This window comes from Planomicrobium okeanokoites (genome assembly GCF_003428875.1).
Classification (GTDB): domain Bacteria; phylum Bacillota; class Bacilli; order Bacillales_A; family Planococcaceae; genus Planococcus; species Planococcus okeanokoites.
Map to the genome: position 1 here is coordinate 1 of NZ_QQRS01000006.1, position 115343 is coordinate 115343.

A 115343-nucleotide genomic window follows, 5' to 3' on the forward strand; every position below is an offset into this window, starting at 1 on the left:
TTCCTTAGTGGTTGGTCGATGTGTACCCCCACAGTGGACTTTCACCACCTAGATAGTTGCCATGCCTGGCACACCAAGAAAAAAGCATCCCGGAGGATGCTTTTAATCTTTTTGGATATGGAGCATGTAATTTACTGTCGTTTCTCTTAATCAACCGGGACTACAGATCCGCCCCACTCTTCTAGAATGAAATCCTGGATTTCTTCTGATTTAAGTGCCTCTACCAATGCTTGTACTGCTTCATTGTCTTCATCACCTGAACGGACCGCAATGATATTTACGTACGGTGAATCTGAATCTTCAAGTGCAATAGAATCTTCCTGCGGGTTGATGCCTGCGTCGATCGCATAGTTGGAGTTGATCAACACTGCATCACCTTCGCCCTGTTCATACATTTGCACCAATAATGCTGCTTCGTAATCTGTTTCAAATTGCAGATCTTTAGGGTTTTCAACAATATCGCTTACTTCAGCTTTTGTTTTATCGATGTCATCAGCCAACGTGATCAAGCCTTGTGCTTCCAGCATGGAAAGGATACGCCCGTGGTCAGCCACTGAACTGCTCATTAAAATTGTCGCGCCTTCCGGAAGCTCTTCAAGTGAATCATATTCCTGGGAGTAGACGCCGATTGGTTCAATATGGATACCGCCGGCATTTGCAAAATCATAGCCGTGCTCTTCCATCTGAGATTCAAAGTAAGGGATATGCTGGAAATAGTTTGCATCAATTTCGCCTGAATCCAGATCTTCATTCGGGAAGATATAATCCTGGTACGTTTCGATCTCCAATTCGATTCCCTGTTCTTCAAGAATCGGCTGGACCTGTTCCAAAATTTCCGCGTGCGGCACATTTGATGCACCCACTTTGATCGTGCTTGTTTCGCCTTCTCCAGATCCGCCGCTGCTTGAGTCAGTACCAGCTTCATTGCTGTCGCTGCCGCATCCTGCTAAAGCTAATGTTGCCAATAAAGTTCCTGTCAGTAGTTTTTTCATAATGTGTAATCTCCCTTTTCTCTGTAGTTGTATTTCTTATGTCAACGGAATTTCCGTTATCAACGTTTGTCTGCTTTTTTGGTTAATGCGTCACCTATAAACTGGATGATGAATACGATGATCAGAATCAGAATGGTTGCCATCAATACGACATCAGGACGGCTGCGCTGAAAACCATCCAGGAATGCAAGCGTTCCGAGTCCGCCGGCACCGATGACGCCAGCCATAGCTGTATAACCGACCAAAGCAATCGAAGTGACTGTGATCCCTGAGATCAAAGCAGGTTTTGATTCCGGCAACAGGACTTTACGGATAATGGTGCCTGTTGTTGCTCCCATTGAACGAGCTGCTTCAATGACGCCTTTATCGATTTCCTGGAAAGCGATGAGTACCAGACGCGCATAAAACGGCGCCGCACCTATAATCAGTGCCGGAAGTGCAGCGTTCGGTCCACGAATCGTGCCGATCAGGAAGCTTGTAAAAGGAATCAGCAAAATGATCAGGATGATGAATGGTATGGAGCGGAAAACGTTCACGAATACCCCAGTGAGCCAGTTAACGATTTTATTCGCCCATAATTGCTTTGGCGCTGTCAGAAATAAAATGATGCCAAGTACAAGTCCGATGATGAATGTAAATAATGTCGACATTGCTGTCATATAGATTGTTTCAAGTGTCGCTTCCCACATCTTGTCCCAGTCGACATTCGGAAATAATGACTCAATCATTTGCCATCACCTCCGCCTGTACATTTTCCTGATTGAGAAAGTCGAGTGCCTGACGGATATCAGCGTCCGTGCCTTTAAACTGTAAAATCAATGTTCCATATGCTCCCCGCTGTGTATGTGATACTTTCCCTTGGACGATATTGACTTCCACAGGGAACTTCCGGATCAGCTGTGTCAGGATCGGCTGCTCTGCCTGTTCGCCCACAAACACCAACTTCACCAATTCGCCTGTAGGATACAATTCACGCAAATGCTTGATGGTTTCGCTCGAATCCTCCGACTCTGTGACTTGAGCCACGAAGCGTTTGGTGATTTCCTGCTTCGGCGTCTGGAAAATCTCAAGTACGTCACCGAGTTCCACTACTTTGCCGCCTTCCATCACTGCCACACGATGGCAGATTTTCCGGATTACATGCATTTCGTGAGTAATCAGCACAATAGTTAAGCCGAGCCGTTTATTGATATCAACCAATAAGTCCAAAATAGCGTCGGTTGTTTCCGGATCCAGAGCTGAAGTGGCTTCGTCACACAGCAGCACTTCAGGATCGTTTGCCAATGCGCGGGCAATACCGACGCGCTGCTTCTGTCCACCGGACAATTGTGAAGGATAAGCATTTTCCCGGCCCCCCAAGCCTACCAATTCAACGAGTTCCTTTACCTTTTCCACTCTCTTTGCTTTTGGAACCCCGGCGATCTCCAGCGGAAATTCAATATTTTCCTGCACTGTACGGGACCATAGTAGATTGAAATGCTGAAATATCATACTCACTTTTTGCCGTGCCTTACGCAATTCGGCGCCTTTAATATCGGTTATTTTCTGACCATTTATGTCGACAGTTCCTGAAGTCGGTTTTTCCAGACCGTTCAGTATGCGGATCAACGTACTCTTGCCTGCACCGCTGTATCCGATGATCCCGAAAATTTCCCCATCGGCAATGGTCAGATTAACGTCATCTACAGCTGTCAATGCAGTCTTGCCGACATCAAATGTCTTCGTCAATTGCTTTAACTCAATCATTGCTACACTCTCCCACTTCAAAATAAAAAACCCTTCCGCTCAGAAATGAGCAGAAGGGCACACGCAAAAATATATACGTCAACCGTTCTCTCATCTTCCAAAGCTTTCGCTTTGTGTGACTTGGCACCATTTCATTTTCATGACGGTTGCCGGGCTTCACAGGGCACTTCCCTCCACCACTCTTTATAAGAGTTACGTTATTAAGTTTGTTGTTCAGGATATTAATTTATCACGGCTTGTTTTATACGTCAACAATTTTCAACTTTTCATAAATATAAGGTACAGAATGGAAGGCATACACCTTTTCTTTCAGCTTGCCGTTTTCTGTGATCAACAGGCATGGCACGCTTTCGACTTCATATAAAGAAGCAATTTCCTGCACATAATTCAAGTTAGCCTTGCCTATTGGCAGATCCGGCATCGCGGCGACCACTACTTCGAGCATCTTGGACGCCAGCTGGCAAGTTCCGCACATTGGCGTATAAAGGTAATAAGCCGCCAGCTTATTGGTGTTTTTGGCTTTGCTCCATTCTTTATGGTTCCATTCTTTCATATATCTTCATCCTTCGGCTAATAGGTTATTGACACGGATATTTGCTGCAATCAGAACATCCGTCAGTATACGGAGAGGCGTGGTGGCCACTTCCTTATAGCTCCGGTCGATATAAAAATGCCGGGCTTCCGGAAACTCACGTTTCACCAATTTCCTCAGCTTTTCACCTGATTTATCTGCATCGACCAATACGATGATATCCTGTCCTTCAAAAGGCAGCAACAGTTCTTCAAGCCTTGTAGCACTTACTGTGCCATTTGTGCAAAGAATGGTCACGTTCTCCGCAATGAGCGGCGCAATCCTGTTCTTATCCGATATCCCTTCAACTACGATCACTTTGTCCATTATCCAACACCCCGCTGATTAATTGGAATAGAGAGCATGTTGACATCTATATATATTATATACCCGTTTCACGCGAATCAATTGATTTGCCTGGCGTTGCTATTACAGAGACACAGAAGGATTAATGAATAATAAAAACTTATAAAAAAAAGCGCCGAAAAACAGGCGCTTACTGGAACTTACTCGTTTGTCATTTCTTTGTATTGGTCAGCATCCATCAATTCGTTCACTTCATCTTCAGAAGGAGCTTCGATGACTACCATCCATGCTTGCTCGTATGGAGATTCGTTAACGAATTCCGGGCTGTCTTCAAGTTCAGAGTTGACTTCAACCACTTTACCGCTGACTGGAGCGTAAAGTTCCGATACCGTTTTAACAGACTCAACGCTGCCGAATGGTTCGTTTTTCTTCAGTTCGTCGCCGACTTGCGGCAATTCGACGAATACGATGTCACCAAGTTCAGCCTGTGCGAAATGAGTGATGCCAATACGTGCTTTACCATCTTCAAGTTTTACCCATTCATGTTCTTTTGAATAACGAAGTTCTTGTGGTGTGCTCATCCAAACGCCTCCAAAATATGTAGTAGCTTCAATTTCAGTTTGACATATTACCGGACCAATTACAAGATTGCACAATGCTTAAGACCAGGTATTTTTATAAGTCTCTTCCTTGAATCCAAGCGTCGCCGTTTTACCGTCCCATGCAATCGGGCGCTTGATCAGCATGCCGTTTGAAGCAAGCAGCTCCAGCTTTTCATCTTCAGACATGTCAGCAAGCTTATCCTTCAATTGAAGTTCACGATATTGCTGGCCGCTCGTATTGAAAAACTTCTTCAAATCGATTCCGCTGGCATCCACCATCTTTTTCAACTCATCCTTTGTAGGCGGGTTATCAACGATATGTATTTCCTTGAAGTCCACCCCGTTCGCGGTCAACCACTTTTTCGCTTTCTGGCAAGTGCTGCATTTCGGGTACCAATAAAAATCCACCATATTTAAAACCTCCTTCTTACGATCATTCTAGCAAAGCTCTGGTATATCGGCGAATAAAAAAGAGCCGCCAAAAGTTGGCGGCCCTTCATAAGATCTTTTAAACTACGTATTTTTCAACATCGATCAACTTAACAGCAGCTTCGCGTTTTTTAGCGATGACATTGTATGGAGTTGAACGAGTCAATTTGCGTAATGCTGAAAGCATCATGCGCTGGTTGTCGCCTTCAATTGCAGCGATCAAAGTTTCCTTCGCATCCTTTTCGATCTTATCGAATGCTTCCTGGCAATAGATTTGGGTATAAAGAAGTTTTTGCTTCGCTTTTTCTTCGCCTGAAGCAGCAATCGCTTTTTCAGTACGCAGAACAGCAGATTCCATCGCGAATACATTGCTGACGATATCAGCGATGTTCACAAGAACTTCCTGCTCCTGTTCCAATTTCGTACCGTAAGTTTGAGCAGCTAGACCAGCAGCAAGGATCGCAATTTTCTTCGCGTTGCCTACCAGGTATTTTTCCTGAGCCAATGCTTCAGTGCCGACTTCTTCCGGCATCATCATCAACAACTCTTCCTGAAGTTTTTGAGCGTGCTGCAATAAAGGCAATTCGCCTTTCATTGCTTTACGCAGCAATGTACCCGGAACCAGCAAACGGTTGATTTCGTTCGTGCCTTCGAAAATACGGTTGATGCGTGAGTCACGGTAGATGCGCTCGATTTCATATTCTTGCATGAAGCCATATCCACCGTGCAATTGAACGCCTTCATCAACGATAAAGTCCAGCGTTTCCGTACCGAAGAATTTATTCATTGAACATTCAACCGCAAATTCTGCGATCGAATCCGCAACCAGTTTACCGTTAGCATGTTCTTCATCCGTAAAGCCGCTCATGCGGTCCTCGAACAAACCGACAGTGCGGTAAACCGAGCTTTCAAGTGCGTATAATTGTGAAGCCATCGTCGCAAGTTTTTCACGAGTCAGGTTGAATGATGAAATCGGTGTTTTAAATTGCTGGCGCTGGTTCGTGTATGGAATCGTGATTTCCATTGCGCGTTTGGAAGCTCCGATCGTACCTACTCCCAATTTGTAACGTCCGATGTTCAGGATATTGAAGGCAATGATGTGTCCACGGCCAGCTTCTCCCAACAGATTTTCAACCGGTACTTCTGCATCTTCAAGGATCAATGTACGAGTTGAAGATGATTTAATCCCCATCTTCTTCTCTTCCGGTCCTACAGAAACGCCTGGGAATTCGCGCTCAACGATGAATGCAGAGAACTGCTCTCCGTCGATTTTCGCGTAAACTACGAATACATCCGCAAATCCAGCATTTGTGATCCATTGTTTTTCACCGTTCAATACGTAGTGTGTGCCTGCTTCGTTCAACTTGGCAGTCGTTTTAGCGCCAAGTGCATCCGAACCGGAGCTTGGCTCAGTCAATGCGTAGGCAGCGATCATTTCACCAGTTGCAAGGCGTGGAAGATAGCTTTGTTTTTGTTCTTCATTACCGAAAAGAACGATCGGCAATGAACCGATGCCGACGTGGGCACCGTGAGTAATTGAGAAACCGCCTGCTTTGGACATTTTTTCAGCAATCAAAGCTGAAGCGATTTTATCGAGGCCCAAACCGCCATATTGTTCAGGAACGTCAGCTCCCAAAAGGCCAAGGTCTCCAGCTTTTTTCAAAAGGCGTACGGAATGTTCGAATTCGTGGTTTTCAAGATTTTCAACCACTGGCATTACATCCGTGTTTACGTAATCTTCCGTGGACTTGGCGATCATCTTATGTTCTTCTGTAAAATCTTCCGGTGTAAATACGCGTGAAAGATCCGCGTCTTCAATTAGGAAACTGCCGCCTTTAATTAATGTTTTAGATTCTGACATTTTATATTCCTCCTATTTTATAAAGCTTTTCATTTAGACGAATAATACTAGTAACCGATATTCCGCAAAACAGCTTCGCTTGCCTGGGGGCTTGCAAAAACCCGTGCTCCTGCATCGCTACGCTAGCTTCGTCGCAAAGAGCCGGCCTTGCAAGCTACGGCCAACTCTTAGCTAACTCGGACTCGTTGCACTTCGCCCGAGTGGATCTCAGCACTTCGCTCGAAACACAGTTGGCAAGCCAACTGTGTTTCTATTCCCTTGGGCGTCTGCGCTGTTTTGCTTCATATCTCTAGAGATCTCTCTCAGCAAAGGCGCGGTTCAGGAGCAGGCGAATGCCGACCGGAGCAGTAAGACGAGTGATCTTCTCGGCTTATTGCTGGAGGCAAGGTTCGCCATACGAAGATGGCGCATCCTTTGCGACGAGCAGTGCGCAGGAGCATAATCTTTGCCCTGTCCATAGCGCCAAAGCGGTATATATAAGTCATTTCATTAGTTCCAAGAATAAGAAAGACTACAGCATTTCAAAGACGCCTGCTGCGCCCATTCCTCCGCCGATACACATTGTGACTACGCCGAATTGTTTGCCTTGGCGCTTCAGTTCACTCAGCATACGTATGGTAAGGATGGAACCGGTTGCACCCAGTGGGTGTCCAAGCGCAATTGCTCCGCCGTTCAAATTGACTTTATCGATGTCGATGTTCAGTTTTCTGATGACTGCAAGTGATTGCGAAGCAAATGCTTCGTTCAGTTCCCAGACATCAATGTCGTTAATCGACAGCCCAGCAAGTTTCAATGCTTTCGGTATCGCTTCAATCGGACCGATTCCCATTACTTCCGGCGGCACGCCGCCTGTAGCAAATGAACGGAATTTCGCAATCGGTTTGAGGCCGAGCGCTTCCGCTTTTTCACGTTCCATTACAAGCAAAGCACCTGCGCCGTCTGATGTTTGTGAAGAGTTACCTGCAGTGACGGAACCGCGTGCAGAAAATGCTGCGCGCAATTTGTTCAGTGTCTGAACAGTTGTACCGTGGCGGACGCCTTCATCCATTTCAAACATGAAAGATTTTTCCTGGTATTTATTGTTTTCATCTACATATCTTTTCGTAACTTCAACAGGCACGATTTCTTCATCGAAATGCCCTTTCTCAATGGCAGCTGCCGCTTTTTCATGGGAGCGCACCGAGAAAGCGTCCTGATCTTCACGGCTGACGCCGTATTGAGTCGCTACCTGCTCAGCTGTGTGGCCCATGCTCATGTAATACTGAGGAGCTGTTTCAGCCAGTTTGGCGTTTGGACGGATGACATTCCCCATCATCGGTACCATACTCATCGATTCAACACCGCCGGCGATGATCGCTTCCGCGTGTCCAACCATGATGCGTTCTGCTGCATAGGCGATTGTCTGCAAGCCTGAAGAACAGAAACGGTTGACTGTGACAGCCGGTGTCGTATCCGGCAAGCCTGCAAGCGCTCCGATGTTACGGGCGATGTTCATGCCCTGCTCGGCTTCCGGCATTGCACAGCCCATGATCAAATCATCTATCGGGCCGTCGTATCCGCCTGCCCGTTTTAATGTTTCCCGTACAGCGAGGGCGCCGAAATCATCCGGACGCACCGATGCAAGAGAACCTTTTTTCGCTTTTCCGACCGGTGTTCTGGCACTGGCCACGATTACTGCTTCGCGCATATTTTTTCCTCCTTTAATATCTTTCGATCAGTTGCGTAACGGTTTGCCTTTAACCAGCATATGCTGCATGCGCTGCTGCGATTTCGGCTGCGCCACTAAGCTCAGGAACGCCTGGCGTTCAAGGTCAAGCAAATATTGCTCATCCACTTTCGTGCCATAAGGAACTTTTCCTCCCGATAGGACAAACGCCAATTTCTGGGCGATTTTCAAATCGTATTCGCTGATATAGCCTGACAGGAACATTCCTTCCGCTCCAAGCAATAAAGTCGCGTATCCCGGTTCACCGGTTACAGGCACTTTTTCGCGTTTAGGTGCCTTGTAGCCATTTTCATACAAGGACAATGCCGCCTGTTTCGCATCATAGATCAGATGGTCGCTGTTGACGCTGATGCCATCCACAAAGTTCAGGAAGTTATTTTCACGCGCTTCTTCCGCAGAAGTCGAAACTTTTGCCATCGCGATTGATTCGAAAACTTTGCTTGCAACATTCTGCAAGTCGAAGTCGATGCCATTCGGCATGCCTTTCAAATGTTTCATATAAAGTTCCTTGTTTCCGCCGCCGCCTGGGATTAGCCCGACTCCTGCTTCAACTAGGCCCATATATGTTTCCATTGATGCTTGGATATGTGCAGCAGGAAGAGCTACTTCAGCTCCGCCGCCAAGCGACATTCCAAATGGTGCCGCTACGACAGGTTTTGAACTGTATTTGATTTTCATCATCGCGTTTTGGAATGTTTTGATTGTGAAATCCAGTTCAAAAATATTATCGTCTTGAGCTTCCATCAGGATCATGCCGAGGTTTGCACCGACGCAGAAATTTTTGCCCTGGTTGCCGATGACAAGCCCTTTGTAATTCTTCTCGACTTCATCAATCGCAAAATTGATCATCTGCATGATATCAAGACCGATTGCATTTGATTGTGAATGAAACTCCAGAAGCGCAATGCCATCACCGAGGTCGATCAGGCTTGCACCTGAGTTCGATTTGATGACGCCGTGTTTTTTCTTATAACGTTTCAAGTCGATCACTTTTTCATTGACCGGAACAGCTTCATAATCGGAACCATTGAAGAAATGAAGATCGCCGTCAACTTCCTTGTAGAAAGTTTCGTTTCCGCTGTCCAGCAGGCTTTGTGCGAAAGCAGGAACGTCATGTCCTTCTTCTTTCATTTTTGCAACAGACTTCTCAACGCCGATTGCGTCCCAGATTTCGAATGGTCCCTGGTTCCAGCCGAAGCCCCACTTCATGGCATTGTCGATAGAGACGATGTCATCGGCGATTTCGCCATTCAATTCAGCCGAGTAACGAAGAACCGGAGCCAGGATGTTCCATAATAATTCACCTGTGCGGTCATCCGCATAAACAAGCGTTTTCATCTTCGCAGAAAAACCTTTTTGTGCTTTAGCCATTTCCTGTGAAGGCGTTTTCAATTTGCCGGCAGGACGGTATTCCAAAGTTTCAGGATCCAGTTCAAGAATTTCCTTGTCTTTTTTAAGGAAGAAGCCTTGCCCGGATTTAGCGCCGATCCATCCGTTTTCAACCATTTTTTTCATGAATTCTGGAGCCTCAAATACTTTTTGCTCTTCGCCTTCAGTTTTATCGTAGACATTTTTCGCCACGTGCATGAATGTATCGAGGCCAACTACGTCCAATGTGCGGAATGTCGCCGATTTCGGACGCCCGATTAACGGTCCGGTTACGGAATCCACTTCGCCGATAGAATAGCCACGGTTCTGCATTTCACGGAGTGTAACCAATAAACCGTAAGTGCCAATGCGGTTTGCGATAAAGTTAGGGGTATCTTTTGCGATAACTACGCCTTTGCCAAGAACATCTTCGCCGAAAGCAGTCATGAAATCGACAACTTCAGGTGCAGTCGATGCCGCTGGAATCACTTCCAAAAGTTTCAGGTAGCGTGGCGGATTGAAGAAATGCGTCCCCAGGAAATGCTTGCTGAAATCTTCTGAACGCCCTTCAGCCATTGCATCGATTGAGATGCCTGAAGTGTTTGAAGAAACGATTGTGTCAGGTTTTCTTACAGCATCAATTTTTTCATACAAAGATTTTTTAACATCAAGATTCTCTACGATAACTTCAACGATCCAATCAACGTCTGCAAGTTTTTCCAGATCGTCTTCCAGATTTCCGGGTGTGATAAGGTCTAAATTCTTTTTGGCTGTCAGAGGAGCCGGTTTCTGTTTCAATAATTTCTGGATTGAAGTTGTTGCGATACGGTTGCGAACAGTATGATCTTCAAGCGTAAGGCCTTTCGCCTGTTCCGCTTCCGTCACTTCACGCGGAACTATGTCTAGTAATAATACTGGAATTCCTATGTTTGCAAGATGCGCCGCAATCCCTGATCCCATGACTCCGGATCCGATTACCGCTGCTTTTCTTATTTGGTATGCCACTAGCAAACCCTCCTCATATTTTTTGAATGAATCCTCATTCATTTTTAAGCTAAAAAAAATAGAACGTTCTCTATATCCATTAGTGTAAGTTATTTTCCTTTTTTTCGCAATATTTAATCCTTAATTTTTTAACTGATAAGTTTCTTTTCTTTTCGAAAATGCTTATGAACGATACACTATAAAAGTTGAATTAAAGAACTAGCATTTAAAAATCACTTCGGTGCTATGGACAAAGCTCCCACAATAAGCCGAGAAGAACACTCGTCTTATTGCTCCGCTCAGTCCTAAGCCGCACCGGCGTAAAGAAAACTCTCTAAAGATATGGAGCAAAACAGCGAAGACGTCGTGGGTGCGAAGGGGAAAATCGTGTTCCTGCTCCGCTTCGCTGCTTTGTCCCGAAGACATATTCTCGAAGCTGTTTTGAGAAATATCGATTAATAAAGGTTTATTAATTCAACTATTATATTATAGAAACAAAAGGAGGAATATTTTTATGAAATCCATAACTACCAATGAAGAATTTCAACAAGCTATTACAGGCGATGAGCCCGTTATCGTCAAATTCCAGGCAGGATGGTGTCCGGACTGCACACGCATGGATATGTTCATCGATCCCATCGTAGCTGAGTACAATAACTATCAATGGTTCGATCTGAACCGTGATGAATTACCTGAAATCGCTGATAAATATGAAGTCATGGGAATTCCAAGCCTTCTTATTTTCAAAAATGGCGAGAAAACAGCCCATCTCCATAGTGCAAATGCCAAATCACCTGAAAATGTTACAGACTTTTTATCAAACCAACCGGAATAGGCACATGCCTATTCTTTTTTTTTGCGCAATTGACCGATGCAGTTATCATCTTCTATGAGTTTATTGCCAATGCCTAACTGTTTTTAATCTTCACGGGCATAAAGGTGCATATTATTGTATACTTGAATTACCAAATTCAGTGAGGTGGCACCATGGATCCGCAGAAAGAAATAAGTGAGTTAAAAGATCTTGTGAAGTATTATGAAATGGTCATCCAGAATATGTCCGCTCCGATCATTCCATCAATCGTGCCTAAAACGATATTGATGCCGATCGCCGGCTTGATTTCAAGTGAACGATTCGAATTGATCCGCAGCAAAGCGCTGCAGCATGCAGGCGAACACCGCGAAACGGAATGTGTCATTTTTGACTTTACCGGCGTGCAATCTGAGGATATCCAGACCTTCGACTACAACGAACTGGCGAATGAATTGACGGCTTTGAACAGCGGATTGAAACTGATGGGGCTTCGTCCCATCTATGTGGGGTTCAATCCCCGTTTTGTCCGTGAAATAGTCCATGCCGGCATTCAAGTGGATCTGGAAGTTTACCAGACATTCCGTGCAGCTTTAAAAGAATTGCTGGATGAAAAGAAAGAAAGCCTTTCTTAATAATGAGTTAAGTTGAGTTTGGAGGCGAACATGTTGAAAATCCTTCTCCCGTTCAAAGGAATGTCCCAGTACGATGAAGCGATTGACAGCCCTATACGTGGCTCTGCCTGTGGTCCTGTCACTGCAGCCGCCATTTTCAATTATCACGAAAATGAACCTTTGGGCATCAACGATGTTTACCGGCTGCTTGGCACTACACGAATCGGCCTTTTTACATGGCGGCTTGTGCGGAATTTCCACAAGATAGCCGGCAGCCAATACGCCATCCAAAAAACCCGCTCCATATCTGAGGTGAAACGCGAGCTGTTGAATGGCAGGCCATTGGCGATGAAATTTGACCGCTACTTCACGTTCCGCTGGTTTTCAAAACCGATGTTCAATTATCATTGGGTCCCACTTATCGGCTTTGAAGATAAGGGCGATGATGTGATCCTCTATTTTCATGACAACGGAAAAAGAAACCGCCCGAGTAAAGTCCGGACGGTCTCTTATAATGAACAACGTTCTGTATTGAGATTTGTAAAAATCATTCCGAGAAAATCGGGATGATTTTTTTATTAGTTAGTAATAATTTAGAAACCGATATTTCACAAAACTGCTTCGCTTTCCAAAAACCGTGCTCCTGCATCGCTGCGCTAGCTTCGTCGCAAAGAGCCGGCCACACTACCTTCGGCCAACTCTTGGCTTGCGCTGAGCTCGAAACGGAGTTGGAAAGCCAACTCCGTTTCTACTCACCTGGGAGTCTTCGCTGTTTTGTTCCATATCTCTAATTGCCTTCTCTAAATAGCGTTGCATAATAGGATACAATAAACATTTTGCAGTAAAATGATTTAAACAAATTATATTTCCTTATTGCTTATAAACTCTTTTCCAGCTGCCTGGCCAAAAGATTCAATTGCTGATCTTCACAAATGCGGATATGTTCTTCGGTGTATTGCTGAACCATAATTTTATCAAGCGGAATATCAAGTTCAATGTCACATTTGATGACTGCAAGTTCCTTGGATAACATGAGCATTTCTTTATTTTCTTCTATCTTTTTCTTTTGCGCAGGCTTAAGTTCATCAATTGCCGAAAGCACGCCGTCAGTTGAACCGTATTTTTGTATCAGCTGCAAAGCTGTCTTAGGTCCGATTCCTTTGACGCCCGGGTAACCATCACTCGCGTCCCCCATGAACGCTTTGACATCTGCAAACTGATTTGGTTCGATGCCATACTCTTCCCTGAACCTGACATCCGTGTAGACATCATATATATGAAAACCTTTCTTCATGAAAGCGATTTTCACTGAGGGTTTGAGCAATTGCAGCATATCCTTATCGCCAGTGATAATGGTGAAATCCACTTCGTCTTGCCATTGTTTCGTAAAGGAACCGATGAAATCATCCGCTTCGATGCCTTTTTCTCCGAAGTTCTGCCAACCCAATTGCTCTGAAATGTTTTTTGCCATATCGAATTGATGCAGCATGTCTTCCGGTGGTGCCGGACGATTGGCTTTATAGCCATCAAACATCTCTGTGCGGAAAGTGTAGGCACCCATGTCCCAGCATACTGCCATATGTGTCGGTTTCATCATCGTCTTAGCAGCAAGTACATGACGGGTAAAGCCCTGGACGCCATTTGTTGCAAGTCCATCTGTTGTTCTGAAATATTGACCGACTGCAGAAGTCGCGAAGAAAGAACGGAACAATAAAGCCATTCCATCTACCAATAATACGTGCGGTTTTTCCATAAAAATAATTCCTCCATTCAATTGATCCCATACCTTATTATACGCTCTTAAACAGAAAAAAACCGCCTGATCGGCGGTTTTATCCCGTTATAACAGTCAGTATAGCTCCCCTTAGATAAAGAGGGAAATTTACTGACTGTTAAAACCTGATTAGATGAACTGGCATTCAATGAGGGTTTCCCATTAAAACAGTTTCTCTTTATCGTTTACGTTTAATTGCTTTGTATTCCAGATTCAATGCTTTGTAGAACGAGCCCATCATCAATAACATGATAAAGGAGAATGGGAATGCCGCAATGATCAAAGCTGTCTGAAGCGCATCCAGTCCGCCAGCTGACAGAAGGATGACTGCAATCGACGACTGCGCGACTCCCCAAGTCAATTTGACGGCATTTGCCGGATGCAATGAACCGTTTGTTGTCTGCATCCCCAAAACAAATGTCGCGGAATCGGCAGATGTAATGAAGAAAGTCGTCACCAGCAAAATGGCGATGATCGACAGGATGACGCCAAGCGGTATTTCATTGAATACGCCGAACAGAACTTCGGATGTCAGTAATCCGGTTAAATCAACACCGCTGTTTTGCACATCAATCGCTGTTGAACCGAATGCTGCAAACCAGATGAAGCTGATCAATGTCGGTATCATTAATACACCGAACAAGAACTGGCGGATGGTGCGTCCTTTGGAAACACGTGCGATAAAGATTCCCACGAACGGTGCCCAAGAAATCCACCATGCCCAATAGAAGATGGTCCAGCCGTCGATCCATGCCCGGTTCTCTCCATCGATAGGCGCTGCACGGAAACTCATTTTAACTAAATTCTGGAAATATGCACCCAAACTTTCGGTGAACATGTTCATGATAAGCAAAGTCGGCCCCAAAATGATGACCAGTACAAGCAGAGTGATTGCAAGCACCATATTCGTATTTGAAAGATACTTGATCCCTTTACTCAAACCGCTCCAAGCAGAAATCATGAACAAGATCGTCACCACTGCAATGATGATCAATTGGACCACAAAGTTATCGCCTGGAATTCCATCAATCAGGAAAGCGAGTCCTTCATTGATTTGGATTGTCCCGAATCCTAATGTCGTCGCAACACCGACCGCTGTAGCAAATACGGCAATGACATCAACAAGTGTTCCAAGCGGACCGTTCATGCGATCACCGAACAACGGTTTCAAAGTTGCAGAAATCAGGCCAGGTTCACCTTTTCGGAATTGGAAATAAGCAAGCGGCAGAGCAACTACAGCATAAATTGCCCAAGCGTGTATCCCCCAGTGGAAGAATGTAAATCGCATCGATTCACGGAAGGCTTCATTGCTTCCAGGTTCGGCGGTAGCCGGATCGATTGCAAAGTGGGATAACGGTTCAGCCGCTCCCCAGAATACAAGCCCGATCCCCATACCCGCTGAAAAGAGCATGGCAACCCATGTAGCAAATGAAAACTCGGGTTTATCGGTGTCTTTCCCCAATTTGATCTGCCCCATCGGACTGATCAGGAAGAACAGACAGAATAGAACCATGACAGAAACGATCAATAAATAATACCAGCCGAATGAAGTTGTCAGGAATCCTTCAATGTTTCCTGTGACTTCCGCAAAATTTTCCGGCGCCATCGCTCCGTATGCTACTGCAAGCAACACAAGCGCCAGTGCTATCCAAAAAACATTGGTAACTTTTTTCATACTAACGTCCCCCTTTTCAATTCTCTGTTTAGTCGATTGATCATTTCACAGCCGTACCAATCGAAACAGAATCTCAGATTTATTCAACAATATTCAAGACTACGGAAAATAGAACTTGAAGTCAAGCGATGCAATCAAGCTCTAAAGAACTGTTGAATTATGTATACATCTTTATGAGTCCACTGTATTAATTACCCTAAACATTTTCTATCAAAACCCATTGATTCCAGTCTTCTCAAACAGACTGTATACACCTTTATGCGTTTCAAAATTTTTTAATCTCTTCATAATTCCACTCTGATCATATAACGGGAATGGGTGATCGACAGCCCTTTTCGGCCAGCTTCTTTCTCAAAAATTCTTTTTATGTTTATGAGTCCTTCTTTTTCCACAGCAGAAATGAGATTCAACGACTGGCCAAAACAGCCATATCGGATTACATCCATTGGCTCGTGAAGATATTCGATCGTTTCGATGATTTCAATTTCTGTTTTAGTGAATGAGCATTCTTGCAGAACCCCTTTTATCTTATCAAGGATTGGCGTTCCCTTTAATGGATTAAAAAATCCAGGAAATAAATCAGCCAGTTCTTTTCCTGAGAAGTCTCCAGGATGAAGTCCTCTAATACCCCCCTCGTTTTTCACAATACGTTTCAAATCCTTATACGCTGAAGTCGGTCCCTTGCGGATATATGCAATGTCAAATTCATTATCTGCAAAAGGCAGCCCTTCTTTGGTGTTTCCCAAAACAAATTTCAAATTGTGTTTTTCTTTCTCCAGCCCGCTCTCCAAAAATGAATCGATGGCATCAAAGCCCGTCACTTCTTCAGCAAATCGGCTGCACATTATTGCAAATTCACCGTGCCCGCAGCCGACATCCAGCACTTTCTTGCCTTTCGTCAGCTTTAATACTTCATTATCAAAAACCGTTTCTCCGTCCGGACCGTCAACCGAAGATTTCCATGGATACAAATAAGCCTTTTGGCTGTCCCCGAGCTGCTGGTACCATTGGAGGGAATGCGGCTCAAGCCATTCCGGATGCTTTCTGGGGTTGTAAAGCAAACTTGCACCTCCTTATATCTTTGAACGATTTTATCGATAATTCAACTATATACATTGCCTTGTCAAAATTCCATCTGATGCCGTTGTCTTCTTGTATAATGAAATGAGAGATATCCATAGACTCGCCAACCGGAGGCTTGAACATGCAAAAACGTGAAATTAACACGCAATCAGGAAAAGTAAGTTATATCGAATATGGGAATATGGCTAAGCCTGCCATCGTTTGTCTGCACGGTCTTGCTGGAAATGGTTTCTATAGTTTTGCGGAACTGGCTGACCGGTTAAGAGATGATTTCCATCTCATCATTTTGGATCTGCCGGGTCACGGGAAAACAAAACCTCTGCCGAATGAAGAAGACTATCTGTTTTCAAATCTGGCGAAGTGGCTGCACTATGTTCTTACTCATATTATACAAAAACCTTATATTGTCATGGGCCATTCCTGGGGAGCGGATGTTGCATTGCACTTCACTCGTCAATTCCCTGATGAGGTTCAGGGATTGATCCTGCTTGATGGCGCATTTACGTTTCCACAAAACCAGCCGGAAATGACTTTTGACTATGCCTATTCGGGATGGAACAACTATATGGATGGATCAATTTATCAAACTGAAGCCGATATTTTTAATGAATATCGAAATTTCACCCAAGATTGGAATGACCGGAAAGAACAATATGTCCGCTCTATTTTTACAAAAAGCCGTGACGGCCATTACGGATTGATTGCGTCGAAGCACACAGTCCTCTCCATCATCAATGCTTTTTTCGAAGAGCCTTTTGCTGATGCCTATCCCTATATAAAAGTTCCCGTCATCCTGATTCATGCAGAACTTCCAACAGAATTAAACAAAGCACGAAATAAAGGGATCGTTCAAATGAAAGAGTCGATCGAGGATGTGTCAGTCTTTTCAATTCCTGACTCTTCACATCTGCTGCAATGGGATCATCCGGTTCAACTGTCATCAGTGATTCAAAAATGGATTGGTGAAAAATCTTAAAAAGCAGAACATCCAAAATTAAGACACAGCCGCACTCCCTTAAGGAATGCAGTTGTGTCTTTAGTTCGCGATAGAAATATTAATCGTCCATTCCCATCGACTTTTTATAAGCCTGCAAGTACCCGATTTCAGAAGGGCTTCCCATTTGCGGGGCACTCATGGCCCGGTGCCAATGCGGATAGATCGGTGCAGGACGTGCGACTGACTCGATTTTGTCATGCTCTTCTTTCGTCAATTGAATATCAAATGACGCGATATTTTCTCTTAATTGCTCTTCATTTCGCGCTGCGATTACAATCGGTCCGACGTTCGGACGGTCCTTGACCCACGAGTACGCTATTTGAGGAACAGAAGCATTGTGGTTCGACGCCACTTCCTCAAGCGCGTCAATCACCTGATAAAGCCGCTCCTGGTCCATCACCCAAGGCTCCGGCCATCCGCCGCCTTGACGCGTATATTCCGGTGCTTCCTTATCCCTGCCGATTTTGCCGTTCAATAATCCTTCACCAAGCGGACTCCAGATCATGGAACCGACACCCAATTCGGTACCGGCCGGAAGAAGTTCATATTCCGCTTCACGCGCTTCTGGCGTATAGTAGATCTGTTGTGTAATCGGCGGAATAAAACCTGCCTGTTTTGCATAAGTATGCGTCTTCGCAAGCGCCCAGCCACTGTAATTCGAAACGCCCCAGTGACGGATCTTCCCTGATTTCACCAGGCTGTCCATCGTTTCGACCGTTTCTTCGACCGGCGTCTGTCCATCCCATAAATGCACAAAATATAAATCCAGATAATCCGTGCCCAGACGCTCCAATGATTGATCAATGGATGTCAGAATGTTATTGCGTGAAGCTCCCTGGCCATTCGGATTTTCGCTGATGGGAAATCCTGTTTTGGACGTCAGCAGCACTTCATCCCGGCGGCCTTTGATTGCCGCACCAAGCACCTTTTCCGCATCTCCCTGCGAGTATAAATTTGCAGTATCAAACATATTAATGCCAGCTTCCATAGATATGTCCACCATCCGGCGCGCTTCATCTTCCTTCACATTTCCCGCTGCTTCAAAACCGTTTGTGCCACTGAAAGGGATGGTTCCCAATATATATTTAGGAACCCTGAGACCTGAGTTGCCAAGATAAATATATTCCATCGAATCCTCCTCAAAATGTCTATTTACTATTTGTTGACAGTAGTTATCTACCCGCCATTTTGATCAGTAAAACAGAATAGATTCTTTTGGGATGAGTCTGCTCTCCGAAAATCAAATGACCTTATACCATATCTCCACTTGTCTGCCCGTCTCGATCGTTTTTATTTTTTCCAGTTCAATCTCAAGGTCATCCAGATGTTCGAAAAAACGGAGCCCTGTCCCAAGAAGTATCGGAGCGATAGCAATCTGCAATTCATCCACCAGCCCTGCTTTCAGCGCCTGCTGCCCGGTACTCGCGCCTAACACCACCAAATCTTTCTCCCCGGCGGAGGCTTTTGCCTGGTGTATAGCACTCTCGATGCCCTCAGTCACGAATGTGATTGTCAGTTTATCGTTTTCTTTCGGATGCCTGGCAGGCGGTTGGTGTGTCAATACAAACAGCGGCACCTGAAACTCATAATTATCTGCATAGGCATCTGTGTCTTCCGTGCTTTCAAAACTATTGCGCCCCATCACTACCGCTCCGGTATTGCCCATCGCCGCATTGATTTCATCGTTCGGCTCAAAGCTCGCGTATAATTTACTCAAACTTCCCTGCCGATCATTGACGAACCCATCAACCGACATGATCATGCCCCACACAACTTTTGCCATGATGTTTCCCTCCTATTTTGTTGAGAGTTTTGCTTCTGATGAATCTAATTCCTTCTATATAACAGTAATTCCTTCTTTTCATTGAATTGAAAAAAACGCCAAAACCCATAAAAGGTTTTGGCGTTCTTATGTAGCTCCATAAAATCTATGGAGACGGCGGGAGTCGAACCCGCGTCCAGAAATTCAGCTACTTGAGCATCTACGCGTGTAGCTTATCGATTTGAGTTTCGCGCAGCACTATGCCGATAAGCAGGCGTCATGTGCGCTAACTTGAAAATCTCCTGCCGGCAGCTCAAGTTGCACTGCCGACCGTATCCCACTAAAGTTGAGCTCTACATAGCCACATGGGCGATGGATACATAGAGCAGATCCGAGCTTACGCTGCGAATGCTAGGTTTTGGTTTGTTTTGCCAGTTGTTATAGTTACGTTGGTGACGAAGCCGATCCTCCGACGCGCAACCCAAGCCCTGGCCATCCCTGTCGAATCCGTAACGTCCCCTCATTATAAGAAGACACGGAGAGAGTATGACTCAATCGTGCTTGTGTTATAAAACCATTATAAGGCAAAGAAGGTCAGACTTCAAGCCTAACGGCTGCGCTCTTTCATCGCACGGTCAATTTCCCGTTTGGCGTCTTTCTTCTTCAGATCTTCACGCTTATCATAGTTTTTCTTACCTTTACCCACACCGATAAGGACTTTGGCGAAACCGTCCTTCAAATACATCTTCAAAGGGACGATCGTGACACCCTGTTCTTTCGAATGGCCTTCCAGTTCACGGATCTGTTTTTTATGCAGCAGCAGTTTCCGTGAACGTGTCGGGTCGTGATTGAAGATATTCCCTTGCTCATACGGACTGATGTGCATATTGGAAATCCACGCTTCCCCGCCGCGTATGCGGACGAAAGCATCCTTCAACTGCACTTTGCCGTTTCTTGCAGACTTGATTTCCGTGCCTTGCAGCACAATCCCGGCTTCCATCGTTTCTTCAATAAAATAATCAAAGCCGGCTTTTTTGTTCTGGGCAATTACATTGCCTGATCCTTTTGCCATTGATTCCACCTCAAATTAGTTGAAAAGAGCGGCCCGTGAGCCGCTCCTTGCTCATTTCTTTTTGCGCTTATTCTTCTTCGCTGCGCCTTCATAAAATTTCTTTTTCGGATTCTTGCCTTTGCGAGTCGGTCCCCCGTCTTGTTTCTTGCCATCACGTCCTACTTTGCCTCCGCCTTCTTTTTTGGAAGCACGGATGACTTTCGGCGCGTCTTTTCTTGTGCGGCGGACATTTTGTGTCATGCCGACAATTTCAAAATCGATAGCCGATTCTTCCGGTTTGACACCGATGACTTTGATCTCCACTTCATCGCCGATTCGGAACTGGCGGTTGCTGCGTTCACCGATCATCATCATCTGGCGGTCATCGAAACGGTAAAAATCATCCGTCATATTGGAAACATGGACCAGTCCTTCAATGGTATTCGGCAATTCAATGAACAAACCGAAGTTGGTCACAGAAGAAACGATTCCCGTAAATTCTTCACCGATCTTATCGGCCATGAACTGGGTTTTCTTCAAAGCGTCTGTATCGCGCTCAGCTTCCACCGCGCGTCTTTCACGCTCAGAAGTATGCGTCGCTATATCATCCATATTGGCTTCCCAGTGCATCAGCGTCGATTTCGAAAGGTCTTTCTCAATCAGATATGTGCGGATCAGCCGGTGGATGATCAAATCCGGGTAACGGCGGATCGGCGATGTGAAGTGGGTATAGAATTCAGTCGACAGACCGAAATGCCCCAGACTTTCCGCTGAATACTTCGCCTGCTGCATCGAACGGAGCAGCATCGTCGATATAACCGGTTCTTCCGGTGTGCCTTCAATCGATTCCACGATTTCCTGCAGGGCACGCGGATGGATTTCATTGCCGGTACCTTTTACAACGATACCAAAATTCGTTACGAATTCAAAGAATCGCTGGAGTTTTTCAGGCTTCGGATCTTCGTGGATCCGGTAAAGGGACGGCACTTCCATGTGATGGAAATGTTCCGCCACTGTTTCGTTGGCCGCCAGCATGAACTCTTCGATCAAGCGCTCTGCAACCGTACGCTCGCGAACGACTACATCCGTCGGGTTGCCGTCTTCATCAACCAATACTTTCGATTCTTTAAAATCAAAATCGATGGCGCCGCGGCGCATGCGTTTGTCACGAAGGATGCTTGCCAATTCCTTCATCAATTCGAACATCGGCACCAGTTCACTGTACTTCTCTTTCAATTCCTGGTTGTCCTGTTCCAGAATTTCGTATACATCCGTATAAGTCATACGTGCTGAAGTCCGAATGACACTCTGGAAGATTTCATGCGAAATTACTTCGCCCTGGTCATTGAAAATCATTTCGCAAGATAAGGTCAACCGGTCTACCTGCGGGTTCAATGAGCAGATCCCATTTGAAAGGCGATGGGGAATCATCGGAATCACGCGGTCAGTCAAATATACGCTCGTCGCGCGGTCATAGGCTTCACGGTCCATTTCTGAACCTTCCGTAATATAATGGCTGACGTCGGCAATATGGACGCCGAGTTTATAGGTGCCATCATCCATTTTCACCACTTGAACAGCATCATCCAAATCTTTGGCGTCCGCACCGTCAATTGTGACGATCTGTTCATTGCGCAAATCTCTTCTGTCATTTATATCTTCAGGATCGATTTCATCAGGGACTGCATTTGCTTCATCCAATACAGCCGGCGGAAACTCAACTTCGATGCCATGTTTATGGATGATCGAAAGGATATCGACGCCCGGATCATTCTTGTGTCCGAGAATCTGCTTGACCATTCCGGTAGCCGACTTTCTGCCTTCCGGCCAGCCGGTGATTTCCACGACCACTTTATGGCCGTCAATCGCACCGAGTGTATCATCTTTGGCAATGAAAATATCCATATTCATCTTTTTATCATCTGAAATGACAAAACCGAAGCCACGGTTGTCCTGGAAAGTTCCGACAACTTGAGTAGTGCCGCGTTCTAAAATGCGGATGATGGCACCTTCACGGCGATCTCCGCCTGATGACTCAGAAATCCTCACCATGACTCTGTCTCCGTTAATCGCGCCGTTGACTTCTGTCGGTGGGATGAAGATATCATCCTGTCCCGCTTCATCATAAGCTACAAAACCGAAGCCCCTTGGATGGCCGATGAATTTTCCACTCATCAGGTTCATACGTTCAGGGACCCCGTAACGATTGGCGCGTGAACGCACCAATAATCCTTTTTCTTCTAATTTAACTAAAGTTTTTACCAGCTCTTTAAACTCATCAGCATCTTCAAACCCGAATTGCTCTTCAATCTCTTGAACAGTCAGGGGTTTATAAGCATCTTCTCGCATAAAAGCCAATAAACGCTGGTCCAATGACATCTCATTATTTCCCATTAAATTTCCTCCTTCTGGCGTTCTCACACGCTCCAATCGAGCGATTCGAGAAATTCCAAAACATCTTCATGCAATTGTTCTTTTTCTTTATCAAGGGTGATTACATGCCCTGATTTCTCGTACCACTTAATCTTTTTATCAAACGATTCAACTGAATCATAGATGATATTAGCTGAATCGGTATCAATAACATTATCCAACGAACCCTGCACGACAAATGTCGGTGCATAGACATGATCCGCATGCTCCCGGACATCCTGCACCAAATCGCGCAAGTCCGAAAGGGACGGCATGCCATGTTCACGCAAGCCCTGTATTTCTTCTTCGATAACATCGTCTTCTTTTCCTTCAAGCTTTTTGTAATTACGGGCATAATTGATAACCCCTTCAAACAGAAGGTCTGTCGTTTTCATGATCATCGGTGAGCACATCGTAAATATGCCCTTCACAGGGAATGTATACCCTGCTTTCAGTGATAATACGCCGCCGAGCGACAATCCACCGACTGCAATTTCCGTATAGCCTTCATCTTTCAGTTGCTGGTAAGCCTGTTCAACTTCCCGCCACCAGCCTTCCGGTCCGCTTTTCACTAATTTTTCAGGCTCCACTCCATGCCCTTCCAAATGCGGGGCAATCGATGTATACCCTTTCTTTTCAAGAAAACGGCCAAGCATCCGCACATCAGCGGAATTGCCGGTAAAGCCGTGAAGCAGCAGTATCGCCCGTGGTCCTGCTTTGAAGAAAAATGGTTTTGGCGGTGTAATCCTCATGCAAATCCCTCCAGAAATTTTGAAATAATTAATGAACTTTTTTAACGCTTCGGCGCTATGGACAAGCCTCCCACAATAAGCCGAGAAGACCACTCGTCTTATTGCTCCGGCCAGTCCGAAGCCGCGCCGTCGCTGAGAGAAATCTTTAGAGATATGGAGCAAAACAGCGAATAGTTGAACGAAGCTTGCGAGAGCAGCTCTTTGCGACGAAGCTAGCGCAGAGATGCAGGAACATTGGTTTGAGCAAATAAGCTGTTTTGCGGAATATCGGTATATAACGCTTTATAGCAATTTATAAAAGAAAACGCCCAACCAGTTTATTGGTCAGGCGATTTAGTCATCTACATTATACTTTCGTTACGGCGATAGCCAAAATAAAGAATAAGGCAGCAAGTACAATCGTTACACGATGAAGGACAAGATCAAGTCCCCGTGCTTTTTGCTTGCCGAAAAGTTGCTCAGCTCCACCGGAGATGGCTCCTGAAAGACCTGCACTTTTACCTGATTGTAATAATACGACAACGATTAATGCGAGCGATACGATGACGAGTAATGTCATTAACAACGTATGCATAAATTCCACCTCCTGAATAAAACCTTCACAACAAGAATAAGTTTACCAAAAATTGCGACCTATGACAATAGCAATAGAAAAAAGAGGCAATGCCTCTTTTGTTCTATTTATTCAAGTTGTAGAAAGTTTTCACGCCGAGGTATTTAGCAGTATCATGCAATTGATCTTCGATACGCAATAATTGGTTGTATTTCGCAACGCGGTCCGTACGTGACGGAGCACCTGTCTTGATTTGTCCGGCATTTGTCGCAACAGCGATGTCCGCAATTGTTACATCTTCAGATTCACCTGAACGGTGGCTGATCACAGCAGTGTAGCCAGCGCGTTTCGCCATTTCAATTGCATCGAATGTTTCAGTCAATGTACCGATTTGATTTACTTTGATCAGGATTGAGTTGCCGATTCCCTGCTCGATTCCTTGAGCGAGTTTCTTCGTGTTCGTCACAAACAAGTCATCTCCGACCAATTGTACTTTCTCACCAATGCGGTCCGTCAATAATTTAAAGCCGTCCCAGTCATTTTCATCCAAACCGTCTTCGATTGAAACGATCGGGTATTTGTTTGCAAGCTCTTCGTACCAGTCGACCATTTCAGCTGAAGTTTTCGTCGTATTGTCACCGGCAAGAGTGTAAATGCCTTTTTCTTTATTGTAGATTTCAGAAGCTGCTACGTCCATTGCAAGAAGTACATCTTCTCCTGGCTTATAACCGGCTTTTTCGATTGCTGTCATGATTGTTTCCAAAGCTTCTTCGTTCGAACCAAGGTTCGGTGCGAAGCCGCCTTCATCACCAACAGAAGTGTTATAGCCTTTTTCTTTCAATACCGTTTTCAGGTTATGGAAGATTTCAGCTCCCATGCGAAGTGCATGGCGGAAAGATTCAGCTCCAACCGGCATAACCATGAATTCTTGAATGTCTACGTTATTGTCAGCATGTTCACCGCCATTTAAGATGTTCATCATTGGAACCGGCAATTGCTTCGCGTTGAATCCTCCAAGATATTGATAAAGCGGAAGGTCCAGATAATCTGCCGCAGCGTGGGCTACAGCCATGGATACGCCAAGAATTGCGTTGGCTCCCAGACGGCCCTTGTTTTCAGTGCCATCCAGTTCAATCAATGCCTGGTCGATGGAAACCTGATCCAAAACGGAGTAGTTCCCTTCAAGTTCTTCAGCAATTTCATTGTTTACATGTTCAACTGCTTTCAGAACACCTTTGCCCAAGTAACGGCCTTTGTCGCCGTCACGTAATTCTACTGCTTCGTGTTCACCAGTAGATGCACCGGATGGTACGATTGCGCGTCCAAAAGCGCCGCTTTCAGTGAAAACTTCAACTTCTACGGTCGGATTCCCACGTGAGTCAAGAACTTCGCGTGCTAAAATATCTGTAATGATTGGCAATATAAACAGCTCCCTTTAAAATAGTGATTTTCCGGTCATTTCTGCCGGTTGTTCGATATCCAGTAATTTCAATACGGTTGGCGCGAGGTCGGCCAGAATGCCGTCCGGTCTCAGTTCTAAACCTGATCTGGTCACGATGACCGGCACCTGATTGGTTGTGTGCGCCGTCATCGGCAAGCCCTCAATCGTCAGTACCTCATCGGAGTTTCCATGATCGGCAGTAACAATTGCAGTTCCGCCTTTTGCGTGCAATGCTTCGATGATTCGTCCCAGACATTCATCCACAGCTTCAATTGCCTGGATGGTCGGCTCCAATAATCCGCTGTGCCCGACCATATCCGGATTGGCAAAGTTAAGGATGATTGCATCATGAGCCTCTGCTTCTATTTTTTCGACAAGTTTGTCAGTGACTTCATATGCGCTCATTTCCGGTTGCAGATCGTATGTCGCCACCTTAGGTGAATCCACAAGAATCCGTTCTTCACCTGGGAATACATTCTCCCTGCCACCGCTCATGAAGAAGGTGACATGGGGATATTTTTCAGTTTCCGCAATTCTTAATTGCGTCAGCCCGTTCGCTGAAATCACTTCTCCCAACGTGTTTTCAAGATTGAGTGATTCAAAAGCGATCCTTGTCGGCAGGACATCACTATATGAAGTGAATGACACAAACGTCAAGTCAACGGGGTGGTTTGGACTCAATGGGAAGCCGTTGAATTCATTTGTGATCAATGTCGATGTCAGCTGAATTGCACGGTCCGGCCTGAAATTGAAGAAAATCAAAGAGTCTTCCGATCTGATTGTCGCTACAGGTTCGCCGTTTTCTTCTATATAAAACGGCACTACGAATTCGTCCATTACTCCCTGATCATATGATTGAACGACTCCTTCACTTGCAGTGGAAGCATTAAGTCCGGTGCCATCCACTAATACACGATAGGCAACTTCTGCACGGTCCCAGCGTTTATCGCGGTCCATGGCATAATAGCGGCCGCTGATCGATGCGAATTTACCTGCACCGATTTCAGCCATTCTTTCTTCCGTTCTTTCGATGTACTGCAATGCGGTTTGCGGCCCGACATCGCGGCCATCCAGGAATCCATGTACATAAACTTCTTCAAGCCCCTGCTGTTTGGCCAGTTCCAATAAAGCGAAAAGGTGTTCATAATGGCTGTGAACGCCTCCGTCTGACAGTAAGCCCATCAGATGGAGGGCTGATCCGTTCGACTTCGCTTTGGCGATAGCTTCCAGAAATGCTGTATTCTGAAAGAAATCTCCATCCCTGATCGATTTATTGATACGGGTCAGGTTTTGATAGACGATTCTTCCTGCGCCGATATTCAAGTGTCCCACTTCCGAATTCCCCATTTGGCCATCCGGCAGACCGACCGCTTCGCCTGAAGCAGTCAACAGTTCATGCGGATAATTATTCCATAGTTTATCGAAATTCGGCTTTTTAGCCTGAGCCACTGCGTTGCCGAACGTTTCTTTTCGGCAGCCGAAGCCATCCAGGATGATCAAAGCCACCGGGTTTTCCGTATTACGCATTTGCACCAGCCTCCAATAATTTGAGGAACGACTCAGTTTCGAGACTTGCTCCTCCAACCAAAGCACCGTCAATATGCTCCATATTCAAAAGTTCTTCAATATTCGCCGGTTTAACGCTGCCGCCGTATTGGATGCGGATTGCACCAGCTGTTTCTTCATCGTAAAGGGATTCGATCTTGTTGCGAATCACGCCGCATACATCGTTGGCGTCCTCTGATGTAGCGGTTTTACCCGTACCGATCGCCCAGATCGGTTCGTACGCGATCACCAGTTCAGCAACTTGTTCAGCGGATAATTGAGCCACGCCTTTTTCCACTTGCGCTTCCACTACATTGCCGGTATCGCCGCTGTCGCGTTGTTCCAGCGATTCACCGACGCATAAGATCGGTTTTAAACCGTGCTCAAAAGCCGAAACTACTTTATTGTTCGCCGTTTCATCAGTTTCATTGAAATATTGACGGCGTTCCGAGTGGCCGATAATAACGTATTCCACACCCAAATCTTTTAATTGCACAGGGCTGATCTCTCCGGTAAATGCCCCTTCTTTTTCTTCATGCATTGTTTGTGCGCCGATTTTCAAATGCGTGTTTTCAGCGGCTTCCACTAAACCTTGAAGAAATAAAGCAGGTGCACAGATAACGGCATCAACTTTGTCAGCCGATGGAACTGCTGTTTTTACTTCCTCTGCGAACGCTTTTGCTTCAGCAGCTGTTTTATACATTTTCCAGTTTCCAGCGATAATCGGTTTTCTCAAACAGACACTCCCTTTCTGATTTTCGAACTGACTATTGTAAAAAGTTTTTATTTTTTATCAGTTAATGCAGTGACACCAGGCAATTCCTTGCCTTCCATGAATTCAAGCGATGCTCCGCCGCCTGTCGAGATATGGTCCATCTTGTCGGCTACATCGAACTTTTCAACTGCGGCTGCGGAATCTCCGCCGCCGATGACTGTGTATGCTTCTGTTTCAGCCATGGCCTCAGCAACCGAACGTGTGCCGTTTGCGAAAGGCTCCATTTCGAAAACTCCCATCGGCCCATTCCAGATGACCAATTTCGAATTCTTGATGACATCCGCATATAATTTTGCGGTTTCAGGTCCGATATCAAGACCCATCCAATCTGAAGGGATCTCTTCAATTTTCACTTGTTTGGTTTCCGCGTCTTTTGAAAACTCGTCTGCAACTGTAGCATCGACAGGCAGATAGAATTTCACGCCTTTTTCTTCAGCCTTTTGGATGAAGGATCGTGCCAGCTCCAATTTATCTTCTTCCACGAGCGAATTGCCGATTTCATGGCCTTGCGCTTTGATGAATGTGTAAGACAAGCCGCCGCCAATCAAAAGATTATCCACTTTATCCAATAAATGATCGATGACACCAATTTTATCTTTCACTTTAGCTCCGCCAATAATAGCGGTAAATGGCCGTTCTGGTTCAGACAATGCTTTTCCAAGCACCTCCAGTTCTTTTTCAAGCAAAAGTCCTGAAACGGAAGGAAGATGTTTTGCAATGCCTGCTGTAGAAGCGTGCGCACGGTGTGCTGCTCCGAAAGCGTCATTCACAAATACGTCTGCGAGTTCAGCAAAGGATTTTGCCAACGTATCGTCGTTCTTTTCTTCACCTGCATGGAAACGGACATTTTCCAAAAGGATAATGTCGCCTTGCTGCATTTCCCCAATTTCTTTTTCAACCGACTCCCCGATTGATTCTTTCAGGCTTTTCACTTCTTTATGTAGCAATTCACTTAACCGCGATCCGGCCGCGGCCAGCCTCATTTCCTCATTGACTTCGCCTTTTGGGCGCCCCAAATGGCTTGCCAATATCACTTTCGCCCCATTTTCAACCAAATATTCGATGGTCGGAACAGCTGCCCGGATCCGTGTATCATCCGTCACTTCTCCGTCTTTCATCGGTACGTTGAAATCGACGCGGCAAAATACGCGCTTTCCTTTCAAATCCAAATCTTTCATGGTCATTTTCTGCAGCATGAAAATACCTCCTATTTGTATTCAAAAAAATAAGGGGTGGGGTAAATTCCCCACCCCTTTTACCCTCTTTTATTATAGAGGTTCATTGGTAATTAAGCTATGATTTTGGGATTACAGCCCTTTGTTGTACATATATACAGCCAAGTCTACACAGCGTGCAGAATAGCCTGATTCGTTGTCGTACCATGCAAGGACTTTGACCATGTTTCCGCCAAGTGCCATTGTAGACAATCCGTCAACTGTTGCTGAAGCTGTGTTGCCGTTATAATCACGAGACACAAGTGGAAGTTCGCTGTATGCCAGGTAGCCTTTAAGCTCGTTTTCAGTCGCTTCTTTAAGCGCTTGGTTCACTTCTTCAACAGAAACATCTTTATCAAGTTCAGCTACCAGGTCGATTAGTGAAACGTTAGGTGTTGGTACACGGATTGCCATGCCATCGATTTTGCCTTCAAGTTCCGGCAGGACTTTTGCAACTGATTTCGCTGCGCCAGTTGTCGTTGGGATCATCGACTCTGCTGCTGCACGCGCACGACGGTAGTCGGAGTGTGGTGCATCAAGCAAAGCTTGGTCGTTTGTGTATGAGTGGATTGTCGTCATCATGGCTTTCTTGATGCCGAATTTATCGTTAAGGACTTTAGAAATTCCAGACAAACCGTTTGTAGTGCACGATGCATTTGAAACGACATGGTGCTCTTCCGGGTTATAAGAATCTTCGTTGACGCCCATAACAAGCATCTTCATACCATTTTTGCCAGGTGCTGAAAGGATGACTTTCTTAGCGCCTGCTTCAATGTGTTTCGAAGCTTTTTCTTCTGTCGTGAAGATCCCTGTAGATTCAAGAACGATATCGATTGCAAGATCTTTCCAAGGCAATTGCGCTGGATCTTTTTCAGAGAAAACTTTGATTTCTTTGCCGTTTACGACAATGTTTTCGCCGCTTGCAGAAACTTCTGCATCCAGGGTGCCGTGGATTGAGTCGTATTTCAATAGATGTGCAAGCATCGCTGCATCTGTCAGATCGTTTACTGCCACTACTTCCACTTCAGGGTTTGCCAATGCTTCACGGAATACTATACGTCCAATGCGGCCAAAGCCGTTAATCGCCATTTTTAAAGTCATATCAATTTCCTCCTAGGTTTTCTATAAGATTATTAATTTCTGTCGCAGCACCTTCATCAGTTACAAGCACTGATCGTTCAGGTGCATTTTTGAAATAAGAAAGTATCGCTTTCGCTTTCGAGTGCCCGCCAGCTACTGCAATGATCACAGGAGCTTTATGCACTTGTTCCAATTGGATTCCCGCTGAACGGATGCGGTAAACAACATTGCCTTCTGCATCGAAATAATAGCCAAATGCTTCACTGACGGCACCGCCTTCAGTTATCATCTGAACTTCTTCTTCGGTTGACTGACGCCTTAAAGCCATCTCTTCGGCATTGCCGATTCCATGCACAACCAGATCCGTCTGTTCATAAAGGTCCATCATCTCCTTGATGAGCGGCTCTTTCATCATCATCGCATATGCTTCTTCGCTGAGGTGATCGGGCAAATACAGGGTTTTAAATGAACCGCCGGTTTTTTCAGCAAAAGCGGATGCAATAGTATTCGCCTGATGCAGAACATCTTCTCCCAGTCCACCGCGTGCCGCAATGAATTGCAAAGAGGGATAAGCTTTATCGCCTTTCAGTTCTTTGGCGATTGCCGCCATCGTACTGCCCCCGGTTACGGCAACTTTGGTTTCACCGATGAAATTCGCTTCAAGAAGACGTGCAGCCTCTTTACCGATCTGATGTTTAACAGTCACTGCTTTATCAGAATCCAAAGGAACTACGATGACATCCGAAATTCCCAAATGCTTTTTCAATCTGTCTGCCAGATCCGCGATCCCTGTCAGCTTCTGCATAAAGGATTTCAAGGAATCGAGGACTTCCTCTCCTTGCCTGGTGATCACCATGCCGGCGGATTTCATCTCGATCAATTGCTGTTCGCGCAGCAGATCCGTTTCTTTTCGGATATCGCGTTCCGTCATTCCGGAAAATTCACTCAAGGTTCTCCTGCCAATCGGCTGTTCCTGATTGATGGTCTGCAGGATCTGATAACGTTTTTTCAGGAGCACGGACATTTCCGGCAACAGTTTATTCTGTGCTGAAGATAAAGCATCCATAGATTCACTCCATTCCAGCTGGACGAAATTTATCCCGCTAGGTAATTTTCTGTCCCACTAAATTCATTCTACCTAATAATAAATCTGAATGCAACAAAAAAGAAGCGTCAGTAATCCAACGCTTCCAGAATTTCGGCATAACCGATATTGCCATATATCAATACTTCCCCATCTTGCTCCAGAACCGGAATCATCAGCATGTATTTTTCATGCAGCCGGTCATCCTCTTCTATATTCACTTCTTTATACTCAAGCGGAAAATCTTCCTGCACCAGCTTGAGCATCAGTTTCGCCTCTTCGCAAAGAGGGCAATTCGGTCGGGTGTAAAGTGTCAGCATGATTGGCCTTCTTTCTTATTAGGATTACATATAGTTCGTAGTACTCGATATTTCGCTTCGGCGCTTTGGACTAAGCTCCCGCAATAAGCCGAGAAGAACACTCGTCTTATTGCTCCGCTCCGTCCTGAGCCGCGCCGGCGCTGGGATAGTTATTTTTGCTGAACAAGTATCTAAGATAGGGAGCAAAACAGCGCAGAAAACCATACTGCTCCTGCAGCGCTATGCGCTTCGTCGCACAGGTTTGCCCGAATGCTGTTCGGCCAAACCTTGCCTGCGGGACCAGCGAAGTGCTGAGATCCACTTGGAAGAAGTGGAACGAGTCCAAGTTAGCTAAGAGTTGGCCGTAGCCTGCAAGGCCGGCTCTTTGCGACGAAGCTAGCGCAGCGATGCAGGAGCACGGGTTTTTGCAAGCCCGCGGCAAGCAAGCTGTTTTGCGGAATATCGATTATTTAAGATTGTCTATAAAAAAAAACCGCTCCGCCATAAATGGCAAAGCGGGTTGAGTCAATATGCCCTCGGAGGGGATCGAACCCCCATTACAAGAATCGGAATCTTGGGTGTTATCCATTACACTACGAGGGCGTTTCTATCTTAGCGACTTTACCAGTATACAAAATATGGCGGTATTTATCAAGTTGATATTTTCAATTCGTTAGATTTGACCTTCATTGACCAAGATGTGTATGATAATAATACAGCTGAAATGTATTTCAGTGCTGAATGTTATCACTTACACAAGGAGGATTTTCTATGAATTTAATTCCAACAGTAATTGAACAGACGAGCCGAGGCGAGCGCGCTTATGACATTTACTCGCGTTTGTTGAAAGACCGTGTCATCATGCTCGGCAGCGGCATCGACGATAACGTTGCCAACTCAATCGTTGCACAGCTTCTGTTCCTAGAAGCCGAAGATCCTGACAAAGATATTTCCATCTACATTAACAGCCCGGGCGGCAGCATTACAGCCGGTATGGCTATCTACGATACGATGCAATTCATCCGTCCGGATGTTCAGACAATCTGCATCGGGATGGCAGCTTCAATGGGTGCTTTCCTTCTTGCAGCAGGTACAAAAGGCAAACGATATGCGCTTCCGAATGCTGAAGTCATGATCCACCAGCCTCTTGGCGGTGCACAAGGCCAAGCTACCGAAATCGAGATTGCAGCAAAACGGATCTTGTTCCTGCGTGAAAAATTGAATCAGATCCTGTCAGAACGCACTGGCCAACCGCTTGAAGTTATCTCGAAAGATACTGACCGCGATAACTTCATGACCGCAGAACGCGCTCTTGAATACGGCTTGATCGATCAGATCATCACGCGCAGCAAATTGCCTGATGGCCATACAAAAGAAGATATCTAATCTTAAAGTTAAAACCCCGCAGCATTGAGCTGCGGGGTTTTCTTATGCTTCTTTTTCGATCAGCGCGGCCAGTGCTTCAACCGCGGACTCTTCATCAGAGCCATCCGCTGAAATCGTTACAGCGGTCCCTTTACTGATTGCCAGACTCATGATGCCCATAATACTTTTTGCATTTACTTTCTTTTCCTCTTTTTCAAGGTAGACATCTGAATTATATCTATTTGCTTCCTGAACAAATAACGCTGCCTGTCTTGCTTGTAAACCTGATTTCAATTGAACATTCACTTGTTTCTCAACCATGCATATCCTCCTCAGAAAATTGACTGTACTGCTGGAAAAATGTCTCTATTTCTTTATATGAAAGAACCGCGGCAGTTAACCGCCGATCGTTTCGCCTTTTCTCAATGATTCAGCGATTTCGTCAATCTTCCGAAGACGGTGATTGACACCGGATTTGCTGACTTTACCGGTTGAAACCATTTCACCGAGCTCCTTCAGTGTAACATCCTGATACTCAACACGCAGCCTGGCTATTTCACGCAGGCGGTCGGGCAGCTGTTCCACGCCGATGACTGAATCGATAAAGCGGATATTTTCCACTTGGCGAAGTGCCGCATCGATGGTTTTATTCAGATTGGCGGTTTCGCAATTGACCAGTCTGTTGACGCTGTTCCGCATGTCCCTGATAATCCGAACATCTTCGAATTTCAATAAAGCTGAGTGCGCTCCGGCGATGCTAAGAAAGTCAGAAATTTTTTCAGCTTCTTTCAAATAGGTGACAAAGCCCTTTTTCCGGTCGATGGTCTTGCTGTTCAGATGGAAAAAGTTCATCAATTCTGTAAGGGAGTCCGCATGATCCCGATCCGATGAATAGATTTCAAGATGATAAGAGGATGTTTCCGGATTATTGACAGAACCTCCAGCTAAAAAAGCTCCGCGCAGATATGCCCGTTTACAGCAATTCTTCTCGATCAGCTTCTTATCAATTTCCTGCTGGGATTGAAAGCCTTCCGTGATGATCAATAAATCTTCGAGAATATGTTTGGAGCCGTCCCGAATCCGGCAAATATAAACGTTGTTCTTTTTTAAACGCATCTTTTTCCGCACCAGCAATTCCACTGGATATGGTGTATAGAAGCGTTTCAATAATGTGTAGATCCGGCGGGCAATCGCTGCGTTCTCTGTCTGTATGTCTACGCTTAATTGCCTGCTTGAGAAAGACAGCGTGCCATTCATCCGGATCAATGCCGATAATTCAGCCTTGCCACAGCATTCATCCACTTCAATTTGCGTCATTTCTTTTTTTGTTTCCGAAGCGAACGACAAATCATTCCCCTCCTTTCAACACTTTAAAAAAACCGAAGTTTCGTATCCTCTTTCATTTGGCCTCCAGCATAGTGGAAGAGCCATTCCGCCACTTTTCTTGGTTCATGGCGCACCGCATTCTCAAAAATATTGGCGATGTCTTCCCGGTGAATTTCCAGACCGAATTCTGACAGCCGGTCTTCATCGTAAGCCACCGGCCTTGCCCGTTCCTGCTCATATAGCTGAACTACATTAGACGGCATTTCCGCTTTGTCCAGGAGCACCGCATCCAAAAAAGGCTCCCCGACATGGTCATACAATGCCTGAATGTGATCGGATGCTGAGTACATATACGTCTCGCCAGCCTGTGTCATCAGATTGCAAATGTAAATTTTCTTGCCCTCCGCTGCCAGCAGCTCTTTCTTTATATCTTTAACCAATAAATTCGGAAGAATGCTCGTATAAAGCGAGCCCGGACCAATAACGATAATATCCGCCTGGCGGATAGCGGTTATGGTATCGGGCAACGTCTTGACATCGACCGGTTCGATGAAGACACGTTTAATCGGCTGTAAATAAGCAGGAATCTTTGATTCTCCGCTGACGATCGTCCCATCTTCGAATTCCGCATTTAACGTGACAATTTGATTTGCAGCCGGTATGACTGTGCCATTGACACTTAACACACGGCTCATTTCTCTTACCGCATGTGAAAAATCACCCGTTAAATCCGTCAATGCTGCCAGCATCAGATTTCCGAGTGAATGGCCGCCGAGGTCGATCGATTTACTGAAACGGTATTGGAACATCTCCGCTACTAATGGTTCTGCATCGGACAACGCAGCCATGACATTCCGTATATCCCCTGGCGGTGGAATATTAAGATCGTTGCGGAGTCTGCCTGAACTGCCTCCATCATCTGCGACCGTGACAATCGCAGTCAAATCCAACGGAAGCTTTTTCAGCCCCCGCAGCAATGTGGATAATCCGGTCCCCCCGCCGATAATGACCAGTTTTTTACGTTGGGTTTCCTTTTCCATGCACTCAGACCTTTCTCGTTTTGACATCACGATGCGTAATAATGGTTTTATTTTTTTCACCAAAAAGTTTTCCATAATACTCCGCTAAGGTGACTGAACGATGCTGGCCGCCGGTACATCCGAACGCGATGACGAGTTGCGCCTTGCCTTCGTTTTTATACCGGGGAATCATAAATTGAAGAAGGTCGGTTAATTTTTCGATGAGCATCTGTGTTTCATTCCATTGGAGGACATAGCTTGAGACCGGTTCATCAAGTCCCGATAACGGTTTTAAGTCTTCTATATAATATGGATTCGGCAGGAATCGGACATCGAAAACCAGATCGGCATCAATCGGGATCCCGTGTTTAAATCCGAATGAAATGACGTTCACCGTAAAGACGTTGCTTGTGTGGGTGGAGAAGTCGGTTATGATTCTTTCTTTAAGTTCACGGGGACTCATCTGGGAAGTGTTGTAGATATATTTTGCACGGCCTTGAAGGTCATTCAGCATATCGCGTTCCTTCTTGATGCCTCCAAGAACCAGTCCACCAGGTGATAAAGGATGTGAACGGCGCGTCTCCTTGTAGCGGCTGACCAGTGTTTGATTGTCTGCATCCAAAAACAGAATCGTTACAGATACTTTCGGTTCTTTTGACAGATTATCGATGGCGTCGACGAGGCTGTCGAAAAAGTCGCCTCCCCGCAAATCCATTACAGCTGCAACCCGCTTCATCGATTTCCCCGAATCGCGCATCAATTTGATGAATGTCAGCAGCAAAGCCGGCGGAAGATTATCAATGGTGAAAAAGCCGAGATCTTCGAAGCTTTGGATGGCTACCGTCTTACCGGCACCAGACATTCCGGTGATGACGATCAATTCTGTTTCTTCTGTTTTATTGTCCATATTGGCGGTTCACCTCTTCTGTTGAAGTTTGTATCATTTCTTTCAGCAGTTCGAATTCCATCGTATAATGGAAGGTTCCATATTGGACACCCGGCTTGCTTACGGCGAACATCAAATTGGTACGGTCGCCTTCTGCCATCGGCAATGTCGCCAGGCTTTCAATCGGATGCCATTCCAGTATACCTTCTCTTGTTTCAACAAAAGGGGTTCCATTCAAATCATGGGCGACAAATGTAAAGAGCATCCATTCATCGACCACTTCGCCTTCATCTTCAATCATCATGGTGTAAATCCCTTTGACATGGGTGTCCAAAGGTTCTGCGTTCGTTTCTTCTTTAAATTCACGGATTGCCGCTTCATACACGGACTCCCCGGCTTCCATCTTTCCGCCGGGTGCAACGTACCAACCGCGTCGGGGTTTTTTCAATAACAGGACCTTGCCATTTTTAATAACTAATAAATTTGCGATTCGCTGCACACTCGACACTCCGTATCTATTATAAACTTTCTCCATTATACAACTTTCCTGGCGTGTCATGCAAAAAAAGAAAAGGAATACTAAACAGTCTGCGGAAAAACTATCAGCTTTTTAAATCGTTTCACTCTAGTCGGAAGTGTTCCGCGGAAAGCTGCCTGACGCTTCATCTTAGTTCTGTGTAGAATTACTGTTTCAACTTCTTTCTTAATTCAGATTTAAAAGGATATTCCTTATAGAGAGTGATATGAGATATGGAGCAAAACAGCGAAGACGCCCAGGTATGCAGGCGAATGCCGACGAAGTGCTGAGATCCACTCGGGCGAAGGATACTGAGCACGAGTTAGCTCAGTGCAAGCCACCAGGCAAGCGGAGCTGTTTTGCGGAATATCGGTTGCTATAGATTGTTAGTTCATTTTTAATATGCACACAAAAAAAAGAGGCCGCTTCCCGATGATTCGGAAAACAGCCTTTCAAAACTTCTATAAAAAGGGGGTCAATTTACTATTCTTACTATACCTCTTATACATGTCAAATGTATTACAGCTACATTAAGAAAGGATTAAATTAAACGTTTTGACCGATTTTTTCAACTAATTCTTCAATATAATGCTGTGCAGCTTGTGCTGCAATGCTTCCATCACCAGTAGCAGTCACTACTTGGCGCAATGTTTTATCGCGAAGGTCGCCTGCCGCATAAATGCCTGGAACTGAAGTTTCCATTTTTTCATTTGTCACGACATAACCTTCGTCGTTTAGAATGCCCAAATCAGCAAATGGCTTCGTCAAAGGCAGCATGCCGATGTAGATGAATACGCCATCGATTTCTTTTTCCGTTTCTTCGCCATCTTTTGTGGAAACCAGAGTTACTCCGGAAACCTTGCCATTGTCACCTTTTATTTCCTTGACAGTATGGCTCCAGATAAAGTCGATTTTATCATTAGCAAATGCACGGTCCTGAAGGATCTTCTGTGCACGCAGCTCATCTCTTCTGTGAACGATAGTCACTTTATCGGCGAAACGTGTCAAATAGACACCTTCTTCGACTGCGGAATCTCCGCCTCCGACTACAATCAGGTTTTTCTGTTTAAAGAACGCGCCATCACAGACTGCACAATAGCTGACGCCGCGGCCTCCAAGTTCGGTTTCGCCTGGAATGCCCATTTTCTTGTATTCAGCACCAGTTGTCAGGATGACAGCTCTGGCTTTGTATTCTTTCGAACCCGCTGTGACGGTTTTGTACTCTTCCCCGTCAACAATTCCTTTTACGTCGCCATAAGCATATTCTGCGCCGAATTTCTTGGCATGATCGAACATTTTTGTCGATAAGTCTGGGCCAAGGATATGGTCAAAACCAGGATAGTTTTCAATTTCTTCCGTATTGGCCATTTGGCCGCCCGGGATTCCCCGCTCAATCATCAATGTGGATAAATTAGCTCGGGAAGTATATACAGCCGCCGTCATTCCGGCTGGTCCAGCCCCGATGATAATTACATCATAAATTTTTTCAGCTTCAGTCATAGTCAAGTCCTCCTAACATTCAATAGCTAAATCGTATAAGATTCCGCCAGTTGCATCAACTTTTATGCTTAAGACTCAAACAATGGCAGAAATTCAATCATTTCATTGATGTATTTTGTCAAAGTGGCTGTTGAAATTCCATAATTTTCAGCAGTCGCTTTTTTAGTGATGCTTTGGTCTCTTGAGGACTTCACCATATAATCCACGGAAGCTGCCAGCGCCTTCGGGTTTTTGAACGGATAATTTCGCTGGAAGGCGTTATCCACCAGCATAAACCACATTTGAAAAGCATATGATCCCTGCTGGGTTACCATCCCTTCTTTTTCATAAAGGATTTCAGTCGCTGTCATCGCCCGCAGAAATGCCCGTTCTTCAGGAACTGTTTCCTTAAACGGATGCCCCAAAGCATAGCCCAGCATAAATGTTTCAATAATGGTCGGCTGTTCACTTTTCAGCCATTTTGGATGCGCGATGATTTCCTGTTTATGTGATGATTTTCCGAGAAGGAACATCCCGTACAATCTTTCACTTCTGTGTGAGTGGTCCAACTTCTCGACCAGATAATCACGGTCATGCTCCAGTGCGTCGGAATGCGGCATTGTCATATTCTCCTGCCACGGCTCGTACCCTTCTTTGCCTGGGTCCATCGCAGTCAATTGTTTCCATGCCTGCCTTGCCACATCTTCATGGTTTGAGTGGTAAGCGGCATGTGACAGCCAGAAGTAAAATGCCGGATCTCCGTCAAAACCTCTTTTCTGCAAACTTCTCAACCAGCGGTAAGCCTCTTTATACTTACCGACAAGCGCAAAAGTCGCCCCTAATTTATAACGGTGTTCAAAAACGTATGGCTGGATCTTTTTAAGAAGATCTAATATATCATCCAATTCATCATTTTTTTCATAATAATGAAAGACGGCTAAATTGCACAAAGCATGAAGGTTGCCCGTGTTTCTGCGCAAAACATCATGCAGCAATGCCTTTGCCATTTCGGTTTCACCAATATAGAAATAAGCAAGCGCCAAATTATTATGCGCTCCCCAGAAATCCGGTTTATCGGCTACCAGATCCTCCAGCATACTGATGGCGTCAGTGAAATTACCCTGTTCCATCAGACGGCGGGCTTTTTCCTGAAGATAGAAGTATTCGCTGTCCTGCGCTTCACCTTCATCATCCAGCAGCTGCCAGTCTTCCTGTTCGGCAAAATCGATGATTTCCATCGCTTCTTCTGCATATTTGCCATGCACATCCGCTTCAACATATCTCTTTGCGTATTTCCGTGCATCAAGAAATAAACCCATATGGGCATGTACTTCAGAAAGGAAAAACAGGATGTCCGTTTCTTCCGGATCCAGCTCCTGGGCTGTCCGCAATACGTCCATTGCCTGTTCAAATTCCTGCATCTCCATCAGTACAATGCCAAACTGCATCATGATCAGCGGATCTTCCGGACTTAATTCCGTGGCCCGCTGCAGATACTTATGAGCTTTCGGGTAATTGTCGCGCTGCAATTCCTTGAGCGCTTTCTTATAGTAATATTCACCTGTAGGAATGAATGACAGTACATTCTCGTGATTGTTTTTCTTTTTATTCTCCAAAATAAGCCTCCGAAAAAGTTATAGGATCGACCTTGATCGCCCTTCCCTTTAATATCCTTTAAGTATAGCATATTCGGCACTTATTTACTTGTGGTTTTTGTCTGGTGGCGCTCCTTTAAAACAGCCATCACCTTGTCCAGATCCACTCCCTGTTCCTGCAGCAGGACCATTACGTGATAGAAGAGATCGGCTGTTTCCATCGACAGTTCTTCAGCGTCCCGATTCTTCGCGGCAATGATCACTTCCGCCGCTTCTTCTCCGACTTTCTTGCAGATCTTATCGATGCCTTCTTCAAAAAGATAAGTCGTATAAGCGCCTTCCGGCATTTCGCTCTGGCGGTTGCGGATCAATACTTTCAGCTCTTCAAGCATATCTCCTGCTGAAGTTTTGCTTTCCCCGTAAATCGTTTCATTGAAGCATGACTGTTCGCCTGTATGGCAGGCTGGTCCATTCGGAATCACTTCATAGATCACTGCGTCGGCATCGCAATCCGCTTTCACAGAAATGACTTTTTGTGTATTCCCGCTGGTCGCCCCTTTATTCCATAATTCCTGACGGCTTCTTGAATAGAGCCAGGTTTCCCCGTTCTCCATCGTCTTGTCGATCGCTTCCTGATTAGCGTACGCTAAAGTCAGCACCTGCTTTGTTTCACTGTCCTGTATGATTACCGGCACTAAGCCGTCCTGGTCAAATTTCAATTGCGTCATCTGACATTCACTCCTTCTGTGCGCAGGTAGTCTTTCACTTCTGCGATGCTTGTTTCTTTATAATGAAAGATCGATGCGGCCAGCGCCGCGTCGGCATCCACTGTTTCAAAAACCTCTTTGAAATGTTCCCTGTTCCCTGCACCGCCGCTGGCAATGACGGGCACTTCGACTGCATCTCTTACAGCTTTTGTCAAAGCCAGATCAAAGCCGTTTTTAGCACCGTCCTTGTCCATGCTCGTCAGCAGCAATTCGCCTGCACCAAGTTCAACACTGCGTTTCGCCCATTCCACAGCATCCCATTCGGTTTTATTGCGGCCGCCGTGTGTGTAGACGTCCCACCCATTGCCGTTCCACTTGGCATCAATTGCTACGACGATGCATTGCGATCCGAAAAAGTCAGCACCTTCTTTGATCAATTCCGGACGATCAAGGGCGGCAGTGTTCAATGAAACCTTGTCCGCGCCAGCGCGGAGCATGCGTTTGATATCTTCAAGCGTACGAATGCCACCTCCGACAGTAAAGGGGATCGACAATTCACTGGCAACTATTTTAACAACTTCGACCATTGTCTCTTTGCCTTCATGCGAAGCTGAAATATCGAGGAATGTCAGTTCATCGGCTCCTTGCTTGTCATAAAATCTGGCGAGTTCGACAGGGTCGCCGGCGTCTCTCAAAGAAACGAAACTGACCCCTTTTACAACTCGCCCCTCTTTCACGTCAAGGCAGGGAATTATGCGTTTTGTCAGCATGACAAAGCCTCCTCCAGTGTAAACCGCTCTTCGTACAGCGCTTTTCCGATAATGACGCCGGTAATCGAGCTGCTGCCAGCTGCCTCTTTGACGTTCAGCACGTCGTTAAGAGTGCCGATGCCGCCGGATACGATGACTTCTGCTGAACCATCTTCGACCAATTGTTTGTTGGCTTCAATATTCGGTCCCGCCAGCGTTCCATCCGTCGCGATATCAGTGTAGATGAAATGACGTGCCCCTTTTGAGACAAAAAAACGCGCGACATCAGCAGCCGGCTGCACAGATGTTTCCGTCCAGCCTTCTGTGGCAGCCAGTCCGTCTTTTGCATCGATGCCGATAACAATGCGGTCTGCACCGAACTCTTCAATGAAAGAAACAACCAATTCCGGTTCACGAATTGCCAGACTTCCGATAATGACACGGGCTATACCATTGTCCAGATAAAAACGGATATCTTCAGCTGTCCGGATACCGCCGCCGACTTGCACTTTCAAGCCCAGTTTTGCAGCTCCGATTACAGATTCATCATTAATCCGATGACCGGCCTTTGCGCCGTCCAAGTCGACCATGTGCAGCCATTCCGCTCCCGCTTCCGCGAATTTTTTCGCCATCTCGACTGGCGAATCACCGTATACCGTTTCCTGTCCGTAATCCCCCTGGAACAGGCGGACACATTTGCCGCCTCTCAGGTCAATTGCCGGATAGATTTGAAAGTTGCTCATTATTGTTCCCCCTGACATTCGCGATCCATTGTTCCAATAAATAATGGCCGAAATCACCTGATTTTTCCGGGTGAAATTGCATTCCGGTAACAAGTCCCTTGCCTACAACTCCCGGAACATTGATATTGCCATATTCGGCTGACGCAAAAATTTCCGTTTCCTCTGCTTCCGTAACGTAAAATGAATGCACAAAATAAACATGCGTATCGACTTGCAGGCTTTTCAGCCAAAATGGCATTGCGGAAAAATCGAGGCGGTTCCATCCCATATGCGGGATGCGGTAGGTCCCTTTTTCAAAACGCCGGATTTTGCCTTTAAGCAGTCCAAGACCTTTTGTCAGCCGCACTTCTGAACTGTCTTCATATAATAATTGCATGCCAAGGCAAATTCCGAGCAGCGGTATGCCCTTTTCAGGCAGCGAACGGATGAATTCCGACAATCCTTTTGAATCCAGAAGCTCCATCGCGTCGGGAAAAGCCCCAACACCAGGCAGCAGAATCGCTTCCGCTTCCAGCAGCGTTTCCGGGTCATCGGAAAGAATGACTGTACAATCGAGTTTCTTCAATGCCTGTTCGACACTGAAAAGATTGCCCATGCCGTAATCGATGATTCCGATGATCATGTCAACAGCCCCTTTGTCGAAGGCACCCCTTTGACCCGCGGGTCTATTTGGGTCGCTTCATCAAGTGCGCGTGCCAAAGCTTTGAAAACAGCTTCGATGATGTGGTGCGTGTTCTTTCCATAATGGATGATAACATGGACATTCAAGCGTGATTCCAGCGCAAATTTCCATAGGAATTCATAAACCAGTTCGGTATCGAATGTGCCCACTTTTTCATTCGGAATGTCACCTCTGAACTCCAGGTGAGGCCGATTCGAACAATCTATGACCACCTGTGCAAGCGCGTCATCCATCGGCACAAATGCATTACCGTAGCGGCGAATGCCTTTTTTATCGCCAAGCGCCTCTCTGACAGCCTGTCCCAATACAATTCCGATATCTTCCGTCGTATGGTGGTCATCGATGTGCGTATCACCATCCGCTTTAATGTCCCCATCAAATAAACCGTGCTTGATGAACAGGTCCAGCATGTGGTCCATGAACGGCACACCGGTTTCTATATTTGCTTTGCCTTCTCCGTCAATTGAAAATGCGATATCTATTTTTGTTTCATTTGTATTCCGTTTCAATTCCGCTTTTCTCATTACCGATTCTCCTTTTTCCATTGCCGTGATTCCACTGCCCGCGCATGGGCTTCCAAGCCTTCAAGCCTGGCCAGTCGGGCAATCTTCTCTTTATTGTCCTGCCAAGCCTGCTCGCTGTAATGGATGATGCTCGTCCGTTTTAAAAAGTCATAGACCGACAGAGCACTTGAAAATCTCGCCGTGCTGTTGGTCGGCAATACATGGTTTGTGCCGGCAAAATAATCACCGATCGGCTCTGAAGAATAGCGTCCGATGAAGATGGCGCCCGCATGTTTAACCTTTTCGGCATCTTCCACTGCGTTAACTGTCATGATTTCAAGGTGCTCAGGTGCCAATTGATTGGCCGCGGCTATCAGTTCTTCCATTGTTTCCCCGAGGTAAATTGCACCGAAATCCTCGATCGCCGCTCGGGCAATGGATTGCCGTGGCAGTTCCATCAATTGTCTCTCCACTTCTTCAGACACCGCTTTAGCCAGGGCTACATCCGTCGTCAACAGCACCGCACTCGCCATTGGATCATGCTCAGCCTGCGACAGCAGATCTGCAGCGATTTCGTCCGGATAAGCCGTTGCATCCGCTATGATGGCAATTTCACTCGGACCTGCAATCATATCGATTGCCACGTCCCCATTCACTTCGCTTTTGGCCAGCGCCACGAAGATATTGCCCGGCCCGGTTATCTTATCGACCGGCGAAATGGATTCAGTGCCATAAGCCAATGCCGCAATCGCCTGTGCTCCGCCGGATTTATAGATTTCCTCAATGCCAAGAATATGTGCTGCCGCTAATACACCGTCCGACAGCGAACCGTCTGCTGCGGGAGGTGACATCAGCACAATTCTTTGGACGCCTGCAGCTTGAGCCGGTATTACATTCATCAGCACCGAGGAAGGATACGCTGCCGTGCCGCCTGGGACATATAAGCCGGCTGATTCAATGGCCGTCACCCGCTGACCGACATAAGAACCGTTCGTCTGGATTACTTTATATCCTTCCTGCTTTTGGTTTGCATGGTATGCCCTGATATTTTCAGCAGCTTCTGCAAGATCACTTAATAATTGCGGATCAAACCGTTTTACTGCTTGCTCAATTTCTTGCCGGGACACCCGCAAATCGGTCAATTCCGCCTGATCCCATTTTTTCGCAAAGCGGATCAATGCAGCGTCACCTTCGCTTCGGACCGTTCGGATAATTGCTTTTACCGCCTCTAATTGATCGGCCGTCGCATTTCCACCAGTTCTTCTAATTGAAACCGCCGACGACAATCGTGTGATGTTCATATTAACGCCTACTTTCTTAAACGCTCCACGATTTCATCGATCCTCTTCTGTTTCAGCCTGTAGCTGACCGGGTTCGCAATAAGCCGTGAAGTGATGTCTGTAATTTTATCGTATTCAACCAATCCATTTTCTTTCAGGGTTTTGCCTGTCGAAACAATATCGACAATCCGTTCCGCCAAACCGATCATAGGTGCCAGCTCGATCGAACCATTCAGCTCGATGATTTCAACCTGCTCCCCCCGGCTGCGGAAAAATTGAGAAGCGATATCCGGATATTTCGTGGCAATACGCGGAGTCATCTCATCCATTTTCGTATCCGGCAAACCGGCAGTCGCAATATAGCAGCGGCTGATTTCGAGATCCAGCAGCTCATGTACATCACGCGCCTGCTCAAGAAGCACATCTTTGCCGGCAATTCCGATATCGGCGACGCCATGCTCCACATAAACAGGCACATCCATCGGTTTCGACAAAATAAACCGGAACCCTTCATTTGGCGCTTCCACTATCAATTTCCGGGAGTCGTCCAATTCCTCCGGCAAATCAAATCCCGCCTTAACAAGCAGTTCATAAGCTTCCTCAAAAATGCGGCCTTTCGGCATCGCAATCGTCAATTTATCCATTTTCTTCACCGTCCATTCGAATCACTTTTGAGAACAGTGAACTGAACTCTTCCTGGGCTTTTACAGCTGAAGCGAATTGAAGTGTCACTCTTTCGCCCGCTTTTCTTAATTTGTTTGCTTCGATATGCGCATTCTCTTCATTTTCTTCATTAAATAAAATCAGGGTTTGCTCCGTATTTTCCTGTTCAGCCGGCATTGCTTCCAGTAACCGATCGACACGCAGGCCAAAGCCGGTAGCCCCGACATGCAATCCGAATTGCTTCATCAAGCCGTCATAACGGCCGCCGTTCCCCAGCGGAAATCCGCTGCCTTCTCCGTAGATTTCAAAAACCATGCCTGTGTAATACGTCATATGGCTCGTAAATGAAAGGTCATAAGTGACGAAATCCGCCAAACCATTGCGATCCAGCAAGGTTTTCAATTTACGCATGTCTTCATAAAGCGACTGCTGAACCGTGTCTGTTTGATCAATCCACTGCTCCCAGTCTTCGAGACGCGTCGTATTCATGATCAATTTAAGCGAATTTTTCGCAGCCGTATCATCGACCAGGTTGTCGACCATATTTTCGTAGGCCACCTTGTTTTTTGCCACCATTTCAGCGCGCAGCTTTTCAGCGAGCGCGTCATCAAGTCCGTAGCCCCGTAATACTTGCTGAAGCAATTGTGTGTGGCCAATGACGATGCGTCCTGATCCGACATTCAGGCCGCGAAGGATTTCTGTCGCCAGTAAAATGACTTCCGCATCTGCGTACAGTGATTCATCACCAATCAGCTCGACACCCATCTGCTCGAACTCCGCTGGGCGTCCGCCTTCCCTCAATTGGGCGCGGAACACGTTTGAATAATAGCCGAGCCGCACAGGCATCTTCTCTTTTAATAATTTGGATGCGGCTACGCGTGCAATCGGTGATGTCATATCCGGCCGCAGCACTAGTGTCTGCCCTTGATTATCCAGCAATTTGAATAATTGATTGTCAGCGATTGCCGAAATCTTGCCGATTGTTTCGTAGTATTCCAAACTCGGCGTCTGCAGCATCTCATAGCCGAATTGCTCCATTATCTTTATACCCACTTTGCTGAGCTTAGACTTCCTTTTTACGATTGAGGGAAAATCATCACGCATGCCCAGCGGTTTTTCGAACATTTGGATTGTCATAAATTCACTTCCTATTTATGGATATTTTACTTTAGTTCGCTAATGTAATAAAGTAATTATTATTTTATCGTATATTATGGTTGAAGGTCAAGAATAAGGCAAAAAAATCCCGGAAGCTACTGCTCCTAGGATTTTTGGCTTGTTGAAAAAATAAAGTGAAAACCGATATTGCTCAAAACAGCTGCGCTTTCCTGGGGGCTCGAGCTGAGCTAACTCGTGCTCGTTCCACTTCGCCCGAGTGGATCTCAGCACTTCACTCGATAGGGAGTTGGAAAGCCAACTCCGTTTCTATTCCCCTGGGAGTCTTCGCTGTTTTGTTCCATATCTCAAATTGCTTTCTTAATAAGAGAAACATTTAACTTCAATATCCGTTTAATAAAGTAAGCACTTAAATTCTACACTTATCCAAAATGAAGCGGAAAGCGTCCACCTATAGCGTAATGTTTAAAGAGTTCGTCGTTTTCTCGAAAATTTAAAAAATCCCAAGAGCTACTGCTCCCGGGATTTTTCCTCGCGTTCTGCCATCTGTTCAGCTGTGTAAATGATCTGCATCGGATTGCCTCCGACAAACGCTCCGGCCGGCACATCCTTGTGCACAAGTGTAGCGGCGGAAACAATTGCTCCATCGCCTATCGTTATACCTGGCAGAATCGTGCTGTTTGCACCGATCATGACGCGGTCGCCGATAACAACATCACCCAGACGGTATTCTTCGATCAGATATTCGTGCGCCAAGATGGTTGTGTTATATCCGATGACTGAGTTTTTTCCAACAGAAATATGTTCAGGAAACATGACATCAAGCATAACCATTAACGCAAATGAAGACTGTTCTCCTACTTTCATGCCGAGAAAATTTTTGTACAACCAGTTTTTCATTGGCAGAAACGGTGTATAACGAGCCGTTTGAATCACAACGAAATTTTTAGCGACTTTCCAGAATGGAACAGTTTTATACACATGCCAAAGTGAATTCGGACCCGTCACAAAATGGCGTTCGGTCCTTCTCATGCCGTTTCCTCTTTCACCAGTTCCAGAAGGTCGCTGATGTGCTGCAGCATATAATCCGGTTTGAACGTCGCAAGGAAATCCTCGCCTTTAGCCGACCAGGCAACTCCCGCTGTCCGGACTCCCGCATTTTTGCCGCCTTCTATATCGTGGGAATTATCTCCGATCATCAGGGATTCGGCCGCACTTGAAGACAATTCCTTCAATGCTTTCAAAATCGGCTCTGGATGCGGTTTCGGATTTTCTACGTCATCCAGGCTGATAACTGTATCGAATAGTTTCGATACCCCCATGAGCCGAAGTCCATGAAGGATAGTATCCCTTTTCTTGGTGGAAACTATCGCCATTTTCAATCCTCTGTTCTTCAGGAGATACAGGGTTTCTTCCACTCCGTCGTAGACTGAAACCATTTCATCGTGAAGCGCAAGATTCAACTCGCGGTATTCTTTGATCAGCTCCTCTGTTCTTAAAGGGGCAATCGTTTCAAATGTCTGTTTCAGAGACGGTCCGATGAACTGGAGAATATCTTCTCTTTCATAGCTGTTTGGAAAATGCTTCTCCAGTACCGTTGAAAATGTATGGATGATCAATTCATTTGTATTCAATAATGTTCCATCGAAATCAAATAATAAAGTCGTTATATTTTTCGTCATGCAGAAAACACTTCCTTTCGGTTTTCTTCAGCTTTGCGCCAGAGATACGATACAAAGATCGTCAAAGCAAGCGCGGTAACAACGCGTATCGCGAGCAACGGCCAAATCGGAATGCCCAGCGGGATGAAAATCAGCGTATCCTCTACAATCGCATGGCAGGCAACCAAAAAGATAAAGGCCAGCGTCGCATCTTTTTTACTGACTCCATCTTCCTGAACCGCCTGGATCATGACGCCCGCTCCCATCGCCAAGCCGAAAATCAAGCCGGACGCCAATGTCAGTGAAGCGTTCTTCTGAACGCCGAGCAGCCTTGTGAGCGGTCCCATCATATCTGAAATCCTGTTAAGGTATTTTGTATCTTTTAAGATTTGAATTGCCAGCATCAATGGTATTACAATAATCGCCAATTGAAGAACTCCGAATCCGGCTTTCTCCAACCCTAATAAGAAAATAGCTAACCATCCTTCAGGCGCTGCCACTGCTTCAGGAGTAAAACCGTATTGAGCGATTTCAGCGCCGCCAGGCCAAGCCAGATTGATGATGATACCGGAAAGCGCCGCCAGCCCGAAACGGACCACAAGCACTACCCACAGCTTAACACCAACCTTCAAAGCCACCCCGGTTTCGATGAACATATTATGGGAAAAGGACAGCATGACCGCAAGTATAAATACTTCCTTCACTGTCAGTTCAAGCGACAGAATACCAGCAATCCCCGCATACAGATTTAACGCATTCCCTAAAACCAACGGGATCGCCGCGTCGCCGCTTAATCCGAATATGCTCATGAACGGCGCTACCAGATTGACGATAAAGGGCAAAACGGGTGTAAATTGGAGCATTGTCACCAAGAGTGTTATCGGAAAAATGATTTTCCCCAATGCCCATGTTGTTTTCAAACCTGCCATCAGGCCATTTTTCAAAGTCGACATTCGCTTATCTCTTCTTTCTATTCGGCAAATTGATATGAGTCTTTATTTCTTTTTCGGCTTCTTATTTGATTTCTTTTTGGGTTCTGCCGGTTCGTCCAGATATCTTGGCGGATTTTTAATCGTTACCCGTCGGTAGATAATCAGCACGACCGCGATGATGATTGCCAGTATAGAGACCAGCTGCGCTGTTCTTAAACCTTCTATCCCGAATACATAAAGGCTGTCTGTCCGCATTCCTTCGATGAAGTAACGGCCGACAGAATACCATATCATATAGAAGAAAAACATTTCCCCGCGGACAAGATTGACCCGGCGCAACAACAGTAAAATGATGATACCGACAAAGCTCCATAATGATTCATACAGGAATGTCGGGTGATAATAAGCTCCATCTATGTACATGTGATTGATGATCCAATCCGGTATAAAGAGGTTCTCTAGAAACGCCCTTGAAACTTCTCCGCCGTGCGCTTCCTGGTTGATGAAATTCCCCCATCGGCCAATTGCCTGTCCAATCAAAATGCTTGGTGCCAGAATATCCGCGACTTTCAAGAACGGCGTATTGCGTTTTTTCGTAAAAATATAGGCAACGATGACCGACATGATCAAAGCACCGTGAATCGCCAGCCCACCGTTCCAAATCGCTATAATCTCTCCGGGATTGTCTTTATAATTATCCCATTCAAATATTACATAATAGATTCTCGCGCCGACAATCGCCAAAGGCACTGCCCAGATCAGCAGATCCGTCAGAAATTCCGGATGCATTCCGCGTTTGACCATTTCACGCTGTCCTACTAAAAACGCTATCACAATGCCGGTGGCGATGATTACACCATACCAATGAACATCGATCGGCCCTAAGCTGAAAGCAACCGGATCAATCGATCCTAAAACTGAAAACATGTCCCGCACCTACCCATTCCTTTAATTTGTATCCATCGAAATTACATCGTCCAGGCGTTTTGAAAATTCTTCGGCTGCATTGACGCCCATCCGTTTCAGACGATAGTTCATCGCAGCAACTTCGATTATAACCGACAAGTTCCGCCCTGGACGTACAGGAATAGTAAGTTTGGTCAAATCCGTATCGATGATGCGCATTTTTTCTTCTTCCAATCCCAATCGATCATACGTTTTTTCCGCATCCCAGAGTTCCAGGTCAATCACCAGTGAAATTCGTTTGAATGTACGGACGGCGCTTGCACCGAATAAAGTCATGATATCAATGATGCCGACTCCCCGTATTTCCAGCAGGTGCTCGATCAGTTTCGGCGGATGTCCAACAAGCGTGTTCTCGCCTTCCTGGTGAATTTCGACACAATCGTCAGCTACCAGGCGGTGTCCTTTTTTAACAAGTTCCAGCGCAGTTTCACTTTTACCGACTCCGCTTTTGCCTGTGATCAATACGCCTACACCGTAAATATCCACCAGCACTCCGTGGACTGCGGTTGTTGGAGCCAATTGGCTTTCCAGATAATTCGTCAGCAAACTTGAAAATCTTGTCGTCGACATTTTCGTGCTCATGACCGGCACATGCCGCTTCGACGATGCGTCGATCAGTTCCTGTGGTACTTTCTCATCATGGGAAACGATAATCGCCGGCGTGTCATCCGTACATAATTTCATCATGCGGTCTTTTCGGTCAGCAGCATCCAGCATCGCAAAGAACGATAATTCGGTCTTCCCAAGCAACTGCACCCGATTTGCCGGATAATGAGTGAAATACCCGGCCATTTCAAGTCCCGGCCGTGAGATGTCACTGATCGGTATATGGCGGCCAATTCCTTCTTCGCCGCTGATCAAATTCAAATCGAATGTTTCCATTACCTGTTTCGTTGTTACCTGGCCCATCTTTTCCCCTCATTCCTTCTCTGCGGGAATCCCTGTACTTTACAGGGTCCCTTTGTTTTCAAGCATTAATGATATTATTTTAACATGGAAATATTGAAATTAAAGCAAACGCTCCCCTTTTCCCGTTCTTTCGATTATACACAGGCCAAATCTGTTAAACTATAAAAAAACAGAATCTTTAATTCTTCCAATACAAATGAAAAGAGGGATGGTTGTGTACGAGCAAAAAACAAAAGAAACGGATGCAGATGTTCTCGAATTTATTGAAAGTGTCGACAGTCCCAAAAAACGTGAAGACGCATACCGGCTGCTTGAGATATTTGAACAAACTTCAGGTTATGAAGCGAAAATGTGGGGAGACAGCATTATCGGTTTCGGTTCCTACCATTATAGATATGCAACCGGTCATGAAGGTGATGCACCATTGGTCGGGTTTTCTCCCCGCAAAGCGAAAATCAGCCTTTACTTCGCAACAGGTGACGAGGACCGCCAAGCGCTATTGGACGATTTCGGCAAACATACTTCGGGCAAGGCTTGCGTTTATATCAACAAAGTCGATGACATCGACGTGGATGTGCTGAACAAATTGATCACCCGCTCCATCCATTTTTTACAGGACCTATATCCGCAAAATCTTGAAAACCGGTGAGCAGCTGTTCTGCCCACCGGTTTTCTCTTATTATTTTCTTCTGCAGCTCCTATTTTCCTAGGATACCGTATGGTACAATTTTACATATAGAACTTGATTGCTTCAGGTGATCAAGAACAGACCAAGGGGGAAACAGACATGAAATTGAATCCTTTATTAACAATCTGGACACAGCCAAAAGAAACTGTCCGGCAGCTTATCGAAGAAAATAAAATCGGCTTGTCGGTGCTGCTTGTCATGATTGCAGGAATCGGAGGAGTCATTACCGCTTTGCAGGATTCCGGCTGGTTTCTTGACCTGTCTCCCATATTATTGATAATCGGGATATTGATTACCGGCCTCTTAAGCGGTTTACTGAATTTAGGAATCAGCACTCTTCTATATACCGGTATTGGTAAATTATATGGTGGCCACGGGAAACTGCGGGATATGGCGATTGCCATAGGTCCCATGATGATTCCACAAGTATTTGTCGTGCCCGTCCTGGTCATTTTCGCACTTTATTACGGTGAAAGGTTTTTCATGGTGCCAGAAGCTTTCGGTATAACTTCCATATCTCTCGGAGCTTACTTATTCCTGACGCTGCTCACAGCGACAGCTTCCATATGGTCAATCGTCATTTCTTCCAAAGCGATTGGAGTGGTTCATGGCTTTTCGAGCTGGCGCGGTTTTGGTGTCCTTATGACACTGCTCGGCATTGTCATTCTGGTCACATTGATCATTGTGGTCACTGTCATCATGTTCATGTTTTGACCTTCTTTAACGAATTGAACAGAAAAAAGCGGATGCCCTGGAGGCATCCGCTTTATTTATTTTATTCGACTGTCAGATAACGAACCAAGACAGACCCGGTTTTTGTTTCACCGTAAACGAGCATTGGTGCCGCTGTTGCTGCTCCGTCTTCTTTGGAGAAGCGGACCGTTTTCTGCATGAACTGCCCTTGCTCGTGGGTATGGTCGACGTCTGATAGGAGCACATCCATTTTCCCAAGATTCGAGGATACTTGCCCTTTCAGCGGCAGATGGGAAGGAATATACAGTTCCACATTGCCGGCCAGGGTTTTGGCTTCCACTTTCCGCGCTTCTTTGCAGCGGGAAGTGACTACGACATTGCCGTTAAGCGACTTCGTTTCAATCGTTTGAATATCGCCATCCACGTAGATCCGGCCGTTCAAGGTTTCCGTTTCAAGCACTTTCCCTTTTACGTCCTGAACTTGGATCGCGCCATTCGCAGTCTCAAGTTCGGCATCATCAAATTCACCGTTCTTCAGTTCGATTTTGCCGTTCGCCGTTTTCACTTTCAATAAAGACGCATCTATGCGCTTCATTGAAAATCCACCGTTGAACAGACGGACAGTAATCTGATTGAATTGCTTCGCTGGCACATAAAGAACAACGTTGACTTGGGTCGTTTTCAACTCGCTGATAATCCGCAGCTTATTGTCATCCGCTATAAATACAAATTTATCCTGGAAATCACGTTTTGCCTGCTCCTCGGATTCTGCCCGATATGCTTTTACGCTGCATTCGGCGCGCAGCATACCATCTTGGGAAGGATAGATTTCCAGCTGGCCATTTGCGATATCCGCAATCACCGTGCTGACTTCCGTTCCTTCTTCTGCAAAGGTTTCATTGAATTGATAAGCTTCGCCGAAAGGTGAATCGAATTCCATCGTTTTCAATTTGCCGACGGAAGTCTGCATGAACTGCATCATCCGGTCGCCGATTTGATTGATATCATTTGAGACATTTTTCGAAAAATCCTTCGAAAAATCTTTAGAGAATTTCTTGACCATATCTTCAGGACGGAAGAATCCGCGCTTTCCGCGTTTTTCCCGGCGGCCATAATCTTCCCTGCCGTAAGAGGACTCTCTGCCTGAAGATCCTCCGCCGTCGATCGCTTTCAACAGCTCGACAGCTTCACGTGCCGAAATCGTGCCATTTTCAACCATATCCAATATGCGTTCTTTTTCACTTTGCATGTAATGTGGCCTCCTCATCGTTCGTTTATAAAAATTATATTCTTATCATTGATACGTTCGGTGCCTGAAAAGGTTTCATTTTGCCACTTTTTTCCGGCGGCTTGCTTTATTCATTTTTTCTTCCATTCGAGCCCGATCGCGTTCCAGGATCGGTTTCAAATACTTGCCGGTGTATGAATTTTCAACTTCGGCGATTTCTTCCGGCGTTCCTGTGGCCAGGATCGTGCCGCCTTTGTCGCCGCCTTCCGGTCCGAGATCGATTAGATAATCCGCTGTTTTGATGACATCCAAATTGTGCTCGATCGTCAGGACAGTATCCCCATTATCAACCAATTTCTGCAGCACTTTCAGCAAGCGGGATATATCATCCGCATGCAATCCCGTTGTCGGCTCATCGAGAATATAGAAAGATTTGCCGTTTGACCGTTTGTGGAGCTCTGAAGCCAATTTCACACGCTGAGCTTCACCACCGGATAAGGTCGTAGCCGGTTGGCCCATCGTAACATAGCCAAGGCCCACATCAACAATCGTTTTAAGCTTGCGGTTGATTTTCGGGACATTTTCGAAAAATGAATATGCATCCTCGACTGTCATCGCCAATACATCCGCGATGCTTTTATCTTTGTACTTCACTTCCAGAGTTTCCCTGTTGTAACGCTTGCCGTGGCACACTTCACATGGCACGTAAACGTCAGGCAGGAAGTGCATTTCTATTTTTATAATACCATCTCCGCGGCAAGCTTCACAGCGACCACCCTTGACATTGAAGCTGAATCGGCCTTTTTGGTAACCGCGAACTTTCGCTTCATTCGTTTTTGCATAGACATCGCGAATATCATCGAAAACCCCTGTATAGGTCGCAGGATTCGATCGGGGCGTGCGTCCGATCGGCGACTGGTCAATATCGATGACTTTCTCCAGCTGCTCGTATCCTTTTACCGATTCGGTTTTGCCGGGTTTGATTTTCGCTTTGTTCAGTTTACTCGCCAAAGTTTTATAGAGGATTTCGTTTACCAGCGTACTTTTACCGGAACCGGATACGCCGGTGACGGCTGTAAATACGCCAATCGGTATATCGACATCCACTTTTTTGAGATTGTTTTCACTTGCGCCTCGTATGGAAATGGAACGTCCGTCCGGCTCTCTGCGTTCTGCAGGAAGCGGAATGAATTTTTTGCCGCTCAAATATTGCCCGGTAAGCGACTTTCTGTTTTTCATCACTTTTTCCGGAGTTCCTGCGGCGATGATTTCTCCTCCGTGCACCCCTGCACCCGGACCGATATCAATCAGATAATCCGCAGCAAGCATCGTGTCTTCATCATGCTCTACTACGATCAGCGTATTACCGATATCCCGCATATTTTTCAGCGTATTGATCAACCTGTCGTTATCACGCTGATGCAGCCCGATTGATGGTTCATCCAATATATAGAGGACACCCGACAAACGTGAACCGATTTGTGTCGCCAGGCGGATGCGCTGCGCTTCCCCGCCGGACATGGTTCCGGAAGCACGGTTCAACGTCAGATAATCGAGGCCGACATTGATCAGGAAGCCGAGCCGCTCTTTAATTTCCCGCAGAATCAATAAAGAAATCTGCATATCTTTTTCCGAAAGCTCCAGATTTTTGAAGAAATCATCCGCTTCAACAATCGAGAATTCCGAAACTTTCCCAATATGCAGGCCATTTACTTTCACAGCCAGCGATTCCGGCTTCAGGCGATAGCCCGTGCACGCAGGACAAGGCTGCTCAGCCATATATCTTTCCATTTGTTCGCGCGTGTAATCCGACGAAGTTTCCCGGTAGCGGCGGTCCACATTCGATAGGACGCCTTCAAAATTGATATGGTTGTCCCGGATTTGCCCATAATCATTTTCATAACGGAAACGGATTTTTTCACTTCCCGAACCGCGCAGAACCAAATTCATGTGCTCTTCCGGAAGTTCGCTAACAGGCACATCCATATCGATTTTATAATGCTTGCACAACGCTTTCAGTAATTGCGGATAATACTGGGAACTGGTCGGTTTCCAAGGAGCAATGGCATGATCATTCAACGACAGGCTCCAATCCGGTACCACAAGGTCCGGATCAACTTCCAATTTATGGCCGAGTCCATCACATTCCGGACAGGCTCCAAACGGCGAGTTGAATGAAAACATACGGGGTTCCAACTCCCCGATAGAGAATCCGCAAATCGGACAGGCATGATGTTCACTGAACAGCAGTTCCTCCTGTTCCATAACGTCCACCAGCACACGCCCGTCACTCAGGCGCAAAGCGGATTCAAGCGAATCACTGAGGCGCGGTGCGATGCCTTCCTTCATGACGATGCGGTCTATTACCACTTCAATAGAATGTTTCTTGTTTTTATCAAGTTCAATATTATCGTCGAGGTCGAATAATTCGCCGTTGACTCTTACACGGACATAACCCTGTTTTTTGATGTCTTCGAACAATTTGGCGTGCGTCCCTTTTCTGCCTGAAACAAGCGGAGCCAGGATCTGCATTTTGGTTCGTTCCGGATAGACAACCAGACGGTCCACCATTTGCTCGATGGTCTGCGAAGAAATTTCAATGCCGTGGTTCGGGCATATCGCTTTGCCGACGCGGGCATACATCAAGCGCATATAGTCGTAGATTTCCGTAACGGTTGCCACCGTTGAACGTGGGTTTTTGCTTGTCGTTTTCTGATCTATTGAAATTGCCGGCGACAAACCTTCGATCAAATCCACATCAGGCTTATCCATCTGTCCCAGAAACTGACGTGCATAAGAAGACAGCGACTCCACATAGCGACGCTGTCCTTCCGCATAGATTGTATCAAAGGCAAGTGAAGATTTCCCTGATCCCGATAAACCTGTCATAACGACCAATTTATCGCGAGGGATGGTTATATCAACGTTTTTCAGGTTATGCGCACGCGCACCCTGTATCTTTATCTCTTGATTTCTCAATCCGATCACCCTTCCGCTTTCAGTTCAAGCACAGTATCGCGCAGCTCGGCCGCCCGTTCGAAATCGAGCGCTTTTGCCGCTTCTTTCATTTCTGTTTCCAATAAAGCGATCAGCTTCAGGCGGTCTTCCTTGTTGAGCTTTTTGCCTGAAGTCGCTTTTGATACATATTCCTCCGCTTCTTCCGAAGCCACTGTTGCCCGGATAACATCGCGGATTTTCTTTTGTATGGTAATCGGCGTGATGCCGTGTTCTTCATTATATGCCGCCTGTATCGTACGCCGGCGCGTTGTTTCATCTATCGCTTTTTGCATTGAATCCGTTATTTTATCAGCGTACATGATAACCTGGCCATTTGCATTCCGCGCGGCTCGGCCCATCGTCTGGATGAGTGACCGCTCGGAACGCAGGAATCCTTCTTTATCCGCGTCCAAAATCGTCACAAGAGAGACTTCCGGAATATCAAGTCCTTCACGCAGCAAGTTGATCCCGACCAATACATCGTAGACACCCATCCGCAATTCGCGGATGATTTCAATGCGTTCCAGTGTTTTGATCTCGGAGTGCAGATAGTTCACTTTGACTCCAGCTTCTTTTAAATAGGCCGTCAAATCTTCTGACATTTTCTTTGTCAATGTCGTGATAAGCACACGCTCATCCCGTTCTGAGCGCTGCCGGATTTCATCCATCAGGTCATCGATCTGCCCTTCGATCGGACGGATTTCGATGGTTGGATCCAGCAGACCAGTCGGCCGGATGATCTGCTCGACCATTTCCGGTGTATGTTCCAGTTCATATGGACCCGGCGTTGCCGAAACAAATACCGCTTGGTCGATATGCTCCTCGAACTCGGTGAAAGTCAGCGGACGATTGTCCATTGCTGAAGGCAGACGGAAACCATGGTCAACCAGCACTTTCTTTCTGGCCTGGTCACCATTGAACATTCCGCGAACCTGAGGCAGCGTGACGTGGCTTTCATCGACCACCAATAGGAAGTCATCCGGGAAATAATCGATCAATGTATATGGCTGCGCGCCTGGAGGACGCAAAGTCAGATGACGGGAATAGTTTTCGATCCCTGAACAGAAGCCCATTTCACGCATCATTTCCAGATCATAGCGAGTCCGTTGCTCAAGCCGCTGTGCTTCCAGTAATTTATCTTCAGCTCTCATTTCTTTCAGGCGTTCTTCCAATTCCGCTTCGATGTTTTCAATGGCTTTAACCATCTTCTCTTCACGCGTAACAAAGTGGGACGCCGGAAAAATCGCGACATGTTCCCGTTCACCGATTATTTCACCAGTCAATGCGTCCACTTCCCGGATGCGGTCGATTTCGTCTCCGAAAAATTCGACACGCAAACACCTTTCATCTCTCGAAGCCGGGAAGATTTCAACAACGTCTCCGCGTACACGGAATGTCCCGCGTATGAAGTTAATGTCATTTCGTTCATATTGAACATCGACAAGTTTGCGCAAAAGCTGGTTTCGTTCAATTTCCATCCCTTTGCGCAGCGATACCACAAGTTCCCGGTATTCTTTCGGGGAACCTAAACCGTAGATGCAAGACACCGAAGCGATAACGATTACATCATCCCGTTCAAAAAGCGAAGATGTCGCCGAGTGGCGAAGCTTATCGATTTCGTCGTTGATGCTCGCGTCTTTCTCTATATAAGTATCCGACTGCGGCACATATGCCTCCGGCTGATAATAATCGTAGTAGCTGACAAAGTACTCAACCGCATTGTCCGGAAAAAATTCTTTGAACTCGCTGTACAATTGTCCTGCCAATGTTTTATTATGAGCCATTACCAGAGTCGGTTTCTTCACTTGCTGGATAACGTTTGACATTGTATAGGTCTTACCTGTACCAGTGGCACCGAGCAAGGTCTGGAACCGTTTGCCATTATAGATTCCCTTAGTCAATTCAGCAATCGCTTGCGGCTGATCGCCGGCAGGTTCGTATGGTGCTTGCAAATTGAATTCCTGTTTCATGTATATAGTCCTCCCGTTTTTCAATACCTCTATTTTATCATATGCCCTAAAATTCCCCTAACAAAAAGCGAACGTATGTTTTTTCAATGATTATATTGAGGCAAAAAAAAAGAACCGCTCCTGGGAGCGGTTCTTTTTCAATCAGGATTCATCACATTTTAAAGCCTGCAATTGCTGGCTGTATCGATTGAATGCATTGCGGTCGTTAGTGTCCAGGGCTTCATCTATAAGATTCATGAGTTGTTCTTCCTGCTGTGAGCGGTGCACATGCTTTAGGAAAAGATCGAGATAAATCTCGTTCAGCAATTTTTCCGCTTCAGAAATTTTCTTTGTTTGAGCCATCGCCTTCATGAAATCAGCATAAGAATAATAGTTTTCCATTCTACCTCACCCCGAATGCTTTTCATTAGTATACATGATAAATAAAAAAAGAACAATAATTATTTTGAAAATTCCAACGATAATTAAAAGGGCCTATGTTCAAAAATTAAAAAGATTGTATATTTTCCAATTATTATTATAATAGGTAGAGTACAGTAAATTTTGGGGGTGTTTTAGCATGGGCCGAAAGATTTATAATCCCTTTTCCTACACAGTCTGCAATAATACATACGCGCTGCTTCCACATGTGGAAGGTTCACGCCTGGTGACTCGGGTACTTGAAGACCGCAGTGAATTTCTGATTGAACAAACTGCATACAAGACTATTACAGGTTCCTGCTCTTTTTACCGCGGCTCCCTTGAAAGTGCTACCCTATACGCCCAAAAGGCTGTAGGAGTAAAGCACAAACCGCCCATCATCATCGGCGAATATTATGGCAATCCCTTAATATTCTTCCCTACCCATTCACCGAAGAATAAAGAGTCTGTCTGGTTCAATTATGATGCCATCGACTTAATCGAAAGCGATGAGCGCGGCGGCAGCGTAGTCTATCTTGGAAATGGGCAATCCGTCTGTTTGGACGTTTCACCCGTCGCCCTTCGCAACCAGCATTCGTTTGCCGGATCTTTGAGGCGCTATTTTAAAAAAGCGCAGAATCAGCATAAACAGCAGCTGACCTACATAACCAAACGGCCGATGCCTATCCGGCCAAGGCATCCTTCTGATTAAACTTTCATTTCCGCCATTGATAAATAGATGCGTATCAATTCTTCCACCCGGTTGCGCAAGCGCAGATTCAGGTAACGCCGATGATCCTCATATCCGCCATGATAAAATACATATTCGGTGAAAGTATCATCGCCTGTGCCGCGCATCACTTTCATCTGGCGCTCCCGCATATGTATTTTGGTTTCTTTCAATTCCTTCTGCACCTGGCTGATGGCCCCTTCCACCAATTCCAGGTAGGGACGTTTAAGTTTAAAAGAGCCATTTTCAAATATGCTCCTGTCACGTTCCAGTACAGACAATACCATGGGCAGATAAATCAAGTTTTCGAAATGGATGATTTCTTCCTGCGGAATCAAAGGCATATCTTCACCACCTTTACGAATTAGCCTTGATGTGCAGACCACTTGCCATGTGGCTTTGACGATAGACACATAAACAGAACAGGTGTTCTTATTAATAATTGTACTCCCTATTTCCGAAATTGCAATATGCTAAAAATAATAAACCTCCGCGCAGGATGCGCGGAGGTTTATTTTATGGAACGATAGACAATCAATGACGCCACGAAGGCTGCGGAAGAAACCCATAAATACGGTTCGTGCGAAAACCAAACGGAGATGGAAATTCCGGTGAAAGACAAAATACTGAAAATGCCGGCGAACATCCGGCTCTGAAGATCTCTCCGATATTCCCGCATACGTCCATCGCGGTTTTCAAGATAATTGCGCATCCGTTCCGGTTCCTCGAGATAATTGATGACTTTTTGCGGGAACACACGGAGTGGACCGGTCGAATTCAGCACCCAACGCAACACATCGCCTCTTCCGAATACTTTCTCCCCTTCTTTTTGTGACGATGCCCATTCCAATATACGCGGCCGTGCCAATGCCATCAAATCCACTTTCGGATTCAGCACATGCAGGACGCCGACAAAGATTGAAACGGCCCGGCCAAAAAAGGCGAATTCAGAAGGAAGCTGGACAGGCTGGGTACGTACAATTGATTGCAGATCTTTCATCAGCCTTTCGACTACAAAGCTATCCATCGCCATCAGCTCATTCGACTCATAGGCTGTAACCAGACGCGCTATTGCATCTTTCAGCACTTCGCGGTCGGCATGCGGCAAAAGGAAGCGGAGTTCTTCCAGTCCATTTAAAACCTGATCATAATTTTTGAAGATGATGCCTTCCGCTATGCGAAGGACCGACTGCGAGTCGGATTTCCGGATAACACCGGTCATGCCGAAATCAATCAGCACTATCGTGCCGTCTCTTTTTAAGAGAATATTTCCTCCATGCGGATCGGCGTGGAATTGCCCGCCGTAAAGAACCTGTTCCAGGAAGAGGATGAACAACCGCTCCGAGATTTCAAAACGATCCAGGTTATTTTTTTCGATAAAAGCAAGATCGGTGATCCGGGCGCCTTCGATCCAATCCATGACCAGCACATGGCGAGTGGATAAATCATCAAAATAACGTGGAAACTCGATGCCGTCCATTTCATCAAAACGTTCAGCAAAGCTTCGGCCATTCTGTAATTCCTGCTGGAAGTTCAATTCAGCACCGATGGTCTCTGTCATTTCTAAGTATAATTTCGTGAAATCGACTTGTTTCGTAAAGCCGGTAAACCTTCTTGCCATCCATATTACGATGCGCACCGCCTGAAAATCCGCGCGTAAGATGCGGCCAGTACCCGGCCGTTGCACTTTAATCGCTACTTCGGTACCGTCTTTCAGTATTCCCTTGTACACTTCCCCAATTGATGCTGAAGCGATTGCTTCATCAGAAAGATGTGTCAAATAGGTGGTATGCGGAGTATTCCATTCCCGTTCGAGGACAGCGACGATTTTTTCCCTGTCCACGGAGGGTACACGGTCTGTCAGGCCCTCCAATTCAGCCAGGAAACTTGGCGGCATGATATCTGCCCGGGTCGACAAGAACTGTCCAAGCTTGATCATCAGTCCACCGAGTTGGAGAGCGAGAATCTTATACTCCTTGGCCATTCCGGTAACCAGCTTGGTCCACTTTTCTTCAACCAGCGGATTCCAATTGCCGCGGTGGCGCTTCTGGAAGAACGTTGCCCGCATAAAGAATTTTACAGCCATAAAAACGATTCGATAAACACGTATAAAGGTAATCTGATTCATAAGCGGGGTCCCTCCTTGAGTTCATTATAGGGACTGATGGCGGAATAGTCCAAAAAGTGGTATGTTTTTATATGGATGGCAATCAGAAAAAGGGGGATGGAAATGGAATCAATCCATTACGAACAAAAAGGGAATCTGGCTTTCATCACATTGAACCGCCCGGATGCGATGAACGCTTTTAATTATGACATGCTGACGGAACTCGGCCAGGTGGTCGAAGCAATCCGCATCAATCCAGACATCCGTGTCGTGGTCTTTACCGGTGCCGGTGAAAAGGCATTCAGTGTCGGCGCTGATTTGAAAGAACGGAAAACATTGACGGATCAGCACGTAAAACGGAATATTTATAAAATCGGTGAAGTTTTTTCCACCATTGAAAATCTTCCGCAGCCTACTATCGCCATGATTAACGGCTTTGCATTCGGCGGCGGCATGGAATTGGCGCTGGCGTGTGATTTCCGTATTGCCGCTGAAAACACACTGCTTGGCCTGACTGAAACGAGTCTCGCTATTATTCCAGGGGCAGGTGGAACGCAGCGCTTGCCAAGGCTGATCGGTGAATCGAAAGCGATAGAACTGATATTGACCGCTCGACGGCTGAAACCGGCTGAAGCGCTCGATTATGGACTTGTTACACGGGTTGCGCCACTTGAAGAGCTCGCAAAAGTAACCGGTGAATTTGCCGATTCGATGCTGGCAAATGGACCGATTGCGCTGCAGCAAGCAAAATTCGCCATTAAAAACGGGATGAATGCAGACCTGCAAACGGGACTTCACATCGAAAGAAAAGCGTACGAATTGACGATTCCAACAGAAGACCGCGTCGAAGCATTGCTAGCTTTCGGTGAAAAGCGCAAACCTGTGTTTAAAGGGAAATAAAAATACTTAGGTAATCAATAAAAGCCATCCGTCAACCGGATGGCTTTTTACGCATTCTATTGTGAAACGGTCAGCTTCTGTTAATCATTACGCTCTAGGTGGACGCTTTCCGCGGGGAGCGGCCTGAGCCTCCTCATCGCTAACGCTCTTGCGGGGTCTCAGGACTCGCTCTGTTTCCCGCAGGAGTCGCCACCTGCCGCTTCATTCTCGAATCATCTAAAATTGAAGTCCCTGCTTTTTAAAGAGATATTGCAATTAACTGTTTCTCTATATAGAAAACGTTTAGAGATATGGAGCAAAACAGCGAAGACGCCTTGGGGGGCAGAACTGGAGTTGGCTTTCCAACTCCAGTTCGAGCAAAGTGCTGAGATCCACTCGGGTGAAGTGCAACGAGACCGAGTTAGCTCAGCGCGAGCCCCCGGCAAGCGAAGCTGTTTTGCGGAATATCGATTATTAAAAACTATTAGTTAAACTTATATAGTTTTATTATAAGTACTTTTCCATCCAGCCTGCAATCTGTTCCAGACGGGCAAAGCGCAAGTTCGGCTTGCCTGTGCGGGACAGGTTGTGGTCAGCCTCAGGGAAACGGACGAATTCCGTTTCTTTCCCCATGCTCTTGAGAGTGATATATAATTGCTCCGCTTGTTCAATCGGGCAGCGGTAATCATTTTCAGAATGCAAAATCAATAATGGCGTTTCCACGTTTTTCGCGTATTTCAGAGGAGAATGCTGCCACAGCTTATCAACGTCTGTCATATCTGCCTGCATCTGCCATTCCGAGAAATAATAGCCGATGTCCGACACGCCAAAGAATGAAATCCAGTTGGAAATGGAACGCTGTGTTACAGCTGCCTTGAAACGGTTGTCATGCCCGACAATCCAGTTGGTCATGAAGCCGCCGTAACTGCCGCCTGTAACCCCGAGACGATCTGAGTCGATCCAGTCGTTGGCTTCAATTGCACCGTCGAGTGATTTCATAATATCCTCGTAATCACCACCGCCGTAATCACCGCGCACAGCATCGACAAATTCCTGGCTGTAGCCGTGGCTGCCGCGTGGGTTGACGTATAATACTCCGAATCCGCGGGCTGCGAGCAATTGCATTTCGTGGAAGAATGAGTTGGCATACATCGCATGCGGACCGCCGTGGATGTTAACCACCAAAGGATATTTCTTCCCTTTCTTGAATCCGTGAGGCTTCATCAGCCAACCGTGGACAGCCCAGTCCTTGGCGCCTTTGGCAATGATCAATTCCGGCGCCACCAATTCTGTTTCATCCAAATAGGCTTTATTGAAATGAGTCAGTGCTTTCCGTTCGCCTGTCGCAATCGTCAACAGATAAAGTTCGCCCGGTTCAACAGGGTTTGAAATTGTCGCAAGCGCGAACTCGCCGCTGCTCGCAATATCGTAACCGTAGACATGTTCCATATCAGGTGAAGCCGGATAAACTGCGCCGTCAAGCGAGGCGAAATACAAGCGGACGTCGCCCATGGTCGACACCTGGAAATAAAGATGATCGTCCTTTGTCCAAACGACGCCAGGTGCGTTTGCGCTTTGCTGATGATCCGCCACAACGTAATCACCGACCGGAACATCCATGCCTTCCGTCAGGCAGATGGAAGTGTTCGATGCAAGAGTGTGCACGTAAAGTTCAGTATGGGTCGCATTCTGAAATTGGCGTGTACTGCCGATATAAGCGATATATGTGTCGTCATGTGAAAATACGGCATCACCGAAATAGCCTTCTTCATCAACTAGCGCTGTTTCTTTTTTACTCTCTACATCGTAGATGAAAAGAGGCTGGCGGAACACAAAATCCAGATTCTCTTCACGGGTCACCCCGTAAACAAGCTTGCTTCCGTCATGCGAAACAGCTTCCAAACCATGGTGATGCGACCCATCCGTTACTTGTTCCACTTCTTTCGTTTCAATGTCGATGGTACCAATCTGCCGATGAAATTCTTTCGGCAATAACCCCATGCCATCCATTTTGTATTTCATTTTATCCACGACGTAAGGTTCCGGTTGTTTCTTTTCTTCTTTTTCTTCCTTGTCGGTAAAAGACTTGCCTTCCTTCACCATTGCGTCGAACCAGATTTTTTTATTACATGGCGACCAGCGGAAGCTGTTTACGCCTTTTTCAAAATCGGTCAGCCCGCGCGCTTCCCCGCCTTTTGCGGACATGATATATAATTGGTTCTTCTCTGTGCGGTCAGACAAGAACGCCACAGCTTTACCATCTTCCGACCATTGAGGAGAAGAAACACGCTGCTTGCCGTGTGTCCATTGCGTCAATTCCCCATTCGCAATATCAATGTGCCACAGATTTGTTATATATGTATTTTCTTCTTCATCGATATGTGTCTTAACGAATACCGCTTCTGTGCCGTCCGGCGAAATATGCGGATCTGCCACGGATATCAATTTCGTTAAATCTTTCACTTCCACTGCTTTTTTAGCCACATTGTTTCCTCCTCAAAACTATTTCGATTCTCGCAATACTTACTCTTTCACTATAATGAAAAGTGTCAGTACTTTCAATGTATTTCGAAATTAATGAATCACATCTTTTTTGACGGGAAAACAAAAACCCCCAGCATTTAACGCTGGGGGCTCATCATTCTGTTCATTGCTGTTTCAATGCCTGATCTTTCAAAGAACGCCGCAGGATCTTGCCTGTTGTGTTTTTCGGCAGTTCGTCCAGGATTTCAAAGTTCTTAGGCACCTTATATTTCGCTAAATGTTCCGAGCAATATTTATGCAGCTCGCCTGTCGTATGAACCGGATCTTTCAATACGACATAGGCATTGATCGATTCACCGAAGTCTGCATCCGGCAAGCCGACAACGGCAGCTTCCGATACTCCTGGATGCGCAAACAGCACTTCTTCGACTTCGCGCGGATAAACATTATAACCGCCAACGATGATCATATCTTTTTTGCGGTCTACAATGAAGAAATAACCTTCTTCATCGACTGTAGCCAAGTCCCCTGTATACAGCCATCCGTCTTTGATGGCCGCATTCGTTTCTTCGGGCATTTTATAGTAGCCTTTCATGACATTCGGTCCACGGACGATCAATTCGCCTACTTCACCGACCGCCACTTCTTCTCCGAGCTCATTGACGACTTTGTTCTCGACATTGACAATCGATGTTCCAATTGAACCGGCTTTGCGTTCACGGTCAATCGGGTTGAAACATGTGACAGGTGAAGCTTCAGACAGACCATAGCCTTCTGAAATCCGCACATTGAATTTATCCTCGAAATTATGAAGCAAGGCAACCGGAAGCGCCGAACCGCCCGAGATGGCCATGCGGATGCTTTCAAAATCAGATGGCTGAGCCTCCGGGAATTGATACATGAAATTGTACATGGTTGGTACACCCGCAAATACTGTCGCTTTTGTCGATTTAATCGCATCAAAGACATCTTTCGGGTTAAAGCGCGGTACAAGAATGATTGTAGCTCCCTGAATCAGCGGAGCATTAACGACAACCGTCAATGCGAATACATGGAATACCGGCAGCGTAGCAATAACACGGTCAGCTGATGAAATCTTCAAGTATTCACCTACATCACGGGCATTGGAATAGAGGTTGCCATGTGTCAGCATTGCGCCTTTCGGTTTCCCCGTTGTTCCGGATGTATATAAGATCACCGCCGTGTCATCGACTTCAACTTCCACAGGCAATGTAACTGACGAGGCATTGAACAGCAAACTGCTGAATGCATGAACTTTTCCTTTGACAGCATCAGGCAATTGTTTCATCTTATCCGCTGTTGATGGGTCTGTTTCACAAATGATATAGGATTTTACTGCGGGCAGCGCCATGTGCGCTTTTTCAACCAACGGCAACAGAGCATCCAGGGCGATGACAACATTCGCATCACTGTTATTCACTATGTAAGCGATTTCATCCGGGGTATAAATCGGATTGATCGGCACAGCAGTAGCTCCAAGACGCATAGTCGCATACAAGGAAATCAGGAAATGAGGTGTATTGCTCAAAAGAAAGGCAACATGATCCCCTTTTTTAACTCCCAATGATTCAAGTGCATTTGCAAATTTTCCGACTGTCTGTTCAAATTCCCCATAAGAAGTGTCTTTACCCATAAAGTGGTAAGCTGCTTTTGATGGATTTTGCCCTGCTATTTCGTGCACACGTTTAACCAAGTTCATCTTTGCATCCCTCTTTCATATTGAATGAATACTCATTCATAATCGTCGCTTTCTTCATTATAAAATAAATCTTCAGACAATACAACAGACACCGTGAAAATCACGATGCCTGCAAATGTGTTATATAACGCCAGCGTATCAAATAAAAATAAAGCAATTGGACAATTGTGAAGCCTGCCAGTACAATGGCCATCTCGCCCAGGATGGAAAGTTCCGCAAATTCATCCCACACAACCTGCAGTGAAATAAAAGCGAAACTGCTGTGCAGCAGCGCAATTGTCCATGGCAGGAAGAATTGCGGCACTAATTGGCGGTTGACGACTTTAAGCAATTCCTTTTCCGTCATGCCAAGACGCACCAGAAGAGCATATTGTTTCCGGTCCCTCTCCAGGCCAGTGTAAAGCTTAAAATAGATAAAGCTTCCGGCAGCCAACAGGAACACCAGCGCAACCATGACCCCGATAAACAACATCAGCGCAAATGAAGATTTGAACCATCGGTAGTCTTCACCAGGGTTTTCAAAATAATAGGAAATCTGATTGAAATCCCCACTATCGAATGCTGCAGCCATCTGTTCTGACAGCGAAGTGCCGATGCCGAGGGTAGCAGTCCAATCCGGGACGTGGAAGGCATAATAGCTGAAGGAAGATTGATCTTCAGTAAAACCAAGCAGCGGTTCATCGATTTCATCAAAATCCCTGTCATTGACGATGATGCTGTTGGCATTCAAAGTATGGTTGGGAAACAGGATATGCGGATAGGCTGAAGCGATTTCAAGCGGTACTCCACTCTCGAGCAGCACAGTCTCAGTCATTGTTTCATTTAACGCCGCAAGGGACTCCTGCGAATAAGGCACGAAGACCCCTTCACCTTCTGCCGGACTGACTGGCTCATGGCCGAGTGTCGAAGCAAGGCGGTTGAACTCGGACGCTTTCAGGATATCGACTTCATTGCCGCTCGCAGCGGATGTCTGCCTTTTAATCGTCAATTGGGCTACATCGTATGCCAACCCCTTTTGCTCCAGCTGATTCTCCAGCAATGAAATATGTTCATCTTCTTCCGCATTGTCTTCAAAAGAAATATAAATCAGGCTTAAGGGATTCGATTCCCTAAAATCCCCGGTATAGGAAGTAAACGATGCCAGCGTCCCCACTGTCAAAAAGGCTATTGTCGATACGATGGTTACGATGAAGAACATCTGAGCGCTGTCTTTCAATTTGACGGATGCATCCGCAATCGAAACAAGTCGCGTCTTATGCCAGAAAACGGATTTATTTCTTTTATACAGATTGAGGAAGGCGTGGATTGAGTGTGTAAAGAAAAGGTATGTCCCAATCGTCGCGAGCGGCGGAATGATAAATGCCATGATATAGACGGTATCGTCTTCCACTAAAGCCGCGAGTGTATAGGCAATCACCAAAAAGATGACGCCGGCTGCCGACAGGACGAAAGAACTCTTCCCCACTTCATCGGCACGCCAATAACCCTGCAATAAATTCAGGACACGCTTCGTCCTGATAAAACCCACACTGATAAATGAAATGATGATGAACAGGCTGGCGAAGGCGCCAATCGTCAACAGGAATGGTTCCCAGCTGAGATACAGCGGAAGCGATTCAAGTTCCATGATTTCACGGCCGATCATAAAGAAGAATTTCGAAAAAGCAAAACCGAAAGCGATGCCCGATGCTGTAGAAATACTGCCAAGAATCATCATTTCGAAAAAGATCATTTTGCTCAACTGCCGTTTGGTCATCCCAAGATGCACCAATACCCCGAACTCCTTCGAACGCGCCTGTAAAAATGCGCTCATCGAATAGAACAGGAAAAAGAGCGTAAAGATATAAAGGACGACTTCCGCAATCAGCATTCCGCGGACCGCCATCGTTCCCAGCCCGTCCTCTTCGAACAATGGATGGAAGATGAACATCGAGTAAACAAAGAACACCATTACAGAAACGACACTGGCAAGAAAAAAAGCCGCGTAGCTCCTTAAATTGCGCAGCACATTACGGTAAGCGAGCTGCCGAAAGGTCATTCACATTGCCTCCCAACAAAGACAGTACATTTAAGATGCGCTGATAAAAAGTCTGGCGCCGTTCATCACTGTAGATTTCATTGAAAAATTCACCATCTTTTATAAACAGCACCCGGTTGCAATAGCTGGCCGCAATCGGATCATGTGTCACCATGATGATTGTCGCGCCTTCCTCTTTATTAATGCCTGACAGCAGCTCCAACACTTCACGGGAAGTTTTGGAATCCAGATTGCCGGTGGGTTCATCCGCCAGGATCAAATCCGGCTGATGAATCAGCGCGCGCCCGATTGCGGTGCGCTGGGCTTCACCACCCGAGATCTCATTCGGCCTCTTATGGAGGATCGGCTTCAGGCTGAGCCGGTCTGCGATGCCCATGACTCTCTTCGCCATTTTATCCAGCGGAACATAATCGAGCGTCAAGGGCAGCACCAGATTCTCTTCGACCGTCAGCATCTGTAAAAGGTTGAAATCCTGAAAAACGAAACCCAATTTTCTTCTGCGGAACAGCGCCAGATCATTTTTGCCCAGTTCATGGGGATTGACGCCGTCAATCAGAATATTTCCCGACGTAAGGTCGTCGATTGTTGAGATCAGATTCAGCAAAGTGGTCTTGCCGCTGCCCGACGGTCCCATGATTGCAAGGAACTCCCCTTTTTCCACTTCAAACCCCAATTGATTTATAGCGCGATGCGTGACTTTACCTTCATAGACTTTAGTGACGTCGTCAATTTTTACTAACGGCATTTTTATCCTCCTAAGAAACGGTGTCCTGATTTGAAAACAGGATGGATATTGTTGTACCTTGACCAACTGCGGATTCGATCGTCAGTTCATGGCCAAGCCTCTCGCATACTTCCTTCGCGATATAAAGTCCCATTCCAGTGGATTCGGCTGTTTTCCTGCCATTTTCACCTGTAAAGAAAGCTTTTGTCACTCTGGCTAAATCGGTGGATGGTATGCCGATTCCTTCATCGCTGATAGAAAGGTTCATGTGGCTATTGTGGCAGGAAGCAGTAATATAAACTTTTTTATCCTTTTCGAATGTATATTTGACAGCGTTTGTAATAAGCTGGCCCAGCACGAACTTCATCCACTTGCGATCAGTGGCGGCGACGAAATTTTCATCGACCTCAATAACCGGATAGACTTGTTTGGAAATGAATAAGCGTTTGTTTTCAGTAATGATTTCCCTGGCCAAAGATTGGAGATTCACTTTTTCAATCTGCATATCCTGTTCAAATGTATCTAACCGGGCATTCATCAGCACCGTATCCAGACTGGCTTTGAGACGCTCAATTTCTTCGGATACACTGTTTTTATCCAGTTCATCAGGATTTTGCAGCAACAGCTGGATAACCGAAATCGGGGTTTTCATCTGATGCACCCATTGGTTCATGAATTGAAGATGCCTTGACTGGGCAGCATACAGCGCCTGTACTTCGTTTTGATAAACTTTATATAACTTATGCAGGTATAGATCGTTTTGGATCTGTTCGGGCGACCTGCCTTCTTTTTGGAGCATATGCTCCATCGAAACCGGCGTTTCACTGATTTTCCGGTAATAGCGATAACGCTTGATATAGCGGGCGCCAAGGAACGCGCTAGTCAACAGGATGCTGATGACAAATGAATATATGGCTGTATCCATGTTCCGAAAGCCGTCCAGCCAATAAAGGATCATGATAAAAGCGACCAGCACTGCCTGAAACACCATAAAAGCTGCATGTTCTTTGAGGAAGAGGCGCAGCATTAAAGTTCCCCCTCATCGATCAACAGGCGATAACCCGCCCCCCGGACAGTTTCAATGGCGGATTGAACATTATAATCCGCCAGTTTCTTGCGCACGCGGGTCATATTCACATTAAGGGTATTCTCATCCACAAAGGCCTGATCATCCCAAAGTTCTTCCAATAATTGTTCCCTTGAAACCACTTTCGGATAATGCGCGAGCAACAGGCCAAGCACCACTGCCTCTTTCTTTTGCAACGGAATCACTTCGTTTTTCACGTGCAGTTCCATCCGTTCCATATATAAAGTGAGACGGCCTGCTTTCACCGTTCTCTCTTCCTGCTTCAAAGCATATTCACCGAAAGCCCTGCGAAGATGGCTTCTTATTTTTGCAAGGACGATTTCATAATGGAAAGGTTTCGTAATGAAATCATCCCCTCCATTTTCCAAAGCGAAAATCTGGTCCATTTCACCGGAGCGTGCAGAGATGAAAATGATGGGGCACGTGGTTGTCAAACGAAGCTGCCTGCACCAGTAATAGCCGTCATAGGAGGGAAGATTGATATCCAGCAGAATCAGGTGAGGATCGAAGGCTTCGGCCTCTTCCAGAATTCGGTCGAAATCTTTGGCGGTTTCCACTTCATAATGATATTTACGGAGTGTTTCCGCCAGCATCTCAGCAATTTTCAAATCATCTTCCACGATAAATATTCGCTGCGTCAACATAACGATCCCCCTTTCCTTTTTCTTTCCATTCTAACAAAAGAGCCTGCTTAAAAGCAGGCTCTTCATTATTTCTTAATAAATTAATTTTAGAAACTCTTCTTTTGTAATTCCACCGAGCAATTTTGGAATATCGATTCCTTCTATCGCTTCATCCAAAGCAGCACGCTCGTATTTCACACCGGTAATCGCCGTTTCAAGTTCGGCTACATCACCCACACCGAAAAAGTCGCCAAAGATTTTCGCGTCTTCCACCAAACCTTTTTCAACCTGCAAGCGGACGTCGATGCCCCCGACAGGGAATCTGTGGGAATGCTTCACATTGAATTTGGGTGACTTGCCGTAATTCCAATCCCAGTTTCCGTAGCGTTCGCGTGAGATTTCATGGATGCCTTCCCAATCCTTATCTGTCAGTTCCCAAAGTTTCACATTTTCTTCTCCTTCGAAAATGGAATGGAGAATTGCAGATCGGAATTCCATAACCGTCATCGGTTCTTCAAGAAACTCTGAAATATTCGCTACACGGCTGCGAATCGATTTGATGCCTTTCGATTCGATTTTCTCCTTGCTGACTTTAAGCGCCGAAACGACTTCGTCCATATTTGTATCAAACAACAGCGTTCCATGGCTGTACATCCGCCCTCTTGTAGAAAATTGGGCATTGCCGGAAATTTTACGGCCTTCTGCCATCAGATCATTGCGGCCTGACAATTCGGCATTGACGCCTAAATCATTCAGCGCTTTTACAACCGGCTCCGTGAATTTACGGAAATTACGGAAGCTTTCCCCATCATCAACGGTGATGAAACTGTAATTCAAGTTGCCAAGGTCATGATAGACCGCTCCACCGCCGGACAAGCGCCGCACGACATGGATGCCATTGGCATCTACATAGTCTGTGTTGATTTCTTCAGCGGTGTTCTGATTTTTTCCGATGATGATTGATGGTTCATTGATATAGAACAGCAGGAAAGGATCTTTTTCTACATCCATGTTTTTCAAAAGATATTCTTCAATAGCCAGATTGATGCGTGGATCGGTGATTCCCTTATTGTCTACGAAATACATAATCTCTCTCCTTTAGATTGTTTCCTTATTTCAGTTTAACGGATAATTGAAAATTATTCACGGTTTATAGTTGACTTAGCCCAACTGTTATAATACACTAGTTTTAATTAACACAGTACTATAACAAAAGGAGCTGGGATGAATGATTGAAAACGTAGTTGAATTTTTCAAGAACCTGCCGCCGAAACAATGTGCAACTTGTGGAGAACAGATCGAGGAACAGCACGAATGCTATGGTACTAAATGCAACTCCTGCACTGAATGATTTGATGATCAAGCAATTTTTCTTATGGAATCCATAATTGAACAAGAAAAGGCAGGCGCCCAGGCGCCTGCCTTTTCTTGTTGCTTCTATTGAAACTGTATCAATGACCATCATGGCCTTCCATCTTATCCATACCTTCTGCATCATCACTGTCATCCGGAACAATGGAATCAGGATCCGGGCTACCGACTGTAATCTCCTGTTTAGGCATTACATGAAGGCGCCGGGCTGTCGTATGCGCTTGCGCAAAATAAAGTCCCTCTTCTTCGAATACGGTTTCCGCTTCGTATACGCCGTCCCCGATATGTTCAGCCGGCAGCATTTCACTGTCACTCCGATGGCCGGACTCCCAGACTTCATAAACCACTTCATCAGCATCTTCCACGACTTCTTCGCCCTGCACCACAGTCACTGAAAGCGTCATTTCTTCTCCAGGTTCAGCAGTTTCCGGTGAATTAAAAGCAGTTTCAATCGGGTTTACATTCATGCCAGCTCCTGCTGTCTCATCTTCTTGACCACAGGCAGCCAACAACAATACAGCAGCTGGGATGGCCATCCAACTAAATTTTTTCATTTGTTTAATCCTCCAAGGTTTCATTCATTGAAAGTTTGCCGGAATCCCCCAGCTCACTCCAATTTAATCAGCCTAAAAAATGCACCGATTATTTTTCAGCCAATTTCTTCATGACGACATCAGCAAGTCCATCGATGAACAATGGCTGAACGTTCGGCATTTCCGGACGGCGGTATGCTGCACCGATTTCGTCACAGACAACTTTACATTCATAATCATTATCAAAAAGCACTTCCAGGTGATCCGCTACAAATCCTACTGGTGTATAAACAAACGAGTTATAGCCTTTCACATCATGCAACTCACGGGTCAGATCCTGAACATCAGGTCCAATCCACGGTTCAGGCGTTTGCCCGGCACTTTGCCAGCCGACTTCATAATTTTCAACGCCGGCAGCCTGCGCGATCATATCAGCTGTCTCTTTTAATTGGTCCGGATACGGGTCGCCGTTTGCAATAATCTTTTCAGGCAATGAATGCGCTGAAACGATCAGGCATGATTTCACCCGTTCTTCTTCCGACATTTCAGCAAATGCCGCGCTGACTTTTTCGCTCCAGTATTGGATGAATTTCGGTTCTGTATACCAGCTTTCAACTGAAGTCAGGCTGATACCCGCTTTTTCAGCCGCTTCAGCTGCACGTCCATTATAGGATTTAACTGAGAAAGTCGAGAAGTGTGGTGCCAATACGATGGATACAGCTTCTGTGATGCCGTCTTTTCTCATCGCTTCGACGCCGTCTTCAACGAAAGGCTCGATATGTTTTAATCCCAGGTACATTTTAAACTCGATTTCATCCTGAATTTCATTCAAGCGGTCGCACAATCCATTGGCCTGGTCTTCTGTAATTTTCGCCAATGGTGAAAGTCCACCGATTGCCTGATAGCGGCTGCGCAAATCTTCCAGGCTCTCTTCGCTCGGCTTGCGGCCGCGGCGGATGTGGGTATAATACCTTTCAATGTCTTCTTCTTTGTAAGGCGTACCATACGCCATTACCAATAACCCCATTGTCTTTTTCATCATCAGTCACCTCTGAAATTTTATAGTCGATTAGTTTTTAGCTTTATAAGCCGCGCTGTATTCATGTACGAATGCTGTCAGGCGTTTTAATGTGTCCGGATTAACTTCAGGGAATACGCCATGGCCAAGATTGAAGATATAGCCATCATCCTGCATCCCCATATCAAGGATCTTTTTCGTGCGCTCCTCAATCACTGGCCAATCAGCCAGCAGATAAGAAGGATCGAAATTCCCCATCAGGGATTTCGTCAAGCCCATTGAACGGGCTTCTGCAATCGGCAAACGCCAATCGAGTCCAACCACATCAACCGGCAATTCATGCCATTCTTTCGCCAAATGGCTTGCGCCGACGCCGAATATCGTCAATGGCACGCCCTCTGTCCGCAATTCGTTGAAGATACGGTCCATCACCGGTTTGATGAAAATACGGTAATCTTCCACATTCAGAGCTCCCACCCACGAATCAAATATCTGGATCGCTTTTGCTCCCGCTTTTACTTGTGCCTTTACATAAGGAATAATGGTATCCGCCAGTTTATCCATCAGCGCGAACCACATTTGCGGCTGCGACACCATCATCGCTTTTGTTTTATTATAGCTTTTTGATGGTCCGCCTTCGATCATATAGCTGGCAAGTGTGAACGGTGCGCCTGAAAAACCGATGAGCGGCACATTCAATTGTTCTTCAGTCAATAATTTGATCGTTTTTAATACATAATCAACATCCTGTTCAGGATTGATCTGGCCAAGACGGCTGATATCTTCCATTGTACGGATCGGATTGTCGATCACTGGACCAATTCCAGCCTTGATTTTTACATCAACACCAATTGCAGGAAGCGGTGTCACGATGTCTTTGTAAAGAATCGCTGCATCGACATTGTATTGGTCGACGGGCAATTTTGTGACATATGCACACAGCTCAGGCTGGTGTGTAATCTCTTCCAATGAATATTTTTCTTTGATCTTGCGGTATTCCGGCTGTGAACGGCCTGCCTGCCTCATAAACCAGACTGGCACGTGATCCGTTTTCTCTCCTCTGGCCGCCTTCAGGTAAGTATCATTAAAATCCATTGCAAAAAACATCCCTTCAAAATATATCGTCCACTGCATATCGTTCTTATGTCCGTATATACTATAGACTCTCTGTTTTCCATTGTATAGATTCTGTGGGCAAATGTCATAAATTAGACGCTTATGACTTCACCAGATCGACAAAGGGGGTTTGCTGTATTTTTTTTCAGGGAAAGTTATACTGAATATATACTTAGGAGGGATATTGATGAATTTATTCATGACAACAGGCACATACGAATATATGAAAAAAATGCGTGAAAAGCACCCTGAAGAAACGATGGTGGTGATGCAAGGTGAAAACACTACCTTGATCCTGCATGAAACGGAAGGCAAAAGTATTTTTCAAACACCACGCAGATATGAAGTAGTGGACGGCACTGGTGAATTCAAAGAGAAAGGCTTTTTTGTTTTCAATAATATTCCGGTGACCGATGAAGGTCGTCCGATTTTTGAACACCGCTTTAAAAATCGTGCCGGCGCAATTGAAAATGAACCCGGCTATGTCGCTTTCCGCGTTTTGCGTCCCCTCGATTCTGACACATATGTGGTATTGACCGAATGGGAATCTCCCGCTTTCTTTGAAAAATGGAAAGAATCACAGGCGTTTTCAAAAGCGCATTCAAAATCGGAAGAAGCTCCGGCTTCAAAACCGGCCAATATTTTTGCGGGATCTTCCTATGTAACCACTTATTCCGCTAAACCTGAAGACGAGTGAATGATCGGCTCCGCGTAACGCGGGGCAAATACATACCAGAACAGGAGGAAATTTAATTGGTTTTTGTTTATTTCATCATCGCTGGCATCATCACAGTCTATGCTTCGATCAAAATGTCGGAGTACGCCGATGTCATCAGTGAAAAAACTGCGATGGGCGGCATGATGGTAGGTACCCTGCTATTGGCGGGTGCCACTTCCCTGCCTGAAGTTTCAACCAGTTTCTCCGCAGCTGCCATCGGCAATGCTGATATTGCCGTCGGAAATATGATCGGCTCAAACCTCTTCAACTTATTCATACTCGCTGCGTTCGACTTCCTATTGAGAAGGCGCCGTATCCTGGACCGGGCATCACGGAACAATATCTATACTTCCCTGCTTGGTATCCTGTTGACCATTTTGATCATGATGGCGCTGTGGCTCCGGATTGAAACCCAAATTTTCGGTGTCGGCCTGGACGCTTTGATCATAGCTGTTACTTATATTGTCGGTATGTTTGCCATCAATAAATTGCCGTCGCTTGACCCTGTGGCAGAAGAGGCAGCAGAGGAAGAAGAAGAACCGAACAACCCAAGTGCCGGCCTTTCCCCGAAAGGAGCGATTGTCCGTTTTATCATCGCGGCACTTGTCATCCTGGGTGCGGGTACAGCTTTATCGATAACAGGTGATCAGATCGCAATTATTACAGGAATCGGCTCCAGCTTTATCGGCAGTTTCCTCATAGCCGCTGCCACTTCACTGCCTGAAGCAATTTCTGTATTCATTGCATTGCGCCTTAATAATGTCAATATGGCTGTTGGTGCAATTCTGGGATCCAATATATTCAACATGATCATCCTTGCTTTGTCAGACCCTGTTTACCGGGACGGCAACCTGATAGCTGCTGCTACACCAGGAGCAACGATGATCATCGCGACCGGCGTATTGATCATGTCATTCCTGGCATTGTATTCATTGATCAGAAGAAACAGCGCAACCGTCATGACTTACGCACTGCCTTCTCTCATTATTGTCATTGTTTACTTTGTCGCTTCCTATATGAACTTCACTTATTAAGTGAAGACCGGAAGATTTGGATGCTGATGTCCGGCCAGCGAAAGAGGGCGAAATTCGCCCTCTTTTTTTTGTTGCCGTTTTTTTATGTTATTATTTACTGAATAATACATAATTTCAGAGGAGGGATTTTATTGGTGATTGAAAAACTATACGCTGAGCTGGATACCGCTTATCCGGAAATGGTGGACATCCGCCGCCATTTGCATATGCATCCGGAGGTTTCCTTCAATGAAACAAAAACCGCCCATTATATCCGGCATTATTATGAACAATTGGGAGTCGACGTTCGTCATAATGTCGGAGGCAATGGTGTCGTTGCTACGGTGCGAGGGGCGAAACCGGGAAAAACAATTGCGTTGCGGGCCGATTTCGATGCCTTGCCCATACAAGACCAAAAAGATGTGCCTTATAAATCCCAGACACCGAATGTCATGCATGCCTGCGGGCACGACGGCCACACCGCCACCCTTCTTGTATTAGGTAAAATTCTCCACAGTTTGCGCAACGAACTTGAAGGAACTTACGTCCTCATTCACCAGCATGCCGAAGAACTGGTTCCCGGCGGGGCGATGGCAATGATCAAAGATGGAGCGCTTGATGGCGTTGATCAGATTTTCGGCACCCATCTATGGTCTATGACGCCTTACGGGCAGATTGATTATCGCGTCGGACCAATCATAGCTGCTGCCGACAGTTTCACTTTAAAAATCCAAGGACGCGGCGGACACGGCGCCATGCCGCATAATACAAGAGACGCTATCGTTCTCGGCTCCCAAATCGTTATGAACCTTCAGCAATTAGTATCCCGTCGTGTCGACCCTCTGGAATCAGCTGTTCTGTCGGTTGGATCGTTTGTAGCAGAAAATCCCTTCAATATCATCGCTGACCAAGCTGTTCTCAAAGGAACGATCCGCACATTCAATGAACAGACCAGAGATCTGATGGAAGCGGAGATGGAACGAATCATACAAGGTAATTGCCTGGCCGCAGGCTGCACCTATGAATTCACTTACAACCGAGGTTACTCCCCTCTCGTGAATCACGAAAAGGAAACGATGTATTTAAAAGAAGTCGCTGAGCAGGTTCCAGGCGTCGAGAAATTGTATAACACGCCTCCATTGATGATCGGTGAAGATTTCGCCTATTATCTCGAAAAGGTTCCAGGAACCTTTTTCCTTACAGGCGCTATGCCAGACGGCGAGGTCTATCCTCATCACCATCCTAAATTTGACTTCAAAGAAAAAGCGATGCTCCTTGCGGCTAAGACACTGGGCAGTGCCGCAATTCATGCCCATAAATAAAAAAATCCCGTTTCCATCTATAAAGATGGAAACGGGATTTTCTCTCTTTCTAAACTTTCTTTTTATTCGACGCAAAAGTCAATGTGATTAATGAAATCGCAATAACCACCAAGAACACAATGCCGGCTGTAACAAATTGGCCCGCAATAATAAGAGCCAAAGCAGCCAGTAAAGCCTGAAGCAACTGCAGAATAACCACTAATTTCCTGACTGCGCGTTCCCGGGTGAATCGAGATAACGGGAAAAGATTATCCATCCGGAAATGCTGGGTATGATTCAACCCCTGCCATAGCTGAATAGTTGTCGCGAATGCCAATGCACCGGCAAAAATGGCCATGGCTATAGTGAATGGTATAAGCAACACACCAGCTATTGTCAATAATGTCAGCCGTACCCATAGATAAAACAATTCATCGGAACGGATAAATGTGCGCCACACAAGATAATAATGGGCATCTTCCGGATTCTTTCCGATAAATCTATAGATCCAATTCAGCCAGCTGCGCTGTTTGATCTTCCCTTTGATCTGCGGTACATCCGTAAAATAATTCGCGAACTGATAGAAACGCAGCATCCGATTTTCTTCCAACCGGACAAAATGCTCATACGGAAATGGCAGCCCTGCCGCCCGGTTCTGAACCCATTTGCCATATAGGATCATGGCAAACAACAGCAAGGCAGCGACCAAAACCAAATTATCGACGTAAAAATATGTAAAGGCAAATGCCAATACAAACCGGCACAAGCGGTCCAGCCAGGATTTCTGACCTGCGAATGCCTTTCTGAAGGAGAATTCGGTCTGGACATTCCACCATTTGATGATCAGCAATAATATAGGAAATCCGATTAGATAAGATGTCTCCAATCCGTATAATGCGTTGACCATCGGCAAAGACACTATAAAGGCAATCACCGGCAAATATAGCTGGGATAAAAATGACCATTTTCTGGCTGGCTTAAGGAATTCATCCAATTTGCTCTCGAGCGGAAGAAAATAAACCATATCAGCTTCTTTCAGCAAAGTGGATGGCGGACTGTAAGCAAGCAGAACACCAAAAATGACAGCCAGCAGCAAAGCCCCTGGGAAATTTTCCGGAACGTTCTGCACCCAGTCGCTGTAGGCGTAACCAGCTGCACCGATTGCAAAAAGCAGCACTACTGCGATATGTCCGGTAAAAATGTATTTAAAATAATTCTGCACCTCCACTGTGTAGCTGCCGAGACGCTTGGACCACACATCATGCAGGTTCTTCATTATTATCATCCTCGGTCATCGCGATATAGAGATCATCCAATGTGGCATCGGGCATTCCAAATTCTTTTCTCAGGTCAGCCATCGTTCCGATCGCCCGCACTTTTCCATTATGCAGCAGAATGATGCGGTCGCAATATTTCTCGGCAGTCGCAAGAATATGGGTCGACATCAAAACCGATGCCCCTTTTTTCTTTTGCGTTTCCATTTGATCAAGCAACGATTTTATGCCCAGCGGATCCAGTCCGACAAATGGTTCATCAATGATATAAAGCGACGGGTTGACCAAAAAAGCGCTCATGATCATCACTTTTTGCCGCATCCCTTTCGAAAAATGGGAAGGAAACCATTTCAGCCTTTTTTCCATTCTGAATTCCTTCAATAATTCTGCAGAACGTTTTTCGAATACATCCCGATCAAGGCCATAAGCCATTGCTGTCAATTCCAGATGTTCACGCAAAGTCAATTCTTCATATAAAACAGGTGTCTCCGGTATATAGGAGAATGAAGAACGGTACGCATCCATATCTTCCTGAAAACTCTTTCCGTTCAGACGGATTTCACCTGATTTCGCTTGCATGATTCCGATTATATGCTTGATGGTGGTACTTTTACCGGCGCCATTCAAACCGATCAGGCCGACAAGCTCACCTTTCCCGATTGAAAAACTGACGTCCTTCAACACCGGTTTTCGGGTATAGCCCCCTGTTAATGATTCAACTTCCAAAACTGCCAATCCAAACACCTCTTTCTTACTATATAAGTTGAATTAAAGGAGCATCCTTTTATACCGCTTCGGCGCTTTGGACAACGCTCCCGCAATAAGCCGAGAAGTACACTCGTCTTATTGCTTCGCCCAGTCCGGCGACGCGCCTTTGCTGAGAGATATCTCTAAAGATATGGAGCAAAACAGCGAAGACTTATGGGAGTAGTGGGTAAGAACCGTGCTCCTGCATCGCTGCGCTGCTTCGTCGCAAAGACTTAGCCTCGCCATGCGTCGGCTAATGTCTTCGAAGCTGTTTTGCGGAATATCGACTATTGTAAATTAGTATTTCAACTTATATTGTCATTGTATCAAAATCCGCCGTCAAATTCTTTTTCTTAAAATGAATTATGGTAGACTGAAGAAAATGGAAAGGATGTTGTATATGACGAATTGCATTTTCTGCAAAATCATTTCAGGTGACATTCCAAGTGTAAAAATTTATGAAGATGAAAGCGTCTTCGCCTTTATGGACATCATGCCTTTATCAAAGGGACATACCCTTCTCATCCCGAAAACACATCGCGAATCAGTTTATGATCTTACACCCGAAGAAGCAGGCAGCCTTTTCTCAGTGGCACCTAAAATAGCAGCTGCCATCAAAGAAACTTTTAATCCAGAAGGCATGAACCTCCTCAACAATAACGGAGCTAAAGCCGGACAAAGCGTTTTCCATTTCCACCTCCATTTCATCCCCCGCTACGGCGAGTCGGATGGGTTCGGCGCCAAATGGATAACCAAGGAAAAAGAATTCACGGCAGAACGGATCCAGGAACTGGCTGAGGAAGTCAAAAATAAATTAGCCGCTGATGCTTGATTTAATGCAACAGAGAGTATAGAATCAGTAATAAGTTTTTCGCCTGCGGTCACGAGGACACGCCGGGAGGAGCTAAAATAGCCATGAGCTGAGGAGAGATGAGAAATGAATACGAAGAATCTTGTATTAATGGCGCTGTTGGTCAGCGTCGGGGCGGCATTATATGTGGTCATCCCAGGAATCAACGGTGGAATGAAACCGGACTTTATGCTGACTATGATGTTTGTTGGTATCCTTTTATTCCCTAATTTAAAATCGACATTTTTACTGGCAGTAACAACGGGCGTGATTTCAGGACTGTTTTCAACATTCCCTGGAGGATTTTTCCCTAATATCATCGATAAATTCATTACAGCATTTGTCTTTTTGGCATTTGTTTTCCTATTGAAGAGAGCTGCAACTAAATTGCCGGCCGCTATTGCCTTAGTAGCAGGCGGAACAATACTTTCCGGCTCCATTTTTCTGTCAGCCGCAATTTTCTTGATCGGTGCAGAAATTCCCTTCGCTCTTTTATTCACAACAGTCGTATTGCCTGCTATGGTTTTCAACGGCATTGCATTCGGCCTGATTTATCCGATTGTCATCACTTTGGTGAAAAGATCCAAATTTGAAACAGCTGTCTCTCAGACAGTATAGTATTAGCTTTCCGGTATATTATTTGCCGGAAAGCTTTTTTTCTTTGAATAGCAATTCAGTTTTATGTTTTAATTAAGTTAAATAGAGGAAAAGACCTTTATAGGACGAAAGGGGCGCATCATTTATGAAAGCATCGAACTTTTTTATAGGACTTGCGACAGGCCTGGCCGCAGGAGCGGCGGCAACATTATTTTCAACACCTCAATCTGGTGAAGATCTTCGGACTTCTGTCAAAACCGCTTCTTCAGACTGGAAAGAAAAGTTGGCAGATGTCAAAGAACAGGTAAACCAATTGAAGGAATCGGTCAATCACCTGAAAATCGAAGCGAAAACCCAGATTCCACCTGCAATGGATGGATTGAAACAATCAATGGCTGAATGGCAGGAAGGCACAGCTCCAGCTAAGGAACATCTTCAGTTGGAAATAATGGCTATCCAAAATGCAATCGAAGAATTGCAGAAATCCATCAGTAAAGATAAAAAAGAAGATAAAGATGATGACAAAAAGTACGTTAAAAACGAAGAATTTAATGAAATCGAAACAGAAGATGATAAAAAAGTTTCACAATAACCCATTTTTTAGCTGAATAGGAACAAAAAAACTGCCATTTGGCAGTTTTTTTAATAAGTTTTTTTACTATTCGGACTTTTATTCACTTTACTTTATTGCTATAATGAAGAAAATCTCAAAATATGGGAAGAAGGTGCTTTTGTGGTCGAACGCGATTATACGATGAAAGAAGCGATGATGTTCAGCCAGCGTATCGGACAATTATCCAAAGCGTTATGGAAAGCAGTTGAAAAAGATTGGCAATTATGGATTAAACCGTATGACCTGAATATTAATGAGCATCATATTCTGTGGATAGCGTATCATCTGAAAGGTGCCTCGATTTCAGACGTGGCAAAATTTGGCGTCATGCATGTATCAACCGCCTTCAACTTTTCCAAAAAACTTGAAGAACGGGAACTTCTGGCTTTCTCAAAGCGCGATACCGATAAACGGAATACGTATATCGAATTGGCCAGCCAAGGTGAAGATTTGATGCAGGAAATGATTGAACGCTATCACGACACACCTCATTCTGTGATTGATGGATCTTTGAAGCTGCGGGAGCTTTATGGAAAATTCCCAGAGTTTTTAGAGGTTATGGCTGTTATCAGAACCATTTATGGCGATGATTTCATGGAAATTTTCGAGGCCTCATTCAAAAATATCGAAAGCAAGTTCAATGAAGAAAACCATATTGTCGAAGCTGCCGAAAAATAATGAAAACGCTGTCAGGACAGAGTTTTTAAATAGGCTTGCATTTATCGAAAAATCGTTGTATTGTATGTATCGACTCATCTGAAAATACCTAATTGCGGGGGATACATTTTATGCACTGCTGGAAAACGATAAATGTTAAAAAAGAATATGGCTTTAACCGCCTTTTCACATTCGCAGTGTTGGCTGGGATGGGTGTCTTCACGACGTTTTATGTTCTATTAAATTTCTTTTATACCACACCTTTATCCGATCGTTATTTTTTCTTTTTCTTCCTGGCGATATTAGCAATTTATCCGCTTCATAAAATGCTGCACTTTGTGCCGCTGATCGGCAGCCGAAAATGTTTGAAAATCATTTTACGTAAACAAATGGTCTTGTTACCCGGAATATCATTGCATGTAAAAGAGCCGGTGGCAAAAACAAGATTCCTGTTGGCACTGCTGACACCGTTTGTTCTTTTGAACACAGTGATCATTTTGCTTAGTGCCCTCTTCCCTGCCTATATCCATTATTTCGCGATTCTGCTTGCTTATCATTGCAGCCTTTGCCTGACAGACCTTATCTATATCCGTCACTTGCTCCGTACACCAAAGCATGCATTGATTGAAGAAACTGAGACTGGCTTTGAGATCCTGGTTCCACAGGCAATCGGTTAATCCTGTATTTTCTTTCCGAATTTGTTATACTTGAATCTAAGGTAGAGGGGAGGAAATTCATGATTATCGCGTTTATAGTTATGTTCTCAGTGTTTTACCTATTCCAAATCAATAGAATGACTTTGGCATTGGTGACATCACGGGAAATTCCAGAAGAAAATCACGAGAAAATATTCCGTACGATTAATATATTGATTACAATTTTATTGGTCTCGCTTTATGTAGGTGTAGAATTTACTCCTTAAGTCTATTTGCCCTTTGGCAGGTAGATTTTTTTTATCCAAAAATAAATACGGATTATCCGGTTAAAGAAACTTTTTTAATTTTTAAACGTTTATGGTATAGTAACTACGGCAACAAGAATGTATGATAGGAGCGGAATTTATGAAAAAAACAGTATTAACTTTATCTTTAGCGGCTTCGGTATTGGCCCTGGCAGCCTGCAGCGACGACAATGCTGACAGCAAAGTCCTAGTGACATCAGAAGTCGGAGACGTCACTAAAGAGGAACTATATCAGGAAATGAAAACTTCAATCGGTGAGCAGGCGATCCAAATTTTGATGATTGAAAAAGTCCTGTCCGAAGAATATGAAGTAACTGACGAAGAAGTTCAGGCTGAAATCGAAAGTTCGAAAGAAGAATACGGCGAAAACTATGAAGCCTTCCTAGAGCAGAACAATCAAACTGAGGAAAGCTATGAAAAAGTGATCCGTTTGAATCTCTTACAGGAAAAAGCTCTGACTGACGGTGTTGAAGTGACTGACGAAGAGATTCAGGCACAATACGAGCGTCAGACAATGGAACTGAACGGACGCCATATTTTAGTTGCTGATGAAGAGACTGCTGCTACAGTCAAAGAGGAACTTGACGGCGGCGCGGACTTTGCTGAATTGGCACAGGAGTATTCGACTGATGGCTCAGCAGCAGAAGGCGGAGATTTAGGGTGGTTTGGAGTCGGCGCTATGGTGCCGGAATTTGAAGAAGCTGCCTATTCGTTGGAAGTTGATGAAATCAGTGAACCTGTACAATCCCAATTCGGATACCATATCATTCAAATCACTGACAAACGCGAAGTAGAAGGCGCTGAACCACTTGAAGGACAGGAAGAGGACATCCGCAGCGAGATTGCTATGCAAAAAGCCGATCAAGCCGCATTGCTTCCGAAAATTGCAGAATTGATGGAACAAGCTAATGTAGAAATCAAGGACGAAGAACTTGAAGGCGCATTGGACGAAATCATGAATGCAGGAGCACCTGCTGAAGAATAAGTTTTATACAGAAAACCCCCATTTCAAATTGAAATGGGGGTTTATTCTTGCTGATTTTCCTTGTATTATATTTTCGGTTTGTAGAATGAGCGGTTTTCCAATGGGAAAAGCCTTTCGGAGAATTCGCCGGGTTTTGTTTTTTCGAGTGCCCGGTCCAGCATCATCATTTTCGCGTCGATATTGTCGATATAATGAAGCATCTCCGCTTCTTTGATCATCGGACGTTTAGGGCTTCCCCACTCTTCTTTGCCGTGGTGGGACAGAACCATGTGCTGGAGAAGCATCACTTCTTCCCCTTCAATTTCCAGCTCTTCGGCAGTTTTTGAAATCTCCGTCACCATGATTGAGATATGGCCTAATAGATTGCCTTCCACCGTATAGGTTGTAGCAATAGGTCCGGATAATTCGAATACTTTGCCGATATCATGCAGGATGATCCCTGCATAAAGCAGATCCTTATTTAAGGTCGGATAGATGCCGAGCAACGCTTTTCCTAAACGCAGCATGGAAACTACATGATCCGCCAAGCCTGACACGTAATCATGGTGATTGCGGGTTGCTGCCGGAAAAGTCAATACACTTTGCTGGTGTTTTTTCAGGATATGACGTGTAATCCGCTGAATCTGTGGGTTTTCCATTTCGAACAGGTATTGCATGATTTCTTCAAAAAGCTGTTCTGTGCTTTTTTCGGAAGCCGGCAGTAAATCCCCAATCGACTGGTTTTCTTCCGGTTTTGCCGGTCGGATACTCTTTATCCGCAACTGATTCTTTCCACGATAGTTATGGATTTCTCCCCCTACCCGCACAATCGTTTCAGCGGCAAAAAGTTTTTCGTGTTCATCTTTGGTATCCCATAATTTTGCTTCGATATCCCCGCTTTTATCCTGTAAAACCAGTGACATGAAAGGATTGCCCGTTGTGGTCACCCCTTTTACCGATTGCTTGATCAAAAGGAATTCATCTATTGTTTCGCCAACAGCCCGCTGGGTAATGCCTTTTTTCATAAATACACACTCCTTCCAGTGTTGGCCACATCGATTACCTGCGCTTCAGGCCAAGCCTGGCACATATCTTCGTGGCAAGTAAAATAAATGAACTGATGATCCGTCTGCAGCTCTTTTATCAAGTTTATCACTTGCTGCAGCCGCAGGCGATCAAAATGGACAAATGGATCATCCATGATAATTGGGAAAGGGTGGCTCTTCTGCATGGACACAGCCAGACTGAGGCGCAACGCCAGATATGCCTGTTCTTTCGTAGCCTGACTCAATTCCGATATGCGAAAACGAATATTGTCTTTTCTGACTGCTTCAAAATGTCCGTCAGGATGAATTTCCATCGCTATATAGGAATTTCCGGTCAAACGCCCAAAATACTCACAGGCTTTGGAAAGAACGGCTGGCAGCGATTTTTCTTTCAGCTCAGCCATTGTACTGCGAATAGCCTCAATAATCGCTTTGTCCACTGACCACCGAAAAGCAAGCTTGTTGAATTCCGCTTTTTTCTCTTCATATTTCTGCAATTTCAATTCATAATCCTGATTCGTCAGCAAGTGGTTCACTTTTTGCTGAAGCTCAGCTCTTTCATTCAGAATCTGATTGCGTTCCTTTCTTATTTCAGAAAGCTCCCGTTCCAGTTCATTCATGTGTTCTTTTAATGAATTCCCTGTCTCACCTTCCTCAGGTTCGGCCGCTCCAATCGCCCGCCATTGGCTGCTGACGAGTCCAAATTCCTGCTCCAGCTCTTTCTTATGCAGCCACTCAAGATGAAACTGGTAAAACTGTTCCATATTTGCGGCTCCACTCTCCTTAAGAAGCTCATCTTTCTCCTTCTCAAGCTCCTGCAAATAACCTGCTTGCCTCTCAACGTCTTCTTTCAAAGCTTCCCTTTTTTCACTGTGCCTCTGGTTTCTGTCATTCACTTCATTGAATTTTTTTGACTCTGCCCGGAGAACAGTGTACATCTCTCCTGCTTGAACGTTTTTGCCTGTTGCGGCAGCTGCTGCTCTTATCCAATCCGCCTTCTCGATTTCGGCGTTCTTTAAAAACTCTTCAATTCTTTGCAGCTTACTGTGAAGCTCCTGTACTTTTCTGACTGTTTGAAAGAGCTCGATGACAATAGAAGAACTCGCAGAAGATGTAATTCCGATATTTTCGATAAAAGCAGTGAATTCCTTTTTAGCAGGCTGTACATCCCTGTTTGTGGTAAGTTCCTCGATTTTCTGATCAGCCTTTGAGATTATACGCAAAGTTTCTTCAACTTTTCGGTCATGCTCCGCTATTCTATGCTGCAGCGATTCCATTTCGGCTTCTTTGCCACTGAAACGCTTAATGACTTCTTCAAGATCCTCATCCATTGAAACTGGTTTTTGACGTGTTTTCATAAACAGCATTACTCCGGCTGCAACTGCCGCAAAAGCGATAATCGCAACCAGGATATTATCGCTCAAAAAGCCGGCCAGAACTCCGGCTGCGCCAATTGCAGCGAGTATCAAGGGGAAGAGCTGATTCGCCGGTTCCGCGCCAAGCCTTTTCATGGCTTTCGCTTCTGCCAGCTTAAGCGCATTTTCAGGCCATTTTGCCGCTGTCTCCACCTGTTCCGGAGTCGGAGCAATGCTTTCGAGATAAGACATCTCTTTTTCAGCTTCAATCAGTTTCTGTTTTTCCTCTTGAAGATCCCGTTCACGGAATCGGCTGTTCTCTTCTTCCCTATCCGCTTCTACCGCTAAATTCCGCAGCTTTTCTTCATTTATCAAGGAAGTGTCGAATGTCAGCGCCTCATTTAAAGCCATGCCGGCCAAACCAAGCTGCCCGCCAAGTTCATATTTCAACTTTTCAGCTTCTTCTTCCATATTCCTATATTGTGATAAAAATCTCAGCCACTGCGATTCCTTTTCAAGCATTTCTGCCAGTGCGTCACCGCTTGTTCCAGCAGTTTCAATTTCAGGTAATGCTGCTAATTCTTTTTCAGCTTGCTTCATTTTTGCTGAGGCATCGGATATCCTTTCAGACAAACGGTCCATGCGTCTGCTGCCATCCGCTGGAAAAAAGTCGATCGACAACGATGCCAGCTGCTCTTCCAACTGTCTTTTCCGTTCTGCTATCGGAGCCGCCTGCTGGCGTTTGGTGATAATGGACAGCAATTCTGAAATGGAATTTTCCCGCTCCATCAGTCCCTTCAGGCTGCTGTCCAATCCATCCATCCGTTCCACAAAAGGGCCGTATAAATCCGCCTGCCCGCGGTGTTCCTTCAATTCCCGCTCATCGTTCCGGAGCTGCTCGATCAATAGGTTCATCCGGGGATTGCGGCCCCCTTTCTTGAACAGCTCGCCCATATCCTTTTCAAGTTCCGATTCCATCTTTGTAATAGAATCGACTCCTGTTGTACCTGACGCGAGCAGTGTACGGCTCAATTGCTCTTCTGTCATTTTATCCAGCCCCTGCAGTTCATGGATGGAAAATGAAAAAATCGCATCGAATGAAGCCCGGTCATAATCACGTAAAATCTTTTTCAATTCGGTTTCCGCCCCCCGGGAACCATCTTCGAAATAGACCGTTACATCTCCAGCCGCTTTGCCTTTTACGCGTTCAACTATCACTTTTCCATACTGTGAATCATTCAAATAGAGCTGCCCGCCATATTTCCCTCCCGCTTTTGGTTCATAACGGCTTTCCGCCTGGTTGCGAGATGGAAATCCGAAAAGAATCTGAATGATGAATTGCTGAATCGTGGTTTTGCCTGCTTCATTATTGCCATAGAAGACGGCTAACTCCTCATTGACATCCAATGCAAGATTTTCGTGCTTGCCGAATCCGTAGATCATCAATTTCTCGATTTTCATTTCTTCATTCACCCGCTCTCATGGCTTTATGGATTTTGGGTATGGCTTCGTTTGCAATTTCTTTTATCAGTTCATCCGTTAAGGGATTCAGGTATCTGCTTGCTTTTGGATGCTGATAAAGATCTTTCAGCACCCATTTCCAGTCGCTTTGCTGCCATTCACTCATTGTTGTGGAGATTTTCTCACCGATAGCGGAAACACGGGTTTCACCCCAATCTTCACCAACAACGATACCAGTGATCCAGGCATCAGCTGTACTGGATTCAAGTGATTCCTGAATTGCCTCCAATAATGCTTCTTCCGGAATCCCTTCTAAAAGTTCACCTGCATATTCATCTACATCTTTCAGGTGAAGTACAGCCATAACAGCATTATTCTCATTTATGTATCTTTCAGCAACTGCTGTACAGGCATCAATCAATTCATTCATGTGCATCATTTCCTTGCAGGACACTTCGAGCGTTTCGAAACAGACAGCGGATGTCCGGATAAACTGCAGGCTGGTCTCTCCATTACTTATACACACATCATAGAATCCTTTTGGACCGGTTTCTTTCCGATGCCTTCCCTGTATATTTCCCGGATAGACGATGCAGGGATCCGAATGGAGAATTTGGCGAAGATGGATATGGCCGAGCGCCCAATAATCATAATTTTTGCTGAGCAGCTGTTCTTTTCTGAATGGCGCATATACCGCATGGCTGGAATCACCGTCCATACTGCCGTGCAGCATGCCGATATGATAGGCGGACGTTTCATCAGCTTGTGGAAACTCAAGGATTCTCGCTTCTTTTACATGACGCTCCCCATAACTGAAACCCGTGACGGTCACCTTATTCCCGGAAATTATTAAACTGTGGCTGCTGACTTCGTCATTAAATACATGCACATTAGCGGGCAAGTCAAAACGCTTCCAACCGCCCCCAAGATGATCATGGTTGCCGTGGCTGATGACCACAGGGATTCCCGCTTCGTTTAATCGTTCCATTCCTTTTTGGAATTTATACTGCGCGCGAAGCGTCCGATCTTCTCCATCATAAATATCACCGGCAATCAGCATGAAATCGGGCTTTTCTTTCAATGTGTAATCTATCAGCGTGTCAAAGGCCACATAAACACTATCTGCCAATCTTTTCCGCTGCGCTGAAGCAAGACCTGAGACGCCGGTGAACGGACTGCCCAAATGCAAATCTGCTGTGTGTATAAAACGGACTTGTGCCATACTTTCCCCTCTTTTCCGAAAGCGAATATTTGTTCTAATTTTACCATGCCCACCTTATAAAAAAAACTGTTTGCGGAAATCTATCCGCAAACAGCTTCATGCTTCAATTCCTTATTTTTTATTGCCCAGACGAATCGCTTTACCTATATCCTTCAAGGACTGTGAGGAACCATACATCAATACGCCTCCCCGATAAACGCGGGCACCGAACCAGCCGAGCACCCCGATGGTCAGGAGCATGATGGCGATGGATAACAACGGTTCCCAAAGGGGTATATCCAGCATACCTACGCGCAGGAACATGACAAGCGGCGCAAAGAATGGGATGAATGAGGAGATGGTGACATAACTCGCTTCCGGCATGCCGATCCCTGAAAATGCGATGAATGATGAAATGATTATCAGGAACATCATCGGCAGCATCAATTGCTGCACATCTTCGGTCCTGCTGACAAGCGAGCCGAGCAAAGCTGCAAGAACAGCGTAAAGGAAATAGCCCAGCAGGAAAAACAGGACAGCAAACAGGAACGTGCTAATCTTGATATCAGAGAATCCCATGACGCTGAAAAATCCTTCCGCCATATCAGAACCGGAAGTTTGGAAAGCAAAATAGCCGGCGATTCCAAATATCAGCATCTGCACAATTCCAAGAGTTCCGATTCCGGCAATTTTCGCAAACATATGCTTGACCGGCGACACACTGGAAATCAGTATTTCCATCACACGTGAAGATTTTTCGTTCGCCACTTCCATAGCGATCATATTCGGATAGTAAATGACTGCAACATAAATGAGCAGGATCAAAACATAGACAAGCCCTCTGGCCTGGCTCAGCTCTTCTTCTGTTTTCGAACTGTCGGAAACTGCTTCCCTCTCAAATTGAGCCGGCATGAACAGTTCCCCCACTTCGGCACCGCTTAGGCCAAGTCTTTCGGCTGTCTGGGCTGTCTGAATCGCCTGGACAGCGTTTTCCACATCAGAACCCGCTCCGATTTCATTTGCCGATTCAGAGACGTAACGGGCTGTTAAGGTATCGCCTTCTTCAATTATCAGGTACGATTCGATTGTGCCTTCGGTGATGCCTTGCCGCAATTCCTCTTCTGACATTTCAGTCGGCATCGCTTGGATATCACTGTCAGTCTGTTCGAACTGTGCCTGCAATTGGGGAACCAGCTCACCGCTTTCATCGATTACGTGCAGAACCTGGCCATCTTCATCGCCCCCAAAGGATTCGATGATATTCGGCAGATTTGCCAGAAGGAAAAAAGCAGCTGCCACGATGATGGTCGTTATGATGAACGATTTGGTCCGTGCTTTTGTCATAAAAGCCTGTTTAAAAATGATCCAAAAACTATGCATATGCTTTGCCCACCTTTGCAATAAAGATCTCTTCGAGCGAAGGCTCTTCAATGGAGAAATGGCGCAGCTGCCCCAGCTTCATCGCTTCCGCGAGTATCAGATCCGCGGTGGATTCGTCTGTTACCTGGAGGATTGCACCATCGATGGTGCCTGTATATTTTTCAACGCCAGGCAATTGGCTGAGTGCTGTTAATTCCTTATCCATTTTAAGGCGTATATTGTGTTTGCCGAAATTCCGCTTCACTTCTCTGATAGACCCGCCGACCACGACTTTTCCGTGGTCAAGAATGCTCATATCGTCACATAATTCTTCGACGTGATCCATCCGGTGACTCGAAAACACAATGGTTGCTCCTTGTTTTTGAACATCCAATATAGCGCTTTTCAGCATTCCGACATTCACAGGGTCAAGTCCGGAGAATGGTTCATCCAAAATGATCAACGAGGGTTTATGTACCAATGAAGCGATCAATTGGATCTTTTGCTGATTGCCTTTTGACAGCTCTTCCACTTTTTTGCCCGCGTAATGAGGAACTTCAAAACGTTCAAGCCAAGCGGCTGTCTCCTTTTTTGCATCCACTTTTGACATTTTGCGCAGCTGTGCCAGATAGATCAATTGATCTTCCACTTTCATTTTTGGATAGAGTCCCCTTTCTTCCGGCAAATAACCGATAAAAGGGCTTGAATCATAAGTGATCGGTTTACCATTCCAGGTGACTTGGCCGTGAGTCGGATCTAATAATCCCAGTATCATTCGGAAAGTAGTCGTCTTGCCTGCGCCGTTAGCCCCCAGAAAGCCATGCATCTGGCCTTCTTCGACACTTAATGACAAATTGTCGACTGCAGTGAAGTCACCGAACTTTTTTGTTGCTTGTTCAACAGACAATGCCATTTTAAATCCTCCTTTTAATATGTATAGTATCTATACGGCATTTGTCCGGAAATGTTTCAAATAATTGCACGACATTTCCCCTAAAACCCTTTATACTGAAACTGAATAGTGATTCAGAAAGGATTGATATACAATGAGAACTTATAAACTAACCGCATTCGAACAGACCGGCAAATTGATAACCGAAGAAACTTTCACAGCTGAAAACGATGACCTGGCTAAAGAAAAAGGCAGAGAGATCCTTAAGGAAAAAGAACTTGAAGATCAGACCCATCGCCTCGCTTCGCCTGCTGGCAAACTATTGTTATTCCATTCTTGAAACGAATGCAAAAGGTGTCCCGTCATTGTGACGGGACACCTTTTCTTTAACTTACTGACCTTTGAATTCAGGTTTGCGTTTTTGGACAAAAGCCTGAATTCCTTCCATATGATCTTTCGTTTTGCGCATCGCCGATTGTGCGGATGCTTCCATTTCCAACACCTGTTCAAGTTCTTTCAGTTTTAACGTATGAAGGATATTTTTCGAAGCAAGTCTTGAAAGAACAGGCGAACTTAAAACTTCGTTAGCATAATTGTCCGCGTGCTCCATGGCGCGCCCTTCTGCCGTCACTTCTTCGATCAGGCCTTTAGCAAGCGCATCATGGGCTTTCAATGTTTGACCTGCCCAGATGATTTCCTTCGCTTTCGGCACACCGACACGTTCTTTCATGAAGAAATGCCCACCGCCATCCGGAACGAGTCCGATGCCGATGAAGTTCATCGCCAATTTGCTGTTCTCTTCAGCAATAACATGATCGCACGCCAGCGCCATCGAGAACCCGAGTCCTGCTGAAGCACCATGGACTATGGCTATCGTTACTTGTGGAAGCGTATAAAGCGCTTTCGCAAGCCTGCTGACATCCTTCATGACCAATTCGATATCCATCGGATTGTCCGGATCCATCATCTCCTTGATATCGCCACCGGCAGAAAATGCACGGCCTTCCCCGTAAATTTTTACAACCTGGAGTGTATGTTCGTTCTGGAGCGATTCAAAGCAGTCCGCCAGTTCCTTCATCATCTGCCCGTTCATCGCATTCATTGAATTCGGGCGGTTCAATACTACATGGCCAACGCGGCCTTGTTTTTCCAATCGGATTGTTTCAAACATAGAAAAAAGACACCCTTTCATAAAAATGAATTGTCATTCATCTTTACTTATTCGGTGTCTTTTTCCAAATCCCTCTATTTTAGATGAGGGAATTTTTAATTACATGCTTTCATACAAAGATTGTACAGGTTTGATCAATACGCGGTTAACTTCCTCGATCATTTGGCTAAGGCCCATTTCAGCTTCAAGCATCGCAAGAATTTTCTCGTTTTGCTGTGCAGCCTGAGCTGTAGTTTGCGCACCCATCATTTCTTCTTCAGTGATTTCTTCGCCTTGCTGCTGTTTCTGCTGCAACGAAATCTGAAGATCGCGGAAGCTCTTGAATAATTCATTAGCCTCATCGTCTGATTTCACGTTTTCCACAGCTGCTTCAAGTTTCTGAAATTCCTCTGTCGAACGGAAAGTGCTTTCCAATTTGTTGATGTCGTCATAAATGTTAACTGCCATTATGATTCTCCTCTACAATATATTCAGTACCGAGACTAACACTCCCTGGAGAATACCAACAGCTCCCCCGATAAATGCGCCAAGCACTGTGATCATCTTGAACTCTCTCCGTGAAATCCCCAGAACCAATTCTTCCAGACGGCTCAGCGGCAGAGAATCCACTTGCTCTTTCACCATACTTTCAATGTTGATCTTGTGTATGGTCTCTTCCAATTTTTGCTCCCCTTGCTCGAAAATGAAATCGGTGACAAGCGGAGTAAAGTTTTCACTTGTCCATTCTAACCCTCCCGGCCAGGACTGTGCAAGTGTCGTGTTTAAGCGTCCTTCCACATTCGCGGTTTCGCGTACATATTGTTTCACTGCTTCAAGGGCCGGATTAAAGTCAAATTCACTCAGCAAGGCATCGGCGCGGCGATCCTGCAATTTATCCCACTCTGCGTATGCGATGGAGACCAGTAATTCAAATGTTTTCGGCGAATTAAGGAATTTTATGATTTCCGGTTGGATCCGGTCCACTAAGGGACGGGATTCGCCGAGTATCGAATGCAGCATATTGCCGATCCTGCCACGGGAAGCCAAAAATTCATCAAGCAGGGTTTTGATGGCGCGTCTTCCTTCAATCGATTCGAAGTAATCGGAACCTCTGTCAATGCCGTATTTCACCGACTGGATCATTTTCACTTCGGCTTCGTCTTTCCAGGCTTCCGGCATCAATTCACGGATTGTCTTGCCATCGATATAAGAAAGAAGTGAATCGTATTGCCTTTCCACCAATCTGTCGATTTTCCGCTCGATTTTCATCTCCACATTTTTTTGACCGGCTGCATCCAGCCAATTTTTAAACGTTTTCGGAGATTCAAATACATGCTTGGCTAGTTGCCGCTGAATCCATTTTTCTGTCTTCATTCGCATTTCTTCATTGAAAAAACGCTTTTTGAATGTTTCCGGCGTCAGGAGATGCTCCACCACAGTGCGTCCGAGCTGGGTCGAAAGTTCATCCCGTCTTTTGGGTATGAGACCGGGCGTGAACGGGATACGGAAATTGCCGATGTATTTTGCTTCATATGGCCAAAAAAGCATCTTAATGGCAATATGGTTGGTGACGCCACCGATGAGCGCACCGATGAACGCCATGAAAATCAATGTAAGAAGGATATTCAAATTCGTCACTCATTTCTTTTTCATCTTTGTCAATCCTGTTTCCTGCCTTTATAATGAATGCAAGAGACAAAGGGGGATCTTTATGCTGCAGCATTTTAAATTTACACCGATGTTCGAGAATCACCAATTGCCTGGCTGGAACATCTCATTTTTTTATAAGAATGAACGCATTACAGGAGAATACCATCCCGATGGGACCATCACTTGGAGAAACAAACAGCCTGAGGATGAAGAGGCCGTCAAAAAGATGATCCATGAGCTCATGCTCTTTCATGTATATGATTAAAGCGCTGGAAGGTTCCAGCGCTTTTTTTCATCCGTTTCTTCATTATAAAGTAAAGCGTTGCAAATTTAATAGTAATAGCATTTCAGGTACAGCAGCGAATAAAAAAAGGGAATGTCCCCTTACCCAATTTTCTGGGCAGAAGACATTCCTGATTGGATCTGATACATCTGGTAATAGGTGCCGCCGAGTTTCATCAGTTCATCGTGTGAACCGGACTCTGCAATTTCACCGCGGTCGAGCACCAGGATGCGATCCGCATTCTTAATAGTAGATAATCTGTGCGCAATGATGAAAGTGGTTCTTCCTTTTTTCAGCACTTCCATCGCATGCTGGATTATTTCTTCGGTTTCGGTATCGATGTTCGACGTGGCTTCGTCCAGTATCAAAATGGCTGGGTCAAAAGCTAAAGCGCGCGCGAAAGATACCAATTGGCGCTGGCCGGAAGACAGCGTGCTCCCTTTTTCAACAACAGGTTCATCAATGCCATTCGGCAAATGCTTCAGCACCCGTTCACCGCCGACTTCTTCCAATGCTTTGATGGCGCGTTCGCGGGTGATTTTCTTATCGCCGAGCGTTATGTTCGACTCGATTGTGCCAGAGAACAAATATGGATCCTGCAAGACGATTCCCATATGTTCACGGACAGCCTGCCTTGACATATCATTGATGTTGACGCCGTCAATCGTAATGCTGCCTTTGGAAACATCGTAAAAACGGAACAGCAGGTTCATGATGGAACTTTTACCGGATCCGGTGTGTCCGACGAGCGCAACTGTTTCCCCCTGCTTCGCTTCAAAGGTCAAATCCTTCAATACGTACTCTTCTTCTTTGTAAGCGAACCAGACATCCTCAAAGCGGACATTGCCGCGGTATCTTGCAATCTTCTCATCACTGACATTTTCCCCGCTGCGGTCTAGCAGGCGGAACACCCGCTCAGCAGCCACCAATGCCTGTTCCAATTTCGCAAACTGGTTGACGATTCCGCTGATCGGATTGAAAAGGCGGATGATGTAATCGACGAATGCATAAAGTACGCCTACCGTTACAACTTCGTTGCCTGACATTGTCGCTCCACCGAAATACCAGATGAAGGCGATAAAAACCATCGAACGCAAAACGCCGACCATATTATGTGAGGCGGCGGCTTCCAAAATCAGCAATTTCTGCTGAAATTTGAAATGCACATTGTTCATGCTCTCGAATTCCTCTTTCATCTGCTTCTCGCGTCTGAAGGCCTGAATGATCGTCATGCCTTGAATCGACTCATTGATCATCGCATTCATGTCACTGACCTTCTCACGGACCACGTGATTGTATTTCGCCGCATATTTCCGGTATACCAGCATCCACACGTATAACAGCGGCACGATGACAAAGGTGATCAGCGCCATGCGCCAGTCAAGGTAGAACAAGGCTGCGTAGATACCAGCCATATACATGAAGCTTGTCGCAAACTGCGACAGCACCGTGACAAATAATTCACGGATGGCTTCCGTATCGTTCGTTATCCTTGCGACAACTTTGCCCGCCGGCAGGTTATCAAAGTAACGGATCGGCAATCTTTGCACGTGCTCAAAAACATCATTACGCATTTTCCGGATGATTTTATTGGCGCCTTTCTGCAACAGGATATATTGCAGATAGCGGAATACAGCAGTGACGATTCCGAGTACAAAGAATAACGCCAATAGGTAAGCAATCGGCTCAAAATCGATCGCTTCACCGGAAGTTGCAATGTGATTGTCTATTATTTCTTTGGCAATAAGCGGTGTCGCTAAGTCAGCAGCAACCGCAATGGCCAGAAATATAAGGCCGACAATCAATATCCCTTTAAAATTCAAAGCATATTTTAATAATCTTTTTCCTGTAGTCATTCCTACACCTCCTCAATCTGCTGACGGAGGAATTGTTCGTTATACCATCCATTTTTCTTCAGCAAATCTTCATGCGTTCCTTCTTCGATGACGACTCCGTCATCCAGGACAACTATCCAATCAGCATGCTGCACCGCCGACAAGCGGTGAGTGGTGATTATAGTTGTTTTTCCGGAACGTTCCTGTTGGATATTTTCGATGATCCGTGCTTCTGTCTTCGCATCCACAGCTGACAGCGAATCATCAAGTATCAAAATTTCAGGATTTTTGATCAGCGCTCTCGCGATTGAAATCCGCTGTTTCTGGCCCCCTGATAATGCAACCCCTTTTTCCCCCACTAATGTATCCAGGCCGTTTGGCAGCATTTCAAGATCTTTCGTGAAGTGGGAAAGGCGAATCGCTTCCGCAATGTCTTCTTCGGTCGCATCCGACTTACCGAACAGGATATTCGCCCGGATCGTTCTTGAAAACAGGACATGATCCTGTGGTACATATCCGATCCAGCCTCTCAGCTGATCTTTCGTCAGATCCTGAAGTTCGATTCCATTCAGCAGGATCGAACCTTCACCTGCCGGATATTCCCGCATCAATTGTTTCACAAAGGTCGTTTTGCCGCTTCCCGTCTTGCCGACGATTCCAAGCGTCTGCCCGCTGTTCATCGACAAGTTGATTCCTTGCAGATTGATGGAGCTTGACTGCGGATAGGTGAAACTGAAATCACGGAAACCGATGTTTTCCGGTTTATCCGCATATGCCGGTTTCGCCGGATCGACAACATCCTCCTCGTAATCCAATGTTTCATTTACGCGGTCCAATGAAGCATTGCCCCGTTGCAGGATGTTGATCAATTCGCCGATAGCGAACATCGGCCAGACAATCATACCGAGGTATACATTGAATGCCACCAGGTCACCGAGAGTCATGACACCTTCCGCCACAAGAAATGCACCGTAGCCGAGGCCGATCATATAACTGATTGCTGTCAGCACTTTGGTTACTGGTGCAAACAGCGCATCAATCCTTTCGACCGCCATATTCTTTTCATAGACGTCATCCGTCATTTCAGCAAACTGCCGCTCTGAAGCACGTTCCTGCACGTAAGCGCGCACGACCCGGACTCCGCCGACTGACTCGAGAACACTGTCATTCATATCACCGAACGCATCTTGCGCCAATGTATAGCGTTCATGGATTTTGCGTCCGAGAATCTGCACGACGATCGCCAGGATCGGCAGCGGGATCAATGCCAATAAAGTCAGTTCCCACGACACCAGGATTCCCATCGCGACGATGATGGTCCCCATATACAGTGTAGAATCGACAAGGGTCAGTATCCCGAATCCGGCGGTTTCTGATATAGCCCGTAAATCATTTGTGGAACGTGCCATCAAATCGCCTGTCCGGTTCTTTTCAAAAAACGTCGGCGTCATTTTCAGGAAATGCCCCATCAGACTTGAACGGAGCTGGCGCTCGATTACATAAGCACCGCCAAACAATTGATATTGCCAGACAAAGTTGATCAGATAGGCAAGTATCATTGCAACCGCCAATACGATAATGTATTGCCATAGAAGTTCTGCTGTCAGTTCATTCTGGGCAATCGAGTCGATTGCTACCCCGATCAGCCAAGGCGGTATGATTTCCAGCACATTGGCAATCAGCAATAAGCCGACTGCGATTGTGTAGCGGATCCAATTTTCTTTAAAAAACCATTTTAATTTCCATAAAACATCAAACATCTGCAATTCCTTCTTTCGTTTCCGATTTCAGCTAGTCTCCTTCAAGCGCTTCCTTCGTCATAATTTTTCTTTGTTGGATTTTTTCCATTTTTATATTCTCCTTTGTTTTTTATTTGGCAACTGTTCCCCAGTGCCTATTATTTAAACAGCAAATGCTGGTTAAAAACGTTTCGGAACCATAAAAAAGCGCATGCCAATTTTTCTCGGCATGCGCTCAGGAAAATGGACAGGTGCTCAGACCTGTCCTGAAACTTCTAGTCACGAAATAAATTCAAAGACAAAAAACAGGATGGCCTGACATAGATATGAAATTGGACTCAGTGTTTACAAATACTTTTTTCATCGTCAAAACCTCCATTCCTTCAAATTTGATAGTTCAAGCCTACCACTGCCTTTTTTGAATTGTCAACATTATTTTTAAAAAATAGAATATTCATTATCTATATTAGTTGAATTAATGATTTTTAATAATCATTGTTCTGCAATACAGCTGGGCTTTCCAAACCCATGCTCCTGCATCGCTTCGCTGGCTTCGTCGCAAAGACTTGCCCTCGCAAGCTTCGGTCAAGGCTTGGCAAACGAATGTTTTCATTGTCAGCCAGGAGGGTACTTTCATAGTAAGAGTAAAACTTAGCGGGGTGAAAGCATATGTATAAAAAATTGGCGGTAGCATACGATGGTTCGGATGGCAGCAAAATGGCCTTTGACAAAGCATTGGAACTGAAACAGGATTTTCCTGATCTTCAATTATCGATCATCTATGTCAATGAAGAAACTGAGGAAGGCATCGGTTTCATGAGTGCGGGAGATGCTTCGGCACCTGTCACATCCTCGAATGTCGACAGCACCTATGCCCAGTTCATGCCTTACGGAATTGGTGAGAATGGCGGCAGCCGTGTACCAAGAGACCCTATGGAGCGGCCATCCGAATTTTCCAAGCATATGCATAATTCGATTCAGCAGCAATTGGATGAGAAAAACATAGAAGCAAATGTTCTGGCTTTGGAAGGAAACGCTTCTAAGACCATCCCTGCCTTCATTGATGAACAAAAAATCGATTTGCTGGTTGTGGGCAACAGCGGAAAATCAGGTATGCAAAAGTTCTTCGTAGGATCGGTCAGCAAGAAGTTATTGAAAGAAGCATCCTGTTCAGTTCTTGTAGTTAAATAATGGTTGATGAACACTTGGGTCGCCGAATTATGGGGCTTTATAGATTTTTGACCCACATGATATTTTCGTGCTATTTCTGTCACAAATATATTAGTTTACTTCAAACCGAAATGGGTAAACATTACTAAGTATAGAAAACTCGAAACAAAGGAAGAAGGAGAACAGCCATGTCTAAGCAAACTGTCTACTTTCTGTCTTCACACCAGCACCGTGGACTGATGGCTGAGATATGGGCAAATCGCCTCGGACTTCCTGATTGGGAAATTCGGAGCGCCGCTTGGAGTCAGCCTTCAATCAGCGAGACTCCAATGGAAATCATGAAGGAAATCATTCTCGATCTGCCAGAGGTTGAACCGAGATCCTATAATCACGATGAAGTCAGCGGAGCGGATTTGATAATCGCGATGCATGACGGTGAGTTGGAACAAGATGATATACCTGCAGATTTGCCCGCTCAAAAATTGCTGCGATGGGATATCCGCAATCCCGAACTGCGGTCATTGGATGAAACAGAACAATGGGCTCTGTATCAGGAAATATGTGATGAAATCGCCATGAACATAAAAAATATGGAAAATTATTTCCGTTCAGACTATATGTAAAAACCTTCACCCGATAATCAGGTGAAGGTTTATTTTTTATTTATAGAGAACTGCTCGCACCGGACTTCCTTCAGCGCCTTTGATCTTCAACGGCAATGCCGCTAACTGATAGACGCCTGCATCGATATTATCCAGCACGATCCCTTCAAGAATATATCTTTCATTTATATTCATAGCCTGGTGCATCGGTAACTCTTTACTGGTTTCCTGATCGACAGATGGCACGTCAACGCCAAGCAGACGAATTCCTTTTTCCTTCATCCAACCGGCAATCGATTCATCGAATACTGGCCAAGATTCTGGAAAATTCGTGCGGTCTACCCACCTGCACGATTTCAATAAAACAGTCGTCACCCCTTCAGCAGGTTGAGGCAGATCGTTGCTGCTGATCTCCTTCAATCCCTGCACATCAATGACCTGTGCTGTGCTTAAGTATATCTCAAGCGGCATCTCCTCTATCGTCAAACCATTGTCATCATAATGGAACGGGGCGTCGATATGAGTGCCCATATGTGTGCTCGTTTTGAATTGTCCGACATTGACAGAACCGCTCTGCTCTTTGGTAACTGACAGCGAATACTCGAACGGTCGGTCTCCCGGCCATTCCGGGGTTTTTGTATTCAGTTCCATGGAAATATCAAAAATCTCTTTTGTTTTCATTTACGCCACCACATTTCTTTCATTGCTGTAATTCTTATAGAGTTCTTCAGCCATGATTTTTTTCAGGATCATTACGGTGCGTTCAACATCTTCAAACGACGTATATAACGCGACAGGCGCCAGTCGAATAATATTCGGAGCACGAAAATCCGGCACGACGCCTTCATCTTTCAGCGCTTTGCAGATTCTGGCAGCTTCAGGATGCGACAGCGCAATATGCCCACCGCGTTCATCATCCGGCCGCGGTGTTACTTCATCAAGTTCCGGGACATTCACAGCAAGCCGGTCACGAAGCAAGGAAGTCAGTTGAAGAGACTTATCACGTACAAGGGCAATGTCGGCTTCTTCAAAGATTTCAATGCTGCCAAGCAGTGGCGCCATACTGAAAATATTCGGCGTACCGATCTGATAGGCCCCTGCACCTTCCGCTTTGCTGAATTGGTGATCCATGTCGAATTGCTTTGTTTTGTCTGAGCCGAACCATCCTGCGTTGCCAGGCAATAGATGATGGTGCCGCTCGTGAATATAAAGTCCACCTGTTCCGCCAGGACCTGAATTCATATACTTATAATGGCACCAGACCGCAAAATCCACATCATCTTCATGAAGCTCATGCGGCAAAGCTCCAATGGAGTGCGCTAAATCGAAGCCAACCAGAATCCCTTTTTCGTGTGCCGCTTCTGTTATTTGCTTGATCGCCAATAATTGGCCGCTGCGGTAAAGCACAGAAGGCAGCAGCACAATGGCAACATCCTCTGTAAGTTGTTCCATTATATCTTCCAGTTCCAATGTATAACCGTTTCGGCTTCTGACCTTTCTCATGTATTGTTCGGGGTCAAGGCCGCGTAAACGAAGATGGCTTTCCACTGCATAAATATCAGATGGAAAATTCAGTTCGTCGACAAGAATAACCGCTCTTTCTGCTGTCGGTAGAAAAAGAGTCGATAACATCTGGTGGATATTCGAGGTGATGGAACCTGTCACCATCACTTCATTCGCTTTCGCACCCACAAAAGGAGCAATGCGGGAACTCATATCCTCCGCCAGTGTAAACCACGGGTTATCTCCTTCGGTCCATCCATCGATCCCGAAACTTTTCCAGCTGTCCATCAAACTCAGCAATTTTGCTTCTGCCCGTTTCGACATCAAGCCGAGTGAATTTCCGTCCATATAGATTTGTCCGTCTTCCATATAAAATTCATCTTTGAAATTTTTCAGCAAATCCTGCTCATCCAATTGTTTGACGGTCACCATTGTCATCTTCCTTTCATCTATAGGAATGCATACATTGCCGCACCTAAAATAGCCGTTATCAAAACAACGATCCAAGGGGCGAGTTTAAAATAGACTAACATGGCAAATGCAATTACCGCAACGGCAAAGTCAGCCGGACCATTGATCGCTGAAGTGAATACAGGATCATAAAGTGCCGCAAGCAGGATCCCCACAACTGCCGCATTCACACCTTTCAATGCGGCCTGGACTCCAGATTTCGTCCGGATAATGCTCCAAAACGGCAGTGTCCCGATAACCAGTAGGAATGAAGGAAGAAACATCGCGAAAACCGCTACCACGACGCCCCATCCACTTCCCATCAATTGACCGAGATAAGCTGAAAGAGTAAATAGAGGGCCCGGAACCGCTTGGGCAGCACCGTACCCCGCAATAAACGTATCTGCGTCCATGAACCCAGGGACTACTTCCCGTTCAAGCATCGGCAGGACAACATGCCCGCCTCCGAAAACAATCGATCCGACACGGTAAAAGATATCAAAAATCGCATAGTAACCGGACTCGATGACTGGACGCAGCAATGGCAATCCAATCAGCAATCCAGCGAAGATCGTCCATGCTGCAATACCCGTCTTTTTACCGAAACTGAGTACCAGCTTCACTGCCTCGGGTGCTTGATCATTTTTGTATATCAAAAAGCCGATTATCCCGGCAATAATGATGACACCAATTTGTGCCCAGGCTGTCGGCACCAATAAAATGGCGGCTGCTGATAAAACCGCTATAGCCACTCGCTGACGATCCGGAACCAATGATTTCCCCATACCGAGCAAAGCGTGTGCAACAACCGCAACCGCTACAATTTTTAATCCCTGTATCCAGCCTGTATCAAATGCGGCTCCTGAAATGAACATTGCAAACAAAGCAAGAATCAGCACAGACGGCATAGTAAAGCCGAACCATGAGATGAACCCTCCAAGAATTCCGCCTCTCAGCATCCCCACGGATATGCCCACCTGCGAACTGGCGGGTCCCGGTAGAAATTGGCATAATGCGACGATATCCGCATACGCTTTATCGTCCAGCCATTTCCGTTTTTCTACGTATTCATCCCTGAAATAACCAAGATGGGCAGTCGGTCCGCCAAATGAGGTTAGCCCTAGTTTTGTCGAAGCTTTCAAAATTTCCAAATACTTATTCTGTGCCATTCGAGCCTCTCCTTTTTTATCCTGTTGCTTTAAGCATAACTGATTGCTTATATGAATTAAATTACAAGCTTGTAAATTTTATTGACGGAATTATTTGTTTTTTTATTTTTCTTCCCGTATCATTGAATTAATTTATATTTCTCCGCGGGAGGTGCAAACTTTGTTCCACTCCTGATTTGACTGGAACAAAGGACTTATTTGGACATAGCCATACAATTGACGCTATTTATCCTGCTTATTATCGCGGCCGCTTTTTTCTCGGCAAGCGAATACGCTATCGTAAAAGTCCGCAGCAGCCGAATTGATCAAATGATTGAAGAAGGCAATCCCAAAGCTCTGGCTGCAAAAAAGGTCATTACGAATGTGGATGATTATTTGTCCGCGTGCCAGATTGGGATCATGATTTCTGTTCTGGGGCTGGGATGGCTTGGCCATTCATCAGTCATCGATTTTATCACCCCTTTAACAGCCAGCTTGGGTATAGCGGAAAGTATTGCCGGCGTACTAGCCTTTTTGATTGCTTTTTTTATCGTCCTCACAGTTTTGACGATTGCCGGTGAGCTGGTCCCGAAAACAATCGCAATCCACAAGGCTGAGCAAATAACATTGGCTACGGCCAAACCGCTTATTGTTGCCTATCACCTGATGTACATACTCCTCTGGTTTTATCATAGGACGACAAGACTGATAGCCGGCTTGTTCGGTGTCAGCCACGTCTCTCAATCGGATATTGGCCACACCGAGGAAGATTTGAAAATCATCCTTGCGGACAGTCTGGAAAAAGGGGAAATCAATCCTTCCGAATATGCCTTCGTCAACAAGATTTTTGAATTCGATGAACGCATCGCGAAAGAAATAATGGTTCCGCGGACAGAAATGAAAATCATTGAAAAAGATCTTACATTGAAAGAAGTCTTTGAAAAAGCCGGCATTGAACAATTCACCCGCTATCCTGTAATCGATGGAGACAGAGATCACATCATCGGCGTCCTAAATATGAAATACCTTTTAACGGCTTATATCCGAAATCCGCTGAACGGTGATAAAGCGGTTGAAAATTTTGTGCTGCCGGTTATCCAGGTGATTGACTCGATGCCATTAAGCGAGTTATTGCTGAAAATCCAGCGTGAACGGATCCACATGGCGATTTTGCGCGACGAATACGGAGGAACAGCCGGCCTCGTCACAATCGAAGACATCATTGAAGAAATTGTCGGCGATATCCAGGATGAATTTGATTTGGAGGAAGTTCCTGAAGTCCAAAAAATGGGCGAGGACCATTATATCTTCAGTGCCAAGATGCTCATTGAGAGCATAAATGATATACTGGGTATTGAAATAGACGAAGAAGATATTGATACCATCGGCGGTTGGATGATGAGCATGAATTTCGATGCCATCCCAGGTGAGAAAATCATTGAGCAGGGTTATGAATTCCAGATCAAAGAAGTTGACGGACATCACATCCTTTACCTGGAAGTCCGCAAAATTGAAGAATCCGAAAACGAAGAATAGCAAAAGCGACTCTCAAGTGAGGGTCGTTTTCAATTTGTTAAAAAGGTTTGGAGGAAGGAAACTTTATGGAGTTATATACAAATTTACGCCGAGGGGAAAAAGGCGCGTGGCTGAGTATTGGCGCTTATGTGTTCCTTAGCACTATAAAGCTTGTATTCGGATTCGCCGGATCTTCGGAAGCGTTAAAAGCGGATGGCCTGAACAACCTGACGGATATCATCGCTTCTGTCGCAGTACTGGTCGGACTGCGGATCTCCCAGAAGCCACCGGATGAGAATCATCATTACGGTCATCTCCGAGCCGAAACTGTCGCTTCCCTTCTCGCTTCGTTCATAATGGCTGTGATCGGGCTTCAGGTATTGCTCGGAGCGGGACGCAATCTTTTCAGTCCCAGCGAACAAACTGAACCTTCCCTCTATACCGCTGGCATCGCATTATTTTCGGCCATCATCATGTATGGCGTCTACCGATACAATCTTAAGTTGAGCCGCGAAATTAACAGCAGTGCTGTAAAAGCCGCAGCATATGACAACCGTTCGGATGCACTGGTTAGTATTGGCGCCGGCATCGGAATCCTGGGCGCTATTTTGGGAGCACCTGTCATTGATGTCATCACCGCCTTTATAGTCGGATTAATCATTCTTAAAACCGCTTTGGATATTTTCAAGGAATCGGTGATGACTTTGACAGATGCCTTCAATGAAGATGAAGTTGAAACCTTGTCTGCCATTATCCGTAAAGTGCCGGGTGTCAGGAAATTAAGTGATTTTAAAGGGCGCCATCATGGCAATGTCATGTTTGTGGATCTGACAATTGAAGTCGATGCTTTGTTGAATGTAACGGAAAGCCACTGGATAACGGAAGAAATTGAAAGAAAAGTAAAAAAATCGAAACCTAATTGTGTCGTGCTCGTACATATAGAGCCGGACTATTCTGACTATGACGATCCGGTACAAGAGGGGGATTAGAAAATGTATGATTTCATTGATCAAAAGAGGATAGTATATATTACGTTTGCGGTTATACTGTTCATCTCCGCTTTATTTGCACCCGTGGCTTTCTTCTATCCAATTAAAACCATGTTCATCACACCAGATGCATTGGCCATCGGCACTTCTTCCATGTCGCTATTGACCGGAGGCATCGGCCTTGCGCTTATGGCGGGTGGATTGATCGTATTAGCAATGCTGGAACAGCGATTGAAGAAATACGGGTTTGCATTTGCTCTATTTGTATCGGGGATTATTGCGCTGAGCTTTTCTTTGACCGATTATTATTACATAACTTCCGACGGGTTTGTTTATAATGCCCCATTATCCATCACATCCGAGAAATATGGCTGGACGGATTTTGAAAAAGTGGAGGAACGTATTGTCAAAGAAAATGGAATGACAAAGATTGATTCATTTTCATTCCATTTAAAAAATGGAACGGTCATCGACATGCCGGCAGGAGCAATCCTCACAATGAGCGGCAGCATCATCAATAACGTCCAGGCTTCCGGTGGTGTCCATGAAAGGATCACAGAAGAATGAATCTGAACTTAAAGCCCCTTGCCATTGACCGGCAAGGGGCTTTAATCATTGGCGGGGGCATCTGCTTTCGCCAGTTCAATATCATTATCAAAAAACAATTTGGCGATAGCGTGTCTCAGCCTGCTTTCCAACTGTTCCTTCATCTGGACGTCGACGACATGCACTTCCACTTGGAAATCAAGCGCAGAATTGCGGAATCCGATAAAACGGACATCAGGCTGTTGATTTAGCGGCACACCCTTCATCGCTGGAATTTCCTGTTCTGCCGCTTCCAAAATGAGCTTTTCCACCTTTGCCGTGTCGCTGCCATATGCCACACTGACTTCCACTCTTGCAAACAACTCGGCACTGGAACGATTTTTAACGATCTGCTCAATGAAGTATTGGTTCGGAACGACCATTGTTCCATCTTTCAATGTTTCAACCACTGTAGACCTCAGCTTGATTCTCGTAATTTTACCGATCTTTTTGTCTATTTCAACCATTTCGCCCACTTCCATGGGCCGTTCAAACAGGATGATGATACCCGATACGAAGTTCGCTGCTATATTGCGGACGCCGAAACCGATACCGATGCCGAGCACACTGAAGACAACGCCCAATGCTGTGAGATCCAAGCCGACAGTCGTGAAACTCAAGGCCAGAGCCAGGAACATGACCGTATAGTAAATCAGCCGATTGATCGTGAAACTTAAACCCACATCTATATCGAATTGTTCATAAATGAACGGCATTACATGCCGGTTGAAAGTCTTGATGATCCGGCTGGCAAATGTCACAATCATGACGACCACAACAATCAGAAATACCGATACCTCTACGCCATCAGTTTCATAAAATGCATATGTCAGCCAGCTTTCCTTCCAAAAATAAAACAGGAAAAGGATGATGGAGCTATAAAAAGCGAGCCAATTCAAGATCGCTTCAATCATCGGCAAAACTCTTTCTCTATATCGGGTATGTTTCAGTATGAATTTAAAAACCCATTCAATTGTCAGCTTGATGACAAATATCAATGATAGGTAAATAAAGAACATAAAAAATTCCCTAACGGATAAATCTTTCAGTACGTCTATGCCATTAAAGAGCTGACTGTTATCCATCTACTCAGCCTCCCCCCTGTTTAATTTCCATTGATGTCCAACAGGTTAACTGCTCTCTTGTTCACTCTTTCAGCTAGAATATCAATTTTCTTCTGCAGAAATATCCTGTCCATCGATTTTAAATCCTTTGCGGCAACTCCTTCTAATATATACAATTGAATATCCCATAAATCGTTCTTATGCTTTTCAGGCACTGTCTCTGACGTGATTATCAAAGAATCCGTCAAGGCGCCCAGCACCGATATATCATCTTTTCCATAATAGGAGAACTGGTAATAGACTTTATACAGAATTTCTCTAAACTTCGGATAAGGGTACAGTATCCGGCCATTCCCCTTTTTGTCAGTCAGTACGACTTCATCTGTTTTAAGGCTGCCGATTTTCCCAAGCAGATTACCAAGCCTGATCACGATATCATTTGCTGTATTCGGATCGTTGATGCCTGGCGATATTGCCCGCAGCGAAATTTCCACTAATTTTTGCAGAGCAAACTCTACATCCTGTTCAGAAGTCCGTTCCTCTCCGATTATAAAATATTCATTGATTGGAAATTCTTCAGAATCAGCCATATAAACATTCACTATGGATTTTGTTTCATGGATGTAATCACCTATAGATACAAGAACTTCCACTTCCATATTATTTTTTTCAGCATATTCCAGAAGTTCTTCGAAGTAGATATAACCTATAAAACCTGCTTTGCCGGCAGCAAATGACCGCTTGATGCCATCCGGCCTCCAAATTGTTCCTTCATCGCTGCTCTTTTCCCATAATCCTTCGAATTTTTTTATAACCCGTTCAGTGTCGCCTATCAGATCAATCACTAATTTTCCTACTTGAACAGTAGTGGATATATGATGAATGAAATAAGCAAAAGTCGCCAAACAGAAGAATGCGATCACGATACCGATAAATGTGGAAATCACATCGTGACTGTAGAGGTGCGCACGCATGAACAGCAACGATAAAGTATTGTAGATGAATCCACCAAGAAAGACGCCAAGCACTCTCCATGTCAGCCGGTCATGTACGAAATTCTTTAACGTTCTGGGTGAAAATTGAGAGGAATACATTGTCAGCACAACGAGGATGGTGGAAAACGTGAATGTCGTCATCGTAAGTAATGCACCTGATAAATTCCCCATGATGGTTTTTGCCAGGTCGACATTCGTCAATAGAATCGAAGGTATGTACTCGCTGAGTGATTCGATTAAATACAAATCGATATAAAAGAAGATGATTGACAGCGCCACAGCAAAAATACTGTAGACGGCCGGAGTCACCCATAACTTTTCCTTGATCCAAAAAGTGAAATTTTTCATAAGTGTCCCCCCAATTCGTCCTTTAATAAATATTTCCCCTGTTACCGCCTATAACAAACACGTTAAACATTTTTCAATAACACCCCACTTTCCATAAAAAATAAAAAAAGCTCCCGATTAAAGGAGCATCTTTCCAATCGAACAAACTATGATTGTCTCTTCATGACGGGAATTTCCTTTACACCCCGGACAATCATTCCCTGTCGCCATTTAAGTTCGCTTTCTGGTATACGCAATTTCAAATCAGGAAAACGATCCAGCAGCCTGCGGATAGCTATCTTTCCCTCGAGCCGTGCAAGCGGCGCTCCAAGGCAATGATGGATTCCCGTCCCAAATGCGAGGTGCGGGCTTTTTTCCCGGCTGATCTCAAATACTTCCGGATCATCGAACTGATCAGGGTCCCGGTTCGCTGCATTCAAGGCAACCACCACCAATTCCCCGCGGCTGATTTCTTTTCCTGCAAACTGAAAATTTTCACCCGCCCATCTGGACGTACTGAATTCAACAGGCCCATCGAAACGCAATGATTCCTCGATTGCCTGTCCAATCAGCTCCGGTTTTTTTCTTAACAGCTCTTTCTGTTCCGGATGCTTCAATAAATTCAGAAATGTATTGCCTATTAAATTGACCGTAGTCTCGTGCCCGGCGATGATCAATAAGGTTACAAGACCGTATAATTCCTTTTCCGTCAAACGGTCTCCCTCTTCTTCCGCCTCTATGAGTTTACTGATCAGATCATCTTTCGTCTCAAGCCTTGTTCTGCTGAACCACTCGCCAAGATAACGGATAAAATCATTCATATGCTGGTAAACACTGACTCCCGGTTCACCGCTGCTTCCTTCAATAAGTGAATTTGACCAGATCCGGAATTTATCGCGGTCTTCCGATGGCACACCGAGAATTTCGCAAATGACGATGATGGGCAATGGAAAAGCGAAATCATCAATCAAATTGATTTCCTTTTTCTGCTCCATTTCGTCCAAAAGCTGATCGGTTATTTCCTCAATTCGTTCTTTCATTCCTTCAATTACCCGCGGCGTAAACGCTTTTTGTGCCAAGCCCCGGAGACGGCGGTGATCGGGCGGATCAGAAAAAAGCATATTCTGAGTAAAGACACTCATTCCGTCCATCGAGCCTCCATAGAGTTTACTGAAATCCTTGATGAAACGCGGCTCTTTCAATGCTTCCACCGCTTCCTCATAACCAGTAATCAGCCAACCCTGCTGGCCATCAGGAAACCTTGTTTTATAAACCGGATCCCCCGCTCGCAGCTGGGCATAATAGGGGTAAGGATTTTCCACAAATGTTTCTGTAAATAATTGCCGGCTATATTTATCGACGTCCATCATACCGCCTCCTTTCTCTCTTCATACCCGCTCCTATCCACCTTTTTCTCCACCAAATCACCTATTTGGAAAAGAAAAAAGACCGGAAATTCCGGCCAGCACTATACCTGAATCTATTTAGTTGCTGTTCCAAGCGCATAGCGGATCAGGCTCTTGACGAATCGATCGAAATTCGCAAAGCGCGGATCCTGCGTCTGGCCATTTTTATACCTGAAATAAATCTGCTGGACTATCACCGCCAGCTTGAAATAAGCGAACGTCAGATAAAAATCAATTTGAGTGACGTCCCGGCCGCTCTTCTCTGCATAGCTGCGAATAAATTCCTCACGTGTGTAAAATCCTTCATTGACAGTGACAGGCGGTTTACCCATCCCCTTTTTCAGGAGTTCCGGGTCATCGGCTTGGATCCAGTAGCTCATCGCCGCGCCCAAATCTGCCAGGGGGTCGCCGACAGTTGTCATTTCCCAATCAAAAAGTCCCGTTATTTCAGTATAATCTTCACTGAACATCGCATTGTTCAATTTAAAATCGTAATGGATGATTGTCGGCTCCTGTGATTCCGGGATATTGGCCAGCATCCATTGTTTCAACTCTTCCACCTCTTCAATATCATCTGTTTTAGCACGTTCATAACGGCCAATCCACCCGCTGACCTGCCGTTCCATAAATCCTTCCGGTTTCGCCATATCGGCTAGCGCCGTTTTTTTATAATCGATGGCATGGAGCTCCACCAGTGTATCCACCATTTTCTCGGATATTTTCCTGCCAAGTTCTGCAGTCGCTTCAGTTCCTGACGGAAATTCGGTATCCAGCACAACGCCATAACGTCTTTCCATGATGAAGAATGGACTCCCTGTTATAGAGGTTTCTTCCGAAAATACAAATGGTTTCGGGGCTGCTGGAAAAATCGGCGCCAGCGATTGCAGAATTTTGAATTCCCTTTCCATATCGTGCGCTTTCGGAGCCACTGGTCCAAGCGGCGGTTTACGGAGAACCCCTTCCCATCCCCCAATTTTAAGTGCATAAGTTAAGTTGGAATGGCCCGCGCCAAATTGGCGGATTTCAAGTTCGCCTTCAGGCAGTCCTTCAATTGACGAACGAAGAAATTCTTCAAGTCTTTGCAGATCGATTTCTTCCCCTTTTCTGACCGGAATCGTTGCTTGTGTAAAATTCCCCATTGGTCCCCCTCATTTCTTATAGATATTTTTTTAATTCCAATTTGGCAATCTGGCTTCTGTGCACTTCATCCGGTCCGTCCGCCAATCGAAGTGTCCGGGCATTCGCCCATTGCGCCGCCAGTGTGAAATCATCGCTGACACCCGCTGCCCCGAATGCCTGAATGGCCCGGTCGATAACGCGCAGGGCCATATTCGGTGCAGTGACCTTTATCATCGCGATTTCAGCTTTTGCTTCCTTATTGCCGACTGTATCCATCATATAAGCCGCTTTCAATGTCAACAGCCGTGCCTGTTCGATATCAATCCGGGAGTCTGCAATCCATTCCCGGATTACGCCTTGATTTGCCAATGGCTTGCCAAATGGCGCACGCTCGACTACTCTGCGGCACATTTCCTCAAGCGCACGTTCGGCAGCACCAATCAGCCTCATGCAATGGTGGATTCTGCCTGGCCCCAGCCTTCCCTGCGCAATGGCAAAGCCTTTTCCTTCTCCCCAAATCATATTGCCAGCCGGAACCCGGACATTATCAAAATTGATTTCGGCATGGCCATGCGGCGCATGATCGTAGCCGAAAACCGGCAGCATGCGCTCGATCGTTACACCTGGTGTATCCAAAGGCACCAAAATCATGGATTGCTGTTCATATTTCGGCGCATCCGGGTCATTTTTCCCCATGACGATGGCGATTTTGCAACGAGGATCGCCAGCCCCTGAAGACCACCATTTTCTTCCGTTGACGATATATTCATCTCCATCTCTCATAATGGTTGCAGAGATATTAGTCGCGTCACTCGATGCCACAGCCGGTTCAGTCATCGAAAAGCACGAACGAATGTCACCATTCAACAGCGGTTCGAGCCATCTCTTCTTCTGCTCTTCTGTGCCGTAACGCACCAATACTTCCATATTGCCGGTATCCGGCGCACCGCAATTAAAGACTTCCGGCCCAATCAGCGATCTGCCCATGATTTCACACAAAGGCGCATATTCCTGATTGCTGAGGCCTGCTCCGTATTCACTGTCCGGTAAAAAGAGATTCCACAGCCCCTGTTCTTTCGCTTTCTGCTTCAACTCTTCCATCACAGGCGGCACTTGAGACCAACGGTTGTTCTGTCCGTTCAATTGCTGTTCAAAAACCTTTTCATTTGGATAGACATGCACTTCCATAAAATTGTTCAAGCGCTTCTGCAAATCTTTAGTTTTTTGAGAATAGGAAAAATCCAAAATAACTTCCACCTTTCTTTATACTGACCAGTTGGTATGTTCAGAATATTAGTTTAATGGTAGCTTTTCTATACATTCTATGCAAGGCTTTGAAAGCCCTTCTTCCGAATTCTCTTAAAAATTGGAATCATGAATAAAAAACTTATTGACCATTTCGGAATTATCCGGTATCTTAAAGATAACTTGAGGAAAGAGGTGGGGTATTATGGCTATTCTATTCATTGCAACGAAACAGCAAATCCAGTCTATAGTATCCCGCTCCGTGTATCGCTGAAGATACGCTTCTTCCATTATGCCCGGGAACCATGGACTGCGATTTGCAAGACGCATCCATGGTTTTTTATTATGCATAAAAATTGGAGGAACTTAAATTGACAATTATTGAAAAGTACGGCTGGAATGAAAACTGGCAAGAGAAAATTGAAACAAACGGTGTACCGGGGCGTGTGGTACTGGAACATAAAAATCTTTACCGCGTGGTTACAGATCACGGTGAATGGCTCAGCTCACTATCCGGAAAATACAGACACAGCCATGCGAAATCAGAATTCCCTTCTGTCGGTGACTGGGTCGTTATCGAACAGATGCCGGGTGAAGAAAAAGGGATCATACATCAAGTCCTTCCCCGCATCTCCAGCTTCTCACGTAAAGCGGCAGGTGAAACTTCCGATATCCAGACGATTGCGGTCAACGTTGACTACGCGTTCCTCGTGATGTCACTGAACCACGACTTTAATGTCCGGCGGCTTGAACGTTATTTATTGGCCACTTGGGATTCAGGTGCTAATCCGGTAATCGTATTGACCAAAAAGGATCAATGCGACGACATCGAACCTTATTTGAAAGAAGTGGAATCGGTCGCTTTCGGAATACCGGTCCATACCGTCTCCAGTGTCACTCTGGAAGGGATTTCTGATTTGCAGAATATACTGGCCGGTTCCAGGACAGGTGCGCTGCTCGGTTCGTCCGGCGTCGGCAAATCTTCCCTGATCAATGCACTCGCCGGCACCGAATTGATGGCCGTCCAGGAAATCCGGGAAGACGACAGCAAAGGACGGCACACGACAACCCACCGTGAAATGGTGCTGCTGCCAAGCGGCGGATTGCTGATCGACACACCCGGAATGCGCGAATTCCAGCTCGGCGATTATTCTGAAGGCGTGGAATCCGGATTTACGGATGTGGAAACTTTGGCGGACGCCTGCCGTTTCCGTGATTGCGCCCACGGCAATGAACCCGGCTGCGCCATCCGGGAAGCGCTTGAAACAGGTGAACTTGAGCCTGAGCGTTTCCGCAGCTATGTAAAACTCAAACGCGAACTTGCCCATATGGAGCGAAAAAGCGATCTGGCGGCACAAAAAGCCGAGCGCTCGAAGTGGAAGCAGATTACGAAAGATTCAAGAAAACGTCCAGTTAAAAAGCGCTGAATAGAAATGAAAAGAGGCAAGACGCATTGATGCGTCTTGCCTCTTTCCTCTCGAGAAACTATATCTACTTCTCAAATCATTCCGCTTTAGGCGGACGCGTTCCGCAGAGAGCTGCCTGAGGCTCCCTCAGTCACTACGAAAACCGATGCTCCTGCGGGGGCTTAGGACTCGCTCTGAATCCAGCAGGAAAGACATTGGCCAAAGCTGGCGAGGACAAGTCTTTGCGACGAAGCAGCGCAGCGATGCAGGAGCACATCTTTTCCTTTCGCCGCCTGCTGCTTTATTTTAATGTTGAGCAGAATCCTTATATCAGCATACACACTTTTTAATGAATTAATAATTTGCCTATTATAGAATGTGTTGCTTAGTTATGGAGCAAAACAGCGAAGACTCCCAGGGGATTAGAAAGGGAGTTGGCTTGACAACTCCCTTTCGAGCGAAGTGCTGAGATCCACTCGGGCGAAGTGGAACGAGTCCGAGTTAGCTCAGTGCAAGCCCCCAGGAAAGCGGAGCTGTTTTGCGGAATATCGGTATTATAAACTCTATTCCATCCCCGCTTCTGTCAGTCCATGCTTAACTGCATAAAGAGCAGCCTGCGTGCGGTCCTGCACCTCGAGCTTCGTAAAGATATTTGAAATATGCGTTTTCACCGTTTTTTCTGTCACATATAACGCCGACGCGATTTCCCGGTTGCTTTTCCCTTTTGTCAATTCCGCCAGCACTTCTTTTTCCCGCGGCGTCAAATAATTGACGGTATGCGGCGCTGGTTCTGCCGGCCCTTTCAACAATTCAGAAGTCGCTTTCGGATGCAGCGTATTTTCGCCTCTCATCAAACTGCGCAACGATTCCACCAGCTCATCCGGTTCGATATCTTTCAGTTGATAGCCCGCCGCTCCCGCTTCGATCGCCGGCACGACGTGGTCACGGTCCGAAAAACTGGTCAGCATCAGCACAATGATTCCAGGATGCTTTTCCTTTATTTTGCGTGTAGCCTGAATTCCGTCCATGACCGGCATCACCAAATCCATCAACACAATATCTGGACGGAGTCTCTCAGCCATTTCGACCGCTTCCTTGCCATTCACCGCTTCACCGACCACTTCAATATCTTTCTGGGTTTTC

Annotated in this window: 111 protein-coding genes, 1 tRNA gene, 1 other RNA gene and 1 riboswitch (1 of these 114 running past the window's edge); of the genes, 28 read left to right on the forward strand and 85 right to left on the reverse strand. The window is 45.6% G+C overall.

Annotated features, from left to right (window positions below):
- Nucleotides 1–146: 146 nt before the first annotated feature.
- From D2910_RS12625 to D2910_RS12670, 10 genes are all read right to left on the reverse strand, one after another.
- Nucleotides 147–992 carry a MetQ/NlpA family ABC transporter substrate-binding protein gene (locus D2910_RS12625; RefSeq protein WP_117313728.1) on the reverse strand — a complete coding sequence of 282 codons (846 nt, stop codon included), beginning with the start codon at nucleotides 990–992 and terminating at the stop codon, nucleotides 147–149.
- Between the two features lie 59 nt (nucleotides 993–1051).
- A complete protein-coding gene (locus tag D2910_RS12630) occupies nucleotides 1052–1720 on the reverse strand; it encodes a methionine ABC transporter permease (protein ID WP_084242506.1) in 669 nt (222 codons plus the stop codon).
- Nucleotides 1713–2738, reverse strand: coding sequence for a methionine ABC transporter ATP-binding protein (locus D2910_RS12635; RefSeq protein ID WP_117313729.1), 1026 nt, complete (start codon nucleotides 2736–2738; stop codon nucleotides 1713–1715). The genes D2910_RS12630 and D2910_RS12635 overlap by 8 nt, the downstream gene beginning before the upstream one ends.
- A gap of 87 nt (nucleotides 2739–2825) precedes the next feature.
- Nucleotides 2826–2930, reverse strand: a riboswitch (SAM riboswitch).
- 49 nt (nucleotides 2931–2979) lie between these two features.
- Nucleotides 2980–3291: a thioredoxin family protein gene (locus tag D2910_RS12640; protein ID WP_084242508.1), complete on the reverse strand. Its 312-nt coding sequence runs from the start codon at nucleotides 3289–3291 to the stop codon at nucleotides 2980–2982.
- A gap of 6 nt (nucleotides 3292–3297) precedes the next feature.
- A complete protein-coding gene (locus D2910_RS12645) occupies nucleotides 3298–3636 on the reverse strand; it encodes a toprim domain-containing protein (RefSeq protein ID WP_084242509.1) in 339 nt (112 codons plus the stop codon).
- A gap of 179 nt (nucleotides 3637–3815) precedes the next feature.
- Nucleotides 3816–4196: a glycine cleavage system protein GcvH gene (gcvH, locus tag D2910_RS12650; RefSeq protein ID WP_084242510.1), complete on the reverse strand. Its 381-nt coding sequence runs from the start codon at nucleotides 4194–4196 to the stop codon at nucleotides 3816–3818.
- Nucleotides 4197–4274: 78 nt separating this feature from the next.
- Nucleotides 4275–4628 (reverse strand): arsenate reductase family protein, encoded by a 354-nt coding sequence (locus D2910_RS12655; protein WP_117313730.1) that lies wholly within the window; start codon nucleotides 4626–4628, stop codon nucleotides 4275–4277.
- A gap of 97 nt (nucleotides 4629–4725) precedes the next feature.
- Nucleotides 4726–6507, reverse strand: a complete 1782-nt coding sequence (locus D2910_RS12660) for an acyl-CoA dehydrogenase family protein (RefSeq protein WP_084242512.1) — start codon at nucleotides 6505–6507, stop codon at nucleotides 4726–4728.
- Between the two features lie 511 nt (nucleotides 6508–7018).
- Nucleotides 7019–8194 carry an acetyl-CoA C-acetyltransferase gene (locus D2910_RS12665; RefSeq protein WP_101803311.1) on the reverse strand — a complete coding sequence of 392 codons (1176 nt, stop codon included), beginning with the start codon at nucleotides 8192–8194 and terminating at the stop codon, nucleotides 7019–7021.
- A 27-nt stretch (nucleotides 8195–8221) separates the two neighbouring features.
- Nucleotides 8222–10606 carry a 3-hydroxyacyl-CoA dehydrogenase/enoyl-CoA hydratase family protein gene (locus tag D2910_RS12670; protein WP_117313731.1) on the reverse strand — a complete coding sequence of 795 codons (2385 nt, stop codon included), beginning with the start codon at nucleotides 10604–10606 and terminating at the stop codon, nucleotides 8222–8224.
- 487 nt (nucleotides 10607–11093) lie between these two features.
- On the opposite strand from D2910_RS12670, the gene D2910_RS12675 reads away from it, so the two are divergent.
- The 3 genes from D2910_RS12675 (at nucleotide 11094) to D2910_RS12685 (ending at nucleotide 12580) form a co-directional block, all read left to right on the forward strand.
- Entirely contained in the window at nucleotides 11094–11420 is a 327-nt protein-coding gene (locus D2910_RS12675; RefSeq protein WP_372868740.1) for a thioredoxin family protein, read from the forward strand.
- Between the two features lie 152 nt (nucleotides 11421–11572).
- Nucleotides 11573–12031 (forward strand): STAS domain-containing protein, encoded by a 459-nt coding sequence (locus D2910_RS12680; protein ID WP_084242516.1) that lies wholly within the window; start codon nucleotides 11573–11575, stop codon nucleotides 12029–12031.
- Between the two features lie 30 nt (nucleotides 12032–12061).
- Complete coding sequence (locus D2910_RS12685) at nucleotides 12062–12580, forward strand: C39 family peptidase (RefSeq protein WP_240633623.1); 519 nt, start codon at nucleotides 12062–12064, stop codon at nucleotides 12578–12580.
- A gap of 307 nt (nucleotides 12581–12887) precedes the next feature.
- Here D2910_RS12685 and D2910_RS12690 read toward each other — a convergent pair whose 3' ends face one another.
- From D2910_RS12690 to D2910_RS12700, 3 genes are all read right to left on the reverse strand, one after another.
- Entirely contained in the window at nucleotides 12888–13763 is an 876-nt protein-coding gene (locus D2910_RS12690) for a 5'-3' exonuclease (protein ID WP_117313732.1), read from the reverse strand.
- Between the two features lie 199 nt (nucleotides 13764–13962).
- On the reverse strand, nucleotides 13963–15459 hold the full coding sequence (locus tag D2910_RS12695) for a glycine betaine uptake BCCT transporter (RefSeq protein WP_084242518.1): 1497 nt from the start codon (nucleotides 15457–15459) through the stop codon (nucleotides 13963–13965).
- Between the two features lie 284 nt (nucleotides 15460–15743).
- Nucleotides 15744–16520: a class I SAM-dependent methyltransferase gene (locus D2910_RS12700; RefSeq protein WP_117313733.1), complete on the reverse strand. Its 777-nt coding sequence runs from the start codon at nucleotides 16518–16520 to the stop codon at nucleotides 15744–15746.
- A gap of 143 nt (nucleotides 16521–16663) precedes the next feature.
- Here D2910_RS12700 and D2910_RS12705 point away from each other — a divergent pair, with 143 nt between their 5' ends.
- The gene (locus D2910_RS12705; protein WP_117313734.1) at nucleotides 16664–17518 is read left to right on the forward strand and encodes an alpha/beta fold hydrolase; all 855 of its coding nucleotides are present in this window, start codon (nucleotides 16664–16666) and stop codon (nucleotides 17516–17518) included.
- A gap of 79 nt (nucleotides 17519–17597) precedes the next feature.
- On the opposite strand, the gene D2910_RS12710 is transcribed toward D2910_RS12705, so the two are convergent.
- From D2910_RS12710 to D2910_RS12780, 15 genes are all read right to left on the reverse strand, one after another.
- The gene (locus tag D2910_RS12710; RefSeq protein ID WP_117313735.1) at nucleotides 17598–18668 is read right to left on the reverse strand and encodes an aldo/keto reductase; all 1071 of its coding nucleotides are present in this window, start codon (nucleotides 18666–18668) and stop codon (nucleotides 17598–17600) included.
- Between the two features lie 111 nt (nucleotides 18669–18779).
- A complete protein-coding gene (locus D2910_RS12715) occupies nucleotides 18780–19322 on the reverse strand; it encodes a dihydrofolate reductase family protein (protein WP_117313736.1) in 543 nt (180 codons plus the stop codon).
- A gap of 145 nt (nucleotides 19323–19467) precedes the next feature.
- Nucleotides 19468–19821, reverse strand: a transfer-messenger RNA (tmRNA) gene (gene ssrA, locus D2910_RS12720).
- An 87-nt stretch (nucleotides 19822–19908) separates the two neighbouring features.
- Nucleotides 19909–20373 carry an SsrA-binding protein SmpB gene (gene smpB / locus D2910_RS12725; RefSeq protein ID WP_117313737.1) on the reverse strand — a complete coding sequence of 155 codons (465 nt, stop codon included), beginning with the start codon at nucleotides 20371–20373 and terminating at the stop codon, nucleotides 19909–19911.
- A gap of 51 nt (nucleotides 20374–20424) precedes the next feature.
- Nucleotides 20425–22746 carry a ribonuclease R gene (gene rnr / locus D2910_RS12730; protein WP_084242524.1) on the reverse strand — a complete coding sequence of 774 codons (2322 nt, stop codon included), beginning with the start codon at nucleotides 22744–22746 and terminating at the stop codon, nucleotides 20425–20427.
- A gap of 23 nt (nucleotides 22747–22769) precedes the next feature.
- Nucleotides 22770–23516, reverse strand: coding sequence for an alpha/beta hydrolase (locus D2910_RS12735; RefSeq protein ID WP_117313738.1), 747 nt, complete (start codon nucleotides 23514–23516; stop codon nucleotides 22770–22772).
- A 346-nt stretch (nucleotides 23517–23862) separates the two neighbouring features.
- On the reverse strand, nucleotides 23863–24090 hold the full coding sequence (secG, locus tag D2910_RS12740; protein WP_008429540.1) for a preprotein translocase subunit SecG: 228 nt from the start codon (nucleotides 24088–24090) through the stop codon (nucleotides 23863–23865).
- Between the two features lie 103 nt (nucleotides 24091–24193).
- Nucleotides 24194–25489: a phosphopyruvate hydratase gene (gene eno, locus D2910_RS12745; RefSeq protein WP_084242526.1), complete on the reverse strand. Its 1296-nt coding sequence runs from the start codon at nucleotides 25487–25489 to the stop codon at nucleotides 24194–24196.
- A 15-nt stretch (nucleotides 25490–25504) separates the two neighbouring features.
- Nucleotides 25505–27037 (reverse strand): 2,3-bisphosphoglycerate-independent phosphoglycerate mutase, encoded by a 1533-nt coding sequence (gene gpmI, locus D2910_RS12750; RefSeq protein WP_117313739.1) that lies wholly within the window; start codon nucleotides 27035–27037, stop codon nucleotides 25505–25507.
- Entirely contained in the window at nucleotides 27030–27791 is a 762-nt protein-coding gene (gene tpiA / locus D2910_RS12755) for a triose-phosphate isomerase (RefSeq protein ID WP_117313740.1), read from the reverse strand. Before tpiA ends, gpmI begins: the two co-directional genes overlap by 8 nt.
- A 47-nt stretch (nucleotides 27792–27838) precedes the next feature.
- Nucleotides 27839–29023 carry a phosphoglycerate kinase gene (locus D2910_RS12760; protein WP_205854615.1) on the reverse strand — a complete coding sequence of 395 codons (1185 nt, stop codon included), beginning with the start codon at nucleotides 29021–29023 and terminating at the stop codon, nucleotides 27839–27841.
- Nucleotides 29024–29137: 114 nt separating this feature from the next.
- A complete protein-coding gene (gene gap, locus D2910_RS12765) occupies nucleotides 29138–30145 on the reverse strand; it encodes a type I glyceraldehyde-3-phosphate dehydrogenase (protein WP_117313742.1) in 1008 nt (335 codons plus the stop codon).
- Nucleotide 30146: 1 nt separating this feature from the next.
- Nucleotides 30147–31190, reverse strand: coding sequence for a sugar-binding transcriptional regulator (locus D2910_RS12770; protein WP_101803295.1), 1044 nt, complete (start codon nucleotides 31188–31190; stop codon nucleotides 30147–30149).
- 107 nt (nucleotides 31191–31297) lie between these two features.
- Nucleotides 31298–31528: a glutaredoxin family protein gene (locus D2910_RS12775; RefSeq protein ID WP_084242532.1), complete on the reverse strand. Its 231-nt coding sequence runs from the start codon at nucleotides 31526–31528 to the stop codon at nucleotides 31298–31300.
- A 510-nt stretch (nucleotides 31529–32038) separates the two neighbouring features.
- Nucleotides 32039–32110, reverse strand: a tRNA-Arg gene (locus D2910_RS12780).
- A gap of 168 nt (nucleotides 32111–32278) precedes the next feature.
- Between D2910_RS12780 and clpP the strand changes: the two genes are divergently transcribed.
- On the forward strand, nucleotides 32279–32893 hold the full coding sequence (gene clpP / locus D2910_RS12785) for an ATP-dependent Clp endopeptidase proteolytic subunit ClpP (RefSeq protein ID WP_084242533.1): 615 nt from the start codon (nucleotides 32279–32281) through the stop codon (nucleotides 32891–32893).
- 42 nt (nucleotides 32894–32935) lie between these two features.
- Here clpP and D2910_RS12790 read toward each other — a convergent pair whose 3' ends face one another.
- The 20 genes from D2910_RS12790 to hprK form a co-directional block, all read right to left on the reverse strand.
- Nucleotides 32936–33193, reverse strand: a complete 258-nt coding sequence (locus tag D2910_RS12790) for an HPr family phosphocarrier protein (protein WP_084242534.1) — start codon at nucleotides 33191–33193, stop codon at nucleotides 32936–32938.
- A 75-nt stretch (nucleotides 33194–33268) separates the two neighbouring features.
- The gene (gene whiA / locus D2910_RS12795; RefSeq protein ID WP_084242535.1) at nucleotides 33269–34219 is read right to left on the reverse strand and encodes a DNA-binding protein WhiA; all 951 of its coding nucleotides are present in this window, start codon (nucleotides 34217–34219) and stop codon (nucleotides 33269–33271) included.
- A 23-nt stretch (nucleotides 34220–34242) separates the two neighbouring features.
- The gene (locus tag D2910_RS12800) at nucleotides 34243–35238 is read right to left on the reverse strand and encodes a gluconeogenesis factor YvcK family protein (protein ID WP_084242536.1); all 996 of its coding nucleotides are present in this window, start codon (nucleotides 35236–35238) and stop codon (nucleotides 34243–34245) included.
- A 4-nt stretch (nucleotides 35239–35242) separates the two neighbouring features.
- Nucleotides 35243–36124: an RNase adapter RapZ gene (gene rapZ, locus D2910_RS12805; RefSeq protein ID WP_101803293.1), complete on the reverse strand. Its 882-nt coding sequence runs from the start codon at nucleotides 36122–36124 to the stop codon at nucleotides 35243–35245.
- Nucleotides 36114–36602 (reverse strand): NUDIX hydrolase, encoded by a 489-nt coding sequence (locus D2910_RS12810; protein ID WP_084242623.1) that lies wholly within the window; start codon nucleotides 36600–36602, stop codon nucleotides 36114–36116. Before D2910_RS12810 ends, rapZ begins: the two co-directional genes overlap by 11 nt.
- Nucleotides 36603–37166: 564 nt before the next feature.
- Nucleotides 37167–38120, reverse strand: coding sequence for a thioredoxin-disulfide reductase (trxB, locus tag D2910_RS12815; protein ID WP_084242538.1), 954 nt, complete (start codon nucleotides 38118–38120; stop codon nucleotides 37167–37169).
- 68 nt (nucleotides 38121–38188) lie between these two features.
- Nucleotides 38189–39715 carry a tetratricopeptide repeat protein gene (locus D2910_RS12820; RefSeq protein ID WP_117313743.1) on the reverse strand — a complete coding sequence of 509 codons (1527 nt, stop codon included), beginning with the start codon at nucleotides 39713–39715 and terminating at the stop codon, nucleotides 38189–38191.
- Nucleotides 39716–39795: 80 nt separating this feature from the next.
- Nucleotides 39796–40422 carry a bifunctional phosphoribosyl-AMP cyclohydrolase/phosphoribosyl-ATP diphosphatase HisIE gene (gene hisIE / locus D2910_RS12825; RefSeq protein WP_117313744.1) on the reverse strand — a complete coding sequence of 209 codons (627 nt, stop codon included), beginning with the start codon at nucleotides 40420–40422 and terminating at the stop codon, nucleotides 39796–39798.
- On the reverse strand, nucleotides 40419–41171 hold the full coding sequence (gene hisF, locus D2910_RS12830; RefSeq protein ID WP_101803289.1) for an imidazole glycerol phosphate synthase subunit HisF: 753 nt from the start codon (nucleotides 41169–41171) through the stop codon (nucleotides 40419–40421). Before hisF ends, hisIE begins: the two co-directional genes overlap by 4 nt.
- Nucleotides 41165–41893, reverse strand: a complete 729-nt coding sequence (gene hisA / locus D2910_RS12835; RefSeq protein ID WP_117313745.1) for a 1-(5-phosphoribosyl)-5-[(5-phosphoribosylamino)methylideneamino]imidazole-4-carboxamide isomerase — start codon at nucleotides 41891–41893, stop codon at nucleotides 41165–41167. Before hisA ends, hisF begins: the two co-directional genes overlap by 7 nt.
- A complete protein-coding gene (gene hisH / locus D2910_RS12840) occupies nucleotides 41862–42515 on the reverse strand; it encodes an imidazole glycerol phosphate synthase subunit HisH (protein WP_117313746.1) in 654 nt (217 codons plus the stop codon). Before hisH ends, hisA begins: the two co-directional genes overlap by 32 nt.
- On the reverse strand, nucleotides 42512–43099 hold the full coding sequence (gene hisB, locus D2910_RS12845) for an imidazoleglycerol-phosphate dehydratase HisB (protein WP_117313747.1): 588 nt from the start codon (nucleotides 43097–43099) through the stop codon (nucleotides 42512–42514). Before hisB ends, hisH begins: the two co-directional genes overlap by 4 nt.
- Nucleotides 43099–44379: a histidinol dehydrogenase gene (gene hisD / locus D2910_RS12850; RefSeq protein WP_117313748.1), complete on the reverse strand. Its 1281-nt coding sequence runs from the start codon at nucleotides 44377–44379 to the stop codon at nucleotides 43099–43101. The genes hisB and hisD overlap by 1 nt, the downstream gene beginning before the upstream one ends.
- Nucleotides 44380–44387: 8 nt before the next feature.
- Nucleotides 44388–45002, reverse strand: a complete 615-nt coding sequence (gene hisG / locus D2910_RS12855; protein ID WP_084242545.1) for an ATP phosphoribosyltransferase — start codon at nucleotides 45000–45002, stop codon at nucleotides 44388–44390.
- Nucleotides 44995–46158, reverse strand: a complete 1164-nt coding sequence (locus D2910_RS12860; RefSeq protein WP_117313749.1) for an ATP phosphoribosyltransferase regulatory subunit — start codon at nucleotides 46156–46158, stop codon at nucleotides 44995–44997. The genes hisG and D2910_RS12860 overlap by 8 nt, the downstream gene beginning before the upstream one ends.
- A gap of 489 nt (nucleotides 46159–46647) precedes the next feature.
- On the reverse strand, nucleotides 46648–47169 hold the full coding sequence (locus tag D2910_RS12865; protein WP_084242547.1) for an acyltransferase: 522 nt from the start codon (nucleotides 47167–47169) through the stop codon (nucleotides 46648–46650).
- A complete protein-coding gene (ppaX, locus tag D2910_RS12870; RefSeq protein ID WP_117313750.1) occupies nucleotides 47166–47819 on the reverse strand; it encodes a pyrophosphatase PpaX in 654 nt (217 codons plus the stop codon). The genes D2910_RS12865 and ppaX overlap by 4 nt, the downstream gene beginning before the upstream one ends.
- Nucleotides 47816–48751 (reverse strand): nucleoside recognition domain-containing protein, encoded by a 936-nt coding sequence (locus D2910_RS12875; RefSeq protein WP_084242549.1) that lies wholly within the window; start codon nucleotides 48749–48751, stop codon nucleotides 47816–47818. Before D2910_RS12875 ends, ppaX begins: the two co-directional genes overlap by 4 nt.
- A gap of 42 nt (nucleotides 48752–48793) precedes the next feature.
- The gene (lgt, locus tag D2910_RS12880; RefSeq protein WP_117313751.1) at nucleotides 48794–49657 is read right to left on the reverse strand and encodes a prolipoprotein diacylglyceryl transferase; all 864 of its coding nucleotides are present in this window, start codon (nucleotides 49655–49657) and stop codon (nucleotides 48794–48796) included.
- Nucleotides 49658–49678: 21 nt separating this feature from the next.
- Nucleotides 49679–50605 carry an HPr(Ser) kinase/phosphatase gene (gene hprK / locus D2910_RS12885; protein ID WP_084242551.1) on the reverse strand — a complete coding sequence of 309 codons (927 nt, stop codon included), beginning with the start codon at nucleotides 50603–50605 and terminating at the stop codon, nucleotides 49679–49681.
- A 214-nt stretch (nucleotides 50606–50819) separates the two neighbouring features.
- Here hprK and D2910_RS12890 point away from each other — a divergent pair, with 214 nt between their 5' ends.
- Both D2910_RS12890 and D2910_RS12895 read left to right on the forward strand, forming a co-directional pair.
- A complete protein-coding gene (locus tag D2910_RS12890) occupies nucleotides 50820–51254 on the forward strand; it encodes a DUF1801 domain-containing protein (RefSeq protein ID WP_101803280.1) in 435 nt (144 codons plus the stop codon).
- A gap of 138 nt (nucleotides 51255–51392) precedes the next feature.
- Nucleotides 51393–52007, forward strand: a complete 615-nt coding sequence (locus tag D2910_RS12895) for a YIP1 family protein (protein WP_084242553.1) — start codon at nucleotides 51393–51395, stop codon at nucleotides 52005–52007.
- 61 nt (nucleotides 52008–52068) lie between these two features.
- Here D2910_RS12895 and D2910_RS12900 read toward each other — a convergent pair whose 3' ends face one another.
- The 4 genes from D2910_RS12900 to D2910_RS12915 form a co-directional block, all read right to left on the reverse strand.
- Nucleotides 52069–53235 (reverse strand): DUF4097 family beta strand repeat-containing protein, encoded by a 1167-nt coding sequence (locus D2910_RS12900; protein ID WP_084242554.1) that lies wholly within the window; start codon nucleotides 53233–53235, stop codon nucleotides 52069–52071.
- 75 nt (nucleotides 53236–53310) lie between these two features.
- The gene (gene uvrA / locus D2910_RS12905; RefSeq protein ID WP_084242625.1) at nucleotides 53311–56193 is read right to left on the reverse strand and encodes an excinuclease ABC subunit UvrA; all 2883 of its coding nucleotides are present in this window, start codon (nucleotides 56191–56193) and stop codon (nucleotides 53311–53313) included.
- A 5-nt stretch (nucleotides 56194–56198) separates the two neighbouring features.
- Complete coding sequence (gene uvrB, locus D2910_RS12910) at nucleotides 56199–58181, reverse strand: excinuclease ABC subunit UvrB (RefSeq protein ID WP_084242555.1); 1983 nt, start codon at nucleotides 58179–58181, stop codon at nucleotides 56199–56201.
- A 141-nt stretch (nucleotides 58182–58322) separates the two neighbouring features.
- Complete coding sequence (locus tag D2910_RS12915; RefSeq protein WP_084242556.1) at nucleotides 58323–58562, reverse strand: IDEAL domain-containing protein; 240 nt, start codon at nucleotides 58560–58562, stop codon at nucleotides 58323–58325.
- A gap of 178 nt (nucleotides 58563–58740) precedes the next feature.
- Here D2910_RS12915 and D2910_RS12920 point away from each other — a divergent pair, with 178 nt between their 5' ends.
- Nucleotides 58741–59292, forward strand: a complete 552-nt coding sequence (locus D2910_RS12920; protein WP_084242557.1) for a competence protein ComK — start codon at nucleotides 58741–58743, stop codon at nucleotides 59290–59292.
- On the opposite strand, the gene D2910_RS12925 is transcribed toward D2910_RS12920, so the two are convergent.
- Nucleotides 59289–59654, reverse strand: coding sequence for a YhjD family protein (locus D2910_RS12925; protein WP_117313752.1), 366 nt, complete (start codon nucleotides 59652–59654; stop codon nucleotides 59289–59291). The two genes, D2910_RS12920 and D2910_RS12925, sit on opposite strands and share 4 nt — an antisense overlap.
- Before the next feature lie 167 nt (nucleotides 59655–59821).
- Complete coding sequence (locus D2910_RS12930) at nucleotides 59822–61438, reverse strand: ABC1 kinase family protein (protein ID WP_117313753.1); 1617 nt, start codon at nucleotides 61436–61438, stop codon at nucleotides 59822–59824.
- Between the two features lie 102 nt (nucleotides 61439–61540).
- Between D2910_RS12930 and D2910_RS12935 the strand changes: the two genes are divergently transcribed.
- Nucleotides 61541–62317, forward strand: coding sequence for an enoyl-CoA hydratase-related protein (locus tag D2910_RS12935; protein WP_117313754.1), 777 nt, complete (start codon nucleotides 61541–61543; stop codon nucleotides 62315–62317).
- A gap of 486 nt (nucleotides 62318–62803) precedes the next feature.
- On the opposite strand, the gene D2910_RS12940 is transcribed toward D2910_RS12935, so the two are convergent.
- The 7 genes from D2910_RS12940 to D2910_RS12970 form a co-directional block, all read right to left on the reverse strand.
- Nucleotides 62804–64780, reverse strand: a complete 1977-nt coding sequence (locus tag D2910_RS12940) for a S9 family peptidase (protein ID WP_117313755.1) — start codon at nucleotides 64778–64780, stop codon at nucleotides 62804–62806.
- A gap of 163 nt (nucleotides 64781–64943) precedes the next feature.
- Complete coding sequence (locus tag D2910_RS12945) at nucleotides 64944–66500, reverse strand: fatty acid--CoA ligase family protein (RefSeq protein WP_117313756.1); 1557 nt, start codon at nucleotides 66498–66500, stop codon at nucleotides 64944–64946.
- A gap of 100 nt (nucleotides 66501–66600) precedes the next feature.
- Nucleotides 66601–68538 carry an ABC transporter permease gene (locus D2910_RS12950; RefSeq protein WP_117313757.1) on the reverse strand — a complete coding sequence of 646 codons (1938 nt, stop codon included), beginning with the start codon at nucleotides 68536–68538 and terminating at the stop codon, nucleotides 66601–66603.
- A complete protein-coding gene (locus D2910_RS12955; RefSeq protein ID WP_084242564.1) occupies nucleotides 68510–69283 on the reverse strand; it encodes an ABC transporter ATP-binding protein in 774 nt (257 codons plus the stop codon). The genes D2910_RS12950 and D2910_RS12955 overlap by 29 nt, the downstream gene beginning before the upstream one ends.
- 10 nt (nucleotides 69284–69293) lie before the next feature.
- Entirely contained in the window at nucleotides 69294–70289 is a 996-nt protein-coding gene (locus tag D2910_RS12960) for a sensor histidine kinase (RefSeq protein WP_117313758.1), read from the reverse strand.
- Entirely contained in the window at nucleotides 70289–70993 is a 705-nt protein-coding gene (locus tag D2910_RS12965; RefSeq protein ID WP_084242566.1) for a response regulator transcription factor, read from the reverse strand. The genes D2910_RS12960 and D2910_RS12965 overlap by 1 nt, the downstream gene beginning before the upstream one ends.
- A 72-nt stretch (nucleotides 70994–71065) precedes the next feature.
- Nucleotides 71066–72058 (reverse strand): lipoate--protein ligase, encoded by a 993-nt coding sequence (locus D2910_RS12970; protein WP_084242567.1) that lies wholly within the window; start codon nucleotides 72056–72058, stop codon nucleotides 71066–71068.
- 142 nt (nucleotides 72059–72200) lie between these two features.
- Between D2910_RS12970 and yhfH the strand changes: the two genes are divergently transcribed.
- On the forward strand, nucleotides 72201–72323 hold the full coding sequence (yhfH, locus tag D2910_RS12975; RefSeq protein WP_084242568.1) for a protein YhfH: 123 nt from the start codon (nucleotides 72201–72203) through the stop codon (nucleotides 72321–72323).
- A gap of 100 nt (nucleotides 72324–72423) precedes the next feature.
- Here yhfH and D2910_RS12980 read toward each other — a convergent pair whose 3' ends face one another.
- From D2910_RS12980 to hemE, 3 genes are all read right to left on the reverse strand, one after another.
- On the reverse strand, nucleotides 72424–72897 hold the full coding sequence (locus D2910_RS12980; protein WP_117313759.1) for a FixH family protein: 474 nt from the start codon (nucleotides 72895–72897) through the stop codon (nucleotides 72424–72426).
- Between the two features lie 88 nt (nucleotides 72898–72985).
- Complete coding sequence (hemH, locus tag D2910_RS12985; protein ID WP_084242570.1) at nucleotides 72986–73918, reverse strand: ferrochelatase; 933 nt, start codon at nucleotides 73916–73918, stop codon at nucleotides 72986–72988.
- 27 nt (nucleotides 73919–73945) lie between these two features.
- Nucleotides 73946–74989 carry a uroporphyrinogen decarboxylase gene (hemE, locus tag D2910_RS12990; protein ID WP_084242571.1) on the reverse strand — a complete coding sequence of 348 codons (1044 nt, stop codon included), beginning with the start codon at nucleotides 74987–74989 and terminating at the stop codon, nucleotides 73946–73948.
- Between the two features lie 208 nt (nucleotides 74990–75197).
- On the opposite strand from hemE, the gene D2910_RS12995 reads away from it, so the two are divergent.
- The 3 genes from D2910_RS12995 to D2910_RS13005 all read left to right on the forward strand — a co-directional run bounded on the left by D2910_RS12995 (nucleotide 75198) and on the right by D2910_RS13005 (nucleotide 78063).
- Nucleotides 75198–75707, forward strand: a complete 510-nt coding sequence (locus D2910_RS12995; protein ID WP_117313760.1) for an antibiotic biosynthesis monooxygenase family protein — start codon at nucleotides 75198–75200, stop codon at nucleotides 75705–75707.
- A gap of 56 nt (nucleotides 75708–75763) precedes the next feature.
- Nucleotides 75764–76762 (forward strand): sodium:calcium antiporter, encoded by a 999-nt coding sequence (locus tag D2910_RS13000; protein WP_117313761.1) that lies wholly within the window; start codon nucleotides 75764–75766, stop codon nucleotides 76760–76762.
- Between the two features lie 134 nt (nucleotides 76763–76896).
- Nucleotides 76897–78063, forward strand: coding sequence for a M20 metallopeptidase family protein (locus tag D2910_RS13005; RefSeq protein ID WP_117313780.1), 1167 nt, complete (start codon nucleotides 76897–76899; stop codon nucleotides 78061–78063).
- Nucleotides 78064–78112: 49 nt separating this feature from the next.
- Here the strand turns inward: D2910_RS13005 and D2910_RS13010 are convergent, their stop codons facing one another.
- Both D2910_RS13010 and D2910_RS13015 read right to left on the reverse strand, forming a co-directional pair.
- Nucleotides 78113–79318, reverse strand: a complete 1206-nt coding sequence (locus D2910_RS13010) for an ABC transporter permease (protein WP_084242574.1) — start codon at nucleotides 79316–79318, stop codon at nucleotides 78113–78115.
- Nucleotides 79302–80051 carry an ABC transporter ATP-binding protein gene (locus D2910_RS13015; protein WP_084242575.1) on the reverse strand — a complete coding sequence of 250 codons (750 nt, stop codon included), beginning with the start codon at nucleotides 80049–80051 and terminating at the stop codon, nucleotides 79302–79304. Before D2910_RS13015 ends, D2910_RS13010 begins: the two co-directional genes overlap by 17 nt.
- Nucleotides 80052–80463: 412 nt before the next feature.
- On the opposite strand from D2910_RS13015, the gene D2910_RS13020 reads away from it, so the two are divergent.
- From D2910_RS13020 to D2910_RS13050, 7 genes are all read left to right on the forward strand, one after another.
- Nucleotides 80464–80895 (forward strand): HIT family protein, encoded by a 432-nt coding sequence (locus D2910_RS13020; RefSeq protein ID WP_084242576.1) that lies wholly within the window; start codon nucleotides 80464–80466, stop codon nucleotides 80893–80895.
- A 105-nt stretch (nucleotides 80896–81000) separates the two neighbouring features.
- Nucleotides 81001–81531: a tryptophan transporter gene (locus D2910_RS13025; protein WP_084242577.1), complete on the forward strand. Its 531-nt coding sequence runs from the start codon at nucleotides 81001–81003 to the stop codon at nucleotides 81529–81531.
- 124 nt (nucleotides 81532–81655) lie between these two features.
- Nucleotides 81656–82102 carry a YtxH domain-containing protein gene (locus D2910_RS13030; RefSeq protein ID WP_101803259.1) on the forward strand — a complete coding sequence of 149 codons (447 nt, stop codon included), beginning with the start codon at nucleotides 81656–81658 and terminating at the stop codon, nucleotides 82100–82102.
- A gap of 141 nt (nucleotides 82103–82243) precedes the next feature.
- A complete protein-coding gene (locus D2910_RS13035; protein WP_117313762.1) occupies nucleotides 82244–82801 on the forward strand; it encodes an HTH-type transcriptional regulator Hpr in 558 nt (185 codons plus the stop codon).
- 110 nt (nucleotides 82802–82911) lie between these two features.
- Nucleotides 82912–83457 (forward strand): DUF3267 domain-containing protein, encoded by a 546-nt coding sequence (locus tag D2910_RS13040; protein ID WP_084242580.1) that lies wholly within the window; start codon nucleotides 82912–82914, stop codon nucleotides 83455–83457.
- 59 nt (nucleotides 83458–83516) lie between these two features.
- Entirely contained in the window at nucleotides 83517–83702 is a 186-nt protein-coding gene (locus D2910_RS17065; protein ID WP_084242581.1) for a hypothetical protein, read from the forward strand.
- A gap of 139 nt (nucleotides 83703–83841) precedes the next feature.
- Nucleotides 83842–84726, forward strand: coding sequence for a peptidylprolyl isomerase (locus D2910_RS13050; protein ID WP_084242582.1), 885 nt, complete (start codon nucleotides 83842–83844; stop codon nucleotides 84724–84726).
- A gap of 65 nt (nucleotides 84727–84791) precedes the next feature.
- Here D2910_RS13050 and yhaM read toward each other — a convergent pair whose 3' ends face one another.
- From yhaM to D2910_RS13075, 5 genes are all read right to left on the reverse strand, one after another.
- Nucleotides 84792–85730, reverse strand: coding sequence for a 3'-5' exoribonuclease YhaM (yhaM, locus tag D2910_RS13055; RefSeq protein WP_084242583.1), 939 nt, complete (start codon nucleotides 85728–85730; stop codon nucleotides 84792–84794).
- Entirely contained in the window at nucleotides 85727–88567 is a 2841-nt protein-coding gene (locus D2910_RS13060) for an ATP-binding protein (protein ID WP_165850186.1), read from the reverse strand. The genes yhaM and D2910_RS13060 overlap by 4 nt, the downstream gene beginning before the upstream one ends.
- Nucleotides 88568–88571: 4 nt before the next feature.
- Nucleotides 88572–89789, reverse strand: a complete 1218-nt coding sequence (locus D2910_RS13065; protein WP_117313764.1) for a metallophosphoesterase family protein — start codon at nucleotides 89787–89789, stop codon at nucleotides 88572–88574.
- Nucleotides 89790–89900: 111 nt separating this feature from the next.
- Nucleotides 89901–91148 (reverse strand): ABC transporter permease, encoded by a 1248-nt coding sequence (locus D2910_RS13070; RefSeq protein WP_117313765.1) that lies wholly within the window; start codon nucleotides 91146–91148, stop codon nucleotides 89901–89903.
- Entirely contained in the window at nucleotides 91141–92040 is a 900-nt protein-coding gene (locus D2910_RS13075; protein WP_084242587.1) for an ABC transporter ATP-binding protein, read from the reverse strand. Before D2910_RS13075 ends, D2910_RS13070 begins: the two co-directional genes overlap by 8 nt.
- A gap of 133 nt (nucleotides 92041–92173) precedes the next feature.
- Here D2910_RS13075 and D2910_RS13080 point away from each other — a divergent pair, with 133 nt between their 5' ends.
- Nucleotides 92174–92359 carry a YhzD family protein gene (locus tag D2910_RS13080; protein WP_084242588.1) on the forward strand — a complete coding sequence of 62 codons (186 nt, stop codon included), beginning with the start codon at nucleotides 92174–92176 and terminating at the stop codon, nucleotides 92357–92359.
- 51 nt (nucleotides 92360–92410) lie between these two features.
- Here the strand turns inward: D2910_RS13080 and D2910_RS13085 are convergent, their stop codons facing one another.
- The 3 genes from D2910_RS13085 to D2910_RS13095 form a co-directional block, all read right to left on the reverse strand.
- On the reverse strand, nucleotides 92411–93190 hold the full coding sequence (locus D2910_RS13085; RefSeq protein WP_117313766.1) for an enoyl-CoA hydratase: 780 nt from the start codon (nucleotides 93188–93190) through the stop codon (nucleotides 92411–92413).
- 99 nt (nucleotides 93191–93289) lie between these two features.
- Nucleotides 93290–93637 (reverse strand): YlbF family regulator, encoded by a 348-nt coding sequence (locus tag D2910_RS13090; RefSeq protein ID WP_084242590.1) that lies wholly within the window; start codon nucleotides 93635–93637, stop codon nucleotides 93290–93292.
- A 12-nt stretch (nucleotides 93638–93649) separates the two neighbouring features.
- Complete coding sequence (locus D2910_RS13095; protein ID WP_338088700.1) at nucleotides 93650–94807, reverse strand: DUF445 domain-containing protein; 1158 nt, start codon at nucleotides 94805–94807, stop codon at nucleotides 93650–93652.
- Nucleotides 94808–94880: 73 nt separating this feature from the next.
- On the opposite strand from D2910_RS13095, the gene D2910_RS13100 reads away from it, so the two are divergent.
- On the forward strand, nucleotides 94881–95084 hold the full coding sequence (locus D2910_RS13100) for a YheE family protein (RefSeq protein WP_084242591.1): 204 nt from the start codon (nucleotides 94881–94883) through the stop codon (nucleotides 95082–95084).
- Between the two features lie 119 nt (nucleotides 95085–95203).
- Here D2910_RS13100 and D2910_RS13105 read toward each other — a convergent pair whose 3' ends face one another.
- Both D2910_RS13105 and D2910_RS13110 read right to left on the reverse strand, forming a co-directional pair.
- Nucleotides 95204–96958: an ABC transporter ATP-binding protein gene (locus tag D2910_RS13105; protein ID WP_117313767.1), complete on the reverse strand. Its 1755-nt coding sequence runs from the start codon at nucleotides 96956–96958 to the stop codon at nucleotides 95204–95206.
- Between the two features lie 2 nt (nucleotides 96959–96960).
- Nucleotides 96961–98697 carry an ABC transporter ATP-binding protein gene (locus D2910_RS13110; RefSeq protein ID WP_084242594.1) on the reverse strand — a complete coding sequence of 579 codons (1737 nt, stop codon included), beginning with the start codon at nucleotides 98695–98697 and terminating at the stop codon, nucleotides 96961–96963.
- Nucleotides 98698–99345: 648 nt separating this feature from the next.
- On the opposite strand from D2910_RS13110, the gene D2910_RS13115 reads away from it, so the two are divergent.
- Entirely contained in the window at nucleotides 99346–99867 is a 522-nt protein-coding gene (locus D2910_RS13115) for a universal stress protein (RefSeq protein ID WP_084242595.1), read from the forward strand.
- Between the two features lie 167 nt (nucleotides 99868–100034).
- A complete protein-coding gene (locus D2910_RS13120) occupies nucleotides 100035–100469 on the forward strand; it encodes an arsenate-mycothiol transferase ArsC (protein WP_084242596.1) in 435 nt (144 codons plus the stop codon).
- A 36-nt stretch (nucleotides 100470–100505) separates the two neighbouring features.
- Here the strand turns inward: D2910_RS13120 and D2910_RS13125 are convergent, their stop codons facing one another.
- From D2910_RS13125 to chrA, 3 genes are read right to left on the reverse strand one after another with little or no spacing between them, the layout of a single operon-like run.
- Nucleotides 100506–101129 (reverse strand): cyclase family protein, encoded by a 624-nt coding sequence (locus tag D2910_RS13125; protein ID WP_117313768.1) that lies wholly within the window; start codon nucleotides 101127–101129, stop codon nucleotides 100506–100508.
- Nucleotides 101130–102383, reverse strand: a complete 1254-nt coding sequence (kynU, locus tag D2910_RS13130) for a kynureninase (RefSeq protein ID WP_117313769.1) — start codon at nucleotides 102381–102383, stop codon at nucleotides 101130–101132. It lies immediately after the preceding gene.
- A 17-nt stretch (nucleotides 102384–102400) separates the two neighbouring features.
- On the reverse strand, nucleotides 102401–103570 hold the full coding sequence (gene chrA / locus D2910_RS13135) for a chromate efflux transporter (protein ID WP_101803248.1): 1170 nt from the start codon (nucleotides 103568–103570) through the stop codon (nucleotides 102401–102403).
- 198 nt (nucleotides 103571–103768) lie between these two features.
- Here chrA and D2910_RS13140 point away from each other — a divergent pair, with 198 nt between their 5' ends.
- From D2910_RS13140 to D2910_RS13150, 3 genes are all read left to right on the forward strand, one after another.
- Complete coding sequence (locus tag D2910_RS13140) at nucleotides 103769–105085, forward strand: hemolysin family protein (RefSeq protein WP_205854613.1); 1317 nt, start codon at nucleotides 103769–103771, stop codon at nucleotides 105083–105085.
- Between the two features lie 65 nt (nucleotides 105086–105150).
- A complete protein-coding gene (locus D2910_RS13145) occupies nucleotides 105151–106053 on the forward strand; it encodes a cation diffusion facilitator family transporter (RefSeq protein ID WP_101803247.1) in 903 nt (300 codons plus the stop codon).
- Nucleotides 106054–106056: 3 nt separating this feature from the next.
- Nucleotides 106057–106620 carry a hypothetical protein gene (locus tag D2910_RS13150; protein WP_117313770.1) on the forward strand — a complete coding sequence of 188 codons (564 nt, stop codon included), beginning with the start codon at nucleotides 106057–106059 and terminating at the stop codon, nucleotides 106618–106620.
- Between the two features lie 41 nt (nucleotides 106621–106661).
- Here the strand turns inward: D2910_RS13150 and D2910_RS13155 are convergent, their stop codons facing one another.
- From D2910_RS13155 to D2910_RS13175, 5 genes are all read right to left on the reverse strand, one after another.
- A complete protein-coding gene (locus D2910_RS13155) occupies nucleotides 106662–107723 on the reverse strand; it encodes a mechanosensitive ion channel family protein (RefSeq protein WP_205854614.1) in 1062 nt (353 codons plus the stop codon).
- 20 nt (nucleotides 107724–107743) lie between these two features.
- On the reverse strand, nucleotides 107744–109045 hold the full coding sequence (locus tag D2910_RS13160; protein WP_117313771.1) for a DUF2254 domain-containing protein: 1302 nt from the start codon (nucleotides 109043–109045) through the stop codon (nucleotides 107744–107746).
- A 146-nt stretch (nucleotides 109046–109191) separates the two neighbouring features.
- On the reverse strand, nucleotides 109192–110391 hold the full coding sequence (locus D2910_RS13165) for a cytochrome P450 family protein (protein ID WP_117313772.1): 1200 nt from the start codon (nucleotides 110389–110391) through the stop codon (nucleotides 109192–109194).
- A gap of 113 nt (nucleotides 110392–110504) precedes the next feature.
- The gene (locus D2910_RS13170; protein ID WP_117313773.1) at nucleotides 110505–111569 is read right to left on the reverse strand and encodes a phosphotransferase family protein; all 1065 of its coding nucleotides are present in this window, start codon (nucleotides 111567–111569) and stop codon (nucleotides 110505–110507) included.
- Between the two features lie 16 nt (nucleotides 111570–111585).
- Nucleotides 111586–112794: an acyl-CoA dehydrogenase gene (locus tag D2910_RS13175; protein ID WP_117313774.1), complete on the reverse strand. Its 1209-nt coding sequence runs from the start codon at nucleotides 112792–112794 to the stop codon at nucleotides 111586–111588.
- A 371-nt stretch (nucleotides 112795–113165) separates the two neighbouring features.
- On the opposite strand from D2910_RS13175, the gene rsgA reads away from it, so the two are divergent.
- Nucleotides 113166–114221 (forward strand): ribosome small subunit-dependent GTPase A, encoded by a 1056-nt coding sequence (gene rsgA, locus D2910_RS13180; RefSeq protein ID WP_084242608.1) that lies wholly within the window; start codon nucleotides 113166–113168, stop codon nucleotides 114219–114221.
- Nucleotides 114222–114763: 542 nt separating this feature from the next.
- Here rsgA and D2910_RS13185 read toward each other — a convergent pair.
- A protein-coding gene (locus tag D2910_RS13185) for a response regulator (RefSeq protein WP_084242609.1) crosses the window boundary here: on the reverse strand, nucleotides 114764–115343 show its 3' portion. 62 nt of this gene lie beyond the right edge of the window; the window shows 580 of its 642 coding nt (coding positions 63–642); its start codon lies off the right edge, out of view — the gene reads right to left on this strand; its stop codon occupies nucleotides 114764–114766.

Coding starts and splice junctions, on each gene's coding strand:
- D2910_RS12970 (WP_084242567.1), bottom strand. CDS start 72,058: ATGTATTTCGTAGACAATAAGGGAATCACCGATCCACGCATCAATCTG.
- D2910_RS12640 (WP_084242508.1), bottom strand. CDS start 3,291: ATGAAAGAATGGAACCATAAAGAATGGAGCAAAGCCAAAAACACCAAT.
- D2910_RS12660 (WP_084242512.1), bottom strand. CDS start 6,507: ATGTCAGAATCTAAAACATTAATTAAAGGCGGCAGTTTCCTAATTGAA.
- D2910_RS13065 (WP_117313764.1), bottom strand. CDS start 89,789: ATGGCACAAGTCCGTTTTATACACACAGCAGATTTGCATTTGGGCAGT.
- D2910_RS13100 (WP_084242591.1), top strand. CDS start 94,881: ATGCTGCAGCATTTTAAATTTACACCGATGTTCGAGAATCACCAATTG.
- D2910_RS12695 (WP_084242518.1), bottom strand. CDS start 15,459: ATGAAAAAAGTTACCAATGTTTTTTGGATAGCACTGGCGCTTGTGTTG.
- D2910_RS13165 (WP_117313772.1), bottom strand. CDS start 110,391: ATGGACGTCGATAAATATAGCCGGCAATTATTTACAGAAACATTTGTG.
- D2910_RS12630 (WP_084242506.1), bottom strand. CDS start 1,720: ATGATTGAGTCATTATTTCCGAATGTCGACTGGGACAAGATGTGGGAA.
- D2910_RS13120 (WP_084242596.1), top strand. CDS start 100,035: ATGTCTAAGCAAACTGTCTACTTTCTGTCTTCACACCAGCACCGTGGA.
- rapZ (WP_101803293.1), bottom strand. CDS start 36,124: ATGGACAATAAAACAGAAGAAACAGAATTGATCGTCATCACCGGAATG.
- hisA (WP_117313745.1), bottom strand. CDS start 41,893: ATGAGCAACTTTCAAATCTATCCGGCAATTGACCTGAGAGGCGGCAAA.
- yhaM (WP_084242583.1), bottom strand. CDS start 85,730: ATGAAAAAAGGCATTACCCAGCGGGCTGTTGGCGAAACAATAGATGAA.
- D2910_RS13070 (WP_117313765.1), bottom strand. CDS start 91,148: ATGCATAGTTTTTGGATCATTTTTAAACAGGCTTTTATGACAAAAGCA.
- D2910_RS12680 (WP_084242516.1), top strand. CDS start 11,573: ATGGATCCGCAGAAAGAAATAAGTGAGTTAAAAGATCTTGTGAAGTAT.
- kynU (WP_117313769.1), bottom strand. CDS start 102,383: ATGGTGACCGTCAAACAATTGGATGAGCAGGATTTGCTGAAAAATTTC.
- D2910_RS12935 (WP_117313754.1), top strand. CDS start 61,541: ATGGAATCAATCCATTACGAACAAAAAGGGAATCTGGCTTTCATCACA.
- smpB (WP_117313737.1), bottom strand. CDS start 20,373: ATGGCAAAAGGATCAGGCAATGTAATTGCCCAGAACAAAAAAGCCGGC.
- D2910_RS12655 (WP_117313730.1), bottom strand. CDS start 4,628: ATGGTGGATTTTTATTGGTACCCGAAATGCAGCACTTGCCAGAAAGCG.
- D2910_RS12895 (WP_084242553.1), top strand. CDS start 51,393: ATGAAATTGAATCCTTTATTAACAATCTGGACACAGCCAAAAGAAACT.
- D2910_RS12715 (WP_117313736.1), bottom strand. CDS start 19,322: ATGGCAAAAGTTGTGTGGGGCATGATCATGTCGGTTGATGGGTTCGTC.
- D2910_RS13085 (WP_117313766.1), bottom strand. CDS start 93,190: ATGTTTGAAACAATCCGATTGGAAAAACAAGGCCGCGTTGGCCATGTA.
- D2910_RS12690 (WP_117313732.1), bottom strand. CDS start 13,763: ATGGAAAAACCGCACGTATTATTGGTAGATGGAATGGCTTTATTGTTC.
- D2910_RS13040 (WP_084242580.1), top strand. CDS start 82,912: ATGCACTGCTGGAAAACGATAAATGTTAAAAAAGAATATGGCTTTAAC.
- gpmI (WP_117313739.1), bottom strand. CDS start 27,037: ATGCGTAATACGGAAAACCCGGTGGCTTTGATCATCCTGGATGGCTTC.
- hisIE (WP_117313744.1), bottom strand. CDS start 40,422: ATGACGCAATTGAAATTTGACCAGGACGGCTTAGTGCCGGTAATCATA.
- D2910_RS13170 (WP_117313773.1), bottom strand. CDS start 111,569: ATGGGGAATTTTACACAAGCAACGATTCCGGTCAGAAAAGGGGAAGAA.
- D2910_RS12900 (WP_084242554.1), bottom strand. CDS start 53,235: ATGCAAAGTGAAAAAGAACGCATATTGGATATGGTTGAAAATGGCACG.
- D2910_RS13105 (WP_117313767.1), bottom strand. CDS start 96,958: ATGACTACAGGAAAAAGATTATTAAAATATGCTTTGAATTTTAAAGGG.
- D2910_RS12635 (WP_117313729.1), bottom strand. CDS start 2,738: ATGATTGAGTTAAAGCAATTGACGAAGACATTTGATGTCGGCAAGACT.
- D2910_RS13010 (WP_084242574.1), bottom strand. CDS start 79,318: ATGAAGAACCTGCATGATGTGTGGTCCAAGCGTCTCGGCAGCTACACA.
- D2910_RS12995 (WP_117313760.1), top strand. CDS start 75,198: ATGAATTTATTCATGACAACAGGCACATACGAATATATGAAAAAAATG.
- hisG (WP_084242545.1), bottom strand. CDS start 45,002: ATGGATAAATTGACGATTGCGATGCCGAAAGGCCGCATTTTTGAGGAA.
- D2910_RS12705 (WP_117313734.1), top strand. CDS start 16,664: ATGCAAAAACGTGAAATTAACACGCAATCAGGAAAAGTAAGTTATATC.
- D2910_RS12955 (WP_084242564.1), bottom strand. CDS start 69,283: ATGCCGTTAGTAAAAATTGACGACGTCACTAAAGTCTATGAAGGTAAA.
- D2910_RS17065 (WP_084242581.1), top strand. CDS start 83,517: ATGATTATCGCGTTTATAGTTATGTTCTCAGTGTTTTACCTATTCCAA.
- uvrB (WP_084242555.1), bottom strand. CDS start 58,181: ATGAAACAGGAATTCAATTTGCAAGCACCATACGAACCTGCCGGCGAT.
- D2910_RS13110 (WP_084242594.1), bottom strand. CDS start 98,697: ATGTTTGATGTTTTATGGAAATTAAAATGGTTTTTTAAAGAAAATTGG.
- hprK (WP_084242551.1), bottom strand. CDS start 50,605: ATGGGCCAGGTAACAACGAAACAGGTAATGGAAACATTCGATTTGAAT.
- hemE (WP_084242571.1), bottom strand. CDS start 74,989: ATGGATTTTAATGATACTTACCTGAAGGCGGCCAGAGGAGAGAAAACG.
- D2910_RS12665 (WP_101803311.1), bottom strand. CDS start 8,194: ATGCGCGAAGCAGTAATCGTGGCCAGTGCCAGAACACCGGTCGGAAAA.
- D2910_RS12685 (WP_240633623.1), top strand. CDS start 12,062: ATGTTGAAAATCCTTCTCCCGTTCAAAGGAATGTCCCAGTACGATGAA.
- D2910_RS12945 (WP_117313756.1), bottom strand. CDS start 66,500: ATGAACTTGGTTAAACGTGTGCACGAAATAGCAGGGCAAAATCCATCA.
- hisF (WP_101803289.1), bottom strand. CDS start 41,171: ATGCTGACAAAACGCATAATTCCCTGCCTTGACGTGAAAGAGGGGCGA.
- D2910_RS12710 (WP_117313735.1), bottom strand. CDS start 18,668: ATGGAATATATTTATCTTGGCAACTCAGGTCTCAGGGTTCCTAAATAT.
- D2910_RS12920 (WP_084242557.1), top strand. CDS start 58,741: ATGGGCCGAAAGATTTATAATCCCTTTTCCTACACAGTCTGCAATAAT.
- D2910_RS13025 (WP_084242577.1), top strand. CDS start 81,001: ATGAATACGAAGAATCTTGTATTAATGGCGCTGTTGGTCAGCGTCGGG.
- D2910_RS12860 (WP_117313749.1), bottom strand. CDS start 46,158: ATGACAATCCAAATGTTCGAAAAACCGCTGGGCATGCGTGATGATTTT.
- chrA (WP_101803248.1), bottom strand. CDS start 103,570: ATGGCACAGAATAAGTATTTGGAAATTTTGAAAGCTTCGACAAAACTA.
- D2910_RS12775 (WP_084242532.1), bottom strand. CDS start 31,528: ATGCTGACACTTTACACCCGACCGAATTGCCCTCTTTGCGAAGAGGCG.
- D2910_RS13145 (WP_101803247.1), top strand. CDS start 105,151: ATGGAGTTATATACAAATTTACGCCGAGGGGAAAAAGGCGCGTGGCTG.
- D2910_RS12645 (WP_084242509.1), bottom strand. CDS start 3,636: ATGGACAAAGTGATCGTAGTTGAAGGGATATCGGATAAGAACAGGATT.
- D2910_RS12790 (WP_084242534.1), bottom strand. CDS start 33,193: ATGGTTGAGAAACAAGTGAATGTTCAATTGAAATCAGGTTTACAAGCA.
- gcvH (WP_084242510.1), bottom strand. CDS start 4,196: ATGAGCACACCACAAGAACTTCGTTATTCAAAAGAACATGAATGGGTA.
- hisD (WP_117313748.1), bottom strand. CDS start 44,379: ATGAACATCACACGATTGTCGTCGGCGGTTTCAATTAGAAGAACTGGT.
- clpP (WP_084242533.1), top strand. CDS start 32,279: ATGAATTTAATTCCAACAGTAATTGAACAGACGAGCCGAGGCGAGCGC.
- D2910_RS13150 (WP_117313770.1), top strand. CDS start 106,057: ATGTATGATTTCATTGATCAAAAGAGGATAGTATATATTACGTTTGCG.
- hisB (WP_117313747.1), bottom strand. CDS start 43,099: ATGAGAAAAGCGGAATTGAAACGGAATACAAATGAAACAAAAATAGAT.
- D2910_RS12770 (WP_101803295.1), bottom strand. CDS start 31,190: ATGGATGCTTTATCTTCAGCACAGAATAAACTGTTGCCGGAAATGTCC.
- D2910_RS13080 (WP_084242588.1), top strand. CDS start 92,174: ATGAGAACTTATAAACTAACCGCATTCGAACAGACCGGCAAATTGATA.
- D2910_RS12930 (WP_117313753.1), bottom strand. CDS start 61,438: ATGAATCAGATTACCTTTATACGTGTTTATCGAATCGTTTTTATGGCT.
- D2910_RS13020 (WP_084242576.1), top strand. CDS start 80,464: ATGACGAATTGCATTTTCTGCAAAATCATTTCAGGTGACATTCCAAGT.
- secG (WP_008429540.1), bottom strand. CDS start 24,090: ATGCATACGTTGTTAATGACATTACTCGTCATCGTATCGCTCGCATTA.
- D2910_RS12800 (WP_084242536.1), bottom strand. CDS start 35,238: ATGGAAAAGGAAACCCAACGTAAAAAACTGGTCATTATCGGCGGGGGG.
- D2910_RS13160 (WP_117313771.1), bottom strand. CDS start 109,045: ATGAAAAATTTCACTTTTTGGATCAAGGAAAAGTTATGGGTGACTCCG.
- D2910_RS13090 (WP_084242590.1), bottom strand. CDS start 93,637: ATGGCAGTTAACATTTATGACGACATCAACAAATTGGAAAGCACTTTC.
- D2910_RS13060 (WP_165850186.1), bottom strand. CDS start 88,567: ATGAAAATCGAGAAATTGATGATCTACGGATTCGGCAAGCACGAAAAT.
- D2910_RS13115 (WP_084242595.1), top strand. CDS start 99,346: ATGTATAAAAAATTGGCGGTAGCATACGATGGTTCGGATGGCAGCAAA.
- D2910_RS12865 (WP_084242547.1), bottom strand. CDS start 47,169: ATGAGAAGGACCGAACGCCATTTTGTGACGGGTCCGAATTCACTTTGG.
- D2910_RS13155 (WP_205854614.1), bottom strand. CDS start 107,723: ATGGATAACAGTCAGCTCTTTAATGGCATAGACGTACTGAAAGATTTA.
- lgt (WP_117313751.1), bottom strand. CDS start 49,657: ATGTTTTCAGTTTTAGGATCGATTGATCCGGTTGCTTTCAGCTTAGGG.
- hisH (WP_117313746.1), bottom strand. CDS start 42,515: ATGATCATCGGAATCATCGATTACGGCATGGGCAATCTTTTCAGTGTC.
- rnr (WP_084242524.1), bottom strand. CDS start 22,746: ATGGGAAATAATGAGATGTCATTGGACCAGCGTTTATTGGCTTTTATG.
- D2910_RS13075 (WP_084242587.1), bottom strand. CDS start 92,040: ATGGCATTGTCTGTTGAACAAGCAACAAAAAAGTTCGGTGACTTCACT.
- D2910_RS13030 (WP_101803259.1), top strand. CDS start 81,656: ATGAAAGCATCGAACTTTTTTATAGGACTTGCGACAGGCCTGGCCGCA.
- D2910_RS12980 (WP_117313759.1), bottom strand. CDS start 72,897: ATGAAAAAATTTAGTTGGATGGCCATCCCAGCTGCTGTATTGTTGTTG.
- ppaX (WP_117313750.1), bottom strand. CDS start 47,819: ATGACGAAAAATATAACGACTTTATTATTTGATTTCGATGGAACATTA.
- D2910_RS12625 (WP_117313728.1), bottom strand. CDS start 992: ATGAAAAAACTACTGACAGGAACTTTATTGGCAACATTAGCTTTAGCA.
- D2910_RS13050 (WP_084242582.1), top strand. CDS start 83,842: ATGAAAAAAACAGTATTAACTTTATCTTTAGCGGCTTCGGTATTGGCC.
- D2910_RS12960 (WP_117313758.1), bottom strand. CDS start 70,289: ATGCTGCGCCTCTTCCTCAAAGAACATGCAGCTTTTATGGTGTTTCAG.
- D2910_RS12925 (WP_117313752.1), bottom strand. CDS start 59,654: ATGCCTTTGATTCCGCAGGAAGAAATCATCCATTTCGAAAACTTGATT.
- D2910_RS13125 (WP_117313768.1), bottom strand. CDS start 101,129: ATGAAAACAAAAGAGATTTTTGATATTTCCATGGAACTGAATACAAAA.
- D2910_RS12950 (WP_117313757.1), bottom strand. CDS start 68,538: ATGACCTTTCGGCAGCTCGCTTACCGTAATGTGCTGCGCAATTTAAGG.
- trxB (WP_084242538.1), bottom strand. CDS start 38,120: ATGACTGAAGCTGAAAAAATTTATGATGTAATTATCATCGGGGCTGGA.
- D2910_RS12965 (WP_084242566.1), bottom strand. CDS start 70,993: ATGTTGACGCAGCGAATATTTATCGTGGAAGATGATTTGAAAATTGCT.
- hemH (WP_084242570.1), bottom strand. CDS start 73,918: ATGATGAAAAAGACAATGGGGTTATTGGTAATGGCGTATGGTACGCCT.
- D2910_RS12875 (WP_084242549.1), bottom strand. CDS start 48,751: ATGTCGACTTTGAAAAATGGCCTGATGGCAGGTTTGAAAACAACATGG.
- D2910_RS12915 (WP_084242556.1), bottom strand. CDS start 58,562: ATGGAAAACTATTATTCTTATGCTGATTTCATGAAGGCGATGGCTCAA.
- yhfH (WP_084242568.1), top strand. CDS start 72,201: ATGATTGAAAACGTAGTTGAATTTTTCAAGAACCTGCCGCCGAAACAA.
- gap (WP_117313742.1), bottom strand. CDS start 30,145: ATGACTTTAAAAATGGCGATTAACGGCTTTGGCCGCATTGGACGTATA.
- D2910_RS12735 (WP_117313738.1), bottom strand. CDS start 23,516: ATGAGGATTACACCGCCAAAACCATTTTTCTTCAAAGCAGGACCACGG.